This is a genomic window from Brucella sp. GW823-FHT04E01, assembly GCF_058796175.1.
In genome coordinates, this window is record NZ_JBXAIK010000001.1 from 337,087 (window position 1) to 448,266 (window position 111,180).

Sequence of the window (111,180 nt, forward strand, 5' to 3'; positions counted from 1 at the left end):
TGTAACCCGGCGGATTTCCTCCACAGGAATACCCGTTTTGAATTTCCCGGTCTTCTGATCGAATGGGCGATTAATATGCAGGACAGCGGGATGCATCCCGCCTGCAATCTGTCGCCAGAGCGGTCTTGCAAAATCCGGAACAGCAATATGCTCCGGCGCCTCGCTATTGTCGCCATGCGCCAGCATATGCCCTGCCAGGTGAAAAGCGAGCGTTGCCTTGCCGATCCCCTGCGCACCTTCAAAGAGCAGCGCATGATGCATACGCCCCTCGCGATAGGCTTGCGCCAAAAAGTCACTAATCTCCCGGTGCCCGGCAACATAATCACTTGCAGAAGGCTCTGGCACACCTTCAATGGAATCGTGCGCTTTAGGGACGTCGAGTTCCTCAATCACAACAACCCCCTTTCCTTCAAAGCACTATCAACCTCTTTTGCGACATCACTTGCAATCTGGTCTTGCAAGCGATCAGCATCGATCACCTTGCAGCGTTCAGGTTCCACCTCGGCGATTGCGAGAAAGGCTTGCCGTCGTGCCTCGTGCACAGCAATATCTTCCTTCTCGAATCGGTCCGCCGTCTCGCTACCGCGCCGTTTTCCAGCACGAGACAAACCCTTCTCTGCGGGAATATCGAGGATGATCGTCATGTCAGGCATGGCGCCATCGATCGCAATGCGCTCCACCGCCGCCATATAGGTTCTGTCGAGATTGCCGGTAACACCTTGATACGCACGACTTGAGTCGATGAAACGGTCACAGAGGACCACCCGCCCCTCATTCAGCGCCGGGCGGATAAGCTGGTCCACATGGTCTGCTCTTGCCGCCGCGAACAGAAGCGCCTCCATCGCTGCGCCGTAGTTCTCCGCATTGCCGCTCAATATGACATGGCGAATTGCTTCCGCACCAGGAGAACCACCCGGTTCTCGCGTGGTGACCGGATCGAAGCCGTTTGCCCGCAAATGCTTGGCCAGCAACGCAATTTGCGTTGATTTGCCCGCTCCTTCGCCGCCTTCGAATGTGATGAACAATCCCGACAAACCAACTTCCAAATGTTTGAATCGATGTCCGAATGGACTTCTATGAAAGTTATTATCGGCCTTTGGCTATCAGGTCGAGCCTGGAATACGCGTAGCACAGGTTAAAGATATTTCCGCAGCCAGCCAGTGGAAAGCTCCATTGCCGCACCCAATGCGCGCTTCGAAAGGCTCCCCTCTTCTACAGATTGCGCTGTAAAAACAGGAACATCGCGAAGAATACTACCATTAAGCTCCAGCCGAAGAACGCCGACCTGCTGGTTGTCGGCGACAGGTGCATCGAGTGGACCCTTATAGACAATACGCGCTTTCAGCTTGTCGCGACCGTCCTTGGGCAACAACAGCTCGACGCGATCCTTGACCTTCAACGGCACGTGCGTGAGCGCACCACCGAAAACTTGCGCCTCACCCACGATTTCGTCCGCCGGATAAAGCTGCACATCATCAAATGCCGTCATCCCCCATTGCAGGAGACGCTTTGCTTCTTCTTCACGCTCCTTGATGCTGGCAAGGCCGCTCACCGCCAGATAAAGCCTGCGACCGTTCTGTTCCGCCGACCCGACCAGCGCAAAGCCCGACGCTTCCGTAAAGCCTGTTCCCATGCCGTCAGCCCCGACATCAAGCCGCAATAACGGATTGCGGTTGCGCTGCATGATGTTGTTCCAGGTGAAGGCCGGTTGAGCATAGTACTTATAATATTCAGGATGGGCGGTTCGGATATGTCGCGCCAATCTGACCAAATCCTGCAGCGAGACTACTTGTCCTTCAGCAGGCAAACCCGTCGAGTTTACGAACTTGGAGCCGGTCAAGCCTAGTTCCTTCGCACGGTCGTTCATGCGGTCTGCGAAAGCCTGCTCGCTGCCTGCCAGTCCTTCTGCCAGTACGATAGCTCCGTCATTCGCCGACTGAACAATCATTCCTTGCAAAAGATCAGCGACGGTCGGCGTCGACTTGATACGCGCGAACATCGTTGACGTCCCCGAGGGTGCACCTCCGGTTCTCCATGCATTTTCGCTGACTGTATATGATGTACCGAGTGTCGTGGCACCCTGTTCGAGCGCTTCAAATACCACTTCCGCAGTCATCAGCTTGGCAAGAGACGCAGGAGGAATCGGAACATTGGCATTCTTGGAAAGAAGCACAGTTCCGCTCCGGTCATCGACGAGCAAGACCTGCGGAGCTTTTGTAACGAATGCAGTTTCGACAGGTGCCGCCAAGCTAGTAACCGGCATGGCAACAGCCAGCGAAACGCCGGCAGTGACGGCACGAGCAAACACCAGTGTTTTTGAAATCAGCCCCATGCAAATCCCGTTACGTGAGCAATGTGATAGAGCTTACGCAACGAATCCGACCAAAATCAATATGCCAGTGTTTATCACCGTATCGTGAGCGATCAATCGAGACGCACCACAAACGCATTTTCTGCGCCTGCCTTCCAGGCCGCACGCAGCAGGGCATCATTTCCACCCTTCTCGGCCACGGCTGTCAACTCGTACAACTCACTGGTTTCGGTCGGAATCTTCGTGAGCGTAAATCTGATTGAGCCTGGCAATGAAGCCTGAACCTGCTTGGCCTCTTCAAGCGTCTTGAATGTGCCAATCTCAACATATTCGCCGTGTTCCTCGGCTTCACGACGCTTCCAGGCGCTTGAGATCGCATCCTTGGTCAGGATGCTGCCATAGGCGCGCTCTTCGGCATAGGCTGTTGCTGCAAGCCGGTCAGACGCATAGCCCGCGAGACCGCTGACACCGGCAGCATTAGCCACTCCGAAGCTTGTACCGGGGCGCTGCGACGGTACCGGTACATTTGCCGGTAACATTGGAGCTGCTCCACCCGACGGATCGCTATAAGCAGGATCGACTGCAAACGGTGAGTTTTCAGGTATAGGCGCGGACACCGGAACCGCGTCCATTACAGGCATCGGAACGCGTGACTTCGGTGAGGTCGGCGTCGGCCCGTTCATTGCCATCATGACGCCAGTTGCGGGCTGGCCGATCGCATCGCCACCTGCCGGACGGTACGACGCCATCAGAAATGCATCATCATTGCCGTTCAACGGAGCTCTTCCGACATATTCGACCTTCACATTCGCTGTACCGTGATGCTGATAATCAAGCATTTCGGCAGCTTTCTGGGAAAGATCGATCACGCGATCATATTCGTATGGACCACGGTCGTTCACACGCACGATCACCGAACTGCCATTGGCAAGATTGGTCACGCGGGCATAGCTCGGCAACGGCATCGTTGGATGCGCTGCGGTCAGATGCGTCATGTCATAGACTTCACCATTGGCAGTCAGACGACCATGGAAAGCTTCGCCATACCAGGAGGCATGGCCGACCTTGACGTATTTCTTGTCTTCCTTGGGATAATACCAGCGCCCCTTAACCTTGTATGGCTGACCGGTCTGATCGCGCCCGCCACCACGTGGTAGAGGCTTTCCTTTCGAAAAGGCTACGCGTGGGCTGGCTTTCACGCCATATTTGGATTCGGCGAAATATTCCTTCGAGCGCTTTGTCTTCGATTTCGGCTGCGGTGCCGATGCACAACCCGCCAAGGCAACAGCAATGGCCATAAACGACAACAGAACGACAGAACCGCGCTTATCGCGCAGCTTCACTGCCTTGCCGTTGACCGAATGTTTCAGCCCTCGTTTCGAATCCATACGCCACACGCCCGTTACTCAACAACGCAACCGGAAACGCTGGTCACGCCTTTTAGAATTTAGTGATGTCACCGATTCATTGACGGATCATTAAAGCTTTTGAAATTCCGCGTATTTTGAGTCGCATTGAACGGCACGGGCTCAACGCGGACGCGCCATGAATGTCCTGACTTGTGGAACAATCGCTCATTCGAAACGTTGAATTTTCAACAGGAAGGAGAACAAAAATGTTGAGAGCAATGATCCTTTGGCTGATGGGGGTTCCACTCGTTGTCGTGCTGCTTATCTGGTATTTTTTCTTTTAAATGTGGAACGTTCAGACCCTTCAATCGTTATTCATACGGCTCTTATGACCTCCGAGCCAGTCACCTAACGTCATGGATTAGGCCCGCTCCAACAAGGCGGGTCTTTTTTTGCGTGATCAACATCACGGCCTCAATTTTGAATCTGGCATGTAAACATTGATTGCTTTGCGCAGCAGACGAAAATGGGCAGGTGTCCAGGTTGACAGTTCACCATCTGTGTTTACGGCACGCGGCTTCTTGGTGCGCACAATAACTTCGGTCGTCGGGAAAGCCCGTACATCATCCCATTTGGAATGGGTACCGCGACGCAAGCTTGGAAGCAGGCGCAAAAGCTTCCACCAGTGATCGACTTCCAGACTATAGAAATCCAGCTTACCGTCATCCACTGTCGCATCCTTTTCGACAGCCATACCGCCGCCGTAGAATTTTCCATTCCCGACAGAGACTTGCAACGTACGGATTTTCTCTGTCATGCCGTCATGTTCCAGATAGACTGTGAAAAGCTCGGAGCGCATGAGGATGCGCGCTGCGACAATCGCATAACCGAGCTTTCCCCATTTCTTCTTCGCCGCGGAACTCAGTTGCTGCGCCAATTCAGCACTGAAACCGATACTTGCGACATTGAAATAAAGGTGACCGTTCACCTCACCCAGATCGATGGGCTGCACCTCGTAGGATGCAAGGCGACGCGCTGCCTCAACTGGATCGGCAGGAATGCCAATGGTTCGGGCAAAATCGTTTGCCGTTCCCAGCGGAAGGATTGCAAGCGGCAATCCGGTTTCCATCAATCCTTTGGCCGCAGCGTTCAGCGAACCGTCGCCACCACCGACAATAACCAGATCGCAATCTCTTTCACGAAGGATCACATCTGAAATTGTTTCATCGTCCTGCGGATTTCGTTCTATGAGCTGGAGGCCACCGCGTTCCAATGCTGCACGAATATCCGCGCCGTAACCCCTGCCATTTCGGGCATGTGGGTTTACGATAAGTAGTGCTCGGCGCTTTGTGGTCTTACCCATGGACTTCCTGTCATCTGCAACAGCCTGCGAATCTGGCTGCATGGTTAGGAGCGTTACCTGCAGATGGCCCCTCAATCCTGGATATCAATGGAATGGTTCATGAAAAATTTGTCACGGTACTGTAGTGTTTCGTGAGGTCATGAGACCGCATGTAGTGACAAGGCCGACCTGTCGACAAAACAGTTTGACGAGACCAGAAAGAGAACATAGTTTGGCAAAACCAACTGTAAAACTTTCTAAAGCGGCCTCGTCGAATTTGTCGCTAATCGACTGAAATACATTACAGTTTGCGGGTATGATGTAATGGTAGCCTGTCAGCTTCCCAAGCTGAACGCGCGGGTTCGATTCCCGCTACCCGCTCCAACATAATCGCTCGCACAAGTGTCAGAGACTAGCGAACATTTTCTCCGGTTTTTGGATCGACCTTCACCTCCACCTTGGCGCCAGCCTTGGTGACATATTCGATCTCGTAATAACCACGATCATTCCAGTCGACTTCATCAATGAAAGCAGTATCCGCGTTCTGTTCGATTTTCGCGATTATTTCCGAAAGTTTGGCGCCTTCCGGTGGCGGAGCGGCATAGGCCGCAGCAACAGACAGACCAAGAAACAAAGTCGTAACAGCAAGACGCATGGTTCTCTCCTTTAGCTATCCTAAAAGAGTAGGACTTCAGGCGTCTTCTTCAAGGCTAATGAGCATTACTTTATGATGGGGCTTATCGAACCGGTGAAGGTTTGATCTATCATCGCAGAGAGTTTAGGCTCTGCTCCAGACAAGATGACGACGATCGCTAGCATCAATATCAAAGGCGCAGCAAGAATGCCGCTCCTTACAGCCGGTTCGAGAATGCGCCGGGTTTTCTTGCTTCGCGTGGATTGCTGATCTCTCATGCAACTAACAGTAGTCGAGCAGACTTAATCGCCTATTAAATAATGTAGTTAATGCGTTATTAGCGCCCAACTACCGCTTAGTTTCCCTTGTTGCCGCGATATATATTGACCCCTAGCTCACGAATTTTCTTGCGCAGCGTGTTCCGATTTAATCCCAGAAGATCTGCCGCCTTGATTTGATTTCCACGTGTTGCCGTAAGACAGGCAAGGATCAAGGGATATTCCAGTTCCGCCAGAACCCGATGATAGAGACCTAGAGGCGGCAGGTCGGCACCGAATGACGCGAAGTAACGCTGCATATTCTGCTCGACAGCCTGCGATATGGAAATGTTCTCCATATCGCCACCACCGGCGGGAACGATATCCGGCTTGGCCAGTTCAGACTTCAATTCGGTTTCGATGATCTCCGGCGATATTTCCTCTTGCGGATAAAGCGCCGCCAGTCTTCGCACGAGATTTTCCAGCTCACGCACATTTCCAGGCCATGGGTACCGACGCATCATTTCCAGGCCAGCAGTGCTGATACGTTTTTCGGGCAAACCTTCTTCGGCAGCCCGCTTGAAAAAATGGCGCACGAGATCGGCCACATCCTCGCTGCGCTCGCGAAGCGGCGGCAAGCGCAGAGGCACGACATTCAGCCGATAATAAAGGTCTTCGCGGAAAAGTCCTTGTGCAATCAACTGCCGCAAATCCTTGTTGGTTGCTGCAACGATGCGCACATCGGTCTTGATCGGCGTGCGTCCGCCGACTGTCATATATTCGCCCTGTTGCAGCACACGCAAAAGTCGGGTTTGTGCTTCCATCGGCATATCACCGATTTCGTCGAGAAACAGTGTTCCACCATTCGCCTGCTCGAAGCGACCGCTCGAGCGGTTTTGTGCGCCGGTAAAAGCGCCCTTCTCGTGCCCGAACAACTCAGACTCAATCAGGTCGCGTGGGATTGCCGCCATATTGATCGCAACAAACGGTCCTTTTCGACGGCGTCCATATTCGTGCAGGGCGCTCGCAACCAGTTCCTTGCCCGTACCGGATTCACCCGTAACCATCACGGTCAAGTCCGTCTGCATCATGCGCGCCAGCACACGGTATATTTCCTGCATCGCAGGCGAACGGCCCACCAGCGGCATGTTATCTGCTTGCTCATCCGATAGAGCGGCAATGGGCTTGTGTTTTGGTTCAGACAGCGCACGACCGACGATATTAATGAGTTCCGTCAAATCGAATGGCTTCGGCAGATATTCGTAGGCTCCCGCCTCGGATGCCCTAATTGCCGTCATGAATGTGTTCTGCGCGCTCATCACCACAACCGGCAGGTCGGGACGCATCTTCTTGATGCGCGGCAGAAGATCAAAGGCATTCTCGTCCGGCATATTGACGTCTGTAATGACCAGATCACCATCACCTGCAGCCACCCATCGCCAGAGCGAGGCAGCATTGGAAGTTACGCGCACATCGTAGCCTGCTCGCGACAATGCCTGGTTCAGCACGGTCCGAATGGCTGCATCGTCATCCGCCACCAATATGGTTCCCGTCGGACGTCCTGCGATCATGCGTTATCTCCAGTATTTCCAGCTGCCAGTTCAGTATTTTTCCATGCGGGCATCAGAACGCGGAAAGTCGTTCGCGAAGGATGGCTGTCACATTCGATAATGCCACCATGATCGCCAATGATCTTCGCAACGAGTGCCAATCCCAGCCCCGAGCCATTGGTCTTCGTGGTCACGAACGGATCGAACAAATGCGGCAGCATATCCTGCGGCACACCTGGACCATTATCATGCACACAGAATTCGAGAGGCAGCGCCACCCTGTCCCGTGCGCCCGGCACCTGTAGACGAATGCCTGGACGATAAGCCGTGGACAGGACAATCTCGCCGCCCTCACGATCGCCTATGGCTTCCGAGGCATTCTTCAGGAGATTGAGAAAGATCTGCACGAGCTGGTCACGATTGGCGAAAACCGGCGGGAGAGAAGGATCATAATCTTCCACAAAGCGGATCTTCCGTGCGAACCCGTTCTTCGAAATCGCCTTCACATGATCCAGAACCGCGTGAATGTTGACCGCAGAGCGCTCGATGGGGCGCTCGTCCGAGAAAACTTCCATGCGGTCAACCAGTGAAACAATCCGATCCGTTTCGTCGGTAATGAGGCGCGCAAGCGCTCGATCTTCATCGCTGACAACCTGCTCCAGCAACTGTGCCGCACCGCGGATACCGGATAAAGGGTTTTTGATTTCATGGGCCAGCATTGAGGCAAGCCCGGTCACGGACCGCGCAGCACCTCGATGCGTCATCTGGCGGTCTATCTTTTCAGCCATCGTCTTTTCCTTGAAGAGGATGACCACAGCTCCCGGCAGCTCCGCTACAGGCGCTACGTAAACATCAACAATGCGCTCTGCCCCAAGACGCGGCGACGAGACATCGACGCGATATTCGTTCACCGGCATCTGACTGGTGCGAACCTGATCGACGAGTGCCAGAAGCGGGCTGCCGAAGGGCAGAAAGGATTCCAGCCGGTTGCGCGCCAGAATGGACGAGCCGGAACGAAAGAACTGTTCCGCGTCCAGATTGGCATAGGCGATATAATTCTCGGCGCTAACCATGATAACCGGTTGGCTGATCGCATCGAGTACAACAGACGGAATACCGTTCGTTTCGGTTCTCTCGCGCATCAGGCAACCTCTTTGAGCGCGGTTTCAGGAACTTCGCGCATGAATATACGACGCAAGGCATCGATGACGGCTTTCCGGTCAGTCAGGGTCATGACTTCTGCTTTCTCGATTGGCGTACATGCAGCGCCAGCATGACGATCAAGATACCAGCCGAGATGTTTGCGCGAATGACGGATGCCCGTCGTACTTCCATAATGCTCGAGCATATCTTCGTAGTGCTTTATAATATAATCAAGAATTTCACTTCGTGACTGTGGGGCAAGATCGCTTCCAGCAATTGCACCGGCCAGCCATGGTTGTCCATAAGAGGCACGCCCGACCATCACGGCATCCGCTCCGGAACGGCGTAAAATTTCCTCCGCATCAGGTCGACACGCCACGTCTCCGTTGGCAATCAGAGGAATCCTGACTGCATCCCGGACGGCGTGAATTGCATTCCAGTCCGCTTTACCTTCATAGAACTGACAACGCGTGCGCCCATGGACAGTCACCATGGCAATACCGGCTCCTTCAGCGCGCCTTGCAAGTTCAGGCGCGTTGACGCTTTTCTCGTCCCATCCCAGCCGCATCTTGAGTGTGACCGGAACGCGGACCGCATTAACCGTGGCCTCGACGAGGGTCATTGCGTGATCGAGATCGCGCATCAGCGCAGATCCCGAATAACCGCCCGTCACTTTCTTGGCCGGACACCCCATATTGATATCGATGATATCAGCGCCTTCACCTTCGGCGATCCTGGCCGCCTCGCCCATCCAGTGTGCTTCTCGTCCCGCGAGCTGCACGACATGCGTTCCAAGCCCTTCACCCGAAAGACGCAGAAGGCTTTCCTTGTGACAGTTACAGAGTTCGGCGCTGGCGACCATTTCAGACACGACCATGCCAGCGCCAGCCTCTGCGGCACGCCTGCGGAACGGAAGGTCCGAAACGCCAGACATCGGCGCGAGGAAAACGCGATTGGCAAGGGCCACATCGCCAATGGTCAAAGGTTGATCGAGAAAACTCACCAATAAATGCCTATTTGATGTGCATAGTGCAATTAGCACATACATTAATCAGTCTCAATTTTCAACGCAAGGAAAAGCGCGCGCAAAATCACGATAAATCAATTGCCGTCTGGCATTTATCTGCACAAGGCATTATTCGGCTTGAAAAGGCAAATTTGAACAGATGCAACCTTTGGCAGAGGCGACAACCATTTCAAAGATAGCAGCAGTCATTGTGGCAGCTGGCCGCGGAGAGCGAGCCGGGCAGAGCATCGAAGGGCCGAAACAATACCGGCGCATCGGTGGCGAAGCCGTACTTGCCCGCACTTTGCGCGCTTTTATCGACTGCCCGCTGGTTGATAGCATCGTTGTCGTCATTCATCCAGACGACCATGTGCTTTACGAACGCGCCCTCCCGGAAAACTGCGGCACCATTCTCGTCGTGAATGGCGGCGCTACCCGGCAGGAATCAACGCGCCTTGGTCTCCTCGCATTGCGAGATTATGCACCGCAATATGTCATGATCCATGATGGTGTGAGACCGTTTGTCAGTCAGGATTTACTGAAGCGTATCGTCGAAAATCTCGCGCCTGATGAAGGCGTTCTACCGGCTCTGGCAGTTTCGGACACTCTCAAACAGTCAGCCACAGACGGAACAGTAAAAACGACGGTGCCTCGCGTTGGTCTTTTTGCTGCACAGACCCCCCAAGCATTTCCCTATACGCCAATCCTTGATGCACATGAAAAGGCCTTCGCGATCAGTCGCTCTGATTTCACGGATGATGCTGCCATTGCCGAATGGCAAAGTATCGCTGTCCGCATCATCGAAGGATCGGCGGACAATACCAAGCTTACCTGGGCAAAGGATATCGAAATGGCTGACAAACGCCTGCGGCAAGACCACGTCTCGTTTCCCGACATTCGTACTGGCAATGGTTATGACGTCCATTCCTTTGAACCCGGCGATCATGTGACGCTGTGCGGTGTGAAAATTCCCCACGAAGCGAAACTCAATGGCCATTCAGACGCCGATGTTGGACTTCATGCGCTGACCGACGCCCTGCTTGCGACGCGAGGAGCGGGTGATATCGGCACGCATTTCCCGCCTTCCGACCCACAATGGAAAGGCGCTGCTTCCCGCATCTTTATCGAACATGCTGCCAATATCGTGCGTGAAGCTGGCGGTCGTATCGCCAATGTCGACGTGACCTTTATCAGCGAAGCACCGAAGATCGGCCCACATCGTGCAGCAATGACAGAAGCTCTTTGCGACATGCTGGGAATTGCCGCCGATCGCGTTTCCATTAAAGCCACAACCAACGAAAAACTTGGCTTCGTCGGACGCCGTGAAGGTATCGCTGCCATTGCAACGGCAACCGTCATCTATCCCGGCGAGGTTCCCGAATGAGCGCGCTCATCGCAGAAGACAAAGCTATTGCCGTGCTGGAAGCCTGCCGCAAGGCCGGTGTAATGATCGCGATGGCCGAGTCTTGCACAGGCGGGCTTATAGCTGGATCTCTGACCGACATCGCCGGTTCATCCGATGTCGTGGATCGCGGCTTCGTTACTTATTCCAACGAAGCGAAAGCCGAAATGATCGGTGTTCCGATGGAATTGATCAATCGCGTTGGCGCTGTCTCGAAAGAAGTGGCGCTTTCCATGGCTGAAGGGGCACTTTCTCGCTCCCGCGCCGGTGTAACGGTGGCGGTTACGGGCGTTGCGGGGCCAGGCGGCGGTTCCGATGAAAAACCTGTCGGTCTCGTGCACATCGCATCGGCGCGAAAAGGCCACCCGCCCCTTCATCGCGAATACCATTTCGGTCCAAAAACCAGAGCCGAAATCCGCCACGCGACGGTTTTCGCCGCACTGGACCTCGTTCTGGAAAACCTTCGATAGTCTGAAGCATATACTTTTATCTGTCGCGCCCTATCCTTGTCTTTGATCAGACAAGGAGAACATGGCGATGCGTTTCGATGGTAAGGTGGCAATCGTTACAGGTGGGGCAAGTGGCATCGGCGAAGCGACTGTTCGGGCTTTTGTTCGCGAGGGAGCGAATGTCGTTATCGCGGATTATTCAGAGCATGGCCAGCAACTGGCCAGCAAGCTTGCAAGCGGCACCGAACGGGCAATATTCGTCAAAACCGATGTAACCGATACGAAAGCCGTGCAGGCGTTGATTGCAAAAACCGTCGAAACTTATGGTCGCCTCGACATCATGTTCGCCAATGCAGGCATCGCCGCAGATGGCCCGATAGACGAGCTGGATGAAACTGCATGGCAGAAAACCATCGATATCAACCTTACCGGTGTCTATCTTTGCGATAAATACGCGATTGACCAGATGCGCTCACAGGGCGGCGGAGTGATCGTGAATTGCGGCTCCATTCACAGTCATGTCGGGAAATCAGGCGTCACCGCCTATGCGGCTACAAAGGGCGGCGTAAAACTTCTGACGCAGACACTTGCCATTGATTACGGTGCGCAAAACATCCGGGTGAATGCGGTTTGTCCCGGCTATATCGATACGCCGCTTCTCAAGGATATACCCGACGACAAGAAACAGGCTCTATTAGCCCTGCATCCTATAGGTCGTCTCGGTCGCGCCGAAGAAGTAGCCAGCGTCGTGCTTTTTCTGGCAAGCGACGAATCTTCCTTCGTCACGGGAGCATCCATACTGGTCGATGGCGGTTATACGGCGCAGTAAAAGCACATCCTGAAAAGTGTGAAACGGTTTTCAGATAAGATGTGCGTGAAAAGAAAAAATGAGAGCCCCGGAAAACCAGGGCTCTTCTCAGGTTAGTCCGTATATCTGATCGGCCCGCTTCTCAAACGCTTCGGAAAATTTTTTGAAAGCGAGATCGAACATCGTTCCCATGAGAAGACCGAGGGTACGGCTCTTGAACTCATAATCGATGAAAAATTCGACATCGCACTCACTTCCGTCTCCCACCGGCTTGAAGGTCCAGCGGTTGTCGAGATAGCGAAACGGCCCGTCGAGATATTTTACATCAATGACGTTTTCCTCGGGCTTCAGCAGCACCTGACTGGTGAATGTCTCACGGATAAGCTTGTAACCAACTGTCATGTCGGCAATGAGAAGAGCCTTACCGTCACGCTCCTTGCGGGAGCGAACAGACAAGGCCTCACACATTGGCAGAAACTGCGGATATTTCTCGACATCCGCAACGAGACCGAACATTTGCTCTGCCCGGTGATGTACCCGCCTGACGGTTGTAAACTGCGGCATTTCCTGTCTTAGGCCCGTGCAGCGATCTGCGCCTCACGCGCGGCTCTCAGCTTCGCGAAATCATCGCCAGCGTGATGCGATGAACGCGTCAGCGGACTGGATGCAACCAGCAGGAAGCCCTTCGTCCGACCAATCGTCTCGAACGACTTGAATTCGTCGGGTGTCACGAAGCGAATGACAGGATGATGCTTGCGGGTCGGCTGAAGATATTGGCCGATGGTCATAAAATCCACATCAGCCGAACGCAGATCGTCCATCAACTGAAGGATTTCGTTCCGCTCTTCGCCAAGACCGACCATGATACCGGACTTGGTGAAAATGGTTGGGTCCAGTTCCTTGACGCGCTGCAGCAGACGGATCGAATGGAAATAACGAGCGCCAGGACGAACCTTCAGATAACGCGACGGCACAGTTTCCAGATTGTGGTTGAACACGTCGGGACGGGCTTTCACCACGACTTCGAGAGCGCCTTCCTTGCGCAGGAAATCCGGTGTCAGGATTTCAATCGTGGTAGCAGGAGTAGCTTCGCGGATGGCCTGAATGACCTCAGCAAAATGCTGCGCACCACCATCGGCAAGATCGTCGCGATCCACCGATGTAATAACCACATGCGTCAAGCCCATCTGCTTGACGGCCTTGGCAACATTCTCGGGTTCGTTCGGATCGAGCGCAGTCGGGATACCGGTCGAGACGTTACAGAAAGCACAGGCACGCGTGCAGATCTCGCCCATGATCATGAAGGTCGCGTGCTTCTTTTCCCAGCACTCGCCGATGTTCGGGCAACCTGCCTCTTCGCAAACCGTGACCAGCTTGTTTGAGCGAACGATATCGCGCGTTTCGCTGTAGCCGCGTGAGACAGGAGCCTTGACACGAATCCAATCGGGCTTCTTCAGGACAACATTGTCCGGACGATGCGCCTTCTCTGGATGCCGCTCACGCTTGCCTTGGTTCACCAGATCGAGAACTGTAACCATGCTTTTTCCTGCCTATCCGAAGCATTTTCATGAATGGACCTGAAATGCTCCCAAATTCGGTTCGGTCCTAATCCCTGCCCTCAACCCTGTCAACTTGAGCGATTTGCTACTCATCGCCGCGCCGCCAGTCCAAGAGCCCGGAAAACTAATGCCCATATCAGGCCAAATACCAAGCCAGCAGTGCCGAGCGCCAATGTGAGCACCCAGACACCATACCAACCGGTTATGGCCACTCCGTTGACCGATATGGTGTTGCCGCCAAGAACACTCAAGGTGCCGGCTGCAAAGCCCAGCACCAGTCCTCCAACAGTACACCACTTAATGATCGGCCAGGCGGCACGCCGCCATGGCCCTCCGTTCTCGATCAGCGGAATGAGCGTCCCTCCGTATTATGCGTTCAGCACACGACCATACGCATCCAGAACGCTTTCCTTCATCATCTCGGAAAGGGTCGGGTGCGGGAAGACCGAATGCATCAGCTCTTCCTCAGTCGTTTCAAGGTTCATGGCGATCACGAAACCCTGGATGAGTTCAGTCACTTCCGCACCGACCATATGAGCACCAAGCAGCTGTCCCGTCTTCTTGTCGAAGATGGTCTTAACCAGTCCCTGATCTTCACCGAGCGCAATCGCCTTGCCATTTGCAGCAAACGAATAGCGACCAACGCGGATATCGTAGCCCTTTTCCTTGGCCTTTGCTTCGGTCAGACCAACGGAAGCGACCTGCGGGTTACAGTAGGTGCAGCCCGGAATCATGTTCTTTTCGAGCGGATGAACATTCGGAAGGCCTGCAATCTTCTCGATGCAGATAACGCCTTCATGCTCGGCCTTGTGTGCTAGCATTGGCGGACCGGCAACGTCGCCGATAGCATAGATGCCAGCAACGTTGGTCTTGCCATATCCATCAATGACGACGCATCCACGGTCTGTTTTCACACCGAGTGCTTCAAGGCCAAGATTTTCGATATTACCCTGAACGCCAACTGCCGAGATCATACGGTCCACGGTCAACGACTGCGTCTTGCCGTCCTTGGTCTCGATATGGGCAGTCACATTATTTGCACCCTTCTCGACCTTGGTAACCTTGGCATCGGTAATGATCTTCAGGCCACGCTTTTCAAGCTGTTTGCGCGCGAGTGTGGAAATCTCCGCATCTTCAACCGGCATGATCTGCGGCATCAATTCCACGACCGTCACGTCAACGCCCATGTCATTGTAGAAAGAGGCAAACTCGATACCAATCGCACCCGACCCCATAACCAGCATGGACTTCGGCAGTTCCTGCGGAACCATTGCTTCGAAATAGGTCCAGATCAGCTTGCCATCCGGCTCAATGCCCGGCAAAGAGCGCGGACGTGCGCCAGTGGCGACGATAACGTGCTTCGCCTTGTAGGTGCCCTCCCCCAAAACGCCCTTCGGAACAGGGTTCTGCGGTTGCATCGGCTGCTTTGACGACTTGCCGACCGAAATCTCAACCGGATTGTTGCCCGAAGCAGCCTTTACAAGCTTTGCCTCGCCCCAGATCACGTCGATCTTGTTCTTCTTCATCAGGAAGCCGACGCCGCCATTAAGACGTGCGGACACACCGCGCGACCGCTGTACCACAGCCGTCACATCAGGTGTGATCGTTCCTTCCAGCTTCAGACCGTAATCCTTGGCGTGTTCGCCAAAATGCAGGATTTCAGCCGAGCGCAAAAGCGCCTTGGTCGGAATACAGCCCCAGTTGAGGCAAATGCCACCCAAATGTTCACGCTCAACGATAGCCGTCTTCAGGCCAAGCTGCGCAGCGCGGATTGCGGTAACATAACCACCCGGGCCCGAGCCGATAACAATAACGTCGTAAATGTCGGCCATATTGTCCTGCCTTTGCTCAGTTCACTTCTCGGGTGAGCAGCACCCAGTCGTGTCTTTTGTCCTGCCCAATGCGTTCTATCGCTTCGAGCCGCTCAATTTCCTTGAAACCATGGGCGCCGTAAAGGGAAAGCGCCACATCGTTGTGGCTTTCGGTTATCAGGCTGATTGCCGGATTACCGTTCCGGTACGCCAGGTCGATCTCGTTGGCGACGAGTGCACGGCCAATACCTTTGCCGCGAAACTCCCGATAAACGCCAACACTATCTATAAAACGGTTGCCAATGACCTTGCGCTGCATCGCGATCAGCTGATCCGTAACCGGATGTTTTTCAGGCAGATCGTTGATACTTTCGTCCACAGTGAAGCCGATGGAAAGCCCAGCAATATCGTCGGCCCATTCGGCTATGGTCGCGCTCTGCCAGCCTTCGCTCCCGTCAGCGCGCATATATTGCCGACCGCGTTCCATGGCCGTTTCGGTTCGCCCGTCAAGAACGGCCCCGTACCAGAGCCATGACGCAAAACCGTGCGAAGAGATATCGACAAGAATGGCGATCTCTGCGGCTTCACGGCGTTCAGCCGGGCGTAGGTTCGGTTGTCCAGCCATTCAAAAACCTCAGGCGTCGAGTTCAGCAGAACGCGACGCCCTTGAAGTTGATCAATCAGACCAGCATACCCATCGGGTTTTCGATGTGACGCTTGAAGGCCTGTGCAAGTTCAGCAGCCAACGCGCCGTCGACGGCACGATGATCGGTTGAAAGGGTTACAGACATAACGGTCGCAACCTTGATTTCACCGTTCTTGACCACTGCACGCTGTTCACCTGCGCCGATTGCGAAAATGGTCGCATGCGGCGGATTGATGATCGCGGCAAAGTCCTTCACGCCAAACATGCCAAGGTTGGACACGGAGGTCGAACCGCCCTGATATTCTTCAGGCTTCAGCTTGCGATCACGCGCACGCTTGGCAAGGTCCTTCATCTCATTGGAGATAGCGGACAGCGTCTTCGAGTCCGACTGACGCACGATTGGTGTAATCAGACCGCCCGGAATGGAGACTGCAACGCCGACATCAGCACGCTTGTGCTTGACCATACCGCCTTCAGTCCAGGAGACATTGGCTTCAGGAATGTCACGCAGTGCAAGAGCAACAGCCTTGATCACCAGATCGTTGACAGAAAGCTTGTAGGCCGGAACCTCACCCTTTTCAGTCTTGATCATCGGCGCAGCTGCATTGATCTGCGAACGCAGAGCCAGAAGTGCATCCAGTTCGCAATCAATCGTCAGATAGAAATGCGGAACAGTCTGCTTCGATTCCACCAGACGGCGGGCAATGGTTTTGCGCATACCATCGTGAGGAACGATCTCGTAGGTGCCTTCCTCAAAGAGCTTGAGAACGGTTTCATCCGACATCGGCTTCGGTGCGGCAGCAGAGGCAGCTTCCGCCTTCGGCGCAGCAGCCTTGGCACCACCGGAAGCCAGAGCAGCTTCCACATCGCGCTGAACGACACGGCCGTGCGGACCGGTACCCTTCACAGCGGCGATATCGACACCGGATTCCTTGGCGATACGGCGTGCAAGCGGTGACGCAAACACGCGGTCACCCTTATTCGCAGCAGCAGGCTGCTCTGCCTTGGTTGGTGCAGGCACCGCTGCAGGAGCTGCGGCTGGCTTCGGCTCTTCCTTGGGAGCCTCGACCTTCGCTTCTGTCTTCGGAGCAGAAGCCGCGCCCTTTGCTGCAGCCGCCACGTCCTCGCCTTCTTCGGCGAGGATAGCGATCAGCGCATTGACCTTGACGCCTTCGGAGCCAGCGGGAACCACGAGCTTGGCAATCGTGCCCTCGTCCACAGCTTCCACTTCCATCGTGGCCTTGTCGGTCTCGATTTCAGCAATAACATCGCCAGGAGCGATCTTGTCGCCTTCCTTGACCAGCCATTTCGACAGGTTGCCTTCTTCCATCGTCGGAGAAAGCGCTGGCATGGTGATATTGATCGGCATGTCCAGACCCTTTCGTTACGCGGTATAGGTAACGGCTTTCACCGCTTCGACCACTTCGGCGACAGTCGGCAGCGCCAGCTTTTCCAGATTTGCCGCATAAGGCATCGGAACATCCTTACCAGCAATGGTCAGGATCGGCGCATCGAGATAATCGAAAGCCTGCTGCATGACGCGGGTGGCGATTTCCGTACCAACGGACGACTGCGGGAAACCTTCTTCCACAGTCACAAGTCGGCCAGTCTTCTTGACCGATTCGACTACAGTTGGAATATCCATCGGGCGGATCGTGCGCAGATCGATGATTTCAACATCGATACCCTGCTGGGCCAGCTCTTCAGCCGCCTTGACGGCGTAGGTCATGCCGATACCGAACGAAACAATGGTGGCGTCCTTGCCCTGCTTGTGAATGCGGGCCTTGCCAATCGGCAGCACGAAATCGTCAAGCTTTGGTACATCGAAATGATGACCGTACAGGATTTCGTTTTCGAGGAAGATCACTGGATTCGGATCGCGAATGGCAGCCTTCAGCAAGCCCTTGGCGTCGGCTGCCGTGTACGGCATGACGACCTTGAGACCCGGAATGTGGCTGTACCAGGCCGCATAGCATTGCGAGTGCTGGGCAGCAACACGCGCAGCCGCACCGGACGGACCACGGAAGACCATCGGAGCGCCCATCTGTCCGCCGGACATATAAAGCGTCTTGGCAGCAGAGTTCACGATCTGGTCGATTGCCTGCATGGCAAAGTTGAAGGTCATGAACTCAACGATCGGACGCAGACCTGCAAAAGCAGCCCCTACACCTACACCGGCGAAACCATGTTCGGTGATCGGGGTATCTACAACGCGCTTGGAACCGAATTCATCGAGAAGTCCCTGAGTTACCTTGTAAGCGCCTTGATATTCGGCAACTTCTTCACCCATAACGAAAACGCTCGGGTCGCGGCGCATTTCTTCGGCCATCGCATCACGAAGCGCTTCACGAACGGTCGTAGAAACCATTTCGGTGCCAGCCGGAATGTCCGGGTCGGACGCGACTTCGAGTGCTGGAGCCTTTGGAGCAGCCGGAACAGAATCAGTCTTCTTTTCTTCGGCTTTTGGCTCTTCCTTGGCTTCGCTCGATGGTGCCTCGGCTTTGGCGGCCGGAGCAGAACCGATATCGGAAGCGCTTTCACCGTCACCGAGAAGCACGGCAATCGGCGTATTGACCTTCACGCCTTCGGTGCCTTCATCGACAAGAATTTTGCCAATCGTGCCTTCATCGACAGCTTCGACTTCCATCGTCGCCTTGTCGGTTTCAATTTCGGCGATCACATCGCCGGACGTAACCTTGTCGCCTTCTTTCTTCAGCCATTTGGAGAGCTTGCCCTCTTCCATGGTTGGGGAAAGTGCGGGCATGAGAATTTCTACGGGCATGACAACACCTTCCTGGAATTAGAGCAGAATATCCGTGTAGAGCTCGGATGCATCCGGCTCCGGATCGTTTTGAGCGAAATCAGCAGAATCAGCGACAATGTCGCGGACATCCTTGTCGATTTCCTTCAGCTCTTCCTCGGTTGCCCAACCCTTGTCGATCAGACGCTGCTTGACCTGCTCGATCGGATCATGCTCGGAGCGCATCTTCTGCACTTCTTCCTTCGAGCGATACTTTGCCGGGTCCGACATGGAGTGACCGCGGTAACGGTAGGTCTGCATGTCGAGAATGATCGGCCCCTTGCCCGAACGCGTCCATTCCACGGCCAGATCCGCAGCAGCCTTGACCGCACGAACATCCATGCCATCCACCTGGATACCCGGAATATTGAAAGAGAGACCGCGCTTCGAGAAGTCCGTTTCTGCGGACGAGCGCGAAACCGAAGTGCCCATGGCGTAGCGGTTGTTCTCGATTATGTAGACTACCGGCAGCTTCCATAGCGATGCCATGTTGAAGCTTTCGTAGACCTGACCCTGATTGGAAGCGCCATCGCCGAAATAGGTCAGCGTTACATTGTCGTTGTCGCGATAGCGATTCGCGAATGCGAGGCCTGTGCCGAGCGAAACCTGCGCACCGACGATACCATGACCGCCGTAGAAGTTCTTCTCTTTGGAGAACATGTGCATGGAGCCGCCCTTGCCCTTGGAAAGGCCGCTGCGACGTCCGGTCAGTTCAGCCATCACGCCGCGCGCGCTCATGCCCGCTGCTAGCATATGACCATGATCGCGATAGGCGGTGATAACCTGATCACCTTCCTTCAGCGCCATCTGCATGCCGACCACCACGGCCTCCTGGCCGATATAAAGGTGGCAGAAACCACCAATGAAGCCCATGCCATAAAGCTGACCGGCTTTTTCTTCGAAACGCCGGATCAACAGCATTTCGCGATAAGCGTCCAGCTCCTGCTTCTTGTCGAAGTTCACAGGTGCAGGTGCCTTGGGTGCAGTCACAGAAGTCGCCTGCGTTTTGCTAGCAGGCGACTTTTTAGCCCTCGGTGCCATATCTCGCTCCCTAAATTGTCGTTCTATTGTGACGTTATACGGGCATATCACAAGATACAATATGCGCCCAGAGCATATCTGCTATGTCGCCAAGCCCTTAAAAACATATCACAAAAAGACAATTAACCGGATTTCAGTTAATTTGAACGGTCTTCCCTGGAGGTGATAATTGTCACTTCATCGGGATGGGAGAGATTAAGCGCTCTGCGTGCCTGCTCGTCAAGCATATCCTTCTCGATGGAACCGTCGCGCAAAAGCGTGACTCGTTTTTCGAGCGCGTTGCGATCTGCCGTCACTTGTTCGAGCTGCTTGGCCAGAAGACTTTTCTGCTCTTCCAGCTGGATACGGGAGTAGAGACCATATTCGCCGTGATAGGCGTGAAAGCCGAAGTAACTCAGAAATGCAGCCGTCAGAATGGGCAACACAAAACGCCCACGGATCGATTTACGCTTCTGCTTGGTCCACATTTCGGCTTCCTTCCCGGATATTCGGTGCCACTACGAATCCTGCGAAGGACATCAATCCGAATTCCACCATCAAGCATTATTTTGCTTAACAGAGATTTACCAAGAACCGATGTCAGGAGCAGTCGGGACTAGTTTTCGTAACAACTGGAAGAAGTGAACCTCGCGCAAACCATTCAAACCCGTCAGGAATCGAGAACGGCTCATCATAAAGACGAGCCGCTCATTCAGATTGATAAAATGTTTGACAGGATCAAACATCTACAATTGTGGAAAACCCGCCCATGATCATGCGCTTGCCGTCGAATGGCATCTGGTCACCCATCGCCTTCATACGCGGATCACTCATCATTTTGCTATTTGCAGCGTCGCGCGTTGCCTTGTCGGGATATTCGAACCAGGAGAAAACAACCTCCTCGTCGGCCTCGGCCTTAACCGCACGTCGAAAATCGGTGACCTTGCCATCCGGCACATCATCCCCCCATGCTTCGACCATACGCGTCACGCCAAACTCCTTGAATAATACAGCAGCTTCGGCGGCATGCTTGCGATAAAGTTCCTTGTTCGCCTTGGGGACGGCGACAACAAATCCTTCGATATAAGCCATTTTCTCTCTCCCGTTGTTAACTCCCCCACGGCTTCATCATCTGAATTCCAAGCCGCTGCCTCATCAGCTCAAACACCAATGCAATAACATTGATATCAATATAATTGCATCCGGTCAAATGCCGAGCATTGGAAGTCATATAGGGCGAAAACGAAAAAAGGCGGACCGAAGCCCGCCTTTATCAGTCTCAGAGAAAAATCAGAGGAACTTCAGTGCGCTGCGACCTGCATAGCGGGCCTGCTTGCCAAGTTCTTCCTCGATACGGATCAGCTGGTTGTACTTGGCCGTACGGTCCGAACGGGCCAGCGAGCCAGTCTTGATCTGACCACAGTTGGTAGCAACCGCGAGATCGGCAATCGTCGAATCCTCGGTTTCACCCGAACGATGCGACATGACGGCAGTATAGCCAGCCTTATGAGCCGTTTCGACCGCGTCGAGCGTTTCAGACAGCGATCCGATCTGGTTGACCTTGACGAGAATCGAGTTGGCAACGCCCATACGAATACCGTCACGGAGACGAGCGGAATTGGTGACGAACAGGTCGTCACCAACGAGTTGGCACTTGTCGCCAATAAGATCGGTCAGGTACTTCCAACCTTCCCAGTCGTCTTCAGCCATACCATCTTCGATAGTGACGATAGGATAGTCGCTGGCGAGCTTGGCGAGATACTTGGCCTGAGCCTTTGGATCGCGCGTCTTGCGTTCGCCTTCATAGACGTAATTACTGTCCTTGAAAAATTCGGTCGCAGCGCAGTCGAGGCCAAGAGCAATATCTTCACCCGGCTTGAAACCGGCCTTTTCGATCGATTCCATGATGAAATCGAGCGCAGCCTGGGCATTCTTCAGATTAGGAGCAAAGCCGCCTTCATCGCCAACATTGGTGTTGTGACCGGCATCCTTCAGACGCTTCTTGAGGGTATGGAAAACTTCCGAGCCATAACGAACAGCTTCACGAACGGACGAAGCCCCCACTGGCAGAATCATGAACTCCTGGAAATCAATCGGATTGTCAGCATGTGCACCGCCATTAATGATATTCATCATGGGGACCGGCAGAACATGGGCATTTGCCCCACCAACGTAGCGGTAAAGTGGGAGACCGGTTGCCTGGGCCGCAGCCTTGGCAACGGCAAGCGAAACGCCCAGAATAGCGTTGGCGCCGATGTTGCCCTTGTTGGCCGAGCCGTCAAGCTCGATCATCGTCTGGTCGATGAGCAGCTGGCTTTCCGCATCCATGCCCGCAATAGCGTCAAAAATCTTGCCATTGACAGCTTCGACGGCCTTTTCCACACCCTTGCCGAGATAGCGGCTGCCACCATCACGCAATTCTACAGCTTCATGCGCGCCAGTCGATGCGCCAGACGGAACCGCAGCACGTCCGAAAGAGCCGTCTTCAAGCACAACGTCCACTTCGACGGTCGGGTTGCCGCGGCTGTCGAGGATTTCGCGGCCGACGATGTCGATGATTGCAGTCATAGGAACCAGTCCTTCCCTATAGATTGCCCCGCCAGATGTGCGAGGCGCTTAACAAATCCGATGCGGCCATTTCTTAGCGCATAATCCTGAAACTTTGCAGACATTTCAGAAAAGATTATGCACCAGGCCAATTTTTAAGCCCTAACCGCAAAAAAAGCGGCGAGAATGGCTTAGCGAAACAAAAGGCGGAGGAAAATCCCCCGCCTTTTTAAATTCTCCGAGAACTGTTTAAAGCCCTTTCGCGATACGATCGAAAGCCATCAGCTTTTCGAGGAGCGCGGGCATTTTATCCACCGGCACCATGTTCGGGCCATCGGAAGGAGCATTGTCCGGATCCTGATGCGTTTCGATGAAGAGCCCGGCAACGCCAACGGCTACAGCTGCGCGTGCCAGCGTCTCAACGAATTCGCGCTGACCACCCGACGAACCACCTTGCCCGCCCGGCTGCTGTACGGAATGAGTCGCATCGAAGACTACTGGCGAACCGAGGCCTGCCATGATCGGCAAGGAACGCATATCGGAAACGAGCGTATTATAGCCAAACGAAACACCGCGTTCGGTCGCCAGCACATTCGGATTGCCACTTTCCGTAATCTTGGAAAGAACATTTTTCATGTCCCACGGCGCCAGAAACTGGCCCTTCTTGACATTCACGACACGTCCCGTCTTGGCGGCAGCAATCAGCAGATCGGTCTGGCGGCAGAGAAATGCCGGGATCTGCAGGACATCGACCACAGGAGCAACTGCGGCGCACTGCTCTTCAGTGTGGATATCCGTCAGCACCGGAAAGCCGAACTCCTTCTTGAGATCCGCAAAAACTTCCATTGCCTTTTCGAGGCCGATTCCACGCTCAGCCTTCAAGGATGTGCGATTGGCCTTGTCGAAGCTGGACTTGTAGACAAGACCGATGCCGAGCTTATCAGTCATCTCCTTGAGACGGCCTGCCATATCGAAAGCGTGTTCACGCGTTTCCATCTGGCACGGGCCCGCTATCAGGGCAAACGGCGCACTGTTTGAAAAAGTAACGTTTCCGATTTTTACGGATGAATTGGCAGTCGCCATGACGTGAACCTCGATATTGAATGCCTTGCAGGCACCTTATCTGGCGTAAAGGTGGGTCGAAAACAAGACCACGGCCTGAAAGCGGAAATGAAAACGCGCCCCGAAAGGCGCGTTAGATTTTCAGACCAGACGGCTCTGCTCGATTGCCGCTTCGATGAAGGAAGCAAACAGCGGATGCGGTTCGAACGGTCGAGACTTCAGTTCAGGGTGGTACTGAACGCCGATGAACCAAGGGTGGTCAGGATATTCGACTGTTTCCGGCAGAACACCATCCGGTGACATGCCTGCGAAGTTCAGTCCGGCAGATTCCAGACGTTCCTTGTAGTCGATATTGACTTCATAGCGATGACGATGGCGCTCGGAAATATCGGTCGATCCGTAGATTTCCGCAATCTTCGAGCCCGACTTCAACGCCGCTTCATATGCACCAAGGCGCATTGTACCGCCAAGATCACCAGCCGAAGCGCGCTTCTCGAGCATATTGCCCTTCAGCCACTCGGTCATGAGACCGACAACCGGCTCCTTGGTCGGACCGAACTCGGTCGAAGATGCGTTTTCGATACCAACGAGATTACGTGCTGCTTCAATGCAAGCCATTTGCATGCCAAAGCAGATACCGAAGTAAGGAACCTTGCGTTCACGAGCGAACTTCGCTGCAAGAATCTTGCCTTCCGCGCCACGTTCGCCGAAACCGCCCGGCACCAGAATGCCATGAACCTTTTCCAGATATGGGGCCGGATCTTCGCTTTCGAAGACTTCAGCCTCGATCCAGTCGAGATTGACTTTTACCTTGTTGGCAAGACCACCATGATAGAGCGCTTCGATCAGCGACTTATAGGCATCTTTAAGGCCGGTATATTTGCCGACGATGGCGATGGTCACTTCGCCTTCCGGATTGTGGAGGCGGTTGGAGACCTCTTCCCAGCGGTCCATACGGGGCTTCGGAGCCGGATCGATACCGAATGCCGACAGAACTTCCGAATCAAGGCCTTCCTTATGGTAGGCAATCGGCACATCGTAGATCGTTGCTACGTCGAGCGCCTGAATGACCGCGCTTTCGCGGACATTACAGAACAACGACAGCTTGCGACGTTCTGATTCCGGAATCTCGCGATCGGCGCGGACCAGAAGGATATCTGGAGCAATACCGATAGAGCGCAGCTCCTTGACCGAATGCTGGGTCGGCTTGGTCTTCAGTTCACCAGCTGCCGGAATATACGGCATCAAGGTCAGATGGATATAAACTGCCGTTCCGCGCGGCAGTTCATTGCCAAGCTGACGGATCGCTTCGAGGAACGGCATGGCTTCGATATCGCCAACCGTGCCGCCGATTTCGCAAAGAACGAAATCATAGTCTTCGTTGCCTTCAAGGACGAAGTTCTTGATCTCGTCGGTCACATGCGGAATGACCTGAACCGTCGCACCGAGATAATCGCCGCGGCGTTCCTTTTCGATGATGTTCCGATAGATGCGGCCGGTGGTGATGTTGTCCTGCTGGTTGGCAGGACGACCGGTGAACCGCTCGTAATGGCCCAGATCAAGGTCGGTTTCGGCACCATCGTCAGTGACGAACACCTCACCATGCTGGTAAGGCGACATCGTGCCGGGATCGACATTCAGATAAGGGTCGAGTTTACGGATACGCACGCGGTAACCACGTGCCTGAAGGAGTGCAGCCAGTGCTGCGGCAGCTATGCCTTTTCCAAGGGAAGAAACCACGCCGCCAGTGATGAATACATATCGCGCCATGGGCTTATCTCGTTAGACTTTCTTGATTGATTCCGCCACAAAAAAATGCACCCCGGCAGTGTTTTTTCACCGAAGCCAGGCGGTAATCGTCGTTGCACAAAGAAAAACCGGAGCCAGAAACCCCGGAGCGAATACGTCTGTACTCTCTAGCGCCCCTATTCACATAAAGCCATGTCGAAGCTCGAAATCCACAGCTTCCACCTGCCAGAATAGCCATTGGCACAAAAGAAAAGGCCGAGCCCATAAGCCCGGCCACATTCACATAGTCATTTACAGATCAGAGAACAACCACTTCGGTACCCAGACCGACGCGCTCATAAAGATCCATCACATCCTCATTGATCATGCGGAAGCAGCCGTTGGAAGCCGAGCTACCGATAGTCCATGGCTGTACCGTACCATGAATGCGGATGTAGGTGTCCTTGTTGCCCTGAAACAAGTACAGAGCGCGCGAACCAAGTGGGTTGCCTGGACCACCATCCATACCGTTCTTGAAGCGACCATAGTGAGCCGGATCACGCTCGATCATTTCCTTGGTTGGAATCCAGCGCGGCCACTCCCGCTTCGCGTTGATTGTTCCAGTGCCCTTGAATTCCAATCCCTGCTTGCCGACAGCGATGCCATAACGGCGAGCAGTCGTCGACGTTTCAACAAGGTAAAGGAAACGTTGCTTCGGGTCGATCACGATAGTGCCAGGCTTATAGCCGGTAAAAGCCACTTCCTGCGCTCGGAACTTCGGATCGATGTTGTACTTGTTGGCCTTAACTGCATTGCCGCTCTTGGAAGCTTTTTTCTTCTTCGGCTTTTCAGGATTGGCCTTGGCATCGCTTGAGAGAGCAACTTGCTGAACAGACGCAGCAGCTTCATTGAGCTGCGCTTCAGCGCTTACCGGCGAAGTTGCAAATGCAGGAGCAGTCGCTCCGATGCAGAGAGTTGCAATACCTGCCATCAAAATACGGCGTGAAAACATGTTCGGTTCCCGAAAATTCAAGCACAAGGGAAAAATGTCTGCCGCATTAATTGCGACCAGACTTTCGCTTTCCTTACTGCAAAGCGATCCGGTTCTCAATTCGTTGCCATCGTTCTGCAATGCGATTCGCGGCAGCGTATTGCCTAGCTGCAACACTTTGCAGTCTCATGATTAACAAAAAGAAAACCGGCCACAAGGGCCGGTTCCGCATTCTGTTCACTTTGCTCGGCCTTTTACTGCGAGCTAGGAACCGGGTTGGCCGGGGTTTCCGGAACAACCGGAGCCTGCGGCTGGGTAGCGTCGGGCTGTGTTGCCGGCGCTGTAGCACCTGGAGCTGCAGGTGCAGTCTGATTGGCGTCAGGACGCGAAGACTCGCCACCCAGCTGATTGAGGATACCGCCGCCGTTGCCGCCTGCCGGAGCTGACTGACTGCCGGTTGCCGCCGGGATACGGTTGAGAATGTCGGTCGGCTTTTCGCCGTAGCGTGCCATGATGCCAAGAATAAGCGAGGTCGCGAAGAAACCGATCGCGAGAATGGCTGTCGTGCGGGTCAGTGCGTTGGCTGCGCCGCGAGCCGTCATGAACCCCGAACCACCGCCAATGCCAAGGCCACCGCCTTCAGAACGCTGGATAAGCACAACGCCGACAAGCGCCAGCACGATCAACAAATGAATGACAATGATTACGGTCTGCATGGGTTACGGTCTTTATATCCCTAAAACTAGAGCGGCTCTTTACACGCTATTGTCCGATAATCCAAGCCCCGAGACCAAGATAGACAGACGTGATGTGCCGGTTACAAATTACGATAGGTTTCGCATATGGCGAGAAAATCGTTCGCCTTCAAGCTCGCACCACCAACAAGCGCACCATCAACATCCGCGACGCCGAGCAATTCCAATGCGTTTGAAGGCTTGACCGAACCGCCATAGAGCAGCCGAAGATGTGCGCCTTTCGTGCCGAAACGTTCAATTAGCTGCTCACGCATGAAAGCATGAGCGGCACGCACGTCCTGCACTGTTGGCGTCAACCCTGTACCGATTGCCCAAACCGGTTCGTAAGCAATGATCGTATTCGCGGCATTGACGCCATCCGGCAAAGAGCCAGCAAGCTGCCTGCCGATTACATCCAGAGTACGCTCCGCCTTGCGCTCATCGGCAGTTTCGCCGACGCAAACGATTGCAATCAATCCGGCAGCCCATGCGGCCTCGGTCTTGGCGCGAACAGTGTCATTGCTTTCATGATGGTCGGTCCGGCGTTCGGAATGACCGATTATGACATGCGTAGCGCCCGCTTCCTTAAGCATTTCTGCAGAGACATCGCCTGTATGCGCGCCAGACACTTTATGGTGAGCATCCTGACCGCCGAGACCAACAGTCTCGCCTTCGAGCGTTTCCGCCGCGCGGGAAAGAAGCGTCGCAGGTACACAAATGACGGCGTCAAGCTTGCGGCCGAGATCGGAGCTCAGGCCGGCAGCAATCGCACGCAATTCGGTCAGGGACTCTCCCGTGCCATTCATCTTCCAGTTGCCAGCAACCAGCGGACGGATTCCCGGAGTCATTTCATTCTCCTCGCCTGTTCAAAACAGTAGACGCGGTCACCTCTTGAAAGCGGACCAGCGCCAAAATTTGCCACTGACTAAGCGTATTCGTGCCGCAATGCAAATGTTCTTGAGTGCCTACATGCAATGAGACCTTGCATATAGGGCTGGCTTGAGGTTATCCCCTGACTGGCTCTATCTATGAAAGCCGAGCTTAGATTTATACTTGAAGGGTTTCCAATGCTCGACAGCCTGCGTTCTGCCGCTCAATCCTGGGTCGCCAAACTTCTGCTTGGCCTGCTTGTACTGAGCTTTGCGATCTGGGGCATCTCCGATGTCTTTCGCGGCGGCCTGTCAGGCAATGCCGCTTTGACGGCTGGCGGTTCCGAAGTGAGCGCCACTGATTATCGTTTCGCCTATGAACAGCAGATGATGCGTTTGTCTCAACAGTTTCGCCAGCGTCTGACGCGCGAACAGGCAAAAACGCTCGGTGTCGAAAATCAGGTACTCGCCCAGCTCGCAGCCGGTGTGGTTCTGGATGAAGGTGCGCGCAACATGCAGCTCGGCCTTTCCAAGGACGGAATTGCTCGACTGACCGGTGAAGATCCGGCTTTCCATGACGCAAGCGGCAACTTCAATCGCGCGCAGTTCGATGCGGTGCTTCGTCAATCTGGCATTCGTGCGCAGGATTATCTCGACAACCGCGCGAAAGTGGCTCGCCGCCAGCAGATCGTGGAAGCTGCAACTGACGGCATCAAGCTTCCGAATACAGCGTTGAAGGCGCTGGCTCTATATCAAGGTGAAACCCGCAGCGTTGACTATGTGACCATTCAGGCTGAAAAGGCCGATGCTGTCCCTGCCCCGTCCGAAGATGCGCTCAAGACCTATTTTGACGCACACAAGGACGAGTATAAGGCACCGGAGTACCGGAAAATAACCTATGTGAAGCTGGAGCCGGCTGATATTGCAGATCCGTCTGCCGTCACGCAGGACGAAATCAACGAATACTATGAAAAGAACAAGGACCGCTTCAGCACGATCGAAAAGCGTACTATCGAGCAGTTGAGCTTTGCCGATGATGCCGCAGCTGAAGCTGCCCAGCAGAAAATTGCCGCTGGAACGAGCTTCATCGATATCGGCAAGGAACAGGGCAAAACAGAAGACGACCTGAAGCTTGGCACGTTTGAGAAATCCGCCATTCCTGATCAGGCCGTTGCCGACGCAGCTTTTGCACTGGCAGAGAATGGCGTGAGCCCGGTGGTGAAGGGCGGCTTTGGTCCGGTTATCCTGCGTGTGACGCAGATCGAACCGGCTCATGTGAAGCCACAAGCCGAAGTTGAAGGCGAAATTCGCACCACGCTTGCCAACAATATCGCAGCAAGCAGCATCAGCGGCATTCATGACTCTTATGAGCAGGACCGTTCCGACGGCGCATCAATGGCTGATGTGGCAAAGAAGCTAAGCCTCAAGTCCGTCATCGTGGAAGCCGTAGACGCCGAAGGTAACGATCCTTCTGGTAATCCGGTGCAGCTGCCAAACTCCGAAGCGCTGCTTTCTGCTGCCTTCCAGGCCGACCAGGGTTTTGACAACGACGCCCTGACCATGGGCAATATTGGCTATCTCTGGTATCAGGTTGACAGTGTAACTCCGGCACGCGACCGTACGCTCGACGAAGTCAAGGACAAGGTTGCAGCGGCGTGGAAGGGCGAAGAAGCAGTCAAGCGTCTCAACCAGCGCGTAGACGAATTGAAGAAACGCCTCGATGGCGGCGCGACACTCGACGCGATCGCTACAGAGCTGGGCGTCGAAAAGCAGACCAAGCGTGGTATTGTCCGCACGACCAACGATGCCGATATCGGAACAGCGGCGGCGGCGCAGATTTTCCGGGGAGCGAATGGTTTCACCGGTAGCGCTGCTGCACCTTCGGACGATGCCCAGATTCTGTTCAAGGTTGTTGAAGTGACCGAACCTGCCGGAGCTGGCCCGGAAGCTATTCCGGAACAGCAGCAGAAATATCTGGCGACATCGCTCTCGGATGATGTTCTCGAACAGCTCGTCGGCGAATTGCAGAAGCAGTATCCTGTTAAGATAAACCAGACCGTCATCAACAACGCTCTGGCGTTTTAAGGACGGTGGGCATCCAAAATGGCTGATCTAAAACCCTATATCGCGAAAGCTGCATCAGGCGAGCCGCTTTCGCTTGAGGATTCCAGAGCCGCCTTCGATATCATGATGTCAGGACAGGCAACGCCGTCGCAGATCGGCGGACTGTTGATGGCGTTGCGCGTACGCGGTGAAACAGTACCGGAAATCGCCGGTGCCGTTGCCTCCATGCGCTCGCGTATGCTGGGAGTTTCCGCTCCCGACAATGCCATCGATATTGTTGGCACTGGTGGCGATCAGTCGGGTTCATACAATGTCTCCAGTTGCTCGGCGTTTGTTGTTGCTGGAGCTGGCGTTCCTGTAGCAAAACATGGCAACCGCGCCCTCTCCTCCCGCTCTGGTGCAGCCGATGCACTCGCCGCGCTCGGCATCAATATCGAGGCCGACGCGAGCATCATCGGTCGCAGCATCACAGAAGCTGGCCTAGGCTTTATGTTTGCACCGATGCACCATTCCGCCATGCGCCATGTCGGCCCCTCCCGCGTAGAACTCGGCACCCGCACCATCTTCAATCTGCTTGGCCCCCTCTCCAATCCGGCCAGTGTCAAGCGTCAGCTTGTGGGGGTATTCGCACCACAATGGCTTGTGCCGCTGGCTGAAGTGCTCAAGGAACTGGGTTCCGAAGCGGCTTGGGTTGTCTACGGCGACGGCCTCGATGAGATGACTACCGCGGGAACGACACAAGTTGCCGCCCTCGAAAACGGTCGGATTCGTACCTTTGAAATCACGCCGGAAGAAGTTGGACTTCGTCGTTGCGATCCGGTCGAACTGAAAGGTGGCGAGGCTTCGGTAAACGCCAAAGCTCTGCTGGGCGTGCTTGAAGGCGAGAAAAACGCCTATCGAGACATCGTCCTGCTCAATTCAGGCGCGGCGCTTGTGATTGCTGGCAACGCGAAGGACCTAAAAGAAGGCATCGCACTCGCGGCACAATCCATCGACAGCGGCGCAGCACTTGATGTTTTGCAGAAGGTGATTGCCGTTTCCAACGACAAAGCCGCCTGACGAAAAGGATTAAGTCATGTCCACCGACATTCTGCGCAAGATCGAGGCTTACAAGCGCGAAGAAATCGCTGCTGCAAAAGCCGAGCGCACCGTGGCTGATTTGAAGGCACGCGCACAGGATCAGGAAGCGCCGCGTGGTTTTCTCAAAGCGCTGGAGGCAAAACGCGCCGCCGGTGAATTCGCGCTGATTGCTGAAATCAAGAAGGCAAGCCCATCGAAGGGCTTGATCCGTCCTGATTTCGATCCGCCTGCACTTGCAAAAGCCTATGAAGCTGGTGGCGCTGCATGTCTTTCAGTGCTGACTGACACGCCTTCCTTTCAGGGAGCGCCGGAATTTCTGACGGCAGCTCGCAACGCTTGCAGTCTCCCGGCTCTGCGCAAGGATTTTCTGTTCGATACCTATCAGGTACACGAAGCCCGTAGTTGGGGTGCAGATTGCATTCTGATCATTCTTGCAAGCGTCGACGATGATCTTGCAAAGGCGTTGGAAGAAACCGCGTTCGAGCTTGGCATGGATGCACTCATCGAAGTGCATGACGAAGCCGAGATGGAACGCGCACTAAAGCTTTCATCGCGTCTGCTCGGCGTCAACAATCGCAATTTGCGTACATTTGAGGTCGATCTGGCCGTTTCGGAACGGCTGTCAAAAATGGCGCCATCCGATCGCGTTCTGGTCGGTGAAAGCGGCATATTCACACACGAAGATTGCCTGCGTCTGGAAAAGTCTGGAATCGGGACATTCCTCATCGGAGAGAGCCTGATGCGGCAGGCCGATGTTGCAGCGGCTACCCGTGAACTGCTGACTGGCAAGGCTTGATCGATGCCATCCAAACTCACCCATATCGACCAGACCGGCACTGCCAATATGGTGGATGTTGGTGCCAAGGACGAGACTGAGCGTCAAGCTGTGGCCGAAGGGGCAGTCAGAATGAAGCCGGAAACACTGGCGCTCATTCTGGAAGGCAACGCCGCGAAAGGTGATGTCATTGGTGCTGCGCGTCTGGCTGGCATCATGGCGGCCAAAAAGACCGCCGATCTGATTCCCCTATGCCATCCGCTGATGCTGACCAAAGTAGCCGTCGAAATCGAGCCGGATCAGACATTGCCCGGTTTGCGCGTTCGTGCGCTGGCCAAGCTCAAGGGGCGCACCGGCGTGGAAATGGAAGCCCTCACCGCCGTTTCTGTCACATGTCTTACGATCTATGACATGGCCAAAGCCGTCGACAAACATATGGAGATCGGCGGTATCCGCGTTACCGAAAAGAGCGGCGGCAAATCAGGTGACTGGAAAGCATAAACCGCTAGACTTTGCTCTGGATCAACTCGTCTGGACAGATTCTGTGGTCTAGACGGGTCAACAATTCAGTTCGAGAGGAAACGCCATGTCCCTTCTCCCGGTCGATGAAGCACTGGCCCGCATCCTGAAATCCGCAGAACCGCACGGTAAAGAGCAGGTCGCATTGTCAGATGCAGGTGGGCGCGTGGTTGCAACACCTGTTTTGGCACATTTTCTGCAGCCGCCGTTCGACGGATCGGCCATGGACGGTTACGCCCTGATCGCGCCAGACAACATCTCATATCCCGTCGAGTTCGACATCATCGGCGAGTCGGCTGCAGGAAATCGTTTCGAAGGTGAACCGGGAACTGGTCAGGCGGTCCGGATTTTCACCGGCGCGCCACTGCCCAAAGGCACGGACACGATCGTTATTCAGGAGCACACTGAGCGTTCGGGTAACCGGCTAACCGTTCACGAAGGCATAGAACCGGGACGACATATACGCCGCGCAGGCCTCGATTTTTCACCCGATAGCATCGTCATTCCCAGCGGGCGGGCGCTGGATGCTGCGGCCCTGTCGCTGGCAGCGGCCAGTGGCAATGCGAAAATCGACGTGTTTCAAAAGCCCAAAATAGCAATCATTGCGACCGGCGATGAACTGGTTCCACCGGGCGAAACACCCGGAAAAGACCAGATTGTTGCATCGAACAGCGTTGGAATCGCCGAGATAGTAAGGCGAGCCGGCGGAGCGCCACATGATAAAGGGATCATTCCGGATGATCCTGCCAAAATCAAACAGGCAATAGCAGACAGCCTGCAAAGCGGCATCGACATTCTGGTGACAATCGGTGGCGCTTCCGTCGGTGACCGGGATTTTGTGCATGGAGCACTGCAGAAACAGGGCGTCAATCTCGACTTCTGGAAGATCGCCATGCGGCCCGGCAAGCCCCTGATGTATGGGCGCATCGAAGCGAACGGCAAGATCGTGCATGTCATCGGCCTACCGGGCAATCCCGTTTCGAGCTTGGTATGCAGCCTCGTTTTTCTCCGTCCGCTCGTCGCCAAGCTTGCCGGAACGAACCTCGATGCCGATATCCGACCTGCAAAGCTGGGCACTGACCTGCCTGCGAATGACCACCGCCGCGATTATATCCGGGCCACAATCGAATCAAACCCTGATGGAACGCTGACCGCAAAGCCGTTTCCGGTCCAAGATTCGTCCATGCTTTCAGCTCTCGTCGGTTCAAAAGCGCTTCTCATCAGGGATGAAAACGCTCCTGCTGCCACTGCTGGCGATGATTGTCGCGTTCTCATGCTGTAGATCGAGCGCAATTCTCGGCCTCACTAAAGCTTGAGAAAACAGACCTAAGTCATCATAAAATATATGTTATTCGAAGCAGCATCTGACATGCCGTGCCCGTGATGGTCTTGCCCTGAAGTATTCCGTTCAATCTCACCCTGAGCGTTAATGGTTTTAAAACCATTGCAGAACAAGACTGGAACATATAGTGTTCGTTCTGGTTTTGTTTTTCTCGATTCTTGGCCGGGAGGGTGTCGCGCATGTTAACCCGTAAACAGCACGAGCTTCTGCTGTTCATTCATGAACGTCTAAAAGAAACGGGCATTCCCCCGTCTTTCGATGAAATGAAGGAAGCGCTCGATCTGGCTTCAAAATCGGGTATCCATCGTCTGATCACCGCCCTTGAGGAGCGTGGATTTATTCGCCGTCTGCCGAACAGGGCGCGTGCGCTTGAGGTGTTACGTCTGCCGGATTCCATCGCTCCGGGCCTCAATGCACAAAAGAAGTTCGCTCCCAGCGTTATCGAAGGCAGCCTGGGCAAAACGCCTCCGCCACCGGCACGCCCCGCCCCCGTGGCTACCAATGACGACACGTCTGGAACTGTGTCCGTACCGGTCATGGGGCGAATTGCTGCGGGTGTACCGATTTCAGCAATCCAGAATCAGACACACTCCCTCAGCCTTCCGCCCGAAATGATCGGTGCGGGCGAGCACTACGCGCTTGAGGTCAGAGGTGATTCAATGATCGACGCCGGCATTTTCGACGGTGATACCGTCATCATTAAACGCGGTGATTCAGCAAACCCCGGCGAAATCGTGGTGGCACTTGTCGATGACGAGGAAGCGACTTTGAAGCGCTTTCGCCGCAAGGGTGCATCCATCGCTTTGGAAGCCGCAAACCCGGCATACGAAACTAGAATATTTGGCCCGGATCGCGTTCGTGTGCAGGGCAAGCTTGTGGGCCTGATCCGCCGCTACTAGATCGTAGTGTAGCCGGTTTTGGAGATAAGCTCCGAGTTCAAACAATGGAGCGGTTCCAGTTAAGAACAGAAACGTGGAACCGCTCTTTATTTAGTTGCAGCGCGTTGGTTCATCGCTAACACCTGATGAACAAACTCCGGCATTTTGAGCGGAGTGGGATTTTGGTTTGTACTCGCGCTCGGACAAGCCACGTGCTGGACGCGAATGGATGCGGTGCAGATGCCAGGGACGACTTGGCGCATCAATTGCATAGGTAATTCGGTCCTCCGGCTGCAATTCAGATGTTTGCTGGCTCATCCCGGGCTTTGCGACGTCGTAGGTGTCGCCCGGTACAGCTCTGAAAGATCGATTTTGATCTGGCCTTTCTCCGAGCCTGATCTCGACGGCTCCCTTTAGTGCCAGTTCCTGCTTGCTGATACTCAGGATAGTGGAACGTTCGCACGCCAGATCTTTGCCGGAAACGGCGAGAATAACCACATCGCCGATATTGCAGGCTATTTCCAGCATCGCGACATCTGCGGTGTAGGCTAGTGTACGACCATTACGCAGACTGATCGTGCAAAGTCCATCTTCGCATTCGAACCCGTCCCCATCAGTTCGCTTTTTGTTTTTGCCGGATGGCGGCGCAATGAACTCTTCCACCAGATAAGCGGTTTTCCAATTGTCGATTGTGAACTGTGACGGTCGGCTTCGATTGACTGCGAACTTCCCGTCCGCGAGCCGAACCCCCACCAGTTTGGCATCTTCCGAGATCACGATGTCAGGAAAGGGCTCCCTGACGAAAGCAGCAAACCCTAGAACGATGAACGGCAGCGCCAACACCTTCAATCTGGTCGACAGAACAACAACCAGAACGAGCGCAATGGTCCAGAGAACGATAGTGAGTGCGGGCATGGCCCCAGGATTACCGTCTGGTGACCACTTTGCAACAAAGGCAGCAATGTGCCTGACTGCGAAAATGCCCCAGCCCATTATCTGCAAAGGCACCCAGTCCAGTTGCAATGGCATCAGCACAAGACCAAAGACGGCAAACGGCATCACGAGAAGAGCTATTACAGGCTCAGCGAGGACATTTCCTACCAAGCCGAACGGCGCTGTATTGTTGAAGTGATAAGCTGCAAAAATCCCGCTCGCCAGTCCGGCAATGAGCGAAGTAGCCGCCGCCGCTGTGATCGGCTTCAGGATTTTTCCAGCGAAGCTATAAGCGGTCTTCCCACGTTTTTCCGTGCCAACCTGCCTGACCGCGTAGCGCTCGCTCCACCAGGCATAACCGGCAATCAACGCAGCCGTAGCCGAAAAAGACATTTGAAAACTCGGTCCCAGTATCTCATGCGGCGAAATTGCAATCATAGCGATGGCCGCAATCGCCAGATTGCGCATACTGATGGCCGCTCGGTCTACCAGCAAAGCTCCGAGCATGACTGCAATCATCACATAGCTTCGTTGTGCAGCGACATCCGCACCTGACATGGCAAGATAGAAGGTACAGCTCAACAGGGAGAGAAAGGCCGCATATTTCTTCACCGGATGCCGCGCACTGAAAGCCGGAAATAGCGCGAAGACGGATCGCAACGTCAGCATGACAACGCCAGCGGCAAGCGCCATATGCAAGCCCGAGATCGACAGAATATGTGCGAGCCCCGCCTTGCGCAGGTCTTCATTTGTCCGCTCGCTGATCCCCGCACGCGTGCCTGCCACAAGCGCCGAAGCAACACTGCCGTCCTCGCCACCGATCACTTCCTCGATTCGCTCAGACACCCGCACGCGCAACATGGCGATCCATTGGGAAATTTTCGCAGTCAGTTCGTCTGGCTGAGAAACCGTCGCCACTTTGGGTGTTCCGAGAAAGAAACCATTGGCACCAATACCATTGAAATAGGCATGAAACGAGAAATCGTAGTTACCCGGGCGAACCGGACCCGACGGAATACGCAATCGCACGAAACCTGCCAGTCCGCTGCCAATGGCCGTTGACGCCGGTATGTCCCGCGCATTGACACGAATGCGTTTCGGTGGAAAACGCAGTTTTGGACGCTCTGTCTGGAGCACATCAAGTGTTATCCGCCAGCTGCCATTGTCCTGATATTCAAGAGCGACAACCCGACCCGTTACACGTGTTGCCACGTCAGAGCCCAGCATCGGCGTGGCACGACGTTCCGTTTCCCATTTACCGACCACAAACCCTGCCAGCAGAGCGATTGCCAATGTCACGCCTTGGGCAGCGGCGAATTGTTTGCGCGTCGCAATTCGCAAGATAGTGGCCATACCGAGCATGGACAAAAGCGGTATCCATGCCGGTTCGAATGAGAGCGTGAAATAGATGATTGCGCCAACACCGGCAAAAACCGGCAGCAGAAGAAAAAATACACCGCGTCCCGCTTCAGTTTCAGCCGCAGCCTTGAACTGTCGACCTGTGACCGACGGTATAGACAAAAGTCGTTCACGCAAGCTCGGCGCAGGAGGCTTGACCGGCAGTGGATTTACCGGAATCTCGACATCATTTGGAGGCCAGACCTCTGGCAACAAAGCGCGCACCAAACCGTCGGGCAAGCTTTTCACAAGCGCCCGTTCGTTTGCATCGCTCGCTTCCCTGATGCCTGTCATGCCCCCGCCTGACCGCAAAAGTTGGCCCAACCGCCGGAATACCCCGAAAGAACGACGGCACATTCGTGCGAAAGGGATGCGAGGCCCTTGCGCACATTGCTGCCTATGCTACATGAACCGCAGCCGAAATCGAGTGGGTTCGCATAACGAACCCCGATTACCTGCCGGGCAGTCTCGCGCAGGCATAGGAATTCAAGTTCGCGCCTGTGTCTCCGGCATTTGCCGCTGCTCTAAAAAGGCGCACGACATAGTGGAGCTATCATGTCGAAACCGGTCGTTACCCGTTTTGCCCCCTCGCCCACGGGGTACCTGCACATTGGTGGTGCGCGCACTGCCTTGTTCAACTGGCTTTATGCCAAGCACAGCGGCGGCAAGATGCTGCTGCGCATTGAAGACACCGACCGGGAACGTTCCACCGACGCCGCGACGGCTGCCATTCTTGATGGCTTGACCTGGCTTGGTCTGGACTGGGACGGCGATGCCATCTCTCAGTTCGAGCGCGCGCCTCGCCATCGCGAAGTCGCGGAAGAGCTCGTCACTCTCGGCAAGGCATATTATTGCTATGCAACACCAGAAGAACTGGCCGAAATGCGCGAGAAAGCACGCGAAGAAGGCCGTCCGCCGCGCTATGACGGTCGCTGGCGTGATCGCGATCCGTCAGAAGCGCCTGCAGGCGTAAAGCCGGTCATCCGGATCAAGGCACCGCAGGAAGGCGAAACCCTCGTGCAGGACGCTGTGCAGGGCGATGTGCGATTCCCCAACAAAGACCTGGACGATTTCATCATTCTGCGTTCCGATGGTACGCCGACTTACATGCATGCAGTCGTTGTCGATGATCACGATATGGGCGTGACCCATATCATACGCGGCGACGATCATCTGACCAATGCTGCGCGGCAGACAGTCATCTATGATGCAATGGGTTGGGACGTGCCGCAAATGTCGCATATCCCGCTCATTCATGGTGCGGACGGTGCAAAACTCTCCAAGCGTCATGGTGCCTTGGGTGTGGACGCCTACCGTGCGATGGGTTATCTGCCTGCTGCTCTGCGCAACTATCTTGTACGCCTCGGCTGGAGCCATGGCGACGACGAAATCATGTCGACCGAACAGATGATCGAATGGTTCGATGTGAAGGATATCAACAAGGGGGCAGCTCGCTTCGATTTTCAGAAGCTCGAGGCAATCAATGGCGTCTATATGCGCGCCAGTGACGACAAGGCGCTTTATGATGCGCTTATCGCTGTTCTGCCGGAGATCGAGGGTGGCAAGGAAATTGCCGACGCTCTCGACGACAAGCGAAGCGCACAATTGCTTGCCGCTATGCCGGGCCTGAAGGACCGCGCCAAAACTTTGGTGGAACTGGCTGATGGTTCGAAATTCATCTTTGCTGCCCGTCCGCTTGATCTTGACGAAAAGGCAGCTTCTCTCCTGAACGACGAAGGCCGGGCCGTGCTCAAATCCGTACTCCCGGATCTGGAAGCAGCTGGCGAATGGACCGTTGAATCTCTAGACGCTGTCGTAAGGACTCACGCAGAAAAAACCGGCCTGAAACTGGGCAAGATTGCACAGCCTTTACGTGCAGCTCTGACCGGTCGCGCCACCTCTCCGGGCGTGTTCGACGTGCTTTTCGTCCTTGGACGTGAAGAGTCCCTCGGACGTATTCGCGATCAAATCGGTTAAGGTGGGAACATTCACGCTGACGTGACAAAACCGGCGTAAATAGTTCAAATTACGCATTGCATCGCGAACCGTTTGGGATAGTTTGACGGGCAAAATCGTTAGGATAGTGCGCTAAACGCTGATGGTCCCCATAGGGGCGGGGACCATTCCAAGAGATAAAAGACAAATTATAACGACGATTACAATTCTGCCGTCGTGCGGGCGGCAAAGTGGACATGAAAGGAAACACGATGTCAGATAGGACAGCCAGCTTTACACTAGAAGGCAAAACATTCGACCTGCCTGTACGACAAGGCACTGTCGGACCAGACGTCGTTGATATCGGTCCACTTTACAAAAACTCGCAGATGTTCACGTACGATCCCGGTTTCACGTCCACGGCATCGTGCGAATCCAAGATCACTTACATCGATGGCGATGAAGGCACCTTGCTCTATCGTGGTTACCCGATCGATCAGCTTGCCGAACACGGTGATTTTCTGGAAACCTGCTATCTGCTTCTCTACGGCGAACTGCCGACCGCGACGCAAAAGTCTGACTTCGACTATCGTGTGACACGCCACACGATGATTCACGAGCAGATGACGAAGTTCTTTACGGGCTTCCGTCGCGACGCTCATCCCATGGCAGTCATGGTCGGCTGCGTTGGTGCAATGTCGGCTTTCTATCATGACTCGACCGACATCACCGACCCGCATCAGCGTATGGTCGCGTCGATCCGTCTGATCGCCAAGGTTCCAACGCTTGCCGCTATGGCTTACAAGTACCATATCGGCCAGCCGTTCATGTACCCGAAGAACGACCTCGATTTTGCGTCGAACTTCCTGCACATGTGCTTTGGCGTTCCATGCGAGGATTACAAGGTCAATCCGGTTCTGGCTCGTGCAATGGACCGCATCTTCATTCTCCACGCAGATCATGAGCAGAACGCCTCGACCTCGACCGTGCGCCTTGCCGGTTCTTCTGGGGCCAATCCGTTTGCATGTATCGCTGCTGGCGTTGCCTGCCTCTGGGGCCCTGCCCACGGCGGCGCAAATGAAGCTGCGCTCAACATGCTGGCTGAAATCGGTTCTGTGGACCGCATTCCAGAATTCATCGCCCGTGCAAAGGACAAAAACGATCCGTTCCGTCTGATGGGCTTCGGTCACCGCGTCTACAAGAACTACGATCCACGCGCCAAGATCATGCAGAAGACCTGCCATGAAGTTCTGGGCGAACTGGGCATCAAGGACGACCCGTTGCTCGACGTTGCAATGGAACTGGAAAAGATCGCCCTGACGGACGAATACTTCATTGAGAAGAAGCTTTATCCAAACATCGACTTCTACTCCGGCATCACGCTGAAGGCTCTCGGCTTCCCGACCGAAATGTTCACGGTTCTCTTTGCTCTCGCCCGCACCGTCGGCTGGGTCGCACAGTGGAAGGAAATGATCGAAGATCCGCAGCAGAAGATCGGCCGTCCACGCCAGCTCTATACCGGCGCTCCCGAGCGGGATTACGTGCCGCTCGCAAAGCGTAAGTAAGTATCAGACTATAATAAAAACCCCGGTTGCCAAAACAACCGGGGTTTTTCGTATTGTATCTACAGTCAAAATCAGCTCTTGGAATTGCCTGCCAATTCCAGAATGACGCGCGCCCCGATCTCGCCAGAGGGTTGCTCCGTCGCCATGATCGACGCAACTTTATCAAATCCGTCCAGCTGCGCCTGACGTGCCGATCCAGGCCGCATCAACCGTTCAAGGTTGCGTGCAAGCATTCCCGGACGGACAAATTCATTGAAATACTCAGGAACGACCGGTTCGTCGGCGATGATATTTGGCAAGGCAGCGCTCCAGATCGTGATCTTGGGCATCAGAAACTTGCGTGCGAACCAGTCCGCCTTATAGGAAAGCACGCTTGGAATGCGCGATAGAGCCAGCTCCAGCGAAACCGTCCCTGAAGCGGCAAGCGCTGCATCGGCTTTAGAAAAAGCTTTCCACTTTTCCTCATCACCCAGCACAATAAGCGGTTTGACAGCCCAGTCCTTTGAAAGATCGCGAACCATTTCCTCAATGCGTGGCAGTGTCGGCAGAACGACGTCAAGCTTGTCGACCCGGGCAGCTAATTCACCAACAGCCTGCCCGAACGGTTCCATGAGCATCTGGATTTCAGTACGACGAGACCCCGGCAGAACGAGCAATGTTTTCCGGGACTCAACAGTCCGTCGCGCTTCCAGGTTTTTTTGCTCATCCCGTGCCCGCAGTATCGGTTCATAACTGGAAAGGCGATGTCCGACATAAGTGGCACTCGGCCCGCTTAACCGCTGCATGACCTCCACCTCAAATGGAAGAATAGTCAACACATGGTCGAAATAGGCTTTCATCGCCCGTGCGCGTTGCGGCCGCCAGGCCCACACGCTTGGTGCGATATACTTCACGATGGGAATCGATGGATTTGCAGCCCTGATCTTCTTGGCAACGCGATGTGTAAACTCCGGACTGTCAATCAGAAGTACGCAATCCGGTTTCTCAACAATAATGCTTCTAGCGGTCTGGCCAATACGCCGCATTAGACCCGGTAAGTTCTTCAGAATTGCGCCCAGCCCCATAAGCGCAATCTCGTGCGGATCAAAAAAGGACTTCATTCCCCGGGCTGCAAGGTGATCACCACCGACACCGATGATATCAACCAAGCGGTCGGTCTGGCTCCTCAACGCATCGATAAGGTCGGCACCAAGAAGATCACCGGATTCTTCACCGGCCACTATTGCTATTTTCAATGGCCGGCTGGTGGTGTTCACTTCTTGATATCCTTTTTCTCGCGACTGACCGTCTCTATGAAAAGGCCTCTTGCATTGGCCGCCGCGATGGTTTCACCGAAGCCTAGAATGAATGTCCTGCCTGCCTCAACAGCTATTCCTGATAATCCCGCTTTTACGGCATTATCAATCGTAGAAATTCCGATGGTCGGAAGGTCTGCTCTTTCGTCCTGTCGCGGCTTCGCCATCTTGACGAGAACACCGCCACGACGAGGTATGCGGCCAGCTGCACGTAACTCGCGCACACGCTCTATCATTTGATCTGTGCCTTCCGCCCCTTCGAGCGCAACGACACGTCCGCCAACCGCAACAGCACCCTGCCCGACATCCAGATCACCCAGACGAAGCGCAGATTCCATTGCAAGTTCAAGATTATGACGTTCTCTCGCGTCCGGTGCTTTTCGCGTCAAAATTTGAGCAGGTGACGGGGAAAGTAAATCCGGAACAACATCGTGAGCCCCGACAACTTTGAAACCGAAGGATTCCAGCAAGCCGATAAATGCACGTAAAAGAGCATCATCGCCTTGCCCCAGCGCACGTAAAACGTAAGGCACTGCGCGCAGAGTAGGCCAGTCAAACTTCAGATCACTGACATGGGGCCTGCTTGTCACGCCACCAGCGAGGACAACGCGATCCACACCGGCAGCCTTCATGGACCGCACGAGCTTTGCAAACTCTACGATGGAAATTTCCTGATGCTCGTACTTGTAGAGTACCGGATCAGCCTCCCCTCGCAACGGTACGAGGAATGGCTTCTTCTCCGCAGCCTCAAGGGCCTCCGCCACACTGATCGGCAGCAGGCCATTACCGGCGATAATTGCAACGCGTCCCGCATCATCTGCAAGACGCGGTATTTGCTCAATCTTCGCCGCTGTCATGCCCGGCCCCACCATGGACCGCATCGAGCGGAGGTGTACAGTAGGCACGTTTGGTATCGACATTGATGAAGTCGATCATGTCAATGACAGCCGGAGAATCCGGTATCGCAGTCAGAACGTCCTTTGCACGATCCCGAATGGGCTTTGTGCGATCAAACAGCATCCGAACTGCATGACGGAGATTATGAATCTCTTTGCGTTCCATACCGGAACGCTTCATGCCGACGATGTTCAATCCACCGAGATGAGCGTGCACCCCAATCGCCATGCCGTACGGGATAAGATCGCTTACAACCGCAGCCATGCCGCCAACGAAAGCGTGATGTCCAACGCGCACAAACTGATGGATAGCCGCACCACCACCCAGAATAGCGTGATGTCCGATTGTCGTGTGGCCACCAATCATCACATTGTTGGAGAAGGTGACGTAGTCGCCAATGTCACAATCATGTGCCACATGCGCGTAAGCCAGGAACGAACAGTTGTCGCCAACCGAAGTGTAACCACGTGCGCTGTCTGACCCCTTGTGCATGGTCACGCCTTCGCGGATCAGGCAATTTGTGCCAATGTTCAGCTTCGTTGGACCGCCCTTATGCTTGTTGTTCTGCGGATCGCAACCCAGAACGGCATGCGGATAAACCTTTCCACCTGCGCCAAGCGTCGTTGCACCAGTCACCACTACATGACTCATCAATTCCGAATTGTCGCCTATGACGGCGCCAGACTGAATGTGACAGAAGGGGCCGACAGACACACCCTGCCCCAGTTCCACACCCTGCTCAACAAGAGCGGTGGGGTGAATAAATGTTTCTTTCATTGATATGCTCACTGGCTTTCTTCAGCTGTACTGATCATGGCAGCGACTTCAGCTTCCGCAACCTTTACACCATCGACTTCGGCAATGCATTCGTATTTCGAGATATTTGCGCGTTGCTTGATCTTCTTTACGTGAAGCAAAAGTCGATCTCCCGGTATGACCGGGCGACGGAATTTGGCATTATCTATAGTCATGAAATAGACCACGCCAGGGCGCCCGGTTTTGCGCTGAAGCAGAGAAATAGCGCCCGCCGTCTGTGCCATGGCTTCGACAATCAATACGCCCGGCATAATCGGCTTTTCAGGGAAATGTCCGGTGAAATGCGGCTCGTTGATCGTCACATTCTTGATGCCGGTTGCGGAGACGTCGCCGTCAATGTCAACAATCCGGTCGATCAGCAAAAATGGATAGCGATGCGGCAGCACTGCCAGAAGATCCTGGATATCTGCTGCTTCCAGCTTGGTCTGATTTGCATCACTCATCAGAGGATTGCTCCTTTCTCGATTGCCCGATGCTACGTATGTTCGCGATATCTCGGAACCACTGTTTGATAGGCCGAGCTGGAATACCACCCCAGCGCTCGCCATCGGGTATGTCATTCATAACGCCGCTCGCTGCGGCAATCTGCACGCGCGAACCGATAATCAAATGGTCGGCAAGTCCCACACGACCACCCAGCATCGTCTGGTCACCGATGACACAGCTGCCAGAAATGCCGCAATGAGCCGCAACAATACAAAAACGGCCGATTCGCACGTTGTGGGCGATCTGTACGAGGTTATCGATCTTTGTACCTTCGCCAATGACGGTGTCGTTCAACGAACCACGGTCGATCGTCGTATTGGCGCCAATCTCGACATTGTCCTGAATGATGACTCTGCCGAGCTGGGGAACCTTCTCCAAGCCGGCGGGACCTGGGACGTAGCCGAAACCGTCCTGCCCAATCCGCACACCAGGATGAAGAGACACTTGATTGCCGATGAAAGCACACTGAACGGTTACACCGGGGGCAATATAGCTGTTGCGACCTATCTGGCTGCCTTCACCGATAACCGCTGTTGACGCGATCAGCGTACCGCTGCCGACACTTACGCCCCTGCCGATAACTGCGCCGGCCTCGATGGTCGCACCATCCTCGATATGTGCTGTCGGATGAATAATCGCCGCTGAAGAAACACCAGTTTCTCCGAACCAGCTGACCGGTTTGACGGACGCTGGAAACAGCATTCGACCAACGGATGCAAAGTCCCGTTGCGGATTGCGGGTAACCAGTGCAGCTATGTGCGACGGCACGCTATCCACCACAGCCTCGCTACATAGAACGCCCGCGGCATTGATCGATGAGAGACCGTCGGCATTCTTCTTGCCTTCGACGAAAACAAGAGAACCCTCAACAGCATCTTTAAGCGAAGAAAGACGCGCAACAGAACGCGGTGCAAGCTTCGGGTCACGAAGTCTTGCACCGGTAAAATCTGCGATATCGCCAATCGTGAGTTCACGCGAAGGCGCGAAAAAAACAGGATCTGCCATCAAAACACTTTCTTTCCCGGGGTTGTTATACCCCGGGAAAAGGCAAATCTATTAGAACTTGGTCGAAACACCGAAGTTGAAGTTCTGAACCTTGTCGGTATCAGCCTTCGCGATCGGGAACGCATAGTCAAAACGCAGAGGACCGAACGGCGAAGCCCACATCAGGCTTATACCTGCCGAAGCGCGAAGCTTCTTGTCGTCGCCATAGATTGGCGAACCGCCCTGCGAGGAGTCATTACCATAAAGCGTTGCGGCATCAGCAAACAAGGCGCCACGGATACCCAAGCTTTCAGGAACGAGCGGCATCGGGAACTGAACTTCAGCCGTACCGTTGATATAGGTCGTTCCGCCCATCCAGTAGCGCTTGCCGTTCGCGGCATCCTGATATGGACCGATACCATTGAACTTGAAGCCACGGATGATGTCCGAATTGTTCTTGAACAGATCAAAGATGCGGACGCCATCATCACCGAATTCATGGATATAACCACCGCCAATACCCAGCATACCGACGATATCGGCTTCCTGAGAAAGCGTCTTGTAGTAGTTACCCTTGAACGTGGTCTTGATGTACTTGGCATCGCCGCCAAGACCTGCGAACTCCTGCGTGAACTTGCCATAAAGACCGTCATGCGGATTCTTCATGTCGTCGATGGAGTTGTAGGTCAGCGAGTAGCTGATCGACGAACGCAACCACGGACTATGCTCAGCAGCCTCTAGCAAGGCAGGCGCATAGTAGTTGTCAGCGTCCGCACGGAACAGGTCATACTTTTCCTGAACGAGGTTATACGCGAGACCTGCCGAGAAATTGTCCGTGATCGGAAGACCGAAGCGGATCGTTCCACCGGTCTGCTCGACATCGTAATCATCGTTTACGCGATACGTACGACGGAATACATCGAAACCAGCCGAGAGACGATATCCGAGGAAATATGGCTCCGTAAACGACAGGCCATAATTGCGCATATCATCCTGACCGGCACCGGCGCTGATACGGATGTACTGGCCGCGTCCGAGGAAGTTACGCTCGGTAATAGCAGCTTCGACCTGCGCACCCGGCGATTCGCCGCCTGTCGTGTAACCGCCACCGATCGAGAATTCGCCGGTCGACTTTTCAACGACATCAACGACAAGAATAACCTGATCCGGCTCAGAGCCAGGCGCCGTCGAGATATTGACCGTCTGGAAGAAGTCAAGCGCTTCGAGACGACGCTTCGCGCGCTGTACCATGACCTGATTGAAGGCATCGCCTTCGTTCATGTCGAATTCGCGACGAATCACGAAGTCACGCGTCTTGTCGTTACCGCGAATTTCAATGCGCTGAATATAAGCGCGCGGACCTTCGTCAACGCTATAGACGACCGAAATCGTATGGTTCTCGAAATCACGATCGCCACGCGGTTCAACCTTGGCGAAAGCATAACCACTACCGGCAACATTTTCGGTAACTGCGAGAACCGAATCTTCGATTTCCTTGGCGCTGTAAGGCTTACCCGAACGAGTCTTGACCAGATGATCCAGGGCCTGCCCGTCAACGCCATCAACATTGCTCTCGACGCTTACATTGCCGAATGTATAGCGCTGACCTTCATCAACCGTGATGGTGATCGTGTATTCGTTTGTCGACGGATCGAGAACTGCATTCGATGAAATAACGCGGAAATCCGCATAGCCGCGATTGTAATAGAAACGACGGAGCGTTTCCTCGTCAGCCTGAAGACGCCCTTCGTCATATACGTCATTACGCGTCAGCCACGAAAGCGGATTCGAACGTTTGGTCGAAATCACGTCGCGCAAACGACGAGAGCCGAATGCCTGATTGCCAACGAAATCGACATTTGCGATTTTCGTGCGCGAACCTTCGTTGATTTCATAAACGACGTTCACACGCCCCTGACCAAGATCAACAGTACGTGCATTCACGGTCGCATCGCTGCGCCCGATATGCGCATAGGCTCCCTTGATCGCTTCAACGTCAGCTTCCATCGTCGCAGCGTCATAAGGCGAACGCGGCTTGAGCTGAACAGCACGAGTAAGATCAGGATCCTTGATCTTCTTGTTGCCCTGGAAAAGGACGTTATTGACGACGGAACGCTCAGAAACATTCACGACGAGCGTGCTGCCGGACTGATTGATGCGAACATCCGAGAACAGACCCATCGCAAACAGACGCTTCACCGCAGCATCAATATCAGCGCTGGTGAAGGCCTTGCCCGGACGAATGTCGATATTGTCACGGATGGACTGTGCGTCGACGCGTGTATTACCGCGTACCTCGATACGGCTAACGACAGCAGCCTCGGCAACATTGACCGAAGCCAGCGAGAGTGCAGCAGTACCCGAAGCCACAAGAGCCACTGACATGGCGAGCGCAGAAGCGGCGCCAAAGAATTTAGAACTTGCCGTCATAGGCTTTCCGAACCTTCGTTTCTTTCTGTCCCCGGGGCGATTAACCCAGAAAAGCACGTACAGATACAACCGTCATACCCGGTTTTTCCATACAAGCAAGCGTCACGGTTAAATTCTGTTTACTTAAGCAACCAGCGTGGCATCCGCGCCACGCGATTTGAGCGTTATGGTAAACAAATCGCTTAGCTTTTCGAGCAGTCACTCCCAATTTTCACTTCTGTTTAACACCTTCCCCGATCCTCGCCAGAGAAGATGCGCATCATAGCGGTTAGCTGACTGGAACCCTCCAGCCTGCACCGATCCCCAAGATCACCATCTGAGCCAGCCGGAGAGTCATCTAGCAGGCAAACAGGTCGTTGAAAAGTACGAACCCCATGAATCCCATAACAAGTAGGAACCCAACACGATATAAAATTTCCTGCGCCGCAACAGATACCGGGCTACCCTTTATGGCCTCCACCGCATAGAAAACCAGGTGACCGCCATCCAGCGGAGGCAATGGAAACAGGTTCAAAAGCCCGATACCAACCGACAACATTGCCATTAGCTGGATGAGCCAGTCAAAACCCTGACTTGCAGCCTTACCAGCCATATTGGCGATTTTCACCGGACCACCGAGCTGACATTTATCCTCACGCCCGACCGCAAAACGCTGAAAAAACTCTCCTGTGCGGCTGATAATGTAGCCCGTTTCCATGACAGCTTGTCCCACTGATTCGAGGGGACCATATTCAATCCGGCGGAAATTACCGACAGCTTCAGTGGTTTCCACGCCGATGGCGCCAAGCTTGATCTTGTTTCCAAGCGGATCCGTACGCTCGACGATTGCCGGAACGGCCTGCAAATCTACCATCTTGCCATCACGCTCGACAGTGAAGTTCAGCTTGTCCCCGGCCCGTCCGGATACGATGCGCTGCACATCGGAAAAAGTTGTGATCTTTTCGCTCTCAACGCTGATAAAGCGATCCCCGGCTTCAAACCCTGCTTCAGCAGCAGGACTGCCAGGCTGGACGCCAGCTATGAGCGGATCGGAAATCTGACGCCCATAGAGCGCGAAGAAGACACTGAAGATAACGATCGTCAGAATGATATTGAAAGCAGGACCGGCAAAGACGGTCGCCGCACGCTTCCACACAGGCTGGGTATGGAATGCCCTTCGCTGCTCATCTGCGCTCAGGCTTGCATTATCGACGTCAACTGGAGAGCTCGTGGCGCTCTCGTCACCGATGAATTTGACATAGCCACCAAGCGGAATGGCAGAAATCTTCCACCGTGTGCCGTGCTTGTCGGTGAAACCGATCAGCTCAGGCCCGAAGCCGATAGAAAATGCCTGTGAGCCAATGCCGCACCAGCGCGCAACCAGATAGTGGCCCATTTCATGGACAAAGACCACAACGGTCAAAACAAAGAGAAATGGAATGATGGTCCCGACAAGCAGACTTTCGCCACCCAGAAAAAAGGCCAACGCCTCCTGCAAATCACTACTCCTTACACAACGCTAGTGGGCTTCCGAAGAACCGAATGCGTTTTGAGCAATCCCACAAACTCATCCGTCGCACCCTTAGAAACTGAAGAATATAGCGGACGGCACGTCTGGCTCTGCAAAAATTGCACCAAACAGGTACAAAAGTGCGGCAGCAGCGACAAGCCCGTCCACGCGATCCAGAACACCGCCATGCCCCGGCAAAAGACGGCCAGAGTCCTTTGCGCCGAACTGGCGCTTCACCCATGATTCTGCAAGGTCGCCAATCTGCGAAACGACAGACAGCAGCAATGCGAGTAGCGGTACCAGCCAGCTGCCGGGAGCAGCCACCAGTGAGGCAACCAGAATGCCACCGGCTACCGCAGCCGCGGCGCCACCGATGGCGCCTGACCATGTCTTGTTCGGTGAAAAGCGCGGTGCCAGTTTCGGCCCGCCCAGTGCCCGGCCATTGAAGTAGGCCGCGATATCCGTGGACCAGACAACTGCGAAAAGGAAAACAATCGCAGTAAAACCAAAGGGCTCATCGCCGCGCAGGAGTGAAAGCGAAACGGCGGAGAAACCTGCATAGAAAAGCCCCGCCGCTGGCCAGCCGCGCCCTGTCCGCCATTGCGTGGCCAGAAGAATTAGGGTGCCCACCAACAGAACGCCAATCGTCAGCAAAGCGCTCCGGTCCATAACAAGCAGAACGCTTGTGAGCACCAGCCATGCCCAGCCGAACACACGCGAGAACACTGTCTGCTTCGGTGCGGTCAGGCTCGTCCACTCGTGGAACATGGCCAATCCGATTGCAATCGAAAACAGTGTGAAACCCAAACCGCCGACCCACGTCAGCCACAAGGCGGCTGCACCGAGGACAATGGCAGTAATGATGCGGGTTTGCAGATTGGACATTGAGACCTTTCGACGGACTGGCTTACGCCATATTAGAGCATTTTCAGTCGTCCCAACTCTCGGGAACCACCTTAGACTGCCGCCCCCTTGGTCGAAGGGCATGCGATTTCTTCTTCACGGTCTTCCAGTCCGGCACGCACTTCAACGCCGCCAAACCGACGCTCGCGCTGGCGAAAAGCCTCATAGGCTGCATCAAGATCGGACGCGCGGAAATCAGGCCAATGAATGGGCAGGAACAAAAACTCGGAATACGCCGCTTGCCAGAGCAGGAAATTCGACAGGCGCATTTCCCCGCTCGTACGGATAATAAGATCGGGATCGGGTATCCCGGCTGTATCGAGATTTGCGGAAACCAGTTCACTGGAAATGGAAGCAGGATCAAGCAGTCCGGCAGCAACATCACGCGCCAGACTTCGAACGGCACGGACGATCTCGTCGCGGGAACCGTAATTGAAAGCTATAATCAGGTTGAGGCCTGTATTGCGACGCGTAAGCGTTTCCGCTTCGACTAATAGCGCACGTATATCGGCGGCAAGTTCCTCGCGCTCGCCGATAATACTGACACGCACATTATTGCGGTGCAGCTCAGCAAGATCGCGTCGGATGAAAATCTTCAGCAACCCCAGAAGATCGTTCACCTCTCCGCTGGGGCGGGACCAGTTTTCTGAAGAGAACGCAAACAATGTAAGGTAGCCGAGGCCACGATCCCCGGCCGCCCGTACAATCTCACGAAGAGCTTCCACGCCTGCCCGGTGCCCGGCGCTGCGCGGCAAATTGCGCGCCTTCGCCCAACGGCCATTGCCATCCATGATAATGGCGATGTGGCGCGGATCGGACATGGCGAAGCTCTCCCTCAATGAAAACCATGCAGGTACTAGACCTGCATGATCTCCCCTTCTTTCACTGCAACGACCTTATCCATCTCCGCGATGGTTTCGTCCGTCAGCTTCTGCACTTTTTCAGACAGAACGCGGCCATCATCCTGACTGATGAGGCTGTCCTTCTCCAGCTTTTTCAGCGTGTCCATACCGTCACGACGAACATGACGGGCAGCGATACGACCCTGCTCAGCATACTGGTGCGCGATCTTGACCAGTTCCTTGCGGCGCTGTTCGTTCAATTCCGGCAGCGGAATGCGCAGCGTCGTGCCATCGGTGATGGGATTGAGACCGAGGCCGGAATCGCGAATTGCGCGTTCCACAGCGCCCACCATGCTCTTGTCCCAGACGGAAACCGAAAGCATACGCGATTCGGGAACAGTGATATTGGCAACCTGATTGATCGGCATGGTCGAGCCATAGGCCTCGATCACGATCGGCTCCAGCAAGCTTGCTGAAGCGCGGCCCGTGCGCAGACCGTTAAGGTCGTGCTTCAAAGAGTTGATAGCGCCTTCCATGCGGCGTTTCAGGTCGTTGATGTCGAAAGCATCACTCATGCATTTTCTCCTTCGATACGCAGCAAAGGTCGATCAATTATCGGAAACGATCGTGCAGCGTCCCTTGCCTTGCAGAATTTCGGCCAAGCCGCCGTTTTCATGGATGGAATAGACTATTATCGGAATGTTGTTCTCACGCGCAAGGGCAACAGCGGCTGTATCCATGACTGCAAGCCCGCGATCGAGAACTTCTTTGTGGGTCAAACTGTCAAAACGCGTCGCGTTCGGGTCCTTCTTCGGATCGGCAGAATAGATTCCGTCAACCTGCGTGCCCTTCAAAAGCGCATCCGCTTCGATTTCCGCAGCACGAAGAGCTGCTGCCGAATCCGTCGTGAAGAAAGGATTTCCGGTGCCACCAGCAAAGATCACGACCTTGCCCTCATCCATGTAAGCCGTAGCCTGTCTCTGCGAGAAGCTCTCACAGATTTCAGGCATGGCTATGGCCGAGAGCACGACAGAATCGACGCCGATCTTGTGCAGGGAAGTACGCAGCGCCAGCGAATTGATGACCGTGGCCAACATACCCATGTGATCGCCCGTGACGCGATCTCCGCCCTTGGAGGCCACAGCGACACCGCGAAAAATATTGCCGCCGCCGATCACGACGCCAACTTCAACACCAAGCGATCGTGCCTGCTTGATATCGTTTGCAATACGGTCTGCAACGGAAACATCAATGCCAAAGCCCTGACTGCCCATCAATGCCTCGCCCGAGGCTTTCAAAAGGACGCGTTTGTAGGCGGGCTTACCGGACATTGGATGCTCTCCGCAGATTGTGATCAAGTGGTTGTGTTTGGGTTCCGATACACGAAGGGCACCGCGTTGTCACGCGATGCCCTTCATAATCAAAAGCCTTTTCAGGCAATCAGCGCATTCCGAAAAGTGGAAACCGGTTTTCGGAACAAAATGCGCTGAAAAAACGGAGCCACTTAGCCCTTGGCAGCAGCAGCTACTTCAGCAGCAAAGTCGGTTTCTTCCTTCTCGATGCCTTCGCCGAGAGCAACACGGACAAAGCCGGTGATCTTGGCCGGTGCACCGATGGTCTTTTCAGCTTCCTTGAGGGCAGCTGCAACCGTCAGGTCAGGATTGATGACGAAAGCCTGCGAAAGAAGAACAACTTCTTCGTAGAACTTGCGCATACGGCCTTCGATCATCTTTTCGATGATGTTGTCCGGCTTGCCGGATTCACGGGCCTGCTCGATGAAAATCGCCTTTTCGCGCTCGGCAGCAGCCGGGTCAACGTCCTCGGCGGTGAGAGCCAGCGGGTTGATTGCAGCAACGTGCATGGCAACCTGACGACCAAATGCATTTGCAGCTTCTGCATCGCCAGCGGTTTCGATTGCTACGAGAACGCCGAGCTTGCCGAGGCCATCAGCAACGCCGTTGTGAATGTAGGTCGCGACAACGCCCTGCGGGACGGTCAGCGCAGCCGAACGGCGGAAGCCAATGTTTTCACCGATGGTGGCAACAGCGTCCTTTGCCGTTTCGGTAACGGTCTTGCCGTCAACGTTGGCGTTGGCCACAGCTTCGGTCGAACCGTCGGTCGACAGAGCAGCCTGGGCGATCTTGCGGACCAGATCCTGGAAAGCATCGTTGCGGGCAACGAAGTCGGTCTCGGAATTGACTTCAACGACAACAGCCTTGTTGCCGGAAGCTGCAACGCCAACCAGACCTTCGGCAGCCGTACGGCCAGCCTTCTTGTCAGCCTTTGCAATGCCCTTGGCACGCAGCCAGTCAACGGCAGCTTCGATATCGCCATTGGTTTCAGCAAGTGCTGTTTTGCAGTCCATCATGCCGGCGCCGGTGAGGTCGCGGAGTTCTTTGACGAGAGATGCGGAAATGCTCATGATATCGCCTTTCATGAAAGCGAAGGCACACCGGATGGGTGTGCCAACTTTTAACCGGCGCTTGGTTTCTGGATCGCGATCACCCTGAGCATTGCACTTCAGGAATCACAATCCCGCACCGGGATGAAACGAGATTATCCACCCGCCCTATCGCAGATATGACGGATGGATGAAATCATACGCTGATTAAGCGCCTTCAGCCGGAGCTTCGAGGGCTGGCTCAACCGGAGCTTCAGCCTGCGCGCCAACGTCGATGCCCATTGCGCCCTGCTGACGAGCAATGCCGTCGAGAGCAGCGCGAGCAATCAGATCGCAATAGAGAGCGATAGCGCGTGCAGCGTCGTCGTTACCCGGAATCGGGTAGTCGATCTGGTCTGGATCGCAGTTCGAGTCGATCACTGCGACAACCGGGATACCAAGACGCTTGGCTTCCTGAATAGCAATCGCTTCCTTGTTGGTGTCGATGATGAACATCAGGTCCGGAACCGAACCCATGTCCTTGATGCCACCGAGGGCGCGGTCAAGCTTTTCACGCTCACGCTCAAGGTTCAGGCGTTCCTTCTTGGTGAAGCCCTGAGCTTCGCCAGCCAGAAGTTCGTCGAGCTTGCGCAGACGCTGGATCGAGTTGGAGATCGTCTTCCAGTTGGTCATCATGCCGCCGAGCCAGCGTGCATTGACATAATACTGTGCCGAACGGTTGGCAGCATCGGCAATGATGTCCGAAGCCTGACGCTTCGTGCCGACGAACAGAACGCGACCGCCACGAGCAACCGTGTCCGAAACGATCTTCAGCGCATTGTGCAGCAGAGGAACGGTCTGGGACAGATCGAGAATGTGGATGTTGTTACGGTCACCATAGATGTATGGTGCCATTTTCGGGTTCCAGCGATGGGTCTGGTGGCCGAAGTGAACACCAGCTTCCAGAAGCTGGCGCATGCTGAAATCAGGCAATGCCATCTTTATTTTCCTTTTCCGGTTTAACCTCCACGGGCTGAGGCGATTTCTCGCCACCGGAGGTTTTTGCCGGATTTCTCCCGACAAAAGCCCAATCCCGTGTGTGGAATAGGCGCGCTGTTAACTGATCACGCCGTAAATTGCAAGTCGTCTACACAATATAGCATCGAACAGGCGAACAAACACGCCAATCGGCGTGCTTATTTGCAGGTCGCGGTCTGTTTTGCCGCGTCATAGACATCAAGCTTCACAAGCTTCCCGCGCATGGAGAAATCTCCATAGTCCATAGTGAGGTCGCGGGTGATGCCATTGCGATAGAGCTTGAAATTAATGCGGTAGATCGGCAGGCCGTCCTGCTTTTCCTTGTCATCGAAATAGGCAATCGTCACCGGCCAGACCTGATCCTTGGAAAATTTACCCATGACCTTGGTCTCATCATCCGGCAGAGACTGCTCCTTGCCGACGACAACGGTGGTAGCAACCACCCGGTCGGCATCTTCGGACGCGTCGAAAAGCGACGTCTGGTAAAATTTCTGCCCGGCTTCCGCCTTGCCGATCAGCTCTTCCATATGTCCGGTCGGAAATTGCGTTCCCTTGAGGTCAAGCTTGTTTTCCTTCGGCTTGTTCAGTTCAACGACTGTCTTGCCGCCCTCGAGTTTCGCGTCACCACGCACTTCCTTGACCAGTTCCTTGTCCACGAAGGTCTTGTTGACGAAACGGAAGTTCTTTCCGTCTGCACCTTCGAAAGTCGTCGTCTGCTGGTCGGTCACACGCTGCGGCTGTTCTTCCATATCGATCCGCGTCACGAAACGGAAATTGGTGGTGTAGCCTTCACACGCAGATCCGTTGAACTCGTAGACCATACGACCGGTCAAACCACTGATCCCCGATTTTTCATCGGCACGATCCAGGGTCAGATCATAGACTGCGCGATGTGGAACCAACGTTACCGTCGAGGCCGCATGAGCGACGCCAGCGAATCCAGCCCATACACAAGCAGCCGTTCCACTCGCCGCAACCGCACTCTTGAAAAAACGCATACATGAATCTCCCGATGAGTTGACGAGCATGATAAAAAAACTCGTGGCGGAAGCGAGGCAAAAAACGCACCCTTCCCAAAAGCTTCACCGATTCTGCCTATAGGTAGATCGCGAAGTACCTTTGCAAGCAAGGATTAATACAATGACCGACACGATCGACAGCCGCCTCAAAAATCTGGGTATATCTATCCCGGAGGCCGCAGCACCCGCCGCAAACTACGTTCCTTTTGCGCAAAGCGGTTCTCTGCTTCTCACATCTGGCCAGCTTCCGCTGGAAGGCGGCAAGCTTGTGCACACGGGGCAGATTGGTGATGAGCTGACGGTTGCGCACGGACAAGCGGCTGCACGCGCCTGTGCTGTCAACATCCTTGCCCAGGCAAAGGCTGCTCTTGGTGACCTTGGCCGCATCAAGCGGATTGTGAAGATTACCGCCTTCGTGGCTTCCACACCTGATTTCGTGGAACAGCACCTTGTGGCCAATGGCGCCTCCGATCTCCTCGTGGCGGTTCTCGGCGACGCTGGCAAACATGCCCGCTCGGCTGTTGGTGTTGCGAGCCTACCCCTCAATGCACCTGTTGAAATAGAAGCGATCATCGAGGTTGCCTGACATGACTTCCATCGACTGGATCAAGAAGCGTCCTGTTGCTCATCGCGGATTGCACGATCTCAACAAAGAGCGCTGGGAAAACACTCTTTCAGCGTTCGAGGCAGCAGCAAAGGCGGGTTTCGCTATCGAATGCGATGTGCATCTCACAATTGACGGCGGCGTTGTGGTCTTTCATGACGATGAACTGAAGCGCCTTGCCGGTCGCGAAGGCTACATCAGCGATCTGACACTGAAGGAAGCCACCGCACTGAAGATTGGCGGCACCGCCGATCATGTGCCGACGCTTCGTCAAATGCTTGATCTGGTCGATGGTCGCGTTCCCCTCGTTATCGAGTTGAAGGGTATCGAAGGTAAAGATGACGGTCTCGTTGCCGCCGTTGCCAAAGAACTGGCGTCCTATAAGGGCGAAGCCGCGATCATGTCTTTCGATCACCACCTGATCCGCCGTTTTGCGGCAGATGCACCGGGAATTCCTGGCGGTCTGACAGCCGAAGGTACACGCAGGGAAGACTATGAAAGACATTTCTCCATGCTGGCGCATGGCATCTCCTTCGTCTCCTATAATGTGCATCACCTGCCCAACCCGTTCGTCACCTTTGTTCGCGAGAAGTTACAAATGCCGGTGATCAGCTGGACAGTGCGGGATCGGGAAATGCAGAAACATAGCGATCTCAATGTCGACCAGATCACGTTCGAAGGCTTTGATCCACGCGCCCTCGTAGCTTGACGACAACACGCCGAACACCGCAAAATATGCGCGATAACGGCAAAGGAATAGCGGTGAACGACGAAGATCCGCAGAATGAGCAAAGCTTTGTTCTCCGTGTCGTTGAGAATATCAGCGAATTCACGGCAGACGAATGGAACAGTCTTGTCGGGGCTTCCCGGCAGGACGCGCATTACAATCCCTTCATTACTCGCAACTTCCTGCTGGCTCTGGAAGAATCAGGCTCGGTTTCACGAAAAGCGGGCTGGCTTCCGCGCCATTTGCGCCTTGAAGATGATCAAGGCCGCCTCATCGGAGCCGTGCCGAACTATCTCAAGGGGCATAGTCAGGGAGAATATGTCTTCGACCATGGATGGGCTGATGCTTTCGAGCGCGCCGGTGGTCGATACTATCCAAAATTTCAGGCCGCAGTGCCGTTTACACCGGCTACCGGTCCGCGCCTCCTCAATCACATTGCCTATGAAAGCGAAACCGTTCGACTGGCGCTGGCTGGCGGACTGCGGGAACTGGCTGATCAATCCGGCGTCTCATCAGCGCATGTCACATTTGCACTGCCAGATGAGATCACCGCGCTTGAGCGCGCAGGGTTTCTTCATCGCACGGATCAGCAGTTTCACTTTAAAAACAATGGCTTTAAAAGCTACGATGATTTTCTGAATGAGCTGGTATCTCGGAAACGCAAGGCGTTAAAGAAAGAACGACGTGAAGCCTTGTCGGATGGCATCGAAATCGACTGGTTGACCGGCAGCGACCTCACGGAATCAGTCTGGGACGACTTCTTCGCGTTTTATACGGATACCGGTAGCCGCAAATGGGGACGGCCCTATCTGAACAGGCAGTTCTTTTCGCGGATCGGCGAAACCATGGCGGAAGACATTCTGCTCGTCATGGCCAAACGCAACGGACATTACATTGCCGGCGCGATCAACTTCATCGGTGGTGATACACTTTTCGGCCGTCATTGGGGCTGCATCGAAGATCACCCATACCTGCATTTCGAGGTTTGCTATCATCAGGCAATCGATTTTGCGATTGATCGAAAGCTCAGCGTCGTGGAAGCTGGAGCACAGGGCGAGCACAAAATCGCCCGCGGTTATGTGCCGGTAACAACCCATTCAGCGCATTATATTGCCCATGAAGGCTTTCGGAACGCCGTACGGGACTATCTCGATCATGAACGTCGCGAAGTCGAACAAATTCAGGACGCCCTGGAAGAACACTCGCCATTCAGGGATGCGCTCTGATTGCTTGTTTTGACGCGCATCTCATCCGAAAGCCGCTTCACACCTTTCGGGATGCGCTCGCTCTATCCACCTTGCCTAACGCGACTTGATACGGTCTGATCCTGTCAAACATTTTCGCATTGGAGAGAATCACATGTCCGCCACCTATGACGACAACAATATCTTCGCCAAAATTCTGCGCGGCGAAATCCCGTCCACCCGTGTTTACGAAACCGATGACGTCGTTGCTTTCATGGATGCGATGCCGCAAGGCACGGGCCACACGCTGGTTGTGCCAAAGACTGCTTCCCGCAATCTGCTCGATGCCAAGCCGGAAACCCTCGCGAATGTTGTTCAAGTGGTGCAGAAAATCGCGCAGGCAGTGAAGAAGGCATTCAATGCCGATGGCGTAACCGTCATGCAGTTCAACGAACCGGCATCCGGCCAGACCGTCTATCATCTGCACTTTCATGTGATCCCGCGCTTTGAAGGCGTGGCGCTCAAGCCCCATACCGGACAGATGGAAGACGCGGCGGTTCTTTCCGCAAACGCTGAAAAGATTCGTGCAGCGCTCTGATAAGACTCACACTTTCAAAGTGTAAGCAGGCCGATTACCAGCAGGATTTCCGCAACGAGCACGCCGACGAGCAATCGCTTACCGGTAATGAGAAAGGCGGCAAATCCTGCCGCGGCGGAACCAGCGCGGAGCCAGAGCGGCGAATTGGCCAGTTCTCCATTAGGATAGAGAATAAGCTGCGCGATAACGCCTGCAACCAGCGCAGTTGCGACGCAGCGCACGAAAACGAGAACTTCTGAATCCTCCCGCACGCGCCCACCAACCAGCACCCCCATCAGCCGAAACAGATAGGTTGGAAGCGCTCCAGCCAGGAGGATAAACAGAAACGGCCACCACCAGGTCGAAAAGCTGTCCCAATTCATTCAGTTGCCCCCACCGATACGCGGCGCATCCGGTGAAAACCGAACGCTATCAGCCCACCGAGAACCCCCGTGATCAGCAGGTCATATCCAGGAGTCAGATGATGAAATATGGGGAATAGAACGATCCCGGAAATCATTGCGGCCTGCCCTGCCCTTTCTCTGGCTGAACGCCAGAGCGACGTCAGAAAATACATCGGCGTCAGCATGAAAAGTGCCGCGAAAACAATTGGCGGAAAAGACGTCGATAACGAATAGACGATAGCAACGACAATCGCATTGGTTCCCACCAGAACCATACCGATCCCCGCAAAATAGCTCGTCCGCATATCACGCGGGATCTTGCGCAGCTCCTCCATGGCCATGACCCAGGCGGTGACGGCAACGAAATGACACAGAGCAGCGAGCGTCAGTTTTCGCGTTTTCGGTCCCTGCAACTCGGGAAGCAGCGCGACCACCATTGGCATCAAACGCACGGACGAAAGTCCCACTGCGAGAGCCGCGGCAGGCAAAGCCACACCTGCACTGATCGCTCCGATCAGAACGACCTTTGCCGGAAGCGCCCAGATGGTCAGAGTCATAAAGACGGCTTGAACAACGGTGATGCCGCTTTCAATTGCCAGTCCCGCAAAACCGATAAACGAACTCATCAACAATAGAGCTGGAATGCTGCAAATGCGTGTGCAGCCGCGCAAGAACCATCGCAGGTGACGATGGTCTTCTGAATTTTGCTCAGGATAATCGGAATGAATCGGTGGCATGGAGTCACGTTAGAGCAAGGTCCGAGCAAGTTGCACCCGGTTTTTACCGCTCAGATCGGAAAAACTCAGTTTTCCTTCACACCAACCTCATGTTCACAACAAAACGGCCCTCAGAGAGGGCCGTTCCGCTTGCTTGTTACTTCTTACGTGGCACTTTTGGCACCGAAGATTTGGCCGCCGAGGACTTCGAGGAAGATTTCGGCGCCGGTTCGTCCTTGCCCGCCAGCACCTTCTCCTTCTCTGCCTTCTTCGGCGCAGCCTTCTTGCGTTGCAGCTGCTTCTTCTCAGCCGGAATGTCCTTCTTCGGACTTACCGGCTTATCAGCCACGCTTTCCAGCGAAAGATCGGTCTTGCCGTCCGGTTTCGTCACGACGTCCACACGGACCGTGCCACCATGCTTGAGTTTTCCGAAGAGCACCTCATCAGCCAATGGCTTCTTGATGTGTTCCTGGATAACCCGGGCAAGCGGACGTGCGCCCATGCGCTCGTCGTAACCCTTGTCAGCAAGCCAGGCGATTGCGCCTTCGGTCAGTTCGAAGGTCACGCCGCGCTCAGCAAGCTGAGCTTCAAGCTGAAGCACAAACTTCTGCACAACCTGATGAATGACGGGAACCGGCAACGGACCGAACGGAATGATCGCATCCAGTCGGTTACGGAACTCAGGCGTGAACAAGCGGTTGATCGCTTCCATGTCATCGCCTTCGCGACGCGTGGAACCGAAGCCGATTGCTGCCTTCGCCATATCCGACGCACCGGCATTGGTGGTCATGATCAGGATCACATTGCGGAAGTCGATCTTCTTGCCGTTGTGATCGGTCAGCGAGCCATGATCCATTACCTGCAACAAGATGTTGAACAGATCGGGGTGTGCCTTCTCGATCTCATCAAGCAGCAGCACGCAATGCGGATGCTGATCGACGCCATCGGTCAGGAGTCCGCCCTGATCGAAGCCAACATAGCCGGGAGGCGCACCGATGAGCCGCGATACGGTGTGGCGCTCCATATATTCCGACATATCGAAACGCAGGAGTTCCACGCCCAACGAACTTGCCAGCTGTTTGGCGACTTCCGTCTTGCCGACGCCGGTCGGGCCGGAGAACAGGTACGAGCCGATTGGCTTGTCCGGTTCGCGCAATCCCGCACGGGCGAGCTTGATCGACGCTGACAGCGCTTCGATGGCCAGATCCTGACCGTAAACGACACGCTTCAGTTCAGCATCCAGATGCGAGAGAACCTGTTCATCATCCTTCGATACCGACTTCGGCGGAATACGGGCCATCGTTGCGATTGTCGCTTCGATTTCCTTCACGCCGATGGTCTTCTTGCGCTTGTTCTCAGGCAATAGCATCTGGCTGGCACCTGTTTCGTCAATCACATCAATTGCCTTGTCTGGCAATTTGCGATCCGAAATATAACGCGCAGAAAGTTCCACTGCCGTCTTGATGGCATCGACCGTGTACTTGACCTTATGGAAATCCTCGAAATAGGGCTTCAGCCCCTTCATGATTTCAATCGCATCCGGGATCGAAGGCTCATTGACATCTATCTTCTGGAAGCGACGCACCAAGGCACGGTCTTTCTCGAAGAACTGACGATATTCCTTATAGGTCGTCGATCCGATGCAGCGGATAGCACCCGATGAAAGCGCCGGTTTCAACAGGTTCGATGCATCCATCGCGCCGCCCGAAGTGGCGCCAGCCCCGATGACTGTATGAATCTCGTCGATGAACAGAACCGCACCCGGATACTCTTCGAGCTCCTTGACGACCTGCTTCAGACGCTCTTCGAAGTCACCGCGATAGCGGGTGCCAGCCAGAAGTGTGCCCATGTCGAGCGAGAATATCGTCGCATCGGCAAGCGCTTCAGGCACCTGTCCTTCAACGATCCGCTTGGCAAGACCTTCGGCAATCGCAGTCTTGCCGACGCCGGGATCTCCCACATAAAGCGGGTTGTTCTTCGAACGACGGCAGAGTACCTGAATGGTGCGGCTGATTTCGCTGTCACGACCGATCAGCGGATCGATACGCCCGGCCTTGGCCTTCTCATTCAGATTGACGCAATAGGCAGACAGGGCGTCCTGCTTCTTCTTGGCGCTTTCCTCCTGTTCTGTGCTGGTGCGTTCTTCACTTGCGCTCTCTGCGCCGCGCGGCGGGCGAGTTTCGCTGTTCTGCGGGCGCTTGGAGATGCCATGCGAAATATAGTTCACGGCATCATAACGTGTCATCTGCTGCTCCTGGAGGAAATAGGCAGCATGACTTTCCCGTTCCGCAAAAATGGCAACCAGCACGTTGGCACCGGTTACTTCCTCACGGTTCGAGGATTGCACATGAATGACCGCGCGCTGAATGACGCGCTGGAAAGCGGCAGTTGGCTTGGAATCTTCGTCATAACCCGTGACGAGATTATCAAGTTCGCGATCAATATAGTCGGTAACGATACGTTTGAGATGCTCAAGGTCGACGCTGCAGGCACGCATCACTGCGCCCGCATCCTGATCGTCGATCAAGGCAAGCAAAAGATGTTCGAGCGTCGCATATTCGTGATGCCGCTCGTTTGCAATTGTGAGGGCTTGATGCAGGGCCCTTTCAAGGCTTGGGGAGAACGATGGCATATGACCTCACTTTTTCTCCATCACGCATTGCAGCGGATGCTGGTTTTGGCGGGCGAAATCCATGACCTGGCTAACTTTGGTTTCGGCGACTTCGTATGTAAATACGCCGCACTCGCCGACCCCGTGATTGTGAACATGCAGCATGATGCGCGTGGCATCATCCTGGTTCTTCTGGAAAAACCGCTGCAGGACATGAACGACGAACTCCATGGGTGTGTAGTCGTCATTGAGGAGCAGGACACGATAGAGGCTGGGCTTCTTGGTTTTCGGCTGTGTACGCGTAACTACAACGGTGCCGTTTTCCGGACCATTTCCGCCGTCAGTCTTGCTTTGCATGACTATATCGAGATGCCTCATGAAACCTATTACCCGGATGCCCATCTGCCTGACCCAACTTGCCCTATTATGTAGGTCGTCATGTGGTGATTTTAAGCCCTTCATTGGCACTTGCAACCGGGACTTATTGCAATAACGAGGCTTGACACAGTTATATGATGTCGTCCGAACGATAGGTCATGACAAAACAGCTCTATGTAAAATAGCCGGAGCACTTCGCTGCCAAATAATATAGGTACTAATAATTGGACCTAATAAACTCGACCCTATAAAAAGCGGAACACAAATTGCGGTTTCACGAATACGAAAAAAGTACTAATTTTCTCACATAATCAAAACATTAATAAATGCATTAGGGCTACTAACAGAACATACTTTTTAAAACCCGCTCATTTCTAGAGGCTGCCTCTCCCCTTCCACCCAAACAAGGCAGCAGCAAAACTAAACTCGCGCAAGCGGGTTTTTTTGTGTTGTGACACCACTGCCTTCCCCTGATACGAACACCGCATTTCATTGACACATCTGCGTGAACGTTCGCAACGCACCGGGCCTGAACGGACTGTCAGCGTTACGGCTTCCTCAAAATTTTTCCGAAATTTATGAACAACACGGTTACCATAAACGGATTGGTAACGCTGATGGCAGTAGGATCACCGAATTAGACGCTGTGTGCCTTTTGTGTCGCAGTTCAAAAAATCCGGGATACAGGTAGGTCATCATCGTGCGTACCGCATTTAGTAAAGTCGCATATGCCTTGAAAAGAGCGGCGCAAGCCACCCTTCTTCTTGCAGTTGTAACGGGGTGTTCGACAGCTTCGACAACGATACCGGCGATAGCGGCTAGCGATAGATATGCAGCGATCGTGATCGATGCGAACACCGGCAAAACGCTGTTTGCCTCGAATGCGGATGCACAGCGCTATCCAGCTTCCCTCACCAAAATGATGACTCTGTATATGCTTTTCGAGGCAATGCAGGCAGGACGCATGAACAAGGACACGCGTATCCCGGTGTCCGCCTATGCCGCCGCACGTCCGCCCACGAAAATCGGCTTCCGTTCGGGGCAAAGCATTCGTGCTGAAGATGCAGCGCTGGCCATGATCACAAAGTCGGCCAATGACGTGGCAACTGCCGTCGGCGAATATATCGGCGGCTCCGAAGAGCGCTTTGCGCAGATGATGACAGCAAAGGCTCGTCGTCTTGGCATGCGTAACACGACGTTCCGTAACGCATCGGGTCTGCCGAACATGGCGCAGCATACGACTGCACGCGACATGGCGATTCTCAGCATCGCACTTCGCCAGCATTTCCCGAACGAATTCTCCTATTTCTCCCGCCGCAGCTTCGTTTTCCGCGGACAGACCATCAACGGTCACAACCGTTTACTCGGTCGCGTTGAAGGCGTGGACGGCATCAAGACCGGCTACACCAATGCATCCGGTTACAATCTGGCCTCTTCAGTCAGTCTGGATGGCCGCAGGCTCGTAGCGGTGGTCATGGGCGGCAATACCGGTGCAAGCCGCGACGCCCATATGACTCAGCTCATCCGCAAATATCTTCCTATGGCAACGCGTAGCCGTAACGCTGCACCGCTCGTCGCCATGCGCAACGATGCACCGCAGGTCGTTGCTTCGATCGATCTTCCCAAGGCCAAGAATGCCCCTGTTCCTGTAACCCGTCAGGTTGCAGCCGTGGACGACATCATCAACAACGAAAGCGGTGAAGGCGATAGCGACCAGCCTCAGGTTCTGGCACTTGCAGCACCGACCGCGCGTCCTGCTGCGCTGGCCGCACAGGCTGCGATCCGCCCCACACCAAAGGCCGCCGTCCCGTCTGCACAGGCTCAGGAAGTCGATCCGGTCACCACGGCATCCGCCCCTGCTGCCGGTGGCTGGGCTATCCAGATCGGCTCCCTCCCGAGCGAAGGTCAGGCACGGGACATGCTTGCCAAGGCTTCTGCCACGGCAGGTGGCACGCTGCGTGCGGCGTCGCCCTATACCGAGACCTTCAACAAGGGTAGCGCAACTTTCTACCGCGCGCGCTTTGTTGGCTTCTCCTCCAAGCAGGCTGCTTGGGATGCCTGCGCCTCGCTGAAGAAGAAAAACTTCGGCTGCTATGCAGTCGCGAACTAATCGATTGCGAGGGGTTCTGCTCCCTCGTTGCCAGCTTCAAACCCGAATTTGTAGTGCGTAGAGGGTTTCGAGATGTCAAATATGAGAGAAACTTTCGGCCAGCCGCCGTTCAAAACGGCCGACTGGACACAGGATGAAGGCAAGACTTCAGCCTTCGGTGCATTGTTCTCGGTGCAAGGCCTCAAGCAGGCTGCCCTGCGAATTGCCGATGTAAGACGAGGCACCGGCTTTCAGACCAAAGATCTGGTCGGGCTGCTCGTCTCTCATGCAGCCCGCAACAAGCGACTAGTTCAGCCACGGGCTTCCATGCGGATGACCCTGCCGGTGAATTTCGACCGAGTTTCTGTGCGCCTGACGATAGAAAACTGAATGAACACCAGATGAAATGAAAAAGGGCCTGCCGGTTACCCGGCAGGCCCTTTTTCATGAGTGTGTCAATCTTCAAAGCAACCCCAGCGCCGCGAGCTCCTGTCGCAATTCTGCAGGCAAGGCAGCCCTGCCCGCTTTACCAGCAGCCTCATCACGCGGAACTTCATTTTCAGCCAGATAGCGCCAACCCTGAAAGGCACGGCGTGGCTGCCACTCAGTCGGAATGACCTTGGGTTCGAGAACAAGGTGGCAGCGATTGATACCCTGCTCATCTGTAAATGGACGAACATCCAGCAGGCGCTGACGGCATTGGACGTTGCCCTTGATAACCCAGTAGAGCGAGCCACCTTCCAGCAGCTCATCGATCCGTTTCGGAACCATTCTCGTTGTGTGAAACTGTTCCGGCACCAAACCGGCCGCACGCTGTTCAGCGAGACGGAAATCGATCCAAGCCGCGAGATCTTCGATACTGTCGCAGCCGACACAAAGTTTGACGAGATTGAGAGCCATAGGGGTGATTTAGCCAAGACGAATGCGCGCTTCAAGCCTGAAGCATCGCATTCCGCCCAGAATTGCGAATCAACAGGCGACCACGTTGACGGCGAGACCACCCTGACTGGTTTCCTTGTAACGCTCGCTCATATCGTGACCGGTCTGGCGCATTGTCTCGATACAAGCGTCGAGAGGTACAAAATGCTTGCCGTCGCCCTTGACAGCAAGTGACGCTGCGGTCACCGCCTTCACCGCACCAAGCGCATTACGTTCAATGCACGGCACCTGTACAAGCCCGGCAACCGGGTCGCAGGTCATGCCAAGATGGTGTTCGAGCGCAATTTCAGCAGCATTTTCAATTTGCTCAGGCGATCCGCCAAGCACAGCGGCAAGACCCGCTGCCGCCATTGCCGATGCTGATCCTACTTCGCCCTGACAACCAACTTCCGCGCCAGAAATCGATGCGTTGTGCTTGATGACACCGCCAATTGCGGCAGACGTCAGGAGAAAATCGCGAATGCCTTTCTCATCGGCATCATCATGAAAATGCAAGTAGTAGCGCAGAACCGCCGGTACAACGCCTGCAGCACCATTTGTCGGTGCGGTGACTACCCGGCCGCCGGACGCGTTTTCTTCATTGACCGCCATCGCGTAAACCGAAAGCCAGTCATTTGCCAGAAGCGGGTTGCTGCGATTATTGCGCCAGTCATCCTGAAGCTTATCATGAAGCTGTCGCGCACGACGACGGACATTCAGGCCACCCGGCATGACACCGTCCCGGCTCAGTCCACGCTCGATACAGCCACGCATGGCCCCCCAAATACGATCGAGACCATTATCCAGATCACCGCGTGCCATATGCTTTTCTTCATTGGCCCGCTTCATTTCGGCGATCGACAGCCCGCTGTCGTGGGCCATCTCAAGCATCTCAGCAGCACTACGGAACGGAAACGGCACATCAGCCTTGTCGTCCTGCTTTGCACCGCTGCGCTGAACGCGGCTCAGCTCTTCTTCGGTCACCACAAAGCCGCCACCGATGGAAAAGTATGCCCGACGCAAGAGAAGATTGTCATCGGCATCGAATGCAGAGAAAGCCATGCCGTTGGCGTGCCCCGGCAAAGGAGTCTTCCGATCCAGTACGAGATCGACCTTCGGATCGAAATGATAGGCCAGATGTCCTTCGGGTTTCACCTTCTTCTCGGTAAAAACCTTCTCTACTTCAACGTCCATAATGTCGGGATCAATCGTATCCGGCAGATGACCGCAGAGCCCCAGAATGACGGCTCGATCCGTCGCATGCCCGACGCCGGTATATGCAAGAGAGCCGTGCAGGCTCGCTTTCAACCGGTGGATTTTCGAATGCGCAGGCCGTGGCCAGTTTCCGCCTATAATTTCATTGAGAAACATGCGCGCAGCCGTCATCGGGCCCATCGTATGCGAACTGGAAGGCCCAATGCCAATCTTGTAAAGATCGAAAACCGACAGAAACATTCCACACCTTCTGCAGCCGTCATAAAGGCTGATTGATTCCTGATCGCAGCGTCGCCCGCGATTTGCCTGATCGTCCATTCTAGACAAAAATCGGCAAAAAGTCGCTAACGCAGAAACCGCGTATCTCTATCAGATAGTGTAGGAAAGGATCAACGCAAACGGAATGCTGAAATGCGGCATCAAATTTCCGGAATACGTAACGCCGCCTGACTTCTAGAGCATTTCCTGTTTTGTTTGATTCATTGGAAATGCTCTATCCGTTTGTTTTCACGCATGTCTTTATCCCGAAACCGGTTCCCACTTTCGGGAGACATGCTCTAGACGGAGAACAGATAGGCCATGAGGATGACAGCAGCGAGACCAACGACTGCCCAGAGCGTAACGCCCCAGCAGGATTTTTGAACGGTTTCGTCCATGGAGATTTTGGCAACCTTGTTGTGCAACTCTTTTACACAGCGTCCTTCACAACGCTGTTACCGATCATATAGCTTCGTGAACAACGGAACGCAACGGCGAAAAGCGACTGAATTGTGGCGATAAATTTTCTGGATTGAACATCCACCTCATGAAAGCTTTCTTTATCAATCAGTTACCAATAGATAACCTTAACAAAAGCTTTAAAGTGACGGCAGAAATGCGGCATCAGGGTTGAGGTAGAAGCATATCTGTCTTGCCCGCCAACCAGTAAGCGGCAAGTCCTACCCACTCACGCATGGCCACGCTGAACCGCGAAAGCGCTTCATTCGGGGATTCGAGATAAAGGGCAAAACGCTCGCTGGCGCGCGTCTTGTAGTCTACCGGCCAGGCGACAATATCGAAATCCGCCTTGCGAAAGCAGCCAACGGATCGCGGCATATGATATGCGGAAGTCACCAGAAGCCACGTTTCGCCGGGCTTGGGCTGGGCCAGTTCTTTCGAGAAAATTGCATTCTCAACCGTGTTCCGAGACTTGTTTTCATAGATGTAACGTTCGCCGGAAAAGCCGAGATCTACCAGCATCTGCCGCGTGCTATCTGCCTCTTTGACGGATTCTTCGAAAAAGGCTCCATCACCTCCGGAAACAATAACCCTGGCGTCTGGATATAATCTCGCCAGCCGCATCGCTTCGAAAATGCGGTCGGCCGCGCTATTCAACTCGAAACCTTTGCGCCCGGCATTAACGTCGCCATTCATATAGCCGCCAAGAACAACGATCCCATCCACATGTCGTGGCATTGCATCCGGCTTCGCGAAACGATCCTCCAGCGGGGCAAGCAGAACAGAACCCAGTGTCGTGAAAGCCGCAAAAAACAGAATGGCGATAGACAACCCCAGCACACTCATACTGAGCCGTCGGGAACCTCGCCATATGGCCAGAAAAGCAATCAGGACAAGAACGAGAATTATCGTAACAGGTTGGAAAAACAGCCAGAAAATCTTCGACAGACTAAAAAACAATCAAGCTCTCCAATATCCAGCCCTCTGTCCGTGCCCATGCCAGCACGAATCCGTGTGCGACCGCATACTATAGTGTTGCAAAAGCCTGTGTTAGAGATTTGCCGGGAATCGAAAAACGCCGGATAGCGCTATCCGGCCGGAAGGAACCATGTCTAACATCACGCCCCAGGATATTGCACCTTCGTCCCGTATTCGTCTCGGGCGCATCGATATTGCGCGTGGGATCGCGCTGATCGCCATGGCGATCTACCATTTTGGCTGGGATCTTGAGTTTTTCGGCTATATGGCGCCTGCCACAACTGCCCATGGGGGCTGGAAGCTTTTCGCCCGCTGTATTGCTTCAAGCTTCCTGTTTCTGGTCGGCTTCAGCCTCGTTCTGGCGCATGGCAACGGGATTCGCTGGAAATCAATGGCGAAACGGCTGACACAAATCGTAATCGCTGCGGCCGCGATTTCAGCAGTCACATGGTATATGTCGCCGGACAGTTTCATCTTCTTCGGCATCCTTCACCAGATCGCTCTGGCAAGTGTGCTCGGTCTTATTTTCCTGCGGCTGCCCGCCATTGCAACATTGATCATTGCAGCGTTGGTCATCAGCGCCCCACTTTACGCAAGCGCCGATATTTTCAACAATCCCGCGCTCAGCTGGGTCGGCCTTTCGACCGTAGCGCCGCGTTCGAACGATTATGTGCCGCTGTTTCCTTGGTTCGGAGCTGTCCTTATCGGCATGGCGGCGGCGCGCATGTTTCAGCGTTTTGGATGGCTTCAGCTCTTGGCTGGCGGGATCAAACCCCAGTTTCTTGAAAAGCCGCTGACATTTATCGGCAGGCATAGTCTGGCTTTTTATCTCATTCATCAGCCAGTTCTGATCGCGCTAGTTTATGTCTTCTCACAACTGATGCCTCCGGCACAGCCAACACCGCGAGAAGCTTTCACGCAATCCTGTGTGGCTGCATGCCTGCAAAACGGAAGCGAACAGCTATGCCAGCAGTTCTGTGGCTGTGTCGTAACAGAGTTGGACAAGGCAAAACTGTTTGATGATGTCTTTAGCGGCAAGATTGATCAGGAGAACAACAGCACGGTCCAGGATATCGCACAAATGTGCTCACCGGTGCCCGATACTCAGTAAAACAGATCAGGTATTGACGCCCAGTTCGGCAAGACGTTCGATGCAGGATTCCTCGATCTGGTCGAGTTCGCCCAGCGTCTCCTCAATGTCGCGTCGCTTCTGGCGAAGATCGGCGCGTTTTTCCTCAACGCGCTTCATGAGCAGCTTCAGCTGCCCCGTCTCGCCGGGCGGCTCACGATACATCTGGATGATTTCGTGGATTTCGGCGATCGAAAAACCAAGCCGCTTGCCACGCAGAATCTGCTTGAGAAGATGACGGTCGGCGGGACGGAACAGTCGTGTGCGGCCACGTCTCACAGGAGCGATCAGGCCTTCATCTTCGTAGAAGCGCAAAGTACGGGTTGAAATACCGAACTCGCGCGTCAACTCTGTGATCGTATAATATTCGCGCACCACAACATTCCTGCCTTATATCAAGCGGACCAGCCTCTAAACCGAATTGAGTTCAGAGGCTAAGTTGTGCTCCCCCATTTACGTAAAAGTCAACATTAAACCGATGCGAACTAAAATACATCTAGCTACAATTTGGCCGAAAACCGGAATAATCAATTTCACTTACCGCCACAAACGGTGAAGGCTTTTCCAAAGGGTATTGAGCTGAAACCCCTTAATTTCCGCTGATTTCCCATGGATTGCGACTTGCCATCATATTGCCGCTCATGCGTTATGAACTTGCGGAAACCAGTTACAAATGGCGATTCATGCGGCGCTCTATAAAATTTACCTTGATCGGACTTGTCGTCATCGCTGTGATAGGCGCGGCCCCATTTGCCGTCGAACCAATTGTCGTGAGGATCGGAGAAGGTTCGATTCGTCAGCTCGCCAGAGACGGTAATTTCTGTCAGACAGAGCAATGCGACGAAGGCATGAATTACGCGCTTGGCTTTCTCGAAACCAATTATGCCCTGTCGCCTCACGACGTTAAATGGTGTATGGGCGTCGATGTCATTTCCCATTATGAGTTGCCATTCGGTAACGCATTGAAAAAGTCAATAACCGACCGAATGTACCAACGTTGTGGCGATCCGAAGCAAGATGAACCACCCGGCGATCATACGGATGAATAAAGGCGCTCTTCATGAAGCGATTTTTGCGCATTGGCGCCTGGATGATACTTCTGGCCATCCTTGCAGTTACGATCAGCCCGATTAAATTCCGCCCCGTGACAGGTGAGCCCGTCGATCTAGAGCGGTTTGCGGCTTTCTTTCTGGTCGGTGCCTTGTTCGCCCTCGCCTATCCTCGCCACTGGATGGGTGTTCTTCTGCTAACAGTCGGCTGCGCCGCACTTTTCGAACTGATGCAACGTTTGGCACCTGGGCGTCACGGCGAGTTCATAGACTTTGTTTTCAAGGCGGCCGGAGCCATATTTGGCATTGCTGTTGGCTATGGCCTCAGCCTTATGCGCCCTTTCCGGCAAGAAGGCTGATCAGGCAGCGGGAATAGCCTTCAGTCTGTCGCCTGCCGTTTCACGCATGAATTCCAGATGGATCGAACGTAGCAATGCGGCCAGATCGTCATTGGCAGCAGCAAATCGGCCGCCCCCGACAGCCTCGCACATGAGTGCTGATATTTCCGCAGCGCCCATACGCTTTCGCCCGGCAGCAACCGCCCGCCAGGCCTCGATGGCAACAATCAAGGGCGCATGCGTGGCATCGCTCAATCCGGAAGAGCGAAGAAGCGCAGCAAGGGCAGCAGGACGTCCGCCCGAAATAATCGCACAAATCCGCCTATCATCGAGATCGGAAAGCGCGCCCAGCAAGCTGGCGAAGAAATCTATACGGCCTCCGGCAACGGCACGGATAACAAAACTGGTCGTGATTTCACCGCGCAGACGCAGATGTTCGACCAGCGCCGGGAGTTCTTCTTGTGAACAGTTTTCCGCCAGTTGCATTGAGGCACGAGCGGTCGCATCGCCTACAACCTTATCGGCGCGGCGTTGACCCAGAAGCAATTTCACCAGTGGAAGAGATTGGAGAACCTCTCCGACTTTCACTGCGAGTAGATGACGGCATTCAGCCGGAAGATGCGGATGGGCCAGCAAGGCTTCCCGTACGACAGCATCATGTCCGCAGCGCTCGCTGATGCGCCGAAACGAAACGGGGGCGATACGGGCGCAGCTGTTGAAGAGCATTTCAGCAACAGCTTCATTATTCCCGACTTCGGCGATTGCCGCCGCGACTGCGAATGAAACATGCGGGCGCGCGGCAATCAAAACCTGCATCGATGGAGCGCTATAGGCCACACGATCAATCAGATCAGCGTCGCTAAGAAGCCTTGAGCGTGCAAGGATATATCCCGCCACCTCCGGTTGATCGGCTGCAAGCGCCGTTACGATATGCAAAGGCGAATGCACGCTGGTCGAAAGCACATCTGCAATAGACATGCGAACTTTCGGGGAAGGATCATCAAGCAAAAGCGTCAATGCGGCTTCTGCATGTGCACGAGCATGATCAGACTGAAGCTGGTCAATACATTGCCGGGCCAACTGAGCAGCACGGACAACGCGCGCAGCTACCGGCTCGCAGCCACCGACAAACGTATCTTTTTCGATATACATTCTGGCCCCGCTCCAGATCGTTCTTGTATTCGAAAATGATAAATTAAAATGGTTTACGAGCGGTTTACCATGTTTGTTAACCGCATTGTCGCAGCATGGAACCGAACGCGTTTTCACTCGTTTTATCGTCATCAATTCAACGGAGACTTCAAATGGCCGACGAAAAGATCACGAACGACATCCAGCAGGCTCTCGAAAAGCAGATTGCCGATATGCGCACTGAACTGAAGCGCCTTTCAAAGTCGCTGGCGTCACATTCTGGCGAGCTGAGAGAACGCGCGGAGGACGTCATGGATGATGCGTCCGGTCGTTTCCGTCATGCCGCGCAGGCCGTGCGTGAACGCGGTCAGGTCGTTGCCGAAACGGTTCGCGAAAACCCAGGCACAGCCACAACCCTTTTCGGAACTGCCGGAATTATCGGTATTCTCATCGGCGTTGCCATCGGGTGCGCCATTTCTGATCGCCGCTGAACAGCAAGAACAGCCTGATACTTGTGCCCGCGCTCAATGCGCGGGCTTTTGTTTGCACTCTTTACGAGACGGTTGTGGTCTGCTAGCTCCCGGTCATTGGCAGTTTGCCACCGGTCGCAGCCTACCCGGTCAAAACAAGGACGAGCGCAATCAAGCGCTGCAAGACTGCGACGTGGCTTGAAACAAAGGCACGCAAATGTCTGAAAAGACGATATATTCCGATCTCAAGCAGCTCGGCTCCAACGCTTCGATCCCACAAAATCCGGGAGATGCCATCCTTGAAAGGGTCGCAAATCCGCAAGCGGGAACGCCTTACTGTGTGCGCTTCACCGCACCTGAATTCACCTCGCTATGCCCAATGACGGGACAGCCAGACTTTGCGCATCTGGTCATCGACTATGTTCCCGGCCAGTGGCTGGTGGAAAGCAAATCTCTGAAACTGTTCCTGTTTTCCTTCCGCAATCACGGTGCATTTCACGAAGATTGCACGGTAACCATCGGCAAGCGCCTCGTCGAACTGCTGGAGCCGGAATGGCTCAGGATCGGCGGCTACTGGTATCCACGTGGCGGTATTCCCATCGACGTTTTCTTTCAGACCGGAGCGGCGCCGCAGAACGTCTGGATACCGGAACAAGGCGTGCCCAACTATCGTGGTAGAGGCTAGAGCATTTCCAGCAAAAGTGCGAAGCAGTTTTGCGTAGGATAATGCGAAAACAAAGAGATCGAGCGGTTCCAGTGAACCCGTTTTAACTGGAACCGCTCTAGTTGATCGGAGTCGCTGTTGCGACTGAAGATCACGATCCCTATTATAGAAGCAGACCACATGGCCCCTGAAAGGACCCCCATGAAAAACTTCGCTATTCTGATTTCTCTGGCCGTTCTTGCCGGATGCGGGGGAGCTGGTAAGGCGGCCATGGATACAGGCAAGAGTTTTGATCGATTCGCCTGCATGTCGCGCAATTTCAAGGGCGAACCGCCCTGCCCGCAGCCGGAAGCTACAAACCAGAAGGCACAGTAAAACCAGAAAGGAGGCCTGTCATGGCTATCGAACCCAAGGACGTTCTCGATTTCTGGTTCTCGCCGAAGATGCGAGAAAACTGGTTCAGCAAAAGTGATGAGATCGACGCGGAAATTCGTGAGAAATTTCTGACGGCTTACGAAGATGCTCGCGCCGACAAGCTGGAACACTGGAAACAGCAGCCAGAAAGCGCGCTTGCGCTCACCATTCTGTTCGACCAGTTTCCGCGCAACATGTTCCGTGGTTCACCGCGTTCTTTTGAGAGTGACGGGCTGGCCCGCGATGTGGCGGCACAGGCGCTCGACCACGATTTCGACCGCAAACTATCGCCCGAACAACGCCAGTTTTTCTATCTGCCATTCATGCATAGTGAGCATCTGAGCGACCAGAAGCGCTGCGTCGATCTTTATGAAAGGCTCGGCGACGAGTTCTCGCTCGGTTTCGCCCGCCAGCATCACGATATCATCGAACGCTTTGGACGCTTTCCCCATCGCAATAAGGTGCTTGGTCGCGATACCACCCACGAGGAAACCGAGTTCCTCAAGGAACATACAGGCTTCTGAAATTCAGAGCGCATCCCGAAAAGTGTGAAACGGTTTTCGGATAAGATGCGCGTTAGACAAATATCTAGAGCAGCCGATAAGGCAATATTCCGCGGCGGTCGTGATCGACCGCCAATCTGCTTTTAAGCGGCGGAACGGCGCGCTGCACACATTCAGCGCGTTCACAGATACGGCAGGAAACGCCAATCGGATCGAAGGCAGAGCGCACTGCGATGTCGAGCCCATCCGCATAGACAAAATCCTGCGCGTAGGCCACCTCACAGCCAAGGGCGATAGCGTAGCGCCGCTGAGGTGCATTGAATCCCCCCTCGCTCTTGGTCAGTTCTGTCGCAATGCAAAGATAGCGCGCACCATCCGGCGTTTCGGCAAGCTGCCGAATGATCCGTCCCGGCGTCTCGAATGCCTGATGCACATTCCATAGCGGGCACGCAGCACCATAGCGCGCAAATTGCAGCTTGGCAGCGCTGTGTCGCTTCGTGATGTTTCCAGCCCTGTCTATGCGAGCAAAAAACACCGGTACGCCCCGATGGCCGGAACGCTGCAAGGTGCTAAGCCGATGTGCAACCTGTTCCAGACTTGCCCCGAAACGCGATGCCAACAGCTCCAGATCATGGCGCAGCTCCTTGGCTGCTGAAAGGAATGTCTGATAGGGCAGCATCAGCGCCCCGGCGAAATAATTGCGCAAGCCGATCTTGCAAATTTCAACAGCCTCGGCAGAGCGAAAATCCGCTCGTCCAGCAATCGTGCTCACCAGTTCTTCCATTTCCAGTTCGGCGATCTGGAACGCGATCTGGAAATTGCGGGTCGAAGCGGGTGAATAAGGATTGAGATAAAGCACCCGTGCAGCAGGATCGAACCGGCGCAGGACTGCCTCCTCCGGCCCGGCCCGCGCAATGTGCACGCGGTGGTGCTCCGCCATATATTGCGGCAAGGCTACACCGATGTCCCGACCCGGAATGTTTAGCTCCGCTGCCAGCTTTTCTGCCGCAATATCAATCTCATGTACGTAATTGTCGATAAAATGGAAAAAGTCGCGAACTTCCTCATAAGGCGCAGGCTCCGCAGTAGACGGAGCGCGACCCAGCTGATTATCCAGACTTGCGAGCTGTTCGCTGTTGCGGCGATAGGCCTGATGGCAGGCAATCAGCGCATGAGCCAGCCCCGGCGCATTTTGCGTAATGAGCTTCAGTTCCTGCAGGTTCGGCTTGTAATTGTCGAAAACGGGGTCAGCCAGTGCCTCGGAAACAGCTGAAAGCAATCGATCATCATCCCCCAGTGAAATGGCGCCTATATCGATCTGGTAGTTTTCAGCCAGCGCGAGCAAAACGGCTGCGGAAACAGGCCGCTGATTATTCTCGATCTGATTGAGATAACTCGTTGAAATACCGAGGCGTTCAGCGAAACCCGACTGGGTTGCCTTATGTTGTTCGCGTATTTCGCGTATCTTTCTGCCGATATAAAGTTTTCTCGGTGCCATTTTCGCAAATTCGCATTTCGCTATTTGCAAATTTATATCTTACACAATCGCACCTTTTCAAGCTTTTCCAGAACGCCTTCGGATTTTAAGCAGGAAGGAGAAAAAGACTATGTTTTCAGTTTCATAACTCGCCTTCCAAAGGCCACCCAAAAGTGGGGACTTTATGCAGGAACTTCTTGAGCAACTCGAAGCCCGCCGTACGGAAGCCCGCCTTGGCGGTGGTCAGCGCCGTATCGATGCCCAGCATGGCAAAGGCAAGCTTACTGCCCGCGAAAGGATCGAAGTGCTTCTCGACGAAGGATCGTTTGAGGAGTTCGATATGTATGTCACGCATCGCTGCACCGACTTCGGCATGGAAAAGCAGAAGGTCGCTGGCGACGGTGTCGTGACGGGCTGGGGCACGATCAACGGCCGGCAGGTCTATGTATTCAGCCAGGATTTTACCGTTCTGGGCGGCTCATTGTCCGAAACCCATGCGCAGAAAATCTGCAAGATCATGGATATGGCCATGAAGAACGGCGCGCCGGTAATCGGCCTCAACGATTCCGGTGGTGCGCGCATTCAGGAAGGCGTCGCGTCACTCGCGGGCTATGCCGACGTGTTCAAGCGCAATGTGGATGCGTCTGGTGTGGTGCCGCAAATCTCGGTCATTATGGGCCCTTGCGCAGGCGGTGCAGTCTATTCGCCAGCCATGACCGACTTCATCTTCATGGTGCGTGACAGCTCATATATGTTCGTGACGGGTCCCGACGTGGTGAAAACCGTCACCAACGAAATTGTCACCGCGGAGGAACTGGGCGGTGCCTCGACCCACACCAGAAAGTCATCGGTCGCCGATGGCGCTTATGAGAACGATATTGAAGCGCTGGAACAGGTCCGCATTCTGTTCGACTTCCTGCCGCTCAACAATCGCGAGAAGCCACCAGTACGCCCGGTATTCGATGATCCGGCCCGGCTCGAAATGCGGCTCGACACACTGATTCCAGATAGCGCCACCAAGCCCTACGATATGAAGGAGCTTATCCACGCACTGGCCGACGAAAGCGATTTCTTCGAAATTCAGGAATCTTTCGCGAAGAACATCATTACCGGCTTCATCCGTATGGATGGTCAGACTATCGGTGTCGTTGCAAACCAGCCCATGGTGCTTGCCGGTTGCCTCGATATCGATTCATCGCGCAAGGCTGCCCGGTTCGTTCGCTTTTGCGACGCCTTCAATATCCCGATCCTGACCCTTGTGGATGTTCCGGGCTTCCTGCCCGGCACGGCGCAAGAATATGGCGGCGTCATCAAGCACGGCGCAAAACTGCTCTTCGCTTATAGCCAGGCAACTGTTCCCATGGTCACGCTCATCACCCGCAAGGCCTATGGTGGCGCATATGATGTGATGGCCTCAAAACATATCGGTGCTGATATCAATTATGCCTGGCCGACGGCGGAAATCGCCGTGATGGGTGCCAAGGGTGCAACAGAAATTCTCTATCGTTCCGAGCTGGGTGATGTCGAAAAAATCGCCGGGCGCACGAAGGAATATGAGGAGCGTTTCGCCAATCCGTTCGTGGCCGCTGAACGTGGGTTCATCGACGAAGTCATCATGCCGCATTCCTCGCGTCGCCGCATTGCCCGCGCTTTTGCCAGCCTGCGCAACAAGCAGCAAAACACGCCGTGGAAGAAGCACGACACCATCCCGCTGTGATCACCCGGTTCATTTGAGTAAACGCACATGATCAAGAAAATTCTCATTGCCAATCGCGGCGAAATCGCATGCCGGGTCATCAAGACGGCGAAGAAAATGGGCATCGCAACGGTTGCTGTTTATTCCGACGCCGACCGCAATGCCCTGCATGTCAAAATGGCCGACGAAGCGGTCCACATCGGACCAGCGCCGTCCAATCAGTCCTATATCGTCATCGACAAGATTCTGGCTGCGATCAAGGAAACCGGCGCGGATGCCGTGCATCCCGGCTATGGCTTTCTGTCGGAAAATCCGCGTTTCGCTGAAGCCCTGAAAGCCGCCAACGTCACCTTCATCGGCCCACCGGTGAACGCAATTGAGGCCATGGGCGACAAGATCACCTCGAAGAAGCTTGCCTCCGAAGCCGGAGTTTCCACCGTACCTGGTCATATGGGTTTGATCGAAGACGCCGACGAGGCGGTTCGCATTTCCACATCCATCGGCTACCCGGTCATGATCAAGGCTTCCGCCGGCGGCGGCGGTAAGGGCATGCGTATCGCGTGGAACGACGACGAAGCCCGCGAAGGTTTCCAGCTTTCGCGCAATGAGGCCAAGTCTTCTTTTGGCGACGACCGCATCTTCATCGAAAAATTCGTTACCCAGCCGCGCCATATTGAAATTCAGGTTCTGGGTGACCAGCACGGCAATGTTGTCTATCTGGGCGAACGCGAATGTTCCATCCAGCGCCGTAACCAGAAGGTCATCGAAGAAGCACCTTCGCCATTCCTTGATGAAGCCACCCGCAAAGCCATGGGCGAGCAGGCAGTGGCTCTCGCAAAGGCCGTTGGCTATTACTCTGCAGGCACGGTGGAGTTCATCGTTGATGGCAGCCGCAACTTCTACTTCCTTGAAATGAATACGCGTTTGCAGGTTGAGCATCCGGTGACGGAGCTCATTACCGGCATCGACCTCGTGGAAGAAATGATCCGAGTTGCATCGGGTGAAAAGCTCCGTTTCGACCAGAGCGACGTGAAGCTCAACGGTTGGGCTATGGAAAGCCGCCTCTATGCGGAAGACCCATATCGCAACTTCCTGCCCTCTATCGGCAGGTTGACCCGTTATCGCCCACCAGCCGAAGGCCGCAATTCGGATGGTACGATCGTGCGCAATGACACTGGCGTGTTCGAAGGCGGCGAAATTTCGATGTATTATGATCCGATGATCGCAAAGCTCTGCACCTGGGGGCCGGATCGCACCAGCGCCGTAGATGCGATGGGAGATGCTCTGGACGCATTCGAGGTTGAAGGCATCGGTCACAACCTGCCCTTCCTGTCGGCAGTGATGGATCATCCGCGTTTCCGCGAAGGTGCACTCACAACCGCATTCATTGCCGAGGAATATCCGGATGGCTTTGCCGGCGTCCCGGTTTCGGAAGATGATGCGCGGGTGCTTGCTGCGGTTGCTGCCCAGATCAATCTGGCGATCGAGCAGCGCAACATGCAGATTACCGGACGGATTTCCAGCGAAAAGCAATCGGTCGCGACTGATTGGGTGGCGACACTTGGCGGGTTCACCCTGCCGGTTCGCATTGTGGAAGGCGAAGGCGGAACGACGATCAATTTCGTGGATGGCGGTAGCCTGCCAGTTGCCAGCGACTGGCATCCCGGTAGCCATCTGGGCTCATTTACCGTCGGCGGCAAGCCCATTGCCATCAAGGTTTCGCGCGTGGGCACTGGCTGGCGCCTGCGCTGGCGCGGCATGGATATGGTCGCTCACGTCCGCAAGCCACGTGTCGCAGAACTCGCAAAACTCATGCCGGTAAAGCTGCCTCCAGATACGTCGAAAATGCTGCTCTGTCCGATGCCGGGCGTCATCACATCGATCCTCGTCAAGGATGGTGAAACTGTCGAAGCCGGTCAGCCACTGGCCACCGTAGAAGCCATGAAGATGGAAAACGTGCTGCGTGCGGAACGCCGTGCTACCGTAAAGCGCATCACAGCGGAGGCTGGCTCCAGCCTTGCCGTAGACGAACTGATTATGGAATTTGAGTGAGGTCGATATGAGCGAGCGCCCCACAACCCGAGCAGACTGGGAAGCATTGGCCGAGAAGGAACTGAAGCGGCCAGCTGACAGCCTCATTTGGCAAACGCCAGAAGGCATTGACGTCAAGCCGCTCTATACGGAAGATGACCTTCAAGGCATCGACCATCTGGGCACCCTGCCCGGCTTCGAGCCTTTCTTGCGCGGTCCTCGTGCGACCATGTATGCGGGTCGTCCATGGACGATCCGGCAATATGCGGGATTTTCGACGGCCGAAGAATCCAACGCCTTCTATCGCAAGGCTCTCGCTGCCGGTCAGCAGGGCGTTTCGGTTGCCTTCGATCTTGCCACGCATCGCGGCTATGATAGCGACCATCCGCGTGTTGAAGGCGATGTGGGCAAGGCTGGCGTTGCCATCGATTCCGTCGAGGATATGAAGATCCTTTTCGACGGCATTCCGCTGGAAAAAATTTCCGTTTCCATGACCATGAACGGCGCGGTGATCCCGATCCTCGCCAATTTCATCGTGGCGGGCGAGGAACAGGGCGTGCCCCGCGCCCAGCTTTCCGGCACGATCCAGAACGACATCCTCAAGGAGTTCATGGTCCGCAACACCTATATCTATCCGCCGGAACCCTCCATGCGGATCATTGCGGATATCATCGCCTATACGGCAGCCGAAATGCCGAAGTTCAACTCGATTTCCATTTCCGGCTACCATATGCAGGAAGCGGGCGCGACACTGGTTCAGGAACTCGCCTTCACGCTTGCCGATGGGCGTGAATATGTGCGTGCCGCCCTGAACAAGGGCCTGAATGTCGATGAATTTGCGGGACGACTGTCATTCTTCTTCGCCATCGGCATGAATTTCTTCATGGAAATCGCCAAGCTGCGCGCCGCGCGCCTGCTCTGGTCGCGCATCATGAAGGAATTCGATCCGAAGAAGCCCGGCTCGCTGATGCTACGCACGCATTGCCAGACTTCGGGCGTATCGCTTCAGGAACAGGATCCCTACAACAATATCGTCCGCACCGCATTCGAGGCCATGTCAGCTGCTCTTGGCGGTACGCAATCGCTGCACACCAATTCCTTCGATGAAGCCATTGCTTTGCCAACCGAATTTTCGGCTCGTATCGCTCGCAATACGCAGCTCATCCTCCAGAACGAAACCGGCGTAACCAAAGTGGTCGATCCGCTGGCAGGTTCTTATTACATCGAAAACCTCACCAACGAGCTGGCCGAAAAGGCCTGGGCGCTGATCGAGGAAGTCGAAGGTCTGGGCGGCATGACCAAGGCGGTCGAAAGCGGCCTTCCGAAGCGCCTCATCGAAGAAGCAGCGACCAAACGGCAGGCGGCGGTCGATAAGGGCGAAGAGATCATTGTCGGGGTCAACAAGTTCCGGCTGGAACAGGAAGACGAAATCGACATTCTGGAAATCGACAATTCGGCTGTTCGCCAGTCGCAAATTGCACGTCTCAATCGCATCAAGGAAACGCGCAACAAGGCAAAAGTCGAAGCAGCTCTGGCAGAACTGGAAAAAGTTGCAAAGACCGGCGAAGGCAATCTTCTCGCCGCCGCTGTTGAAGCCTCCCGTGCTCGCGCCAGCGTCGGAGAAATTTCCGACGCCATGCGCCGCGCATTCGGCGATCATGCTGCAGTTCCGAAGGTCGTCAAGAAGGTTTACGGCGCGGCCTATAAGGACGAGCCCGAATATCAGACGCTGGTTGAGCGGCTTGGCGATTTTTCAAAGCAGATCGGCGAAACGCCGAAAGTGATGGTGGCAAAGCTCGGCCAGGACGGGCATGATCGCGGTGCCAAAATCATTGCGTCAGCCTTCGGCGATATCGGCTTCGAGATACTGGCCGGGCCACTGTTCCAGACGCCGGATGAAGCTGCCGATATGGCGATCAAGTCCAAGGTGCATGTTCTTGGAGTTTCGTCGCTAGCAGCCGGTCACAAGACACTTCTGCCTCAGCTTGTGGATACGCTCCGCAGGAAGGGCGCGGAAAATATCATTGTCGTCTGTGGTGGCGTCGTTCCCCGTCAGGATTATCAGTATCTGTTCGACCACGGTGTGGCGGCGGTTTTCGGCCCCGGCTCGAATGTGCTTGATTGTGCCCGCGCCGTGCTCGACCTGATGGAAGGCAAACGTCGTAATCTGTAGTATTCTCAGATGGATATGCCCTTTACAGGACTCATTTTCTGAACAACTTCAGAAGCCGGGTGAATAGCCCGGCTTCTTGCGTGGAGCATTTCCAGCAAAAGTGCGAAGCGTCTACGCGGGGAAATCATTTCACTGGACTGATTTCTGATCCCGCTTCGATGCGTCACATAATGCGACGCAACAAATACACAGAACGGTTCCAGCGACTCCGTTTTAACCGAAACCGCTCTAGAACCATCATTCAGTTTTTCGGCCCGGCGAAGCCGGCAATCGTGGAACTGGTAACCGAGACCGGATCGCTGGCCGGGAACGTATCTTCCAAGCCCTCTTCAAGCTGGCGCTCCAGCTCTGCCCGGTCACCCGCGCGGCGCGCGCTGGGGCGTGTCAACAGGTTTTCAGGCTGAATGCCGCATTCCATACATGCAACGCCCAGCGCTTCGCCGAGCTTGATCGCGGCACGATGTATCACTTCATCGCGCGCCAGTTCCGCTTCCGTCTCGTTCTCAACCTTGACAGTGATCTTCTCTTCGCCCTCGGTGACGAACTCCACCATATAGAGCTTGAAGCCCCCAACCGAACTGATGCGGGTTTCGACAATTTCCATCGCTTGACCTCCGCGTTTTCTATGAGGATCAAACGTCGACCAGCGCCTGAAAGTTCCGCATATCTATGCAATTACGGAACCCCGCCCCTCCATCAAGCGTTTCTCGCCTGTCGTCTGGAGGTTGCGATGTCACAGTTCTTCACAAAGCTCAGCGAAAAAGCCGCCGAACTTGCAGGCCATTATCTGGCATTCGGGCTGGCAACCTTGTTCATCCTGTTATGGGGCATTAGCGGGCCTTTCTTTGACTTCTCGGATACTTGGCAACTGGTGGTGAATACATCGACCACAGTCATCACATTCCTGATGGTGTTCCTTATCCAGAACGCACAGGATCGCGAAGCAAGCGCGACACAGGCAAAACTCGATGAAATTTTGACCATCGTCTCAACAGCCAGGAGTGAGACCATAGGTGCGGAACACCTTCCTCTCGACAAGCTGAAGGCAATCTTGAAGCACCTTGAAGAGCAAAGCAAAAAAACCTCGACCGAAGAACCAGAATAAGCAACCCGATCTTTCCGGTGGAATGTTCACGCCTATATCCCCTCCGGAGAATTCTTATCATTAGCAGAAAGGATGTCCCATGGCCGTCACCAAGAAGCAGGAAGCTCGCGCTCTCAATGCCGACGAAAAAGAGCTGGTGGAAAAGTCGCACCATCCTTTTTTGCAGAACGTCCCCGACGAAGAACTTTCTCATCTGGCGAAACTGATCCGCGAACGCCGCAAGAAGGCGAAAGATCAGGCCCACCAGCGCAGGCGCGAAGTGCGCGGAAAGGGAGCCGCTCGTGGCGCGACACCCTCCAAGGCGGATGAAGGTTCACATCTGAAAGTTTCCGTTCTGGCTATGGCGGTGCGTCGCATCAACACCGAAGTTGAACGCCGTCGTCGCATGTCAGCCAGCGCCGAACTGATCGCCAATGCCCGAAAAGCGCTTGCGACCAAAGAAGCCAACGAAAAGAAAGGCAAGGATTTCAACACGCGTCATGCGTTGAACGGCATGCGCAACATCCCGAACGAGAAATATGACAGCCTTGTCCGCCCAGCAGAGCGTGGACGACTCCGTAAGGCCGCAAGTGTCGCTCAGGCGAAGAAGGACACTCGCCAGAAAGACGCGGGTTAGAGCATTTCCAACGCCGTCTTTCGGGAGGGGGGTGCGAAAGCCCGGTCCAGACGTTTCAATTGATCTTCGGAAAGCCGCAAGTCTGCGGCTTTTCTGTTATCCCGCACATGATGCAGGTTGGACGACTTTGGAATTGCTATGACATTGCCGCTGCGCATTACCCACGCAAGCGCAACTGAGGCTGGCGTTCCTCCCGTCTCGCTTGCAATTTCCGCCAGTACGGAATTGCCCAGCAATCGACCTTGCTCGATAGGCGAATAAGCCATCAGCGGAATCTTACGCCCGGCACACCATGGCATCAGATCAAATTCTGGGCCGCGCCGCGTCAGATTGTAAAGTATCTGGTTCGTTGCAACGGCATTGCCGCCAGCTATACCGACGAGTTCTTTCATGTCATCCGTATCGAAATTGCTGACGCCCCAGCTCACTATCTTTCCAGCATTCTGTAATTCATCGAACGCAGCGACAGTCTCCTCAAGCGGATATCGCCCACGCCAATGCAGCAAATACAGATCAATGTGATCCGTGCGAAGGCGCTGCAGGCTCCTCTCGCAGGCCTCGATTGTGCCCTTCCAGGACGCATTGAACGGCAATACCTTGCTGACGAGAAACACATCATCGCGACGGCCCGTAATGGCTTCGCCAACAACGTCTTCCGCCTCTCCATCAGCATACATTTCCGCCGTATCGATCAGCGTCATCCCGAGATCGATGCCGCTTCTCAGTGCTTCGATTTCATAGCGGCGTTGCGTGCTGTCCTCACCCATATACCAAGTGCCCTGCCCGAGCGCTGGAACCGTCTGGCCCGAAGGCAGGGTGATCTGTGATATGGTTCCCGTCATTGCATCTTCCCCTATGAAACGATCATTGCCATGATCGCTACATAGCCGGAAAATTCAAGACCTTGAGAACAAGGGCTCAAGCAAAATGCAGACCGAAACCCTGCATGAGCCTGCGGATGGCATAGTCCGGATTGCGGGATGTCACGACCGCCAGATCGTTGTGATGATGCAGCTCTTCATCGGCGCGGCGTGGTTTCAGCAGCGAGACGGTACGCCGGGCGATCGCTTCCGCAGGATCGAGCCAGTCAACCGGCCATGGCGCAAGACGGCGAAACACATTGGCAAGGAACGGATAGTGCGTGCAGGCCAGCACGACAATGTCGGTCCGGTTACCATCCTGCTCAATGAAGCAGGGGGCGATCTGTTCCACGACCAGCGCCTCGTCGATCTTTTCGCCGCGAATATGGGCTTCCGCTACTGTCGCAAGCTGATCGGCACCAACGAGACGAACATGGCACTGGGTGGCGAAAGATTGAATGAGATCGCGCGTATAAGCACGCCTGACGGTACCGGGGGTCGCCAGCACGGAAACAAGCCCCGACGATGTTCTTTCGGCAGCGGGCTTGATCGCTGGCACTGTGCCGACAAACGGCACCGAAGGATAGGCTTGCCGCAAATCATCCAGCACCAGCGTGGAGGCCGTATTGCAGGCAATGACCGCGATCTCGGGGTCATAGGCGGCAATGAGCTTGCCGAACAGCTCGACAATCCTCTCCCTCAACGCATCCTCTTCCCATCCGCCATAGGGAAACCCGGCATCGTCGGCAACGTAGACAAAGCGGCGATCCGGCATAAGCACCCGCGCTTCGCGCAAAACCGTCAGGCCTCCGATACCGCTGTCGAAAACCAAAATAGGTCTTTCGACATCGGCAGAAGGCATGGCGGCAAAGCTCACAGCGGGTGCGTTTTTCATTCGTCCTCGTCCTTCATTGCCGGAGCCTCACTCGCAGGCTTACGCGCACGTCCTTCCGGGGCACCGGAACCGCGTGGTTTCTTCGGCGTGAACACGTCAAGCGACGTGACAACACCGCGCAGCAACTTGAGTTCTGCGGATGCGAAACCAGCACGCGTCAACACGGCGCGCAGATTGTTGACCATGATTTCCTTGCGGGCTTCCGGACGGAAATATCCCCGAACATCAAGGGCTTCTTCGAGATGATTGAAGAGCCCCTGCAACTCCTGTTTTGGCGCCATCTCAAGCTCCGGCCCGCGGAACACGGTCTCCGTTTCCGTCTCAAGGCCCGACTTCATCCATTCATAGGACATCAGCAAAACGGCCTGAGCGATATTCAGCGATGCGAAAGCCGGATTGACCGGAAACGTCACCAGTTCATCCGCAAGACCGACCTCTTCATTGCTGAGACCGAAGCGTTCACGGCCAAACAGGATGCCGGTCTTCTCACCAGTCCGGAAACGACGGCGCAGTTCGCCCCCCGCTTCCACGGCGCTGCGAACCTGCTTGAAGCCATCACGTTCACGTGCCGTCGTCGCATAGACGAAATTGAGATCGGCGATAGCGGACGGCAGGTCGTCATAGACTACCGCATTGTCGATCACATGATCGGCCTTGCTGGCTGCCGCCCTTGCCTTCTCACTCGGAAACTCTTCGCGCGGATTGACGAGGCGCAATTCAGCCAGACCAAAATTCGCCATGGCGCGCGCCACCATGCCGATATTCTCCGGCAATTGCGGCTCCACCAGCACGATTGCCGGTCCTTCCGCGATGAAGGGGCGCTGTTTATCTGTTCCTGCCATGATCTCTTCCGCATTAGCTATCGTATCGTGGCGTTTCCCTTACATAATTGACGCAGAATCGCAAAGATTCCCCTTACGTGTTTTAGGGAAAAGCCTGTGTAGTAGCCCGATAACACCTATTTGCTGCCCATTCATGCCAGACTGTTCCACCAGATACAGGATCAAAGGGAGGAAACCATGTCCGGTAAGAAGATACTCATGCTTTGCGGCGACTTTGGTGAGGACTATGAAACCATGGTCCCGTTCCAGACGCTTTTGACTGTTGGTCATACGGTTCATGCGGTCTGCCCCGGCAAGAAGGCTGGCGATCATATCGCGACAGCCATTCACGACTTCGAAGGCCACCAGACCTATACAGAAAAGCCCGGCCATAACTTCACGCTGAACGCGACCTTCGCCGATGTTAAGCCTGAGAACTATGACGCTCTGGTCATTCCCGGGGGTCGGGCACCGGAATATCTGCGTCTCGACGATAAGGTTATCGCCGTGGTGAAGCATTTCTTTGAAGCGAACAAGCCAGTCGCTGCAGTCTGCCACGGCGCGCAATTGCTGGCCGCAGCGCGCGTTCTGGAAGGTCGCACCTGTTCTGCCTACCCGGCCTGTCGCCCGGAAGTTGAACTCGCCGGTGGCAAATATGCCGATATTCCGGTCGATCAGGCGGTTACGGATGGAAATCTCGTCACGTCGCCCGCATGGCCCGCCCATCCGGCGTGGCTGTCACAGTTCCTTACTGTGCTCGGCACCAGGATCACCCACAGCTGATCGCAACGCCCTGCCTGTTTCCCAACAAGGTTGCAGGCAGGGCGAAACTGCGCGACAGTAAGTTTGGGAGAATGATCCGGAGGAAATCATGTGCAGGCTGTTCATCGGTGCCGATCCTGAGCTCTGGCTGAGCGTAACACGTTCGCTGCGCATCGACGGCGTCGTGACAAGCGTCCGGCTTGAGAATTTCTTCTGGTGGGCTCTCGAAGATATTGCAGCACGCGATGATCTCACGGTCAGCCGCCTTATCGGCAAGCTTTACGATGAATCCCGGAATGAGGGGCACGACCTCGACAATTTCGCGTCGTTCCTGCGGGTCTGCTGTGGACGCTATCTTTCGTTGCAGCTGAACGGCCTTGTTCCCACAGACAAGTCGACCGCCATCTCTACACTGGATGCAGATACCATTCTGGTCAGGGAACAGGAAAACTATCGCCAGCGGCAATCTTCCTGGGAGAAATCTCGTGATGACAATCGCACTGCACACCGCGCCGCATAATCGGTGCCGTCAAAAGCCATTTCACGCTTTTCGCAAGTCTCTCCCGAAATTTTGACCGCCTAAACGCTCTATAGGCCAAAGAATAAGCCTCTTACGCTTTGCCTTATTCGTCGTGAGTGCTATACGGGCGCGACGCATTGAAAAAGAGGCTTCATCCATGGCAAAAATCAAGGTTGCGAACCCGGTCGTTGAACTCGACGGCGATGAAATGACCCGCATCATCTGGCAGTTCATCAAGGACAAATTGATCCATCCCTACCTCGACATTGATCTGAAATATTACGATCTGTCAGTCGAGCACCGCGATGCCACCAATGACCAGGTTACCATTGATGCGGCTAATGCCATCAAGGAACACGGCGTTGGCGTAAAATGCGCAACCATCACCCCGGACGAAGCCCGCGTTGAAGAATTCAAGCTCAAGAAAATGTGGAAGTCGCCAAACGGCACGATCCGCAACATTCTCGGCGGCGTGATCTTCCGCGAACCGATCATCTGCAAGAACGTTCCGCGCCTCGTGCCGGGCTGGACCCAGCCGATCATCGTTGGCCGTCATGCTTTCGGCGATCAGTACCGCGCGACCGATTTCAAATTCCCGGGCAAGGGCACTCTGTCGATCAAGTTCGTCGGTGAAGATGGCGAGACCATCGAACACGAAGTCTATCAGGCTCCGGCGGCTGGTGTGGCAATGGCCATGTACAACCTCGACGAATCGATCCGCGAATTTGCCCGTGCTTCGCTGAACTACGGCTTGCAGCGCAACTACCCGGTCTATCTCTCGACCAAGAACACTATCCTCAAGGCTTATGACGGTCGCTTCAAGGACATCTTCGAAGAAGTTTACCAGACCGAATTCGCTGACAAGTTCAAGGCTGCAAAGATCTGGTACGAACATCGTCTCATCGACGACATGGTCGCTTCGGCGCTCAAGTGGTCCGGCGGCTATGTTTGGGCTTGTAAGAACTACGACGGCGACGTGCAGTCGGATATCGTGGCTCAGGGTTTTGGCTCGCTCGGCCTGATGACCTCCGTTCTGATGACGCCGGATGGCAAGACCGTTGAAGCAGAAGCTGCACACGGCACCGTGACCCGTCACTACCGCCAGCATCAGAAGGGTGAGGAAACCTCGACCAATTCGATCGCTTCGATCTTCGCATGGACGCGTGGTCTCGCACACCGCGCCAAGCTCGACGACAATGCCGAGCTTAAGCGTTTTGCCGACACGCTGGAAAAGGTCTGCGTCGACACCGTTGAAAGCGGCTACATGACCAAGGATCTGGCCCTGCTCATCGGTCCGGATCAGCCTTGGCTCTCGACCACCGGTTTCCTCGACAAGATCGACGAGAACCTTCAGAAGGCCATGGCCGCCTGATAAAATATTCGACGCTTATCGTCGATATGGAAAACCCGGCAGCCTCGCTGCCGGGTTTTTTCATTTCCTTTTCAAGGGAAAAAGCGCATCCTGCCACCGCTTACAGGGAGGATGAAATGGCTGAGTTGAAGCTCTATACCAACCCGATGTCGCGCGGACGCATCGCGCGCTGGATGCTGGAGGAGATCGGCAAACCCTATGATGTGGAAATTCTGGATTTCGGGCCACCGATGAAGGGGCCTGACTACTGCACAATCAATCCGATGGGCAAAGTTCCTGCCCTGCGCCACGGCGATGCGGTGGTGACGGAAGTGGCTGCAATCTGCGCCTATCTGGCAACAACATTTCCCGAAGCTGGTCTAGCGCCTCACCCCAATGAGCGCGCGGATTTCTTCCGCTGGCTGTTCTTTACATCTGGTCCTGTGGAAGCCGCCTTATCCAACCATGCGCTCGGCTTTGAAATCCCCGCAGACAAGCAGGGAATGGTCGGCTACGGCAATTACGATACAGTGGTCAACACATTGGAGAAAGCGGTTTCGCACCATCCATACATCACCGGCGACCGCTTCACGGCGGCTGACGTTTATGTCGGCTCGCACATCGGCTGGGGCCTGCGCTTCGGCACGTTGCCGGCCAGAGGAGCGTTCGTCGCCTATTGGGACCGACTAAAAGATCGTCCTGCCATGAAGCGCGCCACGGAACTGGACGAGGCAGCAGCCGCAGCCACACAGCATTAACAACATAATGCTGGCTGTTCAGGTCACGTAATCTGGCCAGCCAGCTCAAACGTGTGTGAGAATGCCTGTGCACCTTTTGGCGAGAACGCGATGACACGCCCCGCTTCGCGGCGTACCCAGCCCTTTGAAATGAAATGGTTCAACAGCGCTGCACCGAGCGCTCCGCCCAGATGGTTGCGACGTTCACTCCAGTCGAGGCAGTGACGACAGACCGGGCGCTTGCCCTGCTCCAGAGTGGTCACATCAACGCCAAGGCAACTGAAAAACGACTTGCCCTTTTCTGTCAGCACCGGCTCATTGTCATCAACAATCAGCCCGAGCCGATGCGAGGCATCGAGCATTTCCACCCCACGCTCACCGGCCAGATGATCATAGCAGATACGCGCCTTGCGTAGTGCCTGATCTTTCGGGCCGGTCCGCACCCGCACAGCGCCGGTGCGTTGCGCAAGCCCCATCAAACCTTCCAGAACCTGCGCCACGTCTGTTCCAGAAAGCCGGAAATAGCGGTGCCGCCCCTGCTTCTCCGCAACCAGCAAATTGGCCGCATCGAGCTTTGCAAGATGTCCGCTGGCGGTTTGCAGCGTCACGCCTGCGGCTGACGCGAGTTCACTGACAGTCAGCGCACGACCATCCATCAGCACCGTGAGCATGTTTGCACGCGCCGGATCACCTAGGAGCGCGGCAACAGAAGCTATGATCGGGCCATCTTTCATACTTCGATGCTAACCGAACTATGGAGAACTTTCAATTGCTACATTGTCAGCATCGAAGACATGCTTTTGAAGGAGACACGCATGATTACCTGTTTCATCCGCTATCAGATCGACCCGTTCAAAGCGGATGCCTTTGCAGAATATGCGCGCAATTGGGGACAGGCGATTCCGCGCTGCGGCGCTGATCTCATCGGCTATTTCGGGCCGCATGAAGGTTCGTCGACCACAGCCTACGGCGTCTATTCAGTCGAAAACCTTGCCGCGTATGAAGCATATCGGGCACGGCTTGCCGCCGATCCGCTGGGACGCGAGAATTACGAATTTGCGCGCAGAGAACAATTCATCCGATCCGAAGACCGCATCTTCCTTAAACTCCAATCCGCACCGCATGGGGAGTTCATCAAGCCATGATTGCCGTCATATTCGAAGTCTGGCCAGCCGATGACAACAGGCGTGAACAGTATCTGGATATTGCCGCAAGCCTGCGCGAAGATCTTTCCAGGATTGACGGTTTTCTGTCGATCGAGCGTTTTCAAAGCCTGGCCGATCCCGACAAATTGCTTTCGCTCTCGTTCTGGCGCGACGACGATGCGGTGCGTGAATGGCGCAACCTGCCATCTCATAGGGTAGCACAGGGGCAAGGGCGCAATGGTGTTTTTGAAAACTACCGTTTGCGTGTAGCCAGCGTCATGCGTGACTATGGTCTGGATGAACGAAGCGAAGCGCCTGACGACAGCCGCACAATTCATGCGGCTTAATTCCACCGATAAAAAAAGGCCGGGTTAACCCGGCCTTTTGAATTAGATGATCAGTGCCTTGACTGCTGCAATCGCAGCGTCGGCCTTATCGCCATCCGGCCCGCCGGCCTGCGCCATGTCCGGGCGACCGCCGCCACCTGCGCCACCAAGGGCCGCAGAAGCAGCGCGAACCAGATCGACCGCACTAAAGCGACCAACCAGATCTTCCGTCACCGCAGCCACCGCGCTGGCCTTGCTATCTTCGCCGATACCAATGAACAGCACCACACCGGAGCCGACCTGCTTCTTGCCTTCGTCGGCAAGCGGCTTGAGATCACGCGGGGAAACGCCAGTTACGATCTTGCCGAGGAAGTTGACGCCATTCACAGCTTCAACGGCGCTGCCGCCATCTGCCGAACCACCGCCAAGCGCAAGCTTCTTGCGCGCATCAGCAAGTTCGCGTTCCAGCTTCTTGCGTTCATCAAGCAATGCGTTGACACGTTCCAGCGCTTCAGACGGTGTCGTCTTCAATGCACCTGCGATGGCCTTTACGCGCTCGTCCTGCTCTTCAAGGTAAAGACGTGCTGCCTCACCCGTCAGCGCTTCCATACGACGAACACCAGCGGCAACCGCGCCTTCCGAAACAATGCGGACGAGACCTATATCGCCGGTCTGGCGCACATGCGTACCGCCGCAAAGCTCAACCGAATAAGCCTTGCCCTCCTTCGAACCGTGCTTGGCGGTGCCCATGGAAACAACACGAACTTCATCGCCATATTTTTCACCGAACAGTGCCATAGCACCCTCGGCAATGGCATCGTCAACGGCCATCAAGCGGGTGCTGACAGGAGCGTTCTGCAGAATGATTTCGTTGGCGAGAGTTTCCACCTGCGTCAGCTCTTCAGCCGAAATCGGCTTCGGATGCGAAAAGTCGAAACGCAGACGATCCGGTGCAACGAGCGAACCCTTCTGTGCAACATGACTGCCGAGCGTTTCACGCAGCGCCTCATGCAGAAGGTGCGTCGCCGAATGGTTAGAGCGGATGCGCGTGCGGCGTACCGAATCCACTTTCAGCTCGACCGCATCGCCGGTCTTCGCCGTCCCCTTGGTGACTTCGCCGATGTGAACGAAGACGCCCTCGCCCTTCTTCTGCGTATCCTTGATTGCGATAGCAAAACCTTCTCCGGAGATCGTGCCGGTATCGCCCTGCTGGCCGCCGGATTCTCCATAGAACGGGGTCTGGTTGACTACGACCGAAACAACATCGCCTTCAGCAACGGACTGTACTTCCGCGCCATCGCGGACAAGCGCAGTGATAACGCCTTCGGCAACCTCGGTCTCGTATCCAAGAAATTCCGTCGCACCGACCTTATCCTTGATACCGAACCAGATCGTTTCGGTTGCAGCTTCACCAGAACCAGCCCAGTTCGCACGGGCCTCGGCCTTCTGGCGCTGCATGGCGGCACTGAAGCCATCCGTATCGACGGCAATACCGCGCTGACGAAGTGCATCCTGCGTCAGATCCAGCGGAAAGCCATAGGTGTCGTAAAGCTTGAAAGCGGTTTCGCCGTCGAGGCGATCCCCTTCAACAAGGCTTTCCGTCGCATCCGACAGGAGGCCAAGACCGCGATCCAGCGTCTTGCGGAAACGGGTTTCCTCAAGCTTGAGCGTTTCGGAGATCAAGGCATCGGCGCGGATCAGTTCCGGATAGGCCTGTCCCATTTCGCGGATCAAGGCCGGCAGCAGGCGCCACATCAACGGCTCTTTGGCGCCCAAGAGCTGGGCATGACGCATTGCACGGCGCATGATGCGACGCAACACATAGCCGCGGCCTTCGTTGGACGGCAGAACACCGTCAGCGATCAGGAAGCTCGAAGCGCGCAGATGATCAGCAATCACGCGGTGGCTGGCGCGGAATTCGCCCTCAGCCTTGACGCCGGTTGCTTCTTCCGAAGCGCGGATCAATGCCTTGAAGAGATCGATATCGTAATTGTCGTGCACGCCCTGCAGAACCGCAGCGACGCGCTCCAACCCCATTCCGGTGTCGATAGACGGACGCGGCAGGTCGATGCGCTGTTCGGGCGTAATCTGCTCGAACTGCATGAAAACGAGGTTCCAGATTTCGATGAAACGGTCACCGTCTTCGTCAGCCGATCCGGGAGGTCCGCCCCAGATATGGTCGCCGTGGTCGAAGAAGATTTCTGAACACGGACCGCATGGACCGGTATCGCCCATAGCCCAAAAATTATCGCTGGTGGCAATGCGAATGATGCGGTCATCGGAAAGACCAGCAATCTTTTTCCAGTAATTCGCAGCGTCGTCGTCCGTGTGATAAACGGTGACGAGCAATTTGTCCTTCGGAAGGCCGAATTCCTTCGTGATCAGGTTCCAGGCGAAGCTGATGGCATCTTCCTTAAAATAGTCGCCAAACGAGAAATTGCCGAGCATTTCAAAGAATGTATGGTGACGAGCGGTATAGCCGACATTGTCCAGATCGTTGTGCTTGCCACCGGCACGCACGCACTTCTGGGAAGTCGTCGCGCGATTGTAGGAACGGTGTTCAAGACCCGTAAAAACGTTCTTGAACTGAACCATACCCGCATTGGTGAACATCAGCGTCGGATCGTTGCGTGGGACAAGTGGGCTCGATGGAACGACCTCATGCCCGTTCTTACGGTAATAATCGAGGAATGTGGACCTAATCTCGTTGACGCCAGCCATAAGTCACCCTTGGGCTTTTTTGCCCTGCACGGATACAGCTCTGCAGAAAGCTGTATCAATTATCCTGTTCAAACTCCCATAGCCGCCAACCGTTATTGAAGGCCCGAGGCTCTCCCGCACTGCCAGGAGGTGAAGTGGAGTTTTCGGTTGACCGCTTTTAGCGGTGCCTTGCTTTTCTGTCCAGATAAGTACGCTGCGCCATAAAAGCAATTTCTGCCGGAAAGCGATAAAACCAGCACCATTCACTTCGCAAAAACCCCCACTGCTAAACAAAAAGCCCCATGCAATTGCACGGGGCTTCGATAATTCATTCAATGCTGGCGATCTTACATTTCGGCAGCGTCACTCGCATCGTCTTCTGGTCCGCCATCTTCGAGGAACTGTTCGGCAATCAAACCGGCATTCTGACGAAGCGTGGTTTCGATCTCGCGGGCCACTTCCGGGTTGTCCTTGAGATATTGCTTGGCGTTTTCACGGCCTTGTCCCAGTCGCTGGGAATTATACGAGAACCACGCACCGGACTTCTCGACGACACCGGCCTTTACGCCAAGATCGACCAGCTCGCCGGTCTTGGAAACGCCAGCACCGTACATGATGTCGAATTCGACCTGCTTGAAGGGCGGCGCAAGCTTGTTCTTGACGACCTTCACGCGGGTCTGGTTACCAACAACTTCGTCGCGCTCCTTGATCGAACCGATACGGCGAATATCGAGACGAACCGAAGCATAGAACTTGAGAGCGTTACCGCCAGTCGTCGTTTCCGGCGAACCGAACATCACACCGATCTTCATACGAATCTGGTTGATGAAGATCACCATACAGTTCGACCGCGAGATCGAAGCAGTAAGCTTGCGCAGCGCCTGGCTCATGAGACGAGCCTGAAGACCAGGCAAGGAGTCACCCATTTCGCCTTCGATTTCCGCACGTGGCGTCAAGGCTGCGACGGAGTCGACGACGAGAACGTCGATGGCGCCCGAACGCACAAGCGTGTCGGTAATTTCAAGTGCCTGCTCACCCGTATCTGGCTGCGAAATCAGCAAGTTTTCCAGATCGACACCCAGCTTGCGTGCATAGACAGGATCAAGCGCATGTTCCGCATCGACGAATGCACAGATACCGCCCTTCTTCTGTGCTTCCGCAATCGTGTGCAGCGCGAGTGTCGTCTTACCGGAGCTTTCCGGTCCGTAAATCTCAACAATACGTCCTTTGGGCAAGCCGCCGACACCCAGCGCGATGTCCAGAGAAAGCGAGCCGGTCGGAACAGTTTCGATCTCGATAACCGGGGCATTTTTCCCCAGACGCATGATCGAGCCCTTACCGAACGCCCTTTCGATTTGCGACAATGCCGCATCGAGAGCCTTAGTCTTGTCCACTGAATTTTCCTCAACAAGTCGCAATGAATTCTGAGACATCTTACACCATCCTCTTGTCTCGCTAGAAGCCCGGCAGGCTCGTTGCTATGATCTATTTGTATTCGTTTTGTTCTCATTTGACAATAGGGCTAACTCATTGATTAAAAACAGTTCCGAAATTTTGTTCTATAATCGTTCTCTAACATCAGCAATTACGAAAATAATCGAACTATCCACGAATTAACTTAATTCAAACCAAACTGCCCATCCACCGATTCGGAAAAGCAAAGAAAAACGCAGCTCTTCTATCGAAGAACTGCGTTGTTTGAAGCCTATTAACCCTTGGAAGGGAATCAGCTGGCGGCGCGAAGCGGAGAAATCTGGATTTCCACGCGACGGTTCTGCGCACGGCCTTCCGGTGTTGCGTTAGTGGCAACGGGCTGGCTCGCGCCATAGCCGATAACGGCGAAGCGACGCGGATCGATACCCTGCGAACCGAGATAGCTCGCGACCGACGCGGCGCGGCGCTGCGAAAGAGCCTGATTGTGGCTGACGCTACCGGTCGAATCGGTGTGGCCATAAACGTCCACAAGTGTCTGGTTGAATTTGCGCAGTACAATCGCGACCGAATTAAGCGTCGGGTAGAACTGGCTCTTCACCTGATCCTGATCGGTATCGAAAGTGATGCTGGACGGCATATTAAGGATGATCTGGTCGCCGTTACGGGTCACAGACACGCCAGTGCCCTGCAACTGTGCACGGAGCTCGTTTTCCTGACGATCCATGTAATTGCCGATTGCGCCGCCGCCAAGTGCACCGATACCGGCACCAATCAGAACGGCATTGCGCTGTGCACGGCTGGAACCGCCGACCATCAGGCCACCAAGAGCGCCCACAGCCGCGCCAATTGCAGCACCACCTGCGGTGTTCGACATCTTCTGTTCCCCGGTATAGGGGTCGGTGGTGCAGCCTGCCAGAAATGTGGCGGCGAAAAGGGCAATACCGATCTTCTTCAGCATGAAATGGTCATCCTCAATTAGCGAATCCGTCGCATGATAATAGCGATTAAGGCCGGATGGTGTCTCAAATGCGAGTTTGAATCCAGCCTTTCGCTTTTTAACTGAAGCCTCCGCAACTGCGCAACTGCGTGGCGTAACGATTGGCCATGGATTGGGCACGTTTTGCGCCATTGAGCGCTGTAGCATTCCCGCGCCAGACACCACGAGCGTAACCGCCGTGACCCGAATAGTAAGCGAGATAAAGGCTATATGCATCGGCGCGATTGATGCCGTTTTTCAGATAGCTTTGATAGTGATACCAGCCAATGAAATGGATAGCGTCCGCGAAATTGGTGCGCGATGCAGTCCAGCGACCGGTTTCCCGCTTGTAACGATCCCACGTGCCGTTCAGCGCCTGGGAATAGCCATAGGCGCTGGAAGCCCGCTTCCACGGTATGATCCAGAGAATCTTGGTCCGTGGCGGGCGGGCATAGGGCTGGAAGCCGGATTCGGTATAGATTGTGGCCATCAGAACCGGAACCGGCACGCCGAATTCGCGCGAAACCCGCGTGGCAGCCGTCTGCCAGTTATTGAACCAACCGTCGCGTTGATCGAAGACCGCACACACATTGTTGACCTGCCGTGGGGCAGTCGCGCAGCCTCCTAGGATCACGAGCGCGACGAGAAACAAAACGCGCATCATGGAAAACCTCGTCTCTTTGCAAAGATTGATAAAGCGTAAAAATTAAGAAGACCTTTCTAACGACAGGTCACCCCTTTCCGGGGCCTTCAAACTCGCGTGAAGAAGCAAAGTAAAAGCCGCTGCCAATATGACAGCGGCCCGAACTGTGGATGAATGTGGATAACTATGGGGATAGCGTATTTTCAGCGGTCGAAACTGCGTGAAAACCAATGGTTAGAGCGATTCCGCTGGAACAGAACCGCTCCAAACTTCAGCGGCGCTCCTGCCGCAACCGCGCCCAGTATTCGAGGCGCTTGCGGATATCTCGCTCAAAACCTCGCTCCGGCGGATCATAGAACTTTTGCCTGCCCATGCTTTCCGGGAAATAATCCTGTCCTGAAAACGCGTCTGGCTGGTCGTGGTCATAGGCATAGCCATCGCCGTAGCCCTCATTCTTCATAAGCTTGGTCGGCGCGTTGAGAATATGCTTCGGCGGCAGCAGGGAACCGTTCTCCTTGGCCGCACGCATTGAGGCTTTATAGGCCACATAGACGGCGTTCGATTTCGGAGCCGTTGCAAGATAAACACAGGCCTGTGCGAGCGCCAGTTCGCCTTCCGGCGAACCAAGATAGTCATAGGCATCCTTGGCGGCGTTGCAGATGACCAGTGCCTGCGGGTCGGCCAAGCCGATATCTTCCACCGCCATGCGCACCAGCCGCCGCCCAAGATATAACGGATCTTCGCCCGCATCGAACATACGAGAAAGATAGTAGAGCGCTGCGTCAGGGTCCGATCCCCGAACGGATTTATGCAGCGCCGAAATCAGATTGTAATGCCCGTCCTGCCCCTTGTCATAAACCGGGGCGCGACGTTGCACGACATCCTGCAGCTTTTCGGCAGTAAACACTTCATCGGGACGGGCCGCACGCCAGACTTCCTCGGCAAGCGTCAGCGCAGCACGTCCATCGCCGTCAGCCATGCGAACAAGGCTTACCCGTGCTTCCTCGTCCAGCGGCAATGGACGTTCTTCTTGCTCTTCGGCACGGGTCAGAAGTGTTGCAATGCTCTCGCCATCATGGGGATGAAAAGTAAGCACCCTCGCCCGGGACAAAAGAGCAGCATTGAGCTCGAAAGACGGGTTTTCCGTCGTGGCGCCGATCAGGATAACAGTGCCGTCTTCCATGACCGGCAAAAACGAATCCTGCTGGGCGCGATTAAAGCGATGAATTTCGTCTACGAAAAGCAGTGTCTGCCGGCCCGACATACGCCGCGCACGAGCAGTCTCGAAAACCTTCTTGAGATCGGCAACGCCGGAGAAGATCGCCGAAATCTGCTCAAACGCGAGATCAGTTTCTCCGGCAAGCAGGCGGGCAACGGTCGTCTTGCCGGTTCCCGGAGGTCCCCAGAAGATCATGGAACCGAGCGAACCGGATGCAATCATGCGCGTCAGCACACCTTCTGGTCCGGTCAGATGTTCCTGACCGGTTACTTCCGACAAATGCTTCGGGCGCAGACGGTCAGCAAGCGGCCGGTTGCGGTCCGCGTTCGGGTCTGCCGCTGCTGAGAAAAGGTCGCTCATTTCATTCGCTCGATCGATAAATTAAATGCCGCTTCAGGCATAATCCTACCCGAAGCGGCATGCAACTTTTGGCGATATACTGGCCGACAGTTTTAACGCACGAACTGACGCAACAACGTTCCGTTGCGTTCCACCTCAAGCCGCCAGGCAAGACCACGTCCCCCATCCAGAATCGCGGTCATATCCTCCACGGAGCGGATAGGATTTCCGTTGATGCTTCGAACAATGTCGCCCGGGCGCAATCCGAGCCGTGCCGCCGGCGAGCCGGAATAGACGTCAACAACGACCACCCCCTGGCTTTCACTCTTGAGACGCAGCTTTTTAGCGGTGGATGGCGTCAGCACAAGAACAGCTGCACCGGCGAAGGGATTATCGCCCTTGATCACCTGCGGCGCAGTTTCCTTGACTTCAGGCGCTTTGGAAAGCTTCACCGGGATGGTCTGGTTCTTTCCATCCCGCATGATTTCGACCGACACGGTGTTACCAATGCCAGCCGTCGATAGACGATAACCAAGCACATCCTGATTATCGACACGAACGCCCTGAACGGACAGAACCACATCGCCGATCTTCAGCCCTGCGGCTTCTGCAGGACCACCTTTTGCAACTGCCGTGATCAGGGCACCGTAGGGCTTTTCCATTCCAAGCCCTTCGGCCAGATCGGAGGTGACCCCTTGGAAAGTCGCGCCGATATAGGGGCGCTCGAAACTTTTGCTGCCATTCTGCGCAGCTTCCACGACAGCGCGGACCATATTGGACGGAATAGCAAAGCCGATGCCCACGGAACCGCCAGAACGTGAATAGATCGCTGTGTTGATACCTATCAGGCGTCCGCGCATGTCAATCAATGCGCCACCGGAGTTGCCGGGATTGATAGCCGCATCCGTCTGGATAAAGAAATCAAAATCGGAAATGCCAACCTGTGTTCGGGATTGCGCCGACACGATACCGCTCGTCACAGTCTGTCCGACGCCGAACGGATTGCCGATGGCCAGCACCAGATCGCCAACTTCGACTTCGTCGGAATTGCCGAGGCCCAACACTGGAAACTTGTCCTTGGCTTCAATTTTCAACACGGCAAGGTCGGTGGTTTCATCACGCAGAAGCAGCTTGCTTTCGAACTCGCGACCGTCCGACAAGGCGACTTTGATTTCGTCGGCATCCTTGATGACGTGATTGTTCGTCACGACAATGCCTGAACTATCGACAATCACGCCGGACCCGAGCGACTGCTGGATACGTGGCTTGCTTTCCCCGAACTGCCGCCCGAAAAACTGCTCGAAGAACGGATCGCCTGCAAATGGCGATTGTGCCCGTGCCTGCACCTGTCGCGCCGCATAGACATTCACAACAGCTGGTGTCGTCTCTTTCACAAGAGGAGCGAAGGAAAGTTGCATATCAGCGCGGCTGAGCGGCACTTCTTTGGGAGGTGTTGCAGGCGCATCCTGCGCCATTGCCTGCGGCATAACCAGCCCGACGGATGTCAGCATAAGACCCAATACACCTAAACGTCGCCAATTCATGCACATACTCCGCGCTTTCCGAGGGCACTCATATCTTCCGTGAAAAAATATGAGATTCGTCGTCCATATGTAGTCAACTGAGGACAAGGATAAAGGGCCACATTGTGACCTTGAAGTGCAGCACGGCAATTTTTCGTGAAACATATCGATCCGAAAGAGCCGAACAGCAGCAAGAACAAACAAAAAGGGCCGCTCAAGGCGGCCCTTTTCAATAATCAGAAACAGTGCAGATTATGCTGCGTCTGCTTCAGCAGCCTGTTCGGCTTCGACGCGGGCGCGGTCAGCCTTGCCCTTTGCATCGACGTCGCGTTCCACGAATTCAACAACAGCCAGAGGCGCGTTGTCGCCAGCGCGGAAGCCAGCCTTCATGATGCGGATGTAGCCGCCGTTGCGGGTTGCATAGCGAGCAGCCAGCGTATCGAACAGCTTTGCAACGAGCTTAACGTCGCGAATAGCCGAGATGGCCTGACGGCGTGCATGCAGATCGCCGCGCTTGCCGAGAGTGACAAGCTTTTCTACGATCGGACGGATTTCCTTAGCTTTAGGAAGCGTGGTCACAATCTGTTCATGCTCGATGAGCGAAGCCGCCATGTTGGCGAACATTGCCTTGCGATGCGAGGCAGTGCGGTTCAGCTTACGCTGTCCATTACCGTGGCGCATGGCCTTCTCCTTAATTAGTTCTAGCCGGATTGCCGGTCTTAATATTGGTCTTCGTAGCGCTTTGCGAGATCTTCGATGTTTTCTGGCGGCCAGGACGGGATTTCCATACCGAGATGGAGACCCATCGATGCCAGAACTTCCTTGATCTCGTTGAGCGACTTGCGGCCGAAATTCGGAGTCCGCAGCATCTCGGCTTCCGTCTTCTGGATCAGATCGCCGATGTAGACGATGTTGTCGTTCTTCAGGCAGTTTGCCGAACGGACGGACAGTTCGAGTTCGTCGACCTTCTTGAGCAGAGCCGGGTTGAAAGCCAGTTCCGCAACCTGTTCCTGCGGAGCTTCCTTCTGGGGCTCTTCGAAGTTGACGAAGATCGCCAGCTGGTCCTGGAGAATACGAGCAGCATACGCCACTGCGTCTTCACCGCTGACCGAGCCGTTTGTCTCGATGTTCAGCGTCAGCTTGTCATAATCGAGAACCTGACCTTCACGGGTGTTCTCGATCTTGTACGACACCTTGCGAACCGGAGAGTAGAGGCTGTCAACCGGGATAAGCCCGATCGGAGCATCTTCCGCACGGTTGCGGTCGGCAGGCACATAGCCCTTGCCGGTGTTGACGGTGAATTCCATGCGGATTTCAGCGCCTTCGTCCAGCGTGCAGATGACGTGATCCGGGTTAAGGATCTCGACATCGCCGACAGTCTGAATGTCGCCAGCCGTAACAACGCCTGGGCCTTCCTTGCGGACGACCATGCGCTTCGGGCCCTCGCCTTCCATGCGGATGGCGATTTCCTTGACGTTCAGAACGATATCCGTAACGTCTTCGCGGACGCCCGGAATCGAAGAGAATTCATGCAGAACGCCATCGATCTGAATGGCGGTCACGGCAGCGCCGCGAAGCGACGACAGAAGCACGCGACGCAGAGCATTACCGAGCGTCAGACCGAAACCGCGTTCCAGCGGCTCAGCAACGACGGTTGCATGCGTGCGGGAGCCGTTGGTGATGAAATCCACCTTATTCGGCTTGATGAGTTCCTGCCAGTTCTTCTGGATCATGTAAGTATCCCTCTATCAATCGTCGCTACCATCCTATCGTAGCGATCAAGTGTAGAAACCGCAGAGGAACCCCGAACTTGAAAAGCCCGAGGCTCGTACGGCATGTGAACGAGGATTAGACCCGGCGCTTCTTGCGCGGACGGCAACCGTTGTGCGGGATCGGCGTAACATCGCGGATCGACGTAATCACAAAGCCGGCAGCCTGAAGGGCGCGCAGCGCGGATTCACGGCCAGAGCCCGGTCCGCAAACCTCGACTTCGAGGGAGCGCATACCGTGTTCCTGAGCCTTCTTGGCGCAATCTTCGGCAGCGATCTGAGCGGCGAACGGGGTCGACTTACGCGAACCCTTGAACCCCTGAGCACCGGCAGACGACCAGGCAATCGCATTGCCCTGAGCATCCGTGATGGTGATCATGGTGTTGTTGAACGTCGAATTTACGTGGGCAACGCCCGACGAGATGTTTTTACGCTCGCGACGGCGAACGCGCGTGGCTTCCTTGGCCATGACAGTCCTTTCAATCGATCTCTACACCGCCGTAATTCCAGCGGCTACACCGGTCCTCAAGAAAGGACCAGCATCAAACCCAACCGGCGCACCGGAAAGGCCCGACGGAACATATGTCCCGTCGAAATTACTTCTTCTTGCCTGCGATTGCCTTCGCCGGACCCTTGCGGGTGCGTGCGTTGGTGTGCGTGCGCTGGCCGCGAACCGGCAGCGAACGACGATGACGCAGACCGCGGTAGCAGCCCAGGTCCATCAGGCGCTTGATGTTCATCGAAACTTCACGACGCAGGTCACCTTCGACCTGGTAGTCAGCATCGATTGCTTCGCGGATCTGAAGGACTTCAGCATCCGACAGCTGGTTAACGCGACGATCGTCAGCAATGCCGACCTTCGTTACGATTTCCCGAGCAAATTTCGGTCCGATCCCGTGAATGTACTGAAGCGCAATAACAACGCGCTTGTTCGTCGGGATGTTGACGCCAGCGATACGTGCCACGTCTGTTCTCCTTGAGTTATAAAAATTTCCATCTGGCAGATGCGATCAACCAGACAGCATTAAACGACCGGTACCGGCCTCTTTCGATTTCCGCCGATACCCGCCATTCAAAACCAGTTGAAGTGGCGCAGTCTTTGACGGAATCGCCCGAAAAAGTCAACTCTTAACTGTCCGTAAAGCCATCAAACCGGCCTGACAGGCAACTCAAGCAACTTCTGGAAGTAATAAACGGGCAGAAAACGCTTCACGCTTTCCCTGCCCGTATTGGAATGAGGCTTCTTCAAGCCTCTTCAATTTTCATGCCGGAACCAGAATTCTCTCGATTTCGGCAGTAACTTCTTCAACCGGCGCCATGCCATTGATGACGCGCAGTTCACCAGTTCCGGCATAATAGCTCGAAAGCGGCGAAGTCTTTTCGCGGTATTCCACGAGACGCTTACGGAACGCCTCAGGATTGTCGTCCGAACGGACCTGACCACCCTTGGCAATCGTTTCAGCCACGCGGCTCTCCATCCGCTTGACCAGAGCATTCTCGTCAACCTTCAGCTCAATGACTGCATCGAGTTTTAGGCCCTTCCCCGCCAGCATCGTTCCCAGAGCCTGAGCCTGTGGAACCGTGCGTGGATAACCGTCAAGGATGAAACCGTTCGCGCAGTCAGGCGCATCGATGCGCTCCGAAACGATCTGGTTCACGATCTCATCGGAAACCAGTTGCCCGGCGTCCATCACGGCCTTGGCGCGCTTCCCGATCTCGCTCTGCTGGGCGACTGCTGCACGCAGCATGTCGCCGGTCGAGAGCTGAGGAATTCCATGCTTCTTGGTAAGAAGTCCAGCCTGCGTCCCCTTACCTGCTCCGGGCGGCCCAAGAAGTATCAGTCTCATTTATTGCGTTTCCCACCTCTGAGTTTGGACTTCTTGATCAGCCCTTCATACTGATGGGCGATCAGATGCCCCTGAATTTGCGCAACCGTGTCAAGCGTTACGCTCACAACGATCAGCAGCGAGGTGCCACCAAGATAGAACGGCACACCGGTTGCGGAAATCAGGAATTCCGGCAGGAGACAGACAAGCACGATATAGATGGCGCCGACAACAGTGATGCGTGTCAGCACATAGTCTATGTATTCGGCGGTACGCTCACCCGGACGAATGCCCGGAATAAAGCCGGAATGCTTCTTGAGCTGGTCAGCAGTGTCCTTGGGATTGAACACAATGGCCGTGTAGAAGAAGCAGAAGAATGCCATCAATGCGGCATAGAACAGCATGTAAAGCGGCTGACCATGACCGAGTGCATTGAGAACGGTAGTAGCCCAGGCCGGCATTTCTGTCGTGTTGGCGAAACCGGCGACCGTCGCAGGCAGAAGCAACAACGACGAGGCGAAAATCGGAGGAATGACGCCTGCGGTATTGAGCTTCAACGGCAGATGCGACGTATCGCCCTGGAACATGCGGTTGCCGACCTGACGCTTCGGATACTGGATCAGAAGGCGACGCTGCGCACGTTCAACGAATACGATGACCGCAATCAGCACGATGGCAAGAATGATAACGCCCAGAATGAGTCCCGTCGACAGCGCGCCGGTACGGCCAAGTTCCAGCGTGCCGGAAATAGCGTGCGGCAGGTTGGCCACGATACCGGAGAAGATGATCAGCGAGATACCGTTGCCGATACCGCGTGCAGTGATCTGCTCGCCGAGCCACATCAGGAACATCGTGCCGCCAACAAGGGTGATCACCGACGAAACGACGAAGAACGGTCCCGGATTGGTGACAATACCGTTGCCCGACTGCAAGCCGACAGAAATCGCGTAGGCCTGAACAAGCGCCAGAAGCACCGTGCCGTAACGCGTATACTGATTGATGATCTTGCGACCTGCCTCGCCTTCCTTCTTCAGCGCTTCAAGAGACGGAACAACCGACGTCATGAGCTGCACGATGATGGAGGCAGAGATATAAGGCATGATGCCGAGCGCGAAAATGGCCATACGACCGACGGCGCCACCGGCGAACATGTTGAAAAGCCCGAGCACACCCTGGCTATGCTGCTGGAAAGCCTGCGCAAGCGCGTCAGGATTGATGCCGGGAAGCGGAATATAGGTGCCGAACCGGTATACGAGCAAAGCACCTAGCGTGAACCAGATGCGCTTCTTGAGTTCTTCTGCTTTCGAGAAAGCTGAAAAATTGAGATTGGAAACTAGCTGTTCAGCAGCCGATGCCATTAAATTTCTCCGGTGAAAAGTCTCCGGTCCTCCGCCCCCGTCAGCGCAATCTATTGCGGTCGCGCCTCGAGACTAAAAAGACCCTACCCAGATATGCGCATTGGCATAAATGTGCAAGCGGCGGCACTGAGGCCGCCGCTTTTTATTTTTGTATCGAAGCCTTATTCGGCAGCGGCTTCAGGAAGCTTGATGCTACCGCCAGCCTTTTCGATCTTTTCGACCGCAGCCTTGGAAGCACCGGCTACCTCGAAAGCAACCTTTGCCTTCAGTTCGCCGTCCGAAAGGATGCGAACGCCGTCCTTGGCGCGACGAATCACGCCAGCAGCCTTCAGCGAATCGAGGTTCACAACTACCTTGGCATCAAGCTTGCCTGCATCGATAGCGGCCTGAACACGGCCGAGCGACACAACGTTGAAGCTCTTTGCGAAGATGTTGGTGAAGCCGCGCTTCGGCAGACGGCGGTAGATTGGCATCTGGCCGCCTTCGAAGCCGTTGATCGCGACGCCCGAACGGGACTTCTGCCCCTTGACACCACGACCACCGGTCTTGCCGGTGCCCGAACCGATACCGCGGCCAACACGCTTGCGTGCTTTGACCGAACCTGGCTTGTCACGCAGATCGTTGAGTTTCATATCTCTATCTCCTGCGCTATCACGCCTCGTCCACAACTCGAACGAGGTGTGGAAGCTTGGCGATCATGCCACGAACTGCCGGAGTATCTTCCAGCGTGCTGCGGCGGTGCATTTTATTAAGACCCAGACCGATCAGCGTTGCGCGCTGCTCGGCTGGACGACGGATTGGGCTTCCGATCTGCTCGACCGTAACCGTCTTGCCCTTCTTCTCAGCCATCACTCAAATCCCTTGTCTATGGCGTATCCGGTGGCCTGAGCGGCCCCGGACGAACACAAACTATCGGCTACTCTTCCGAACCGACCACATCATGGCGGCGAGCCTGAAGGGTCGAGTACTTGATGCCGCGCTGTGCAGCGATGTCCTTCGGATGCATCTGATGCTTCAGAGCATCGAACGTCGCACGAACCATGTTGTAAGGGTTCGACGAACCGAGCGACTTGGCGACAACGTCCTGAACGCCGAGCGTTTCGAACACTGCACGCATCGGACCACCGGCGATGATACCCTTACCAGCAGGAGCTGCGCGGAGCAGAACCTTGCCAGCGCCGTGACGGCCTTCAACATCGTGGTGCAGCGTACGGCCCGAACGCAGCGGTACGAAGATCATGTCGCGCTTGGCAGCTTCCGTAGCCTTACGGATAGCTTCCGGCACTTCACGAGCCTTGCCATGACCGAAGCCTACGCGGCCCTTCTGGTCGCCAACAACGACGAGCGCAGCAAAACCGAAGCGACGGCCGCCCTTGACGACCTTGGCAACGCGGTTGATGTGAACGAGCTTATCGACGAATTCGCTGTCGCGCTCCTCACGGCCGCGATCTTCGCGGTTACGTTCTCTCTGTGCCATATCCTGATTTCCTTTTTCTTTTCCGGAAGCACAAAATGCTATTAGAAGCTCAGTCCGCCTTCGCGGGCAGCTTCGGCGAGAGCCTTCACACGGCCGTGGTAAATGAATGCACCACGGTCGAACACTACTTCGCTGACGCCTGCTTTAACGGCACGCTCGGCAACCAGCTTGCCAACTGCAGCTGCTGCTGCGGAGTCGGCGCCAGTCTTGAGCTTGCCCTTCAGGTCGCCATCCAGGGTCGAAGCAGCGGCGATGGTAACACCGCGAACGTCGTCGATAACCTGAACGTAGATGTTCTTGGAAGAGCGGTGCACGCTGAGACGCGGACGGCCGTTTGCAACAGCCTTGACCTGACGGCGTACACGAGCAGCGCGACGCTGCAAAGTTTCTTTTGGCGATGCCATGACGCGCTTCCCTTACTTCTTCTTGCCTTCTTTGCGGACGATCTTCTCGCCAGCATACTTGACGCCCTTGCCCTTGTAAGGCTCGGGGCCGCGATATTCGCGGATCTCAGCCGCGACCTGACCGACCTGCTGCTTGTCGATACCGGTGACGACGATTTCCGTCGGCTTCGGAACGGCAACAGTGATGCCAGCAGGCACGTCGTAGACCACTTCGTGGCTGAAGCCGAGCGAAAGCTGCAGGTTCTTACCCTGCATGGCAGCACGGTAACCGACGCCGCTGATTTCGAGCTTCTTTTCGAAGCCGTCCTTCACGCCAACAAAAATGTTGGAGATCATCGTGCGGGACATGCCCCACTTCGAACGAGCTTCCTTCGACTGGTCGCGCGGATCGACGCTGACAGCGCCGTCTTCCATCTTGACCAGAACTTCATCGTGCACGACGAAGGAGAGTTCACCCTTCGCGCCCTTGGCCTTGACGATCTGCCCATCAACACTGGCGGTCACGCCTGCCGGGACCGGCACGGGTTTTTTACCGATACGAGACATTTTAATACCTGTCTTTTATCTGTTCGCTGTCAACCGCATCAGAAGATGCGGCAGAGCAGCTCACCACCAACGTTTTGTTCACGGGCTTCATGATCAGCCATCACACCCTTAGGGGTGGACAGGATCGAGATGCCAAGACCATTCGCAACCTGCGGGATCGACTTGACCGACACGTATACACGGCGGCCAGGCTTCGAAACGCGGGTCAGTTCACGAATGACTGGAACGCCTTCATAGTACTTCAGTTCGATTTCGATCTCGGCTTTGCCGTTCACGAATTCACTCTGCGTGTATCCGCGGATGTAACCTTCAGACTGAAGAACATCAAGAACGCGAGCGCGCAACTTGGAAGCCGGGGTCGAAACCTTGGTCTTCTTGCGGCCTACTGCGTTACGAATACGGGTCAGCATGTCGCCGATAGGATCTGACACAGACATATGCTACTCCTTACCAGCTCGACTTGACGATGCCCGGGATCTGACCGAGCGAACCCAACTGACGGAGCGCAATACGCGACATCTTCAGTTTACGGTAATAACCACGCGGACGGCCCGAAACTTCGCAACGATTGCGAATACGAACCTTCGATGAATTGCGCGGCAGTTCGGCAAGCCGGATAGTGGCGCGGAAGCGCTCCTCCAGCGGAAGGCCCTGATCCATTACGATCGCCTTCAGACGTGCACGCTTGTCAGCATGACGCTTAACCAACTTTTCGCGGCGCTTGTTTTTTTCGACTGCGCTAGTCTTGGCCATATTATTATACCTCGCTACGCTTGCCGTTACTGCCGGAAGGGGAAGTTGAATGCACGCAGAAGAGCGCGCGCTTCATCATCCGTCTTGGCGGTCGTGCAAACGATGATGTCCATGCCCCAGATCTGATCAACCTTATCGTAGTTGATTTCCGGAAACACGATGTGCTCCTTGATACCCATGGCATAGTTGCCACGTCCGTCAAAGCTCTTCGGGTTCAGGCCGCGGAAGTCGCGAACGCGAGGAAGAGCGATCGTGATGAAACGATCAAGGAATTCGTACATGCGGTCCTGGCGAAGGGTGACCTTCGTGCCGATCGGCATGCCTTCACGCAACTTGAATGTTGCGATCGAGTTACGGGCGCGGGTGATAACAGCCTTTTGACCAGCAATCAAGCCAAGGTCTTCAGCAGCTACAGCCGGCTTCTTGGAGTCGCCAGTGGCTTCGCCAACGCCCATGTTGAGGACAACCTTGGTGATGCGTGGGATCTGCATCTCGTTGTCGTATTTGAATTCTTCAAGCAGAGCCTTACGAATGTTTTCGTTGTAAAGCTTCTTGAAGCGGGGAAGTGCCTTAGCTTCAGCCATCGATCAGCGCTCCAGAACGTTTTGCGACACGAACCTTCTTGCCGTCCTCGACGCGGAAACCGACGCGGGTCGGCTTACCGTCCTTGGGATCAGCAATTGCCAGGTTGGACAGGTGGATCGGCGCTTCCTTGGAGATAATGCCGGCTTCCTGGGTCTGGGTCTGACGCTGATGACGCTTCACAACGTTGATACCGCGAACGAGCGCCTGCTCGTCCTTAGGCATAACCTTGAGAACTTCGCCTTTACGGCCCTTGTCCTTACCGGACAGCACGACAACGCTGTCGCCTTTGCGAATCTTCTGCATCGTCTTGCTTCCTTACAGAACTTCCGGGGCCAGCGAGATGATCTTCATGTGGTTCTTTGCGCGAAGTTCGCGCGGAACCGGTCCGAAGATACGCGTGCCGATCGGCTCTTTCTTGTTATCGATGAGAACGGCTGCATTGTTATCGAAACGAATAACGCTGCCGTCCGGACGACGGATGTCCTTGGCGGTGCGTACAACAACCGCCTTCATCACATCACCCTTTTTGACGCGGCCGCGCGGAATAGCTTCCTTGATCGACACCACAATGATGTCGCCAACGGAAGCGTAACGCCGCTTCGAGCCGCCCAGCACCTTGATGCACATGACACGACGTGCGCCGGAGTTATCCGCCACGTCGAGGTTTGTTTGCATCTGAATCATGACTGGCCGCCTTCTTTCCTCTCAGCTGGTTAAGGGCTCCTGCCCTACCTAAGCTGCGTGTTTATAATTTAGCCTGCTGCTTCGTTCGTGAGAACGACCCAGCGTTTGTCCTTCGAGATTGGAGCCGATTCCTGAATGGAAACGAGATCGCCAACCTTGAACTGGTTGTTTTCGTCATGCGCCTTGTACTTCTTAGACTGACGCACGGTCTTCTGGAGGAGCGGATGCGAATAGCGGCGCTCAACCTTGACCACAACAGTCTTGTCATTCTTGTCGCTGACGACAACGCCCTGCAGAACGCGTTTAGGCATTATATTTTTCCTTATGCCTTGCTTGCGGCCGCCTTCTGGCGGGCAATAGTCTTAATACGCGCGATGTCGCGGCGAACCTGCTTCACGCGCGCGGTTTTTTCGAGCTGGCCGGTGGCCTTCTGAAAGCGCAGGTTGAACTGCTCTTTCTTCAGGGTGCCCAGCTCGTCATTCAGTTGATCGAGGCTCTTCGCCCGAACGTCTGCGGCTTTCATAGTTGCCTCTCTCTTATTCAGCAATGCGCTGGATAAAGCGCGTCTTGATCGGCAACTTTGCTGCGCCGAGTCTGAGGGCTTCGCGTGCCACATCTTCGGGTACGCCGTCAAGCTCAAACATCACGCGACCTGGTGCCACACGGCATGCCCAGTAGTCAACCGAACCCTTACCTTTACCCATACGGACTTCGGTAGGCTTCGACGTAACTGGCAGGTCAGGGAAGATGCGGATCCACACGCGGCCGGCACGCTTCATGTGACGGGTGATCGCGCGGCGGGCCGCTTCGATCTGACGTGCAGTGACGCGTTCCGGCTCAACGGCCTTCAAACCGAATGCACCGAAATTCAGATCCGTGCCGCCTTTCGAGTTGCCGTGAATACGGCCCTTGAACTGCTTGCGGAACTTGGTGCGCTTAGGCTGCATCATTGTTCTCTACTCCAAATTTCTCGCCCGCGGCCCGCTTTTTAAGCGTTTTCGCGGCGGCGGTTCGACGAGGAACCCTGATTGTCACCCTCGACCGCACGACGCTCGGAAGCCATCGGATCGTGTTCAAGAATCTCGCCCTTGAAGACCCAGACCTTCACGCCGCAGATACCATAAGCGGTCTTCGCTTCTGCCGTGCCGTAGTCGATATCGGCGCGAAGCGTATGAAGCGGAACGCGACCTTCACGGTACCATTCCATGCGAGCGATTTCCGCGCCACCCAGACGACCCGAGCAGTTGATACGGATACCTTCGGCTCCAAGACGCATTGCCGACTGAACGGCACGCTTCATGGCGCGACGGAATGCCACACGGCGTTCGAGCTGCTGAGCGATCGATTGAGCGATCAGCGTAGCGTCGATTTCCGGCTTGCGAACTTCAACGATGTTGAGCGACGTATCGGCATTGGTCATCTCGGAAAGCTTCTTGCGGAGCTTTTCGATGTCTGCACCCTTCTTGCCGATGATGATGCCCGGACGAGCCGAATGGATCGTCACGCGGCACTTCTTGTGCGGACGCTCGATTACGATCTTGGAGATCGCAGCCTGCTTCAGTTCCTCGGTGAGGAATTCGCGGATCTTGACATCTTCATGCAGCAGCTTGCCGTACTCACCGGTATTCGCGTACCAACGCGAATCCCAGGTGCGGTTGATGCCGAGACGAAGACCGATCGGATTAATCTTCTGACCCATTATGCGGCCTCCCCTTTTTCCGCGACTTCGCGGACAACAATGGTGAGATGCGAAAACGGCTTCTCGATACGGCTCGCGCGGCCACGGCCACGGACGTGGAAGCGCTTCATGACGATCGACTTACCTACATAGGCTTCGGCGACGATCAGAGAATCGACGTCGAGGTCATGGTTGTTTTCTGCGTTCGCAATTGCGGACTGGAGCGTCTTCTTAACCGTATCGGCGATCCGCTTGCGCGAGAACGTCAGATCGGCAAGAGCCGCATTCACCTTCTTGCCGCGGATCATGCTCGCAACAAGGTTCAGCTTCTGCGGGCTGACGCGCAGCGTACGGGCAACAGCTTGCGCTTCGTTGTCCTTGAGCTGACGGGGAGCTTTAGCCTTGCCCATCGTTACTTCCTCTTCGACTTCTTGTCCGCGCCGTGACCGTAGTAGGTACGTGTAGGCGCGAATTCACCGAACTTGTGTCCGACCATTTCTTCCGAAATCGACACCGGCACATGCTTGTTGCCGTTGTAGACGCCGAAAGTCAGACCGACAAACTGCGGCAGGATGGTGGAGCGACGGCTCCACATCTTGATAACTTCATTACGACCGCCTTCGCGTACCTTCTCAGCCTTCGTGAGAAGATAGCCATCGACGAACGGACCTTTCCAAACTGAACGAGCCACTTCAGACTACCTCTCTTACTTCTTGCGCTGATGGCGCGAACGCATGATGAACTTGTCGGTCGACTTGTTCGAGCGCGTCTTCTTGCCCTTCGTAGGCTTGCCCCACGGAGTGACAGGGTGACGACCACCCGAGGTACGACCTTCACCACCACCATGCG

General features: G+C 55.0%; 118 protein-coding genes and 1 tRNA gene (2 of these 119 cut by a window edge). 36 read left to right on the forward strand and 83 right to left on the reverse strand.

What is annotated here, in order from left to right:
• From AC1RHM_RS01755 to AC1RHM_RS01775, 5 genes are all read right to left on the reverse strand, one after another.
• Window positions 1-393, reverse strand: the 5' portion of a protein-coding gene (locus tag AC1RHM_RS01755; protein ID WP_010660025.1) for a DNA polymerase III subunit delta'. It extends 684 nt beyond the left edge of the window; the window shows 393 of its 1,077 coding nt (coding positions 1-393); the start codon lies at window positions 391-393; the stop codon falls past the left edge of the window.
• A complete protein-coding gene (gene tmk, locus AC1RHM_RS01760; protein WP_010660024.1) occupies window positions 390-1,034 on the reverse strand; it encodes a dTMP kinase in 645 nt (214 codons plus the stop codon). The genes AC1RHM_RS01755 and tmk overlap by 4 nt, the downstream gene beginning before the upstream one ends.
• 101 nt (window positions 1,035-1,135) lie before the next feature.
• Window positions 1,136-2,332, reverse strand: coding sequence for a D-alanyl-D-alanine carboxypeptidase family protein (locus tag AC1RHM_RS01765; protein ID WP_010660023.1), 1,197 nt, complete (start codon window positions 2,330-2,332; stop codon window positions 1,136-1,138).
• A 92-nt stretch (window positions 2,333-2,424) separates the two neighbouring features.
• Window positions 2,425-3,699: a septal ring lytic transglycosylase RlpA family protein gene (locus tag AC1RHM_RS01770; protein WP_010660022.1), complete on the reverse strand. Its 1,275-nt coding sequence runs from the start codon at window positions 3,697-3,699 to the stop codon at window positions 2,425-2,427.
• A 427-nt stretch (window positions 3,700-4,126) separates the two neighbouring features.
• On the reverse strand, window positions 4,127-5,023 hold the full coding sequence (locus AC1RHM_RS01775; RefSeq protein ID WP_029376096.1) for a lipid kinase: 897 nt from the start codon (window positions 5,021-5,023) through the stop codon (window positions 4,127-4,129).
• Between the two features lie 289 nt (window positions 5,024-5,312).
• Between AC1RHM_RS01775 and AC1RHM_RS01780 the strand changes: the two genes are divergently transcribed.
• A tRNA-Gly gene (locus AC1RHM_RS01780) sits at window positions 5,313-5,386 on the forward strand.
• Window positions 5,387-5,414: 28 nt separating this feature from the next.
• On the opposite strand, the gene AC1RHM_RS01785 is transcribed toward AC1RHM_RS01780, so the two are convergent.
• The 4 genes from AC1RHM_RS01785 to dusB all read right to left on the reverse strand — a co-directional run bounded on the left by AC1RHM_RS01785 (window position 5,415) and on the right by dusB (window position 9,589).
• Complete coding sequence (locus tag AC1RHM_RS01785; RefSeq protein ID WP_010660020.1) at window positions 5,415-5,657, reverse strand: PepSY domain-containing protein; 243 nt, start codon at window positions 5,655-5,657, stop codon at window positions 5,415-5,417.
• A gap of 334 nt (window positions 5,658-5,991) precedes the next feature.
• Window positions 5,992-7,464, reverse strand: coding sequence for a nitrogen regulation protein NR(I) (ntrC, locus tag AC1RHM_RS01790; RefSeq protein WP_010660019.1), 1,473 nt, complete (start codon window positions 7,462-7,464; stop codon window positions 5,992-5,994).
• Window positions 7,461-8,585: a two-component system sensor histidine kinase NtrB gene (locus AC1RHM_RS01795; RefSeq protein WP_492332441.1), complete on the reverse strand. Its 1,125-nt coding sequence runs from the start codon at window positions 8,583-8,585 to the stop codon at window positions 7,461-7,463. Before AC1RHM_RS01795 ends, ntrC begins: the two co-directional genes overlap by 4 nt.
• Window positions 8,585-9,589 (reverse strand): tRNA dihydrouridine synthase DusB, encoded by a 1,005-nt coding sequence (dusB, locus tag AC1RHM_RS01800; protein ID WP_029376094.1) that lies wholly within the window; start codon window positions 9,587-9,589, stop codon window positions 8,585-8,587. Before dusB ends, AC1RHM_RS01795 begins: the two co-directional genes overlap by 1 nt.
• Window positions 9,590-9,752: 163 nt before the next feature.
• Between dusB and AC1RHM_RS01805 the strand changes: the two genes are divergently transcribed.
• The 3 genes from AC1RHM_RS01805 (at window position 9,753) to AC1RHM_RS01815 (ending at window position 12,272) form a co-directional block, all read left to right on the forward strand.
• Window positions 9,753-10,976, forward strand: a complete 1,224-nt coding sequence (locus tag AC1RHM_RS01805; protein ID WP_010660016.1) for a bifunctional 2-C-methyl-D-erythritol 4-phosphate cytidylyltransferase/2-C-methyl-D-erythritol 2,4-cyclodiphosphate synthase — start codon at window positions 9,753-9,755, stop codon at window positions 10,974-10,976.
• Window positions 10,973-11,464, forward strand: a complete 492-nt coding sequence (locus tag AC1RHM_RS01810) for a CinA family protein (protein ID WP_010660015.1) — start codon at window positions 10,973-10,975, stop codon at window positions 11,462-11,464. The genes AC1RHM_RS01805 and AC1RHM_RS01810 overlap by 4 nt, the downstream gene beginning before the upstream one ends.
• Window positions 11,465-11,531: 67 nt before the next feature.
• On the forward strand, window positions 11,532-12,272 hold the full coding sequence (locus tag AC1RHM_RS01815; protein ID WP_010660014.1) for an SDR family NAD(P)-dependent oxidoreductase: 741 nt from the start codon (window positions 11,532-11,534) through the stop codon (window positions 12,270-12,272).
• An 87-nt stretch (window positions 12,273-12,359) separates the two neighbouring features.
• Here the strand turns inward: AC1RHM_RS01815 and AC1RHM_RS01820 are convergent, their stop codons facing one another.
• The 15 genes from AC1RHM_RS01820 to tpiA form a co-directional block, all read right to left on the reverse strand.
• A complete protein-coding gene (locus AC1RHM_RS01820) occupies window positions 12,360-12,815 on the reverse strand; it encodes a type II toxin-antitoxin system RatA family toxin (RefSeq protein ID WP_010660013.1) in 456 nt (151 codons plus the stop codon).
• Window positions 12,816-12,823: 8 nt separating this feature from the next.
• A complete protein-coding gene (gene lipA, locus AC1RHM_RS01825) occupies window positions 12,824-13,789 on the reverse strand; it encodes a lipoyl synthase (protein WP_010660012.1) in 966 nt (321 codons plus the stop codon).
• A 389-nt stretch (window positions 13,790-14,178) separates the two neighbouring features.
• Window positions 14,179-15,642 (reverse strand): dihydrolipoyl dehydrogenase, encoded by a 1,464-nt coding sequence (gene lpdA, locus AC1RHM_RS01830; protein WP_036578908.1) that lies wholly within the window; start codon window positions 15,640-15,642, stop codon window positions 14,179-14,181.
• Window positions 15,643-15,658: 16 nt separating this feature from the next.
• The gene (locus AC1RHM_RS01835; RefSeq protein WP_010660009.1) at window positions 15,659-16,246 is read right to left on the reverse strand and encodes a GNAT family N-acetyltransferase; all 588 of its coding nucleotides are present in this window, start codon (window positions 16,244-16,246) and stop codon (window positions 15,659-15,661) included.
• A gap of 55 nt (window positions 16,247-16,301) precedes the next feature.
• Window positions 16,302-17,636, reverse strand: a complete 1,335-nt coding sequence (locus tag AC1RHM_RS01840) for a pyruvate dehydrogenase complex dihydrolipoamide acetyltransferase (RefSeq protein WP_010660008.1) — start codon at window positions 17,634-17,636, stop codon at window positions 16,302-16,304.
• 15 nt (window positions 17,637-17,651) lie between these two features.
• Window positions 17,652-19,049: a pyruvate dehydrogenase complex E1 component subunit beta gene (locus tag AC1RHM_RS01845; RefSeq protein ID WP_010660007.1), complete on the reverse strand. Its 1,398-nt coding sequence runs from the start codon at window positions 19,047-19,049 to the stop codon at window positions 17,652-17,654.
• Between the two features lie 18 nt (window positions 19,050-19,067).
• Window positions 19,068-20,108: a pyruvate dehydrogenase (acetyl-transferring) E1 component subunit alpha gene (gene pdhA / locus AC1RHM_RS01850; RefSeq protein WP_010660006.1), complete on the reverse strand. Its 1,041-nt coding sequence runs from the start codon at window positions 20,106-20,108 to the stop codon at window positions 19,068-19,070.
• A 137-nt stretch (window positions 20,109-20,245) separates the two neighbouring features.
• Window positions 20,246-20,575, reverse strand: a complete 330-nt coding sequence (locus AC1RHM_RS01855) for an FtsB family cell division protein (RefSeq protein WP_010660005.1) — start codon at window positions 20,573-20,575, stop codon at window positions 20,246-20,248.
• Window positions 20,576-20,825: 250 nt separating this feature from the next.
• Window positions 20,826-21,179, reverse strand: coding sequence for a DUF1428 domain-containing protein (locus tag AC1RHM_RS01860; RefSeq protein ID WP_010660004.1), 354 nt, complete (start codon window positions 21,177-21,179; stop codon window positions 20,826-20,828).
• A gap of 198 nt (window positions 21,180-21,377) precedes the next feature.
• Window positions 21,378-22,655, reverse strand: a complete 1,278-nt coding sequence (gene eno, locus AC1RHM_RS01865; protein ID WP_010660003.1) for a phosphopyruvate hydratase — start codon at window positions 22,653-22,655, stop codon at window positions 21,378-21,380.
• A 228-nt stretch (window positions 22,656-22,883) separates the two neighbouring features.
• On the reverse strand, window positions 22,884-23,717 hold the full coding sequence (gene kdsA / locus AC1RHM_RS01870; RefSeq protein ID WP_010660002.1) for a 3-deoxy-8-phosphooctulonate synthase: 834 nt from the start codon (window positions 23,715-23,717) through the stop codon (window positions 22,884-22,886).
• A 120-nt stretch (window positions 23,718-23,837) separates the two neighbouring features.
• On the reverse strand, window positions 23,838-25,466 hold the full coding sequence (gene pyrG / locus AC1RHM_RS01875; RefSeq protein ID WP_010660001.1) for a CTP synthase: 1,629 nt from the start codon (window positions 25,464-25,466) through the stop codon (window positions 23,838-23,840).
• Between the two features lie 277 nt (window positions 25,467-25,743).
• Entirely contained in the window at window positions 25,744-26,436 is a 693-nt protein-coding gene (locus AC1RHM_RS01880; protein ID WP_010660000.1) for a L,D-transpeptidase, read from the reverse strand.
• A 233-nt stretch (window positions 26,437-26,669) separates the two neighbouring features.
• Window positions 26,670-27,131 carry a preprotein translocase subunit SecG gene (gene secG / locus AC1RHM_RS01885; RefSeq protein ID WP_010659999.1) on the reverse strand — a complete coding sequence of 154 codons (462 nt, stop codon included), beginning with the start codon at window positions 27,129-27,131 and terminating at the stop codon, window positions 26,670-26,672.
• A 101-nt stretch (window positions 27,132-27,232) separates the two neighbouring features.
• The gene (gene tpiA, locus AC1RHM_RS01890; RefSeq protein WP_010659998.1) at window positions 27,233-27,997 is read right to left on the reverse strand and encodes a triose-phosphate isomerase; all 765 of its coding nucleotides are present in this window, start codon (window positions 27,995-27,997) and stop codon (window positions 27,233-27,235) included.
• A gap of 219 nt (window positions 27,998-28,216) precedes the next feature.
• On the opposite strand from tpiA, the gene AC1RHM_RS01895 reads away from it, so the two are divergent.
• From AC1RHM_RS01895 to lexA, 6 genes are all read left to right on the forward strand, one after another.
• A complete protein-coding gene (locus tag AC1RHM_RS01895) occupies window positions 28,217-30,103 on the forward strand; it encodes a peptidyl-prolyl cis-trans isomerase (RefSeq protein ID WP_010659997.1) in 1,887 nt (628 codons plus the stop codon).
• 18 nt (window positions 30,104-30,121) lie between these two features.
• On the forward strand, window positions 30,122-31,141 hold the full coding sequence (gene trpD / locus AC1RHM_RS01900; protein ID WP_010659996.1) for an anthranilate phosphoribosyltransferase: 1,020 nt from the start codon (window positions 30,122-30,124) through the stop codon (window positions 31,139-31,141).
• Between the two features lie 16 nt (window positions 31,142-31,157).
• Window positions 31,158-31,958, forward strand: a complete 801-nt coding sequence (trpC, locus tag AC1RHM_RS01905) for an indole-3-glycerol phosphate synthase TrpC (RefSeq protein ID WP_010659995.1) — start codon at window positions 31,158-31,160, stop codon at window positions 31,956-31,958.
• 3 nt (window positions 31,959-31,961) lie between these two features.
• Window positions 31,962-32,438 (forward strand): cyclic pyranopterin monophosphate synthase MoaC, encoded by a 477-nt coding sequence (moaC, locus tag AC1RHM_RS01910; protein ID WP_010659994.1) that lies wholly within the window; start codon window positions 31,962-31,964, stop codon window positions 32,436-32,438.
• Between the two features lie 85 nt (window positions 32,439-32,523).
• The gene (locus AC1RHM_RS01915; RefSeq protein ID WP_010659993.1) at window positions 32,524-33,738 is read left to right on the forward strand and encodes a molybdopterin molybdotransferase MoeA; all 1,215 of its coding nucleotides are present in this window, start codon (window positions 32,524-32,526) and stop codon (window positions 33,736-33,738) included.
• 239 nt (window positions 33,739-33,977) lie between these two features.
• Window positions 33,978-34,697: a transcriptional repressor LexA gene (gene lexA, locus AC1RHM_RS01920; RefSeq protein WP_010659992.1), complete on the forward strand. Its 720-nt coding sequence runs from the start codon at window positions 33,978-33,980 to the stop codon at window positions 34,695-34,697.
• A 90-nt stretch (window positions 34,698-34,787) separates the two neighbouring features.
• Here lexA and AC1RHM_RS01925 read toward each other — a convergent pair whose 3' ends face one another.
• Window positions 34,788-37,301 (reverse strand): ComEC/Rec2 family competence protein, encoded by a 2,514-nt coding sequence (locus AC1RHM_RS01925; protein ID WP_492332442.1) that lies wholly within the window; start codon window positions 37,299-37,301, stop codon window positions 34,788-34,790.
• Between the two features lie 261 nt (window positions 37,302-37,562).
• Between AC1RHM_RS01925 and gltX the strand changes: the two genes are divergently transcribed.
• On the forward strand, window positions 37,563-38,984 hold the full coding sequence (gltX, locus tag AC1RHM_RS01930; protein WP_071630141.1) for a glutamate--tRNA ligase: 1,422 nt from the start codon (window positions 37,563-37,565) through the stop codon (window positions 38,982-38,984).
• A gap of 230 nt (window positions 38,985-39,214) precedes the next feature.
• A complete protein-coding gene (gene gltA / locus AC1RHM_RS01935) occupies window positions 39,215-40,507 on the forward strand; it encodes a citrate synthase (protein WP_010659989.1) in 1,293 nt (430 codons plus the stop codon).
• Between the two features lie 71 nt (window positions 40,508-40,578).
• Here the strand turns inward: gltA and lpxB are convergent, their stop codons facing one another.
• The 14 genes from lpxB to eipB form a co-directional block, all read right to left on the reverse strand.
• Complete coding sequence (gene lpxB / locus AC1RHM_RS01940; RefSeq protein ID WP_029376091.1) at window positions 40,579-41,763, reverse strand: lipid-A-disaccharide synthase; 1,185 nt, start codon at window positions 41,761-41,763, stop codon at window positions 40,579-40,581.
• Entirely contained in the window at window positions 41,760-42,659 is a 900-nt protein-coding gene (locus AC1RHM_RS01945) for an LpxI family protein (RefSeq protein ID WP_010659987.1), read from the reverse strand. Before AC1RHM_RS01945 ends, lpxB begins: the two co-directional genes overlap by 4 nt.
• Window positions 42,640-43,476, reverse strand: a complete 837-nt coding sequence (gene lpxA / locus AC1RHM_RS01950; RefSeq protein ID WP_010659986.1) for an acyl-ACP--UDP-N-acetylglucosamine O-acyltransferase — start codon at window positions 43,474-43,476, stop codon at window positions 42,640-42,642. The genes AC1RHM_RS01945 and lpxA overlap by 20 nt, the downstream gene beginning before the upstream one ends.
• Window positions 43,477-43,484: 8 nt before the next feature.
• Window positions 43,485-43,958: a 3-hydroxyacyl-ACP dehydratase FabZ gene (gene fabZ / locus AC1RHM_RS01955; RefSeq protein WP_010659985.1), complete on the reverse strand. Its 474-nt coding sequence runs from the start codon at window positions 43,956-43,958 to the stop codon at window positions 43,485-43,487.
• On the reverse strand, window positions 43,951-45,006 hold the full coding sequence (lpxD, locus tag AC1RHM_RS01960) for a UDP-3-O-(3-hydroxymyristoyl)glucosamine N-acyltransferase (RefSeq protein ID WP_010659984.1): 1,056 nt from the start codon (window positions 45,004-45,006) through the stop codon (window positions 43,951-43,953). The genes fabZ and lpxD overlap by 8 nt, the downstream gene beginning before the upstream one ends.
• 51 nt (window positions 45,007-45,057) lie before the next feature.
• Entirely contained in the window at window positions 45,058-47,415 is a 2,358-nt protein-coding gene (bamA, locus tag AC1RHM_RS01965) for an outer membrane protein assembly factor BamA (protein WP_010659983.1), read from the reverse strand.
• A 337-nt stretch (window positions 47,416-47,752) separates the two neighbouring features.
• Window positions 47,753-48,892 (reverse strand): RIP metalloprotease RseP, encoded by a 1,140-nt coding sequence (gene rseP / locus AC1RHM_RS01970; RefSeq protein ID WP_010659982.1) that lies wholly within the window; start codon window positions 48,890-48,892, stop codon window positions 47,753-47,755.
• Window positions 48,893-48,976: 84 nt separating this feature from the next.
• Entirely contained in the window at window positions 48,977-49,789 is an 813-nt protein-coding gene (locus tag AC1RHM_RS01975) for a phosphatidate cytidylyltransferase (RefSeq protein WP_010659981.1), read from the reverse strand.
• 71 nt (window positions 49,790-49,860) lie between these two features.
• The gene (locus tag AC1RHM_RS01980) at window positions 49,861-50,628 is read right to left on the reverse strand and encodes an isoprenyl transferase (RefSeq protein WP_010659980.1); all 768 of its coding nucleotides are present in this window, start codon (window positions 50,626-50,628) and stop codon (window positions 49,861-49,863) included.
• Between the two features lie 35 nt (window positions 50,629-50,663).
• Window positions 50,664-51,224, reverse strand: a complete 561-nt coding sequence (frr, locus tag AC1RHM_RS01985; RefSeq protein WP_010659979.1) for a ribosome recycling factor — start codon at window positions 51,222-51,224, stop codon at window positions 50,664-50,666.
• Between the two features lie 33 nt (window positions 51,225-51,257).
• Window positions 51,258-51,980, reverse strand: coding sequence for a UMP kinase (gene pyrH, locus AC1RHM_RS01990; protein ID WP_010659978.1), 723 nt, complete (start codon window positions 51,978-51,980; stop codon window positions 51,258-51,260).
• Between the two features lie 173 nt (window positions 51,981-52,153).
• On the reverse strand, window positions 52,154-53,071 hold the full coding sequence (tsf, locus tag AC1RHM_RS01995; RefSeq protein ID WP_036578226.1) for a translation elongation factor Ts: 918 nt from the start codon (window positions 53,069-53,071) through the stop codon (window positions 52,154-52,156).
• A 186-nt stretch (window positions 53,072-53,257) separates the two neighbouring features.
• Complete coding sequence (rpsB, locus tag AC1RHM_RS02000) at window positions 53,258-54,028, reverse strand: 30S ribosomal protein S2 (protein WP_010659976.1); 771 nt, start codon at window positions 54,026-54,028, stop codon at window positions 53,258-53,260.
• A 197-nt stretch (window positions 54,029-54,225) separates the two neighbouring features.
• Window positions 54,226-55,065 (reverse strand): cell envelope integrity protein EipB, encoded by an 840-nt coding sequence (eipB, locus tag AC1RHM_RS02005; protein ID WP_010659975.1) that lies wholly within the window; start codon window positions 55,063-55,065, stop codon window positions 54,226-54,228.
• A 142-nt stretch (window positions 55,066-55,207) separates the two neighbouring features.
• Between eipB and AC1RHM_RS02010 the strand changes: the two genes are divergently transcribed.
• The 4 genes from AC1RHM_RS02010 to AC1RHM_RS02025 all read left to right on the forward strand — a co-directional run bounded on the left by AC1RHM_RS02010 (window position 55,208) and on the right by AC1RHM_RS02025 (window position 58,199).
• Window positions 55,208-55,672 (forward strand): RidA family protein, encoded by a 465-nt coding sequence (locus AC1RHM_RS02010; RefSeq protein WP_006471616.1) that lies wholly within the window; start codon window positions 55,208-55,210, stop codon window positions 55,670-55,672.
• A 1-nt stretch (window position 55,673) separates the two neighbouring features.
• Window positions 55,674-56,399 carry a glycerophosphodiester phosphodiesterase gene (locus AC1RHM_RS02015; RefSeq protein WP_010659974.1) on the forward strand — a complete coding sequence of 242 codons (726 nt, stop codon included), beginning with the start codon at window positions 55,674-55,676 and terminating at the stop codon, window positions 56,397-56,399.
• Window positions 56,400-56,452: 53 nt separating this feature from the next.
• Window positions 56,453-57,643, forward strand: coding sequence for a GNAT family N-acetyltransferase (locus tag AC1RHM_RS02020; RefSeq protein ID WP_010659973.1), 1,191 nt, complete (start codon window positions 56,453-56,455; stop codon window positions 57,641-57,643).
• Between the two features lie 133 nt (window positions 57,644-57,776).
• The gene (locus tag AC1RHM_RS02025) at window positions 57,777-58,199 is read left to right on the forward strand and encodes an HIT family protein (protein WP_010659972.1); all 423 of its coding nucleotides are present in this window, start codon (window positions 57,777-57,779) and stop codon (window positions 58,197-58,199) included.
• A gap of 14 nt (window positions 58,200-58,213) precedes the next feature.
• On the opposite strand, the gene AC1RHM_RS02030 is transcribed toward AC1RHM_RS02025, so the two are convergent.
• From AC1RHM_RS02030 to clpS, 4 genes are all read right to left on the reverse strand, one after another.
• Entirely contained in the window at window positions 58,214-58,561 is a 348-nt protein-coding gene (locus AC1RHM_RS02030; RefSeq protein WP_010659971.1) for an AzlD domain-containing protein, read from the reverse strand.
• Window positions 58,558-59,208 (reverse strand): AzlC family ABC transporter permease, encoded by a 651-nt coding sequence (locus AC1RHM_RS02035; protein ID WP_010659970.1) that lies wholly within the window; start codon window positions 59,206-59,208, stop codon window positions 58,558-58,560. Before AC1RHM_RS02035 ends, AC1RHM_RS02030 begins: the two co-directional genes overlap by 4 nt.
• Window positions 59,209-59,455: 247 nt before the next feature.
• Complete coding sequence (clpA, locus tag AC1RHM_RS02040; RefSeq protein ID WP_010659969.1) at window positions 59,456-61,930, reverse strand: ATP-dependent Clp protease ATP-binding subunit ClpA; 2,475 nt, start codon at window positions 61,928-61,930, stop codon at window positions 59,456-59,458.
• 6 nt (window positions 61,931-61,936) lie between these two features.
• Window positions 61,937-62,266 carry an ATP-dependent Clp protease adapter ClpS gene (gene clpS / locus AC1RHM_RS02045; RefSeq protein ID WP_061346484.1) on the reverse strand — a complete coding sequence of 110 codons (330 nt, stop codon included), beginning with the start codon at window positions 62,264-62,266 and terminating at the stop codon, window positions 61,937-61,939.
• A gap of 721 nt (window positions 62,267-62,987) precedes the next feature.
• Here clpS and AC1RHM_RS02050 point away from each other — a divergent pair.
• Together AC1RHM_RS02050 and AC1RHM_RS02055 are read left to right on the forward strand one after the other, a co-directional pair.
• On the forward strand, window positions 62,988-64,397 hold the full coding sequence (locus AC1RHM_RS02050; protein WP_012091945.1) for a D-alanyl-D-alanine carboxypeptidase family protein: 1,410 nt from the start codon (window positions 62,988-62,990) through the stop codon (window positions 64,395-64,397).
• Window positions 64,398-64,469: 72 nt separating this feature from the next.
• A complete protein-coding gene (locus AC1RHM_RS02055) occupies window positions 64,470-64,766 on the forward strand; it encodes a hypothetical protein (RefSeq protein WP_010659966.1) in 297 nt (98 codons plus the stop codon).
• A gap of 72 nt (window positions 64,767-64,838) precedes the next feature.
• On the opposite strand, the gene AC1RHM_RS02060 is transcribed toward AC1RHM_RS02055, so the two are convergent.
• The 3 genes from AC1RHM_RS02060 to AC1RHM_RS02070 form a co-directional block, all read right to left on the reverse strand.
• Window positions 64,839-65,276 (reverse strand): DUF1489 family protein, encoded by a 438-nt coding sequence (locus AC1RHM_RS02060; protein WP_010659965.1) that lies wholly within the window; start codon window positions 65,274-65,276, stop codon window positions 64,839-64,841.
• A 69-nt stretch (window positions 65,277-65,345) separates the two neighbouring features.
• The gene (locus AC1RHM_RS02065; protein WP_010659964.1) at window positions 65,346-66,749 is read right to left on the reverse strand and encodes an L-serine ammonia-lyase; all 1,404 of its coding nucleotides are present in this window, start codon (window positions 66,747-66,749) and stop codon (window positions 65,346-65,348) included.
• A 642-nt stretch (window positions 66,750-67,391) separates the two neighbouring features.
• On the reverse strand, window positions 67,392-68,186 hold the full coding sequence (locus AC1RHM_RS02070; RefSeq protein WP_010659962.1) for a YdcF family protein: 795 nt from the start codon (window positions 68,184-68,186) through the stop codon (window positions 67,392-67,394).
• Window positions 68,187-68,334: 148 nt separating this feature from the next.
• Here AC1RHM_RS02070 and AC1RHM_RS02075 point away from each other — a divergent pair, with 148 nt between their 5' ends.
• Window positions 68,335-69,315 carry a heparan-alpha-glucosaminide N-acetyltransferase gene (locus AC1RHM_RS02075; protein ID WP_036577842.1) on the forward strand — a complete coding sequence of 327 codons (981 nt, stop codon included), beginning with the start codon at window positions 68,335-68,337 and terminating at the stop codon, window positions 69,313-69,315.
• Between the two features lie 6 nt (window positions 69,316-69,321).
• Here AC1RHM_RS02075 and AC1RHM_RS02080 read toward each other — a convergent pair whose 3' ends face one another.
• On the reverse strand, window positions 69,322-69,708 hold the full coding sequence (locus AC1RHM_RS02080; protein WP_010659960.1) for a MerR family transcriptional regulator: 387 nt from the start codon (window positions 69,706-69,708) through the stop codon (window positions 69,322-69,324).
• Window positions 69,709-70,016: 308 nt separating this feature from the next.
• Between AC1RHM_RS02080 and AC1RHM_RS02085 the strand changes: the two genes are divergently transcribed.
• Window positions 70,017-70,382 carry a hypothetical protein gene (locus tag AC1RHM_RS02085; RefSeq protein WP_010659959.1) on the forward strand — a complete coding sequence of 122 codons (366 nt, stop codon included), beginning with the start codon at window positions 70,017-70,019 and terminating at the stop codon, window positions 70,380-70,382.
• Between the two features lie 11 nt (window positions 70,383-70,393).
• The gene (locus AC1RHM_RS02090; protein WP_010659958.1) at window positions 70,394-70,741 is read left to right on the forward strand and encodes a VanZ family protein; all 348 of its coding nucleotides are present in this window, start codon (window positions 70,394-70,396) and stop codon (window positions 70,739-70,741) included.
• Here the strand turns inward: AC1RHM_RS02090 and AC1RHM_RS02095 are convergent, their stop codons facing one another.
• Window positions 70,742-71,872: a DUF2336 domain-containing protein gene (locus tag AC1RHM_RS02095; RefSeq protein ID WP_010659957.1), complete on the reverse strand. Its 1,131-nt coding sequence runs from the start codon at window positions 71,870-71,872 to the stop codon at window positions 70,742-70,744.
• Between the two features lie 152 nt (window positions 71,873-72,024).
• Here AC1RHM_RS02095 and AC1RHM_RS02100 point away from each other — a divergent pair, with 152 nt between their 5' ends.
• The 4 genes from AC1RHM_RS02100 (at window position 72,025) to AC1RHM_RS02115 (ending at window position 73,923) form a co-directional block, all read left to right on the forward strand.
• On the forward strand, window positions 72,025-72,342 hold the full coding sequence (locus AC1RHM_RS02100) for an ElaB/YgaM/YqjD family protein (RefSeq protein WP_010659956.1): 318 nt from the start codon (window positions 72,025-72,027) through the stop codon (window positions 72,340-72,342).
• A gap of 196 nt (window positions 72,343-72,538) precedes the next feature.
• Window positions 72,539-73,006, forward strand: coding sequence for a preQ(1) synthase (queF, locus tag AC1RHM_RS02105; protein ID WP_010659955.1), 468 nt, complete (start codon window positions 72,539-72,541; stop codon window positions 73,004-73,006).
• A gap of 180 nt (window positions 73,007-73,186) precedes the next feature.
• Entirely contained in the window at window positions 73,187-73,360 is a 174-nt protein-coding gene (locus AC1RHM_RS02110; RefSeq protein ID WP_010659953.1) for a hypothetical protein, read from the forward strand.
• Between the two features lie 20 nt (window positions 73,361-73,380).
• Window positions 73,381-73,923 carry a DUF924 family protein gene (locus AC1RHM_RS02115; RefSeq protein WP_010659952.1) on the forward strand — a complete coding sequence of 181 codons (543 nt, stop codon included), beginning with the start codon at window positions 73,381-73,383 and terminating at the stop codon, window positions 73,921-73,923.
• Window positions 73,924-73,987: 64 nt separating this feature from the next.
• Here AC1RHM_RS02115 and AC1RHM_RS02120 read toward each other — a convergent pair whose 3' ends face one another.
• Window positions 73,988-75,400 carry a helix-turn-helix domain-containing protein gene (locus AC1RHM_RS02120; RefSeq protein ID WP_010659951.1) on the reverse strand — a complete coding sequence of 471 codons (1,413 nt, stop codon included), beginning with the start codon at window positions 75,398-75,400 and terminating at the stop codon, window positions 73,988-73,990.
• A 163-nt stretch (window positions 75,401-75,563) separates the two neighbouring features.
• Here AC1RHM_RS02120 and AC1RHM_RS02125 point away from each other — a divergent pair, with 163 nt between their 5' ends.
• Genes AC1RHM_RS02125 through scpA form a run of 3 tightly spaced genes read left to right on the forward strand, consistent with a single transcriptional unit; the run spans window position 75,564 to window position 81,279 of the window.
• Window positions 75,564-77,096 (forward strand): acyl-CoA carboxylase subunit beta, encoded by a 1,533-nt coding sequence (locus tag AC1RHM_RS02125; protein WP_010659950.1) that lies wholly within the window; start codon window positions 75,564-75,566, stop codon window positions 77,094-77,096.
• A gap of 27 nt (window positions 77,097-77,123) precedes the next feature.
• The gene (locus tag AC1RHM_RS02130; RefSeq protein WP_010659949.1) at window positions 77,124-79,127 is read left to right on the forward strand and encodes an acetyl-CoA carboxylase biotin carboxylase subunit; all 2,004 of its coding nucleotides are present in this window, start codon (window positions 77,124-77,126) and stop codon (window positions 79,125-79,127) included.
• 7 nt (window positions 79,128-79,134) lie between these two features.
• The gene (gene scpA / locus AC1RHM_RS02135; protein ID WP_010659948.1) at window positions 79,135-81,279 is read left to right on the forward strand and encodes a methylmalonyl-CoA mutase; all 2,145 of its coding nucleotides are present in this window, start codon (window positions 79,135-79,137) and stop codon (window positions 81,277-81,279) included.
• A 241-nt stretch (window positions 81,280-81,520) separates the two neighbouring features.
• Here scpA and AC1RHM_RS02140 read toward each other — a convergent pair whose 3' ends face one another.
• Entirely contained in the window at window positions 81,521-81,883 is a 363-nt protein-coding gene (locus AC1RHM_RS02140) for a hypothetical protein (RefSeq protein WP_010659947.1), read from the reverse strand.
• A gap of 126 nt (window positions 81,884-82,009) precedes the next feature.
• On the opposite strand from AC1RHM_RS02140, the gene AC1RHM_RS02145 reads away from it, so the two are divergent.
• Window positions 82,010-82,384, forward strand: coding sequence for a low affinity iron permease family protein (locus AC1RHM_RS02145; RefSeq protein ID WP_010659946.1), 375 nt, complete (start codon window positions 82,010-82,012; stop codon window positions 82,382-82,384).
• Between the two features lie 79 nt (window positions 82,385-82,463).
• The gene (locus tag AC1RHM_RS02150) at window positions 82,464-83,000 is read left to right on the forward strand and encodes a hypothetical protein (RefSeq protein WP_010659945.1); all 537 of its coding nucleotides are present in this window, start codon (window positions 82,464-82,466) and stop codon (window positions 82,998-83,000) included.
• Here the strand turns inward: AC1RHM_RS02150 and AC1RHM_RS02155 are convergent.
• From AC1RHM_RS02155 to AC1RHM_RS02165, 3 genes are all read right to left on the reverse strand, one after another.
• Complete coding sequence (locus tag AC1RHM_RS02155; RefSeq protein WP_010659944.1) at window positions 82,997-83,842, reverse strand: aldo/keto reductase; 846 nt, start codon at window positions 83,840-83,842, stop codon at window positions 82,997-82,999. The two genes, AC1RHM_RS02150 and AC1RHM_RS02155, sit on opposite strands and share 4 nt — an antisense overlap.
• Before the next feature lie 76 nt (window positions 83,843-83,918).
• Complete coding sequence (gene murI / locus AC1RHM_RS02160) at window positions 83,919-84,755, reverse strand: glutamate racemase (protein ID WP_010659943.1); 837 nt, start codon at window positions 84,753-84,755, stop codon at window positions 83,919-83,921.
• Window positions 84,752-85,597, reverse strand: a complete 846-nt coding sequence (locus AC1RHM_RS02165) for an RNA methyltransferase (protein WP_010659942.1) — start codon at window positions 85,595-85,597, stop codon at window positions 84,752-84,754. Before AC1RHM_RS02165 ends, murI begins: the two co-directional genes overlap by 4 nt.
• Before the next feature lie 177 nt (window positions 85,598-85,774).
• Between AC1RHM_RS02165 and AC1RHM_RS02170 the strand changes: the two genes are divergently transcribed.
• From AC1RHM_RS02170 to AC1RHM_RS02185, 4 genes are all read left to right on the forward strand, one after another.
• Complete coding sequence (locus tag AC1RHM_RS02170; protein WP_010659941.1) at window positions 85,775-86,359, forward strand: DJ-1/PfpI family protein; 585 nt, start codon at window positions 85,775-85,777, stop codon at window positions 86,357-86,359.
• A gap of 88 nt (window positions 86,360-86,447) precedes the next feature.
• The gene (locus AC1RHM_RS02175) at window positions 86,448-86,858 is read left to right on the forward strand and encodes a ribbon-helix-helix domain-containing protein (RefSeq protein ID WP_010659940.1); all 411 of its coding nucleotides are present in this window, start codon (window positions 86,448-86,450) and stop codon (window positions 86,856-86,858) included.
• Between the two features lie 157 nt (window positions 86,859-87,015).
• Window positions 87,016-88,230 (forward strand): NADP-dependent isocitrate dehydrogenase, encoded by a 1,215-nt coding sequence (locus tag AC1RHM_RS02180; RefSeq protein ID WP_010659939.1) that lies wholly within the window; start codon window positions 87,016-87,018, stop codon window positions 88,228-88,230.
• A gap of 116 nt (window positions 88,231-88,346) precedes the next feature.
• On the forward strand, window positions 88,347-88,967 hold the full coding sequence (locus AC1RHM_RS02185) for a glutathione S-transferase family protein (protein ID WP_012091919.1): 621 nt from the start codon (window positions 88,347-88,349) through the stop codon (window positions 88,965-88,967).
• 23 nt (window positions 88,968-88,990) lie between these two features.
• Here AC1RHM_RS02185 and AC1RHM_RS02190 read toward each other — a convergent pair whose 3' ends face one another.
• A complete protein-coding gene (locus AC1RHM_RS02190; protein ID WP_010659937.1) occupies window positions 88,991-89,680 on the reverse strand; it encodes an ArsR/SmtB family transcription factor in 690 nt (229 codons plus the stop codon).
• A gap of 81 nt (window positions 89,681-89,761) precedes the next feature.
• Between AC1RHM_RS02190 and AC1RHM_RS02195 the strand changes: the two genes are divergently transcribed.
• Both AC1RHM_RS02195 and AC1RHM_RS02200 read left to right on the forward strand, forming a co-directional pair.
• Window positions 89,762-90,091 carry an NIPSNAP family protein gene (locus AC1RHM_RS02195; RefSeq protein ID WP_010659936.1) on the forward strand — a complete coding sequence of 110 codons (330 nt, stop codon included), beginning with the start codon at window positions 89,762-89,764 and terminating at the stop codon, window positions 90,089-90,091.
• The gene (locus AC1RHM_RS02200; RefSeq protein WP_010659935.1) at window positions 90,088-90,438 is read left to right on the forward strand and encodes an antibiotic biosynthesis monooxygenase family protein; all 351 of its coding nucleotides are present in this window, start codon (window positions 90,088-90,090) and stop codon (window positions 90,436-90,438) included. The genes AC1RHM_RS02195 and AC1RHM_RS02200 overlap by 4 nt, the downstream gene beginning before the upstream one ends.
• A 42-nt stretch (window positions 90,439-90,480) precedes the next feature.
• On the opposite strand, the gene alaS is transcribed toward AC1RHM_RS02200, so the two are convergent.
• The 29 genes from alaS to rplB form a co-directional block, all read right to left on the reverse strand.
• Complete coding sequence (alaS, locus tag AC1RHM_RS02205) at window positions 90,481-93,138, reverse strand: alanine--tRNA ligase (protein WP_010659934.1); 2,658 nt, start codon at window positions 93,136-93,138, stop codon at window positions 90,481-90,483.
• A 326-nt stretch (window positions 93,139-93,464) separates the two neighbouring features.
• Window positions 93,465-94,550, reverse strand: coding sequence for a recombinase RecA (recA, locus tag AC1RHM_RS02210; RefSeq protein WP_010659933.1), 1,086 nt, complete (start codon window positions 94,548-94,550; stop codon window positions 93,465-93,467).
• Window positions 94,551-94,843: 293 nt separating this feature from the next.
• The gene (locus AC1RHM_RS02215; RefSeq protein ID WP_010659932.1) at window positions 94,844-95,509 is read right to left on the reverse strand and encodes a YiaD family glycine zipper/OmpA-like lipoprotein; all 666 of its coding nucleotides are present in this window, start codon (window positions 95,507-95,509) and stop codon (window positions 94,844-94,846) included.
• A 97-nt stretch (window positions 95,510-95,606) separates the two neighbouring features.
• Window positions 95,607-96,191 carry a transglycosylase SLT domain-containing protein gene (locus AC1RHM_RS02220; RefSeq protein ID WP_010659931.1) on the reverse strand — a complete coding sequence of 195 codons (585 nt, stop codon included), beginning with the start codon at window positions 96,189-96,191 and terminating at the stop codon, window positions 95,607-95,609.
• A 250-nt stretch (window positions 96,192-96,441) separates the two neighbouring features.
• Window positions 96,442-97,749 (reverse strand): replication-associated recombination protein A, encoded by a 1,308-nt coding sequence (locus tag AC1RHM_RS02225; protein WP_010659930.1) that lies wholly within the window; start codon window positions 97,747-97,749, stop codon window positions 96,442-96,444.
• Window positions 97,750-97,841: 92 nt separating this feature from the next.
• Window positions 97,842-99,272: a DegQ family serine endoprotease gene (locus tag AC1RHM_RS02230; protein WP_010659929.1), complete on the reverse strand. Its 1,431-nt coding sequence runs from the start codon at window positions 99,270-99,272 to the stop codon at window positions 97,842-97,844.
• 231 nt (window positions 99,273-99,503) lie between these two features.
• Window positions 99,504-99,932 carry a 50S ribosomal protein L17 gene (gene rplQ, locus AC1RHM_RS02235; protein ID WP_010659928.1) on the reverse strand — a complete coding sequence of 143 codons (429 nt, stop codon included), beginning with the start codon at window positions 99,930-99,932 and terminating at the stop codon, window positions 99,504-99,506.
• Between the two features lie 38 nt (window positions 99,933-99,970).
• Window positions 99,971-100,984: a DNA-directed RNA polymerase subunit alpha gene (locus AC1RHM_RS02240; RefSeq protein WP_006467001.1), complete on the reverse strand. Its 1,014-nt coding sequence runs from the start codon at window positions 100,982-100,984 to the stop codon at window positions 99,971-99,973.
• 115 nt (window positions 100,985-101,099) lie between these two features.
• Window positions 101,100-101,489 (reverse strand): 30S ribosomal protein S11, encoded by a 390-nt coding sequence (rpsK, locus tag AC1RHM_RS02245; RefSeq protein ID WP_002964339.1) that lies wholly within the window; start codon window positions 101,487-101,489, stop codon window positions 101,100-101,102.
• A 127-nt stretch (window positions 101,490-101,616) separates the two neighbouring features.
• On the reverse strand, window positions 101,617-101,985 hold the full coding sequence (gene rpsM, locus AC1RHM_RS02250; protein ID WP_006467002.1) for a 30S ribosomal protein S13: 369 nt from the start codon (window positions 101,983-101,985) through the stop codon (window positions 101,617-101,619).
• A 297-nt stretch (window positions 101,986-102,282) separates the two neighbouring features.
• Complete coding sequence (locus AC1RHM_RS02255; protein ID WP_010659927.1) at window positions 102,283-102,867, reverse strand: adenylate kinase; 585 nt, start codon at window positions 102,865-102,867, stop codon at window positions 102,283-102,285.
• Window positions 102,864-104,204 (reverse strand): preprotein translocase subunit SecY, encoded by a 1,341-nt coding sequence (gene secY / locus AC1RHM_RS02260; RefSeq protein ID WP_010659926.1) that lies wholly within the window; start codon window positions 104,202-104,204, stop codon window positions 102,864-102,866. Before secY ends, AC1RHM_RS02255 begins: the two co-directional genes overlap by 4 nt.
• A gap of 161 nt (window positions 104,205-104,365) precedes the next feature.
• A complete protein-coding gene (rplO, locus tag AC1RHM_RS02265; protein ID WP_010659925.1) occupies window positions 104,366-104,836 on the reverse strand; it encodes a 50S ribosomal protein L15 in 471 nt (156 codons plus the stop codon).
• A 19-nt stretch (window positions 104,837-104,855) separates the two neighbouring features.
• The gene (gene rpmD, locus AC1RHM_RS02270) at window positions 104,856-105,053 is read right to left on the reverse strand and encodes a 50S ribosomal protein L30 (RefSeq protein WP_002967737.1); all 198 of its coding nucleotides are present in this window, start codon (window positions 105,051-105,053) and stop codon (window positions 104,856-104,858) included.
• Window positions 105,054-105,120: 67 nt separating this feature from the next.
• Complete coding sequence (rpsE, locus tag AC1RHM_RS02275) at window positions 105,121-105,681, reverse strand: 30S ribosomal protein S5 (protein WP_006467009.1); 561 nt, start codon at window positions 105,679-105,681, stop codon at window positions 105,121-105,123.
• A gap of 41 nt (window positions 105,682-105,722) precedes the next feature.
• On the reverse strand, window positions 105,723-106,085 hold the full coding sequence (gene rplR / locus AC1RHM_RS02280) for a 50S ribosomal protein L18 (RefSeq protein ID WP_010659924.1): 363 nt from the start codon (window positions 106,083-106,085) through the stop codon (window positions 105,723-105,725).
• A 12-nt stretch (window positions 106,086-106,097) separates the two neighbouring features.
• Complete coding sequence (gene rplF / locus AC1RHM_RS02285; RefSeq protein WP_010659923.1) at window positions 106,098-106,631, reverse strand: 50S ribosomal protein L6; 534 nt, start codon at window positions 106,629-106,631, stop codon at window positions 106,098-106,100.
• Window positions 106,632-106,669: 38 nt separating this feature from the next.
• Entirely contained in the window at window positions 106,670-107,068 is a 399-nt protein-coding gene (gene rpsH / locus AC1RHM_RS02290; RefSeq protein WP_007875325.1) for a 30S ribosomal protein S8, read from the reverse strand.
• A gap of 10 nt (window positions 107,069-107,078) precedes the next feature.
• Window positions 107,079-107,384, reverse strand: a complete 306-nt coding sequence (gene rpsN / locus AC1RHM_RS02295) for a 30S ribosomal protein S14 (protein WP_010659922.1) — start codon at window positions 107,382-107,384, stop codon at window positions 107,079-107,081.
• 26 nt (window positions 107,385-107,410) lie between these two features.
• Window positions 107,411-107,968: a 50S ribosomal protein L5 gene (gene rplE, locus AC1RHM_RS02300; RefSeq protein WP_010659921.1), complete on the reverse strand. Its 558-nt coding sequence runs from the start codon at window positions 107,966-107,968 to the stop codon at window positions 107,411-107,413.
• Complete coding sequence (gene rplX, locus AC1RHM_RS02305) at window positions 107,961-108,272, reverse strand: 50S ribosomal protein L24 (RefSeq protein ID WP_010659920.1); 312 nt, start codon at window positions 108,270-108,272, stop codon at window positions 107,961-107,963. The genes rplE and rplX overlap by 8 nt, the downstream gene beginning before the upstream one ends.
• A 12-nt stretch (window positions 108,273-108,284) precedes the next feature.
• Window positions 108,285-108,653, reverse strand: coding sequence for a 50S ribosomal protein L14 (rplN, locus tag AC1RHM_RS02310; protein WP_004683923.1), 369 nt, complete (start codon window positions 108,651-108,653; stop codon window positions 108,285-108,287).
• Window positions 108,654-108,721: 68 nt separating this feature from the next.
• Window positions 108,722-108,964 carry a 30S ribosomal protein S17 gene (gene rpsQ / locus AC1RHM_RS02315; RefSeq protein ID WP_010659919.1) on the reverse strand — a complete coding sequence of 81 codons (243 nt, stop codon included), beginning with the start codon at window positions 108,962-108,964 and terminating at the stop codon, window positions 108,722-108,724.
• 11 nt (window positions 108,965-108,975) lie between these two features.
• Entirely contained in the window at window positions 108,976-109,176 is a 201-nt protein-coding gene (rpmC, locus tag AC1RHM_RS02320) for a 50S ribosomal protein L29 (RefSeq protein ID WP_006467022.1), read from the reverse strand.
• Between the two features lie 13 nt (window positions 109,177-109,189).
• Window positions 109,190-109,603 (reverse strand): 50S ribosomal protein L16, encoded by a 414-nt coding sequence (rplP, locus tag AC1RHM_RS02325; protein WP_006467023.1) that lies wholly within the window; start codon window positions 109,601-109,603, stop codon window positions 109,190-109,192.
• Between the two features lie 38 nt (window positions 109,604-109,641).
• The gene (gene rpsC / locus AC1RHM_RS02330) at window positions 109,642-110,352 is read right to left on the reverse strand and encodes a 30S ribosomal protein S3 (RefSeq protein WP_006467024.1); all 711 of its coding nucleotides are present in this window, start codon (window positions 110,350-110,352) and stop codon (window positions 109,642-109,644) included.
• Entirely contained in the window at window positions 110,352-110,741 is a 390-nt protein-coding gene (rplV, locus tag AC1RHM_RS02335; RefSeq protein ID WP_010659918.1) for a 50S ribosomal protein L22, read from the reverse strand. Before rplV ends, rpsC begins: the two co-directional genes overlap by 1 nt.
• Window positions 110,742-110,743: 2 nt before the next feature.
• Window positions 110,744-111,022: a 30S ribosomal protein S19 gene (gene rpsS / locus AC1RHM_RS02340; protein WP_010659917.1), complete on the reverse strand. Its 279-nt coding sequence runs from the start codon at window positions 111,020-111,022 to the stop codon at window positions 110,744-110,746.
• Window positions 111,023-111,037: 15 nt separating this feature from the next.
• Window positions 111,038-111,180 carry the 3' portion of a 50S ribosomal protein L2 gene (gene rplB / locus AC1RHM_RS02345; protein WP_010659916.1) on the reverse strand. 691 nt of this gene lie beyond the right edge of the window, so 143 of the gene's 834 nt are visible here — the last part of the coding sequence; the start codon falls outside the window, past its right edge; its stop codon occupies window positions 111,038-111,040.

What these genes read in the sequence shown, in the direction of transcription:
- AC1RHM_RS01765 (WP_010660023.1), bottom strand. Translation starts at nt 2,332, where the DNA reads ATGGGGCTGATTTCAAAAACACTGGTGTTTGCTCGTGCCGTCACTGCC.
- AC1RHM_RS01770 (WP_010660022.1), bottom strand. Translation starts at nt 3,699, where the DNA reads ATGGATTCGAAACGAGGGCTGAAACATTCGGTCAACGGCAAGGCAGTG.
- AC1RHM_RS01775 (WP_029376096.1), bottom strand. Translation starts at nt 5,023, where the DNA reads ATGGGTAAGACCACAAAGCGCCGAGCACTACTTATCGTAAACCCACAT.
- AC1RHM_RS01785 (WP_010660020.1), bottom strand. Translation starts at nt 5,657, where the DNA reads ATGCGTCTTGCTGTTACGACTTTGTTTCTTGGTCTGTCTGTTGCTGCG.
- ntrC (WP_010660019.1), bottom strand. Translation starts at nt 7,464, where the DNA reads ATGATCGCAGGACGTCCGACGGGAACCATATTGGTGGCGGATGACGAT.
- AC1RHM_RS01795 (WP_492332441.1), bottom strand. Translation starts at nt 8,585, where the DNA reads ATGCGCGAGAGAACCGAAACGAACGGTATTCCGTCTGTTGTACTCGAT.
- AC1RHM_RS01805 (WP_010660016.1), top strand. Translation starts at nt 9,753, where the DNA reads ATGCAACCTTTGGCAGAGGCGACAACCATTTCAAAGATAGCAGCAGTC.
- AC1RHM_RS01810 (WP_010660015.1), top strand. Translation starts at nt 10,973, where the DNA reads ATGAGCGCGCTCATCGCAGAAGACAAAGCTATTGCCGTGCTGGAAGCC.
- AC1RHM_RS01815 (WP_010660014.1), top strand. Translation starts at nt 11,532, where the DNA reads ATGCGTTTCGATGGTAAGGTGGCAATCGTTACAGGTGGGGCAAGTGGC.
- AC1RHM_RS01820 (WP_010660013.1), bottom strand. Translation starts at nt 12,815, where the DNA reads ATGCCGCAGTTTACAACCGTCAGGCGGGTACATCACCGGGCAGAGCAA.
- lipA (WP_010660012.1), bottom strand. Translation starts at nt 13,789, where the DNA reads ATGGTTACAGTTCTCGATCTGGTGAACCAAGGCAAGCGTGAGCGGCAT.
- lpdA (WP_036578908.1), bottom strand. Translation starts at nt 15,642, where the DNA reads ATGGCCGACATTTACGACGTTATTGTTATCGGCTCGGGCCCGGGTGGT.
- AC1RHM_RS01835 (WP_010660009.1), bottom strand. Translation starts at nt 16,246, where the DNA reads ATGGCTGGACAACCGAACCTACGCCCGGCTGAACGCCGTGAAGCCGCA.
- AC1RHM_RS01840 (WP_010660008.1), bottom strand. Translation starts at nt 17,636, where the DNA reads ATGCCGATCAATATCACCATGCCAGCGCTTTCTCCGACGATGGAAGAA.
- AC1RHM_RS01845 (WP_010660007.1), bottom strand. Translation starts at nt 19,049, where the DNA reads ATGCCCGTAGAAATTCTCATGCCCGCACTTTCCCCAACCATGGAAGAG.
- pdhA (WP_010660006.1), bottom strand. Translation starts at nt 20,108, where the DNA reads ATGGCACCGAGGGCTAAAAAGTCGCCTGCTAGCAAAACGCAGGCGACT.
- AC1RHM_RS01855 (WP_010660005.1), bottom strand. Translation starts at nt 20,575, where the DNA reads ATGTGGACCAAGCAGAAGCGTAAATCGATCCGTGGGCGTTTTGTGTTG.
- AC1RHM_RS01860 (WP_010660004.1), bottom strand. Translation starts at nt 21,179, where the DNA reads ATGGCTTATATCGAAGGATTTGTTGTCGCCGTCCCCAAGGCGAACAAG.
- eno (WP_010660003.1), bottom strand. Translation starts at nt 22,655, where the DNA reads ATGACTGCAATCATCGACATCGTCGGCCGCGAAATCCTCGACAGCCGC.
- kdsA (WP_010660002.1), bottom strand. Translation starts at nt 23,717, where the DNA reads ATGGCGACTGCCAATTCATCCGTAAAAATCGGAAACGTTACTTTTTCA.
- pyrG (WP_010660001.1), bottom strand. Translation starts at nt 25,466, where the DNA reads ATGGCGCGATATGTATTCATCACTGGCGGCGTGGTTTCTTCCCTTGGA.
- AC1RHM_RS01880 (WP_010660000.1), bottom strand. Translation starts at nt 26,436, where the DNA reads ATGTTTTCACGCCGTATTTTGATGGCAGGTATTGCAACTCTCTGCATC.
- secG (WP_010659999.1), bottom strand. Translation starts at nt 27,131, where the DNA reads ATGCAGACCGTAATCATTGTCATTCATTTGTTGATCGTGCTGGCGCTT.
- tpiA (WP_010659998.1), bottom strand. Translation starts at nt 27,997, where the DNA reads ATGACTCCGGGAATCCGTCCGCTGGTTGCTGGCAACTGGAAGATGAAT.
- AC1RHM_RS01895 (WP_010659997.1), top strand. Translation starts at nt 28,217, where the DNA reads ATGCTCGACAGCCTGCGTTCTGCCGCTCAATCCTGGGTCGCCAAACTT.
- trpD (WP_010659996.1), top strand. Translation starts at nt 30,122, where the DNA reads ATGGCTGATCTAAAACCCTATATCGCGAAAGCTGCATCAGGCGAGCCG.
- trpC (WP_010659995.1), top strand. Translation starts at nt 31,158, where the DNA reads ATGTCCACCGACATTCTGCGCAAGATCGAGGCTTACAAGCGCGAAGAA.
- moaC (WP_010659994.1), top strand. Translation starts at nt 31,962, where the DNA reads ATGCCATCCAAACTCACCCATATCGACCAGACCGGCACTGCCAATATG.
- AC1RHM_RS01915 (WP_010659993.1), top strand. Translation starts at nt 32,524, where the DNA reads ATGTCCCTTCTCCCGGTCGATGAAGCACTGGCCCGCATCCTGAAATCC.
- lexA (WP_010659992.1), top strand. Translation starts at nt 33,978, where the DNA reads ATGTTAACCCGTAAACAGCACGAGCTTCTGCTGTTCATTCATGAACGT.
- AC1RHM_RS01925 (WP_492332442.1), bottom strand. Translation starts at nt 37,301, where the DNA reads ATGACAGGCATCAGGGAAGCGAGCGATGCAAACGAACGGGCGCTTGTG.
- gltX (WP_071630141.1), top strand. Translation starts at nt 37,563, where the DNA reads ATGTCGAAACCGGTCGTTACCCGTTTTGCCCCCTCGCCCACGGGGTAC.
- gltA (WP_010659989.1), top strand. Translation starts at nt 39,215, where the DNA reads ATGTCAGATAGGACAGCCAGCTTTACACTAGAAGGCAAAACATTCGAC.
- AC1RHM_RS01945 (WP_010659987.1), bottom strand. Translation starts at nt 42,659, where the DNA reads ATGACAGCGGCGAAGATTGAGCAAATACCGCGTCTTGCAGATGATGCG.
- lpxA (WP_010659986.1), bottom strand. Translation starts at nt 43,476, where the DNA reads ATGAAAGAAACATTTATTCACCCCACCGCTCTTGTTGAGCAGGGTGTG.
- fabZ (WP_010659985.1), bottom strand. Translation starts at nt 43,958, where the DNA reads ATGAGTGATGCAAATCAGACCAAGCTGGAAGCAGCAGATATCCAGGAT.
- lpxD (WP_010659984.1), bottom strand. Translation starts at nt 45,006, where the DNA reads ATGGCAGATCCTGTTTTTTTCGCGCCTTCGCGTGAACTCACGATTGGC.
- bamA (WP_010659983.1), bottom strand. Translation starts at nt 47,415, where the DNA reads ATGACGGCAAGTTCTAAATTCTTTGGCGCCGCTTCTGCGCTCGCCATG.
- AC1RHM_RS01975 (WP_010659981.1), bottom strand. Translation starts at nt 49,789, where the DNA reads ATGTCCAATCTGCAAACCCGCATCATTACTGCCATTGTCCTCGGTGCA.
- AC1RHM_RS01980 (WP_010659980.1), bottom strand. Translation starts at nt 50,628, where the DNA reads ATGTCCGATCCGCGCCACATCGCCATTATCATGGATGGCAATGGCCGT.
- frr (WP_010659979.1), bottom strand. Translation starts at nt 51,224, where the DNA reads ATGAGTGATGCTTTCGACATCAACGACCTGAAACGCCGCATGGAAGGC.
- pyrH (WP_010659978.1), bottom strand. Translation starts at nt 51,980, where the DNA reads ATGTCCGGTAAGCCCGCCTACAAACGCGTCCTTTTGAAAGCCTCGGGC.
- tsf (WP_036578226.1), bottom strand. Translation starts at nt 53,071, where the DNA reads ATGAGCATTTCCGCATCTCTCGTCAAAGAACTCCGCGACCTCACCGGC.
- rpsB (WP_010659976.1), bottom strand. Translation starts at nt 54,028, where the DNA reads ATGGCATTGCCTGATTTCAGCATGCGCCAGCTTCTGGAAGCTGGTGTT.
- eipB (WP_010659975.1), bottom strand. Translation starts at nt 55,065, where the DNA reads ATGCGTTTTTTCAAGAGTGCGGTTGCGGCGAGTGGAACGGCTGCTTGT.
- AC1RHM_RS02010 (WP_006471616.1), top strand. Translation starts at nt 55,208, where the DNA reads ATGACCGACACGATCGACAGCCGCCTCAAAAATCTGGGTATATCTATC.
- AC1RHM_RS02015 (WP_010659974.1), top strand. Translation starts at nt 55,674, where the DNA reads ATGACTTCCATCGACTGGATCAAGAAGCGTCCTGTTGCTCATCGCGGA.
- AC1RHM_RS02025 (WP_010659972.1), top strand. Translation starts at nt 57,777, where the DNA reads ATGTCCGCCACCTATGACGACAACAATATCTTCGCCAAAATTCTGCGC.
- AC1RHM_RS02030 (WP_010659971.1), bottom strand. Translation starts at nt 58,561, where the DNA reads ATGAATTGGGACAGCTTTTCGACCTGGTGGTGGCCGTTTCTGTTTATC.
- AC1RHM_RS02035 (WP_010659970.1), bottom strand. Translation starts at nt 59,208, where the DNA reads ATGAGTTCGTTTATCGGTTTTGCGGGACTGGCAATTGAAAGCGGCATC.
- clpA (WP_010659969.1), bottom strand. Translation starts at nt 61,930, where the DNA reads ATGCCATCGTTCTCCCCAAGCCTTGAAAGGGCCCTGCATCAAGCCCTC.
- clpS (WP_061346484.1), bottom strand. Translation starts at nt 62,266, where the DNA reads ATGCAAAGCAAGACTGACGGCGGAAATGGTCCGGAAAACGGCACCGTT.
- AC1RHM_RS02055 (WP_010659966.1), top strand. Translation starts at nt 64,470, where the DNA reads ATGTCAAATATGAGAGAAACTTTCGGCCAGCCGCCGTTCAAAACGGCC.
- AC1RHM_RS02060 (WP_010659965.1), bottom strand. Translation starts at nt 65,276, where the DNA reads ATGGCTCTCAATCTCGTCAAACTTTGTGTCGGCTGCGACAGTATCGAA.
- AC1RHM_RS02065 (WP_010659964.1), bottom strand. Translation starts at nt 66,749, where the DNA reads ATGTTTCTGTCGGTTTTCGATCTTTACAAGATTGGCATTGGGCCTTCC.
- AC1RHM_RS02075 (WP_036577842.1), top strand. Translation starts at nt 68,335, where the DNA reads ATGTCTAACATCACGCCCCAGGATATTGCACCTTCGTCCCGTATTCGT.
- AC1RHM_RS02085 (WP_010659959.1), top strand. Translation starts at nt 70,017, where the DNA reads ATGCGGCGCTCTATAAAATTTACCTTGATCGGACTTGTCGTCATCGCT.
- AC1RHM_RS02090 (WP_010659958.1), top strand. Translation starts at nt 70,394, where the DNA reads ATGAAGCGATTTTTGCGCATTGGCGCCTGGATGATACTTCTGGCCATC.
- AC1RHM_RS02095 (WP_010659957.1), bottom strand. Translation starts at nt 71,872, where the DNA reads ATGTATATCGAAAAAGATACGTTTGTCGGTGGCTGCGAGCCGGTAGCT.
- AC1RHM_RS02100 (WP_010659956.1), top strand. Translation starts at nt 72,025, where the DNA reads ATGGCCGACGAAAAGATCACGAACGACATCCAGCAGGCTCTCGAAAAG.
- queF (WP_010659955.1), top strand. Translation starts at nt 72,539, where the DNA reads ATGTCTGAAAAGACGATATATTCCGATCTCAAGCAGCTCGGCTCCAAC.
- AC1RHM_RS02110 (WP_010659953.1), top strand. Translation starts at nt 73,187, where the DNA reads ATGAAAAACTTCGCTATTCTGATTTCTCTGGCCGTTCTTGCCGGATGC.
- AC1RHM_RS02115 (WP_010659952.1), top strand. Translation starts at nt 73,381, where the DNA reads ATGGCTATCGAACCCAAGGACGTTCTCGATTTCTGGTTCTCGCCGAAG.
- AC1RHM_RS02120 (WP_010659951.1), bottom strand. Translation starts at nt 75,400, where the DNA reads ATGGCACCGAGAAAACTTTATATCGGCAGAAAGATACGCGAAATACGC.
- AC1RHM_RS02125 (WP_010659950.1), top strand. Translation starts at nt 75,564, where the DNA reads ATGCAGGAACTTCTTGAGCAACTCGAAGCCCGCCGTACGGAAGCCCGC.
- AC1RHM_RS02130 (WP_010659949.1), top strand. Translation starts at nt 77,124, where the DNA reads ATGATCAAGAAAATTCTCATTGCCAATCGCGGCGAAATCGCATGCCGG.
- scpA (WP_010659948.1), top strand. Translation starts at nt 79,135, where the DNA reads ATGAGCGAGCGCCCCACAACCCGAGCAGACTGGGAAGCATTGGCCGAG.
- AC1RHM_RS02140 (WP_010659947.1), bottom strand. Translation starts at nt 81,883, where the DNA reads ATGGAAATTGTCGAAACCCGCATCAGTTCGGTTGGGGGCTTCAAGCTC.
- AC1RHM_RS02145 (WP_010659946.1), top strand. Translation starts at nt 82,010, where the DNA reads ATGTCACAGTTCTTCACAAAGCTCAGCGAAAAAGCCGCCGAACTTGCA.
- AC1RHM_RS02150 (WP_010659945.1), top strand. Translation starts at nt 82,464, where the DNA reads ATGGCCGTCACCAAGAAGCAGGAAGCTCGCGCTCTCAATGCCGACGAA.
- AC1RHM_RS02155 (WP_010659944.1), bottom strand. Translation starts at nt 83,842, where the DNA reads ATGACGGGAACCATATCACAGATCACCCTGCCTTCGGGCCAGACGGTT.
- murI (WP_010659943.1), bottom strand. Translation starts at nt 84,755, where the DNA reads ATGAAAAACGCACCCGCTGTGAGCTTTGCCGCCATGCCTTCTGCCGAT.
- AC1RHM_RS02165 (WP_010659942.1), bottom strand. Translation starts at nt 85,597, where the DNA reads ATGGCAGGAACAGATAAACAGCGCCCCTTCATCGCGGAAGGACCGGCA.
- AC1RHM_RS02170 (WP_010659941.1), top strand. Translation starts at nt 85,775, where the DNA reads ATGTCCGGTAAGAAGATACTCATGCTTTGCGGCGACTTTGGTGAGGAC.
- AC1RHM_RS02175 (WP_010659940.1), top strand. Translation starts at nt 86,448, where the DNA reads ATGTGCAGGCTGTTCATCGGTGCCGATCCTGAGCTCTGGCTGAGCGTA.
- AC1RHM_RS02180 (WP_010659939.1), top strand. Translation starts at nt 87,016, where the DNA reads ATGGCAAAAATCAAGGTTGCGAACCCGGTCGTTGAACTCGACGGCGAT.
- AC1RHM_RS02185 (WP_012091919.1), top strand. Translation starts at nt 88,347, where the DNA reads ATGGCTGAGTTGAAGCTCTATACCAACCCGATGTCGCGCGGACGCATC.
- AC1RHM_RS02190 (WP_010659937.1), bottom strand. Translation starts at nt 89,680, where the DNA reads ATGAAAGATGGCCCGATCATAGCTTCTGTTGCCGCGCTCCTAGGTGAT.
- AC1RHM_RS02195 (WP_010659936.1), top strand. Translation starts at nt 89,762, where the DNA reads ATGATTACCTGTTTCATCCGCTATCAGATCGACCCGTTCAAAGCGGAT.
- AC1RHM_RS02200 (WP_010659935.1), top strand. Translation starts at nt 90,088, where the DNA reads ATGATTGCCGTCATATTCGAAGTCTGGCCAGCCGATGACAACAGGCGT.
- alaS (WP_010659934.1), bottom strand. Translation starts at nt 93,138, where the DNA reads ATGGCTGGCGTCAACGAGATTAGGTCCACATTCCTCGATTATTACCGT.
- recA (WP_010659933.1), bottom strand. Translation starts at nt 94,550, where the DNA reads ATGTCTCAGAATTCATTGCGACTTGTTGAGGAAAATTCAGTGGACAAG.
- AC1RHM_RS02215 (WP_010659932.1), bottom strand. Translation starts at nt 95,509, where the DNA reads ATGCTGAAGAAGATCGGTATTGCCCTTTTCGCCGCCACATTTCTGGCA.
- AC1RHM_RS02220 (WP_010659931.1), bottom strand. Translation starts at nt 96,191, where the DNA reads ATGATGCGCGTTTTGTTTCTCGTCGCGCTCGTGATCCTAGGAGGCTGC.
- AC1RHM_RS02225 (WP_010659930.1), bottom strand. Translation starts at nt 97,749, where the DNA reads ATGAGCGACCTTTTCTCAGCAGCGGCAGACCCGAACGCGGACCGCAAC.
- AC1RHM_RS02230 (WP_010659929.1), bottom strand. Translation starts at nt 99,272, where the DNA reads ATGAATTGGCGACGTTTAGGTGTATTGGGTCTTATGCTGACATCCGTC.
- rplQ (WP_010659928.1), bottom strand. Translation starts at nt 99,932, where the DNA reads ATGCGCCACGGTAATGGACAGCGTAAGCTGAACCGCACTGCCTCGCAT.
- AC1RHM_RS02240 (WP_006467001.1), bottom strand. Translation starts at nt 100,984, where the DNA reads ATGATCCAGAAGAACTGGCAGGAACTCATCAAGCCGAATAAGGTGGAT.
- rpsK (WP_002964339.1), bottom strand. Translation starts at nt 101,489, where the DNA reads ATGGCCAAGGAAGCCACGCGCGTTCGCCGTCGCGAGCGTAAAAACATC.
- AC1RHM_RS02255 (WP_010659927.1), bottom strand. Translation starts at nt 102,867, where the DNA reads ATGAGACTGATACTTCTTGGGCCGCCCGGAGCAGGTAAGGGGACGCAG.
- secY (WP_010659926.1), bottom strand. Translation starts at nt 104,204, where the DNA reads ATGGCATCGGCTGCTGAACAGCTAGTTTCCAATCTCAATTTTTCAGCT.
- rplO (WP_010659925.1), bottom strand. Translation starts at nt 104,836, where the DNA reads ATGAAACTCAACGATCTGCGTGACAAGCCAGGTTCGGTCAAAGCACGC.
- rpmD (WP_002967737.1), bottom strand. Translation starts at nt 105,053, where the DNA reads ATGGCTGAGAAGAAGGGCAAGACGGTTACGGTCGAGCAGATCGGAAGC.
- rpsE (WP_006467009.1), bottom strand. Translation starts at nt 105,681, where the DNA reads ATGGCACAGAGAGAACGTAACCGCGAAGATCGCGGCCGTGAGGAGCGC.
- rplR (WP_010659924.1), bottom strand. Translation starts at nt 106,085, where the DNA reads ATGGCATCGCCAAAAGAAACTTTGCAGCGTCGCGCTGCTCGTGTACGC.
- rplF (WP_010659923.1), bottom strand. Translation starts at nt 106,631, where the DNA reads ATGTCTCGTATCGGTAAAAAACCCGTGCCGGTCCCGGCAGGCGTGACC.
- rpsH (WP_007875325.1), bottom strand. Translation starts at nt 107,068, where the DNA reads ATGTCTGTGTCAGATCCTATCGGCGACATGCTGACCCGTATTCGTAAC.
- rpsN (WP_010659922.1), bottom strand. Translation starts at nt 107,384, where the DNA reads ATGGCCAAGACTAGCGCAGTCGAAAAAAACAAGCGCCGCGAAAAGTTG.
- rplE (WP_010659921.1), bottom strand. Translation starts at nt 107,968, where the DNA reads ATGGCTGAAGCTAAGGCACTTCCCCGCTTCAAGAAGCTTTACAACGAA.
- rplX (WP_010659920.1), bottom strand. Translation starts at nt 108,272, where the DNA reads ATGCAGAAGATTCGCAAAGGCGACAGCGTTGTCGTGCTGTCCGGTAAG.
- rplN (WP_004683923.1), bottom strand. Translation starts at nt 108,653, where the DNA reads ATGATTCAGATGCAAACAAACCTCGACGTGGCGGATAACTCCGGCGCA.
- rpsQ (WP_010659919.1), bottom strand. Translation starts at nt 108,964, where the DNA reads ATGCCTAAACGCGTTCTGCAGGGCGTTGTCGTCAGCGACAAGAATGAC.
- rpmC (WP_006467022.1), bottom strand. Translation starts at nt 109,176, where the DNA reads ATGAAAGCCGCAGACGTTCGGGCGAAGAGCCTCGATCAACTGAATGAC.
- rplP (WP_006467023.1), bottom strand. Translation starts at nt 109,603, where the DNA reads ATGATGCAGCCTAAGCGCACCAAGTTCCGCAAGCAGTTCAAGGGCCGT.
- rpsC (WP_006467024.1), bottom strand. Translation starts at nt 110,352, where the DNA reads ATGGGTCAGAAGATTAATCCGATCGGTCTTCGTCTCGGCATCAACCGC.
- rplV (WP_010659918.1), bottom strand. Translation starts at nt 110,741, where the DNA reads ATGGGCAAGGCTAAAGCTCCCCGTCAGCTCAAGGACAACGAAGCGCAA.